At 66.3% G+C, this 113,874-nt stretch carries 105 protein-coding genes and 2 pseudogenes (1 of these 107 only partly in view); 57 read left to right on the top strand and 50 right to left on the bottom strand.

From position 1 onward, the window contains the following. The 18 genes from HZI36_RS14950 to HZI36_RS14865 all read right to left on the bottom strand — a co-directional run. Positions 1–1,180: the 5' portion of a site-specific DNA-methyltransferase gene (locus tag HZI36_RS14950; RefSeq protein ID WP_179403424.1), read on the bottom strand. 857 nt of this gene lie to the left of the window's left edge; the window shows 1,180 of its 2,037 coding nt (coding positions 1–1,180); its start codon is at positions 1,178–1,180; its stop codon lies off the left edge, out of view. Between the two features lie 277 nt (positions 1,181–1,457). Beyond that, the gene (locus HZI36_RS14945) at positions 1,458–2,588 is read right to left on the bottom strand and encodes a porin (protein ID WP_246327088.1); all 1,131 of its coding nucleotides are present in this window, start codon (positions 2,586–2,588) and stop codon (positions 1,458–1,460) included. A gap of 337 nt (positions 2,589–2,925) precedes the next feature. Continuing rightward, positions 2,926–3,603, bottom strand: coding sequence for a response regulator (locus HZI36_RS14940; RefSeq protein WP_179403422.1), 678 nt, complete (start codon positions 3,601–3,603; stop codon positions 2,926–2,928). 17 nt (positions 3,604–3,620) lie between these two features. Beyond that, positions 3,621–5,000, bottom strand: coding sequence for a sensor histidine kinase (locus HZI36_RS14935; protein WP_179403421.1), 1,380 nt, complete (start codon positions 4,998–5,000; stop codon positions 3,621–3,623). Positions 5,001–5,117: 117 nt separating this feature from the next. Next, positions 5,118–5,966: an ABC transporter permease gene (locus tag HZI36_RS14930; protein WP_179403420.1), complete on the bottom strand. Its 849-nt coding sequence runs from the start codon at positions 5,964–5,966 to the stop codon at positions 5,118–5,120. Positions 5,967–6,002: 36 nt separating this feature from the next. Continuing rightward, positions 6,003–6,800, bottom strand: a complete 798-nt coding sequence (locus HZI36_RS14925) for an ABC transporter ATP-binding protein (RefSeq protein WP_179403419.1) — start codon at positions 6,798–6,800, stop codon at positions 6,003–6,005. Between the two features lie 109 nt (positions 6,801–6,909). Further along, positions 6,910–7,917 (bottom strand): ABC transporter substrate-binding protein, encoded by a 1,008-nt coding sequence (locus HZI36_RS14920; RefSeq protein WP_179403418.1) that lies wholly within the window; start codon positions 7,915–7,917, stop codon positions 6,910–6,912. Between the two features lie 148 nt (positions 7,918–8,065). Further along, positions 8,066–9,037, bottom strand: a complete 972-nt coding sequence (locus HZI36_RS14915; RefSeq protein WP_179403417.1) for a hypothetical protein — start codon at positions 9,035–9,037, stop codon at positions 8,066–8,068. A gap of 32 nt (positions 9,038–9,069) precedes the next feature. After that, the gene (locus HZI36_RS14910; protein WP_246327087.1) at positions 9,070–10,269 is read right to left on the bottom strand and encodes a glycosyltransferase family 2 protein; all 1,200 of its coding nucleotides are present in this window, start codon (positions 10,267–10,269) and stop codon (positions 9,070–9,072) included. 453 nt (positions 10,270–10,722) lie between these two features. Further along, positions 10,723–11,502 (bottom strand): flagellar biosynthetic protein FliR, encoded by a 780-nt coding sequence (gene fliR, locus HZI36_RS14905; RefSeq protein ID WP_179403415.1) that lies wholly within the window; start codon positions 11,500–11,502, stop codon positions 10,723–10,725. Between the two features lie 16 nt (positions 11,503–11,518). Continuing rightward, entirely contained in the window at positions 11,519–11,791 is a 273-nt protein-coding gene (gene fliQ, locus HZI36_RS14900) for a flagellar biosynthesis protein FliQ (RefSeq protein WP_179403414.1), read from the bottom strand. A 21-nt stretch (positions 11,792–11,812) separates the two neighbouring features. Continuing rightward, the gene (gene fliP / locus HZI36_RS14895; protein ID WP_246327086.1) at positions 11,813–12,676 is read right to left on the bottom strand and encodes a flagellar type III secretion system pore protein FliP; all 864 of its coding nucleotides are present in this window, start codon (positions 12,674–12,676) and stop codon (positions 11,813–11,815) included. 2 nt (positions 12,677–12,678) lie between these two features. After that, positions 12,679–13,314 (bottom strand): flagellar biosynthetic protein FliO, encoded by a 636-nt coding sequence (gene fliO / locus HZI36_RS14890; RefSeq protein WP_179403413.1) that lies wholly within the window; start codon positions 13,312–13,314, stop codon positions 12,679–12,681. Beyond that, on the bottom strand, positions 13,311–13,787 hold the full coding sequence (fliN, locus tag HZI36_RS14885) for a flagellar motor switch protein FliN (protein WP_179403412.1): 477 nt from the start codon (positions 13,785–13,787) through the stop codon (positions 13,311–13,313). Before fliN ends, fliO begins: the two co-directional genes overlap by 4 nt. Further along, complete coding sequence (fliM, locus tag HZI36_RS14880) at positions 13,780–14,781, bottom strand: flagellar motor switch protein FliM (protein WP_179403411.1); 1,002 nt, start codon at positions 14,779–14,781, stop codon at positions 13,780–13,782. Before fliM ends, fliN begins: the two co-directional genes overlap by 8 nt. Positions 14,782–14,812: 31 nt before the next feature. Further along, entirely contained in the window at positions 14,813–15,319 is a 507-nt protein-coding gene (gene fliL, locus HZI36_RS14875; RefSeq protein WP_179403454.1) for a flagellar basal body-associated protein FliL, read from the bottom strand. A 161-nt stretch (positions 15,320–15,480) separates the two neighbouring features. Continuing rightward, a complete protein-coding gene (locus HZI36_RS14870) occupies positions 15,481–16,203 on the bottom strand; it encodes an LrgB family protein (RefSeq protein ID WP_179403410.1) in 723 nt (240 codons plus the stop codon). Positions 16,204–16,268: 65 nt separating this feature from the next. Beyond that, a complete protein-coding gene (locus HZI36_RS14865) occupies positions 16,269–16,718 on the bottom strand; it encodes a CidA/LrgA family protein (RefSeq protein ID WP_179403409.1) in 450 nt (149 codons plus the stop codon). A gap of 143 nt (positions 16,719–16,861) precedes the next feature. Here HZI36_RS14865 and HZI36_RS14860 point away from each other — a divergent pair, with 143 nt between their 5' ends. Then, positions 16,862–17,785 (top strand): LysR family transcriptional regulator, encoded by a 924-nt coding sequence (locus tag HZI36_RS14860; RefSeq protein WP_179403408.1) that lies wholly within the window; start codon positions 16,862–16,864, stop codon positions 17,783–17,785. 24 nt (positions 17,786–17,809) lie between these two features. Here HZI36_RS14860 and HZI36_RS14855 read toward each other — a convergent pair whose 3' ends face one another. The 4 genes from HZI36_RS14855 to HZI36_RS14840 form a co-directional block, all read right to left on the bottom strand. After that, the gene (locus tag HZI36_RS14855) at positions 17,810–18,196 is read right to left on the bottom strand and encodes a type II toxin-antitoxin system VapC family toxin (RefSeq protein ID WP_179403407.1); all 387 of its coding nucleotides are present in this window, start codon (positions 18,194–18,196) and stop codon (positions 17,810–17,812) included. Further along, positions 18,193–18,441, bottom strand: a complete 249-nt coding sequence (locus tag HZI36_RS14850) for a type II toxin-antitoxin system Phd/YefM family antitoxin (RefSeq protein WP_179403406.1) — start codon at positions 18,439–18,441, stop codon at positions 18,193–18,195. Before HZI36_RS14850 ends, HZI36_RS14855 begins: the two co-directional genes overlap by 4 nt. 61 nt (positions 18,442–18,502) lie before the next feature. Then, the gene (locus HZI36_RS14845; RefSeq protein WP_179403405.1) at positions 18,503–20,071 is read right to left on the bottom strand and encodes a DHA2 family efflux MFS transporter permease subunit; all 1,569 of its coding nucleotides are present in this window, start codon (positions 20,069–20,071) and stop codon (positions 18,503–18,505) included. A gap of 77 nt (positions 20,072–20,148) precedes the next feature. Continuing rightward, complete coding sequence (locus HZI36_RS14840) at positions 20,149–20,655, bottom strand: MarR family winged helix-turn-helix transcriptional regulator (protein WP_179403404.1); 507 nt, start codon at positions 20,653–20,655, stop codon at positions 20,149–20,151. A gap of 342 nt (positions 20,656–20,997) precedes the next feature. Between HZI36_RS14840 and HZI36_RS14835 the strand changes: the two genes are divergently transcribed. Beyond that, positions 20,998–22,551, top strand: a complete 1,554-nt coding sequence (locus HZI36_RS14835) for an efflux transporter outer membrane subunit (RefSeq protein WP_179403403.1) — start codon at positions 20,998–21,000, stop codon at positions 22,549–22,551. A 54-nt stretch (positions 22,552–22,605) separates the two neighbouring features. On the opposite strand, the gene HZI36_RS14830 is transcribed toward HZI36_RS14835, so the two are convergent. Genes HZI36_RS14830 through gspG form a run of 8 tightly spaced genes read right to left on the bottom strand, consistent with a single transcriptional unit; the run spans position 22,606 to position 28,605 of the window. Next, the gene (locus HZI36_RS14830) at positions 22,606–23,394 is read right to left on the bottom strand and encodes a type II secretion system protein N (protein ID WP_179403402.1); all 789 of its coding nucleotides are present in this window, start codon (positions 23,392–23,394) and stop codon (positions 22,606–22,608) included. 40 nt (positions 23,395–23,434) lie between these two features. Next, positions 23,435–23,938: a type II secretion system protein GspM gene (gspM, locus tag HZI36_RS14825; protein WP_179403401.1), complete on the bottom strand. Its 504-nt coding sequence runs from the start codon at positions 23,936–23,938 to the stop codon at positions 23,435–23,437. Next, complete coding sequence (gene gspL / locus HZI36_RS14820; RefSeq protein ID WP_179403400.1) at positions 23,935–25,350, bottom strand: type II secretion system protein GspL; 1,416 nt, start codon at positions 25,348–25,350, stop codon at positions 23,935–23,937. The genes gspM and gspL overlap by 4 nt, the downstream gene beginning before the upstream one ends. A gap of 24 nt (positions 25,351–25,374) precedes the next feature. Continuing rightward, positions 25,375–26,508, bottom strand: coding sequence for a type II secretion system minor pseudopilin GspK (gene gspK / locus HZI36_RS14815; RefSeq protein WP_425485244.1), 1,134 nt, complete (start codon positions 26,506–26,508; stop codon positions 25,375–25,377). A gap of 2 nt (positions 26,509–26,510) precedes the next feature. Beyond that, positions 26,511–27,209 (bottom strand): PulJ/GspJ family protein, encoded by a 699-nt coding sequence (locus HZI36_RS14810; RefSeq protein WP_179403398.1) that lies wholly within the window; start codon positions 27,207–27,209, stop codon positions 26,511–26,513. Then, positions 27,187–27,594 carry a type II secretion system minor pseudopilin GspI gene (gene gspI, locus HZI36_RS14805; RefSeq protein ID WP_179403453.1) on the bottom strand — a complete coding sequence of 136 codons (408 nt, stop codon included), beginning with the start codon at positions 27,592–27,594 and terminating at the stop codon, positions 27,187–27,189. Before gspI ends, HZI36_RS14810 begins: the two co-directional genes overlap by 23 nt. 2 nt (positions 27,595–27,596) lie before the next feature. Next, a complete protein-coding gene (locus HZI36_RS14800) occupies positions 27,597–28,112 on the bottom strand; it encodes a GspH/FimT family pseudopilin (protein ID WP_425485243.1) in 516 nt (171 codons plus the stop codon). A gap of 40 nt (positions 28,113–28,152) precedes the next feature. Then, positions 28,153–28,605, bottom strand: a complete 453-nt coding sequence (gene gspG, locus HZI36_RS14795) for a type II secretion system major pseudopilin GspG (RefSeq protein ID WP_179403396.1) — start codon at positions 28,603–28,605, stop codon at positions 28,153–28,155. Positions 28,606–28,790: 185 nt separating this feature from the next. On the opposite strand from gspG, the gene HZI36_RS14790 reads away from it, so the two are divergent. Then, positions 28,791–29,201 carry a type II secretion system protein N gene (locus tag HZI36_RS14790; protein ID WP_179403395.1) on the top strand — a complete coding sequence of 137 codons (411 nt, stop codon included), beginning with the start codon at positions 28,791–28,793 and terminating at the stop codon, positions 29,199–29,201. Between the two features lie 29 nt (positions 29,202–29,230). Here the strand turns inward: HZI36_RS14790 and gspF are convergent, their stop codons facing one another. The 3 genes from gspF to gspD are packed head-to-tail and all read right to left on the bottom strand — an operon-like array spanning position 29,231 to position 34,324. Beyond that, complete coding sequence (gspF, locus tag HZI36_RS14785) at positions 29,231–30,448, bottom strand: type II secretion system inner membrane protein GspF (protein ID WP_179403394.1); 1,218 nt, start codon at positions 30,446–30,448, stop codon at positions 29,231–29,233. Between the two features lie 4 nt (positions 30,449–30,452). Then, positions 30,453–31,949, bottom strand: coding sequence for a type II secretion system ATPase GspE (gene gspE, locus HZI36_RS14780; RefSeq protein ID WP_179403393.1), 1,497 nt, complete (start codon positions 31,947–31,949; stop codon positions 30,453–30,455). Then, entirely contained in the window at positions 31,946–34,324 is a 2,379-nt protein-coding gene (gspD, locus tag HZI36_RS14775; RefSeq protein ID WP_179403392.1) for a type II secretion system secretin GspD, read from the bottom strand. The genes gspE and gspD overlap by 4 nt, the downstream gene beginning before the upstream one ends. A gap of 370 nt (positions 34,325–34,694) precedes the next feature. Between gspD and HZI36_RS14770 the strand changes: the two genes are divergently transcribed. Together HZI36_RS14770 and HZI36_RS14765 are read left to right on the top strand one after the other, a co-directional pair. Beyond that, positions 34,695–35,141 carry a lytic transglycosylase domain-containing protein gene (locus HZI36_RS14770; protein WP_179403391.1) on the top strand — a complete coding sequence of 149 codons (447 nt, stop codon included), beginning with the start codon at positions 34,695–34,697 and terminating at the stop codon, positions 35,139–35,141. A gap of 159 nt (positions 35,142–35,300) precedes the next feature. Next, positions 35,301–36,584 (top strand): GTP-binding protein, encoded by a 1,284-nt coding sequence (locus tag HZI36_RS14765; protein ID WP_179403452.1) that lies wholly within the window; start codon positions 35,301–35,303, stop codon positions 36,582–36,584. Positions 36,585–36,689: 105 nt separating this feature from the next. On the opposite strand, the gene HZI36_RS14760 is transcribed toward HZI36_RS14765, so the two are convergent. Together HZI36_RS14760 and HZI36_RS14755 are read right to left on the bottom strand one after the other, a co-directional pair. Further along, positions 36,690–36,968: an HU family DNA-binding protein gene (locus tag HZI36_RS14760; protein WP_010100512.1), complete on the bottom strand. Its 279-nt coding sequence runs from the start codon at positions 36,966–36,968 to the stop codon at positions 36,690–36,692. An 18-nt stretch (positions 36,969–36,986) separates the two neighbouring features. Continuing rightward, a complete protein-coding gene (locus HZI36_RS14755) occupies positions 36,987–37,358 on the bottom strand; it encodes a hypothetical protein (protein WP_179403390.1) in 372 nt (123 codons plus the stop codon). On the opposite strand from HZI36_RS14755, the gene mnmC reads away from it, so the two are divergent. The 7 genes from mnmC (at position 37,357) to HZI36_RS14720 (ending at position 45,991) form a co-directional block, all read left to right on the top strand. Next, complete coding sequence (gene mnmC / locus HZI36_RS14750; protein ID WP_179403389.1) at positions 37,357–39,381, top strand: bifunctional tRNA (5-methylaminomethyl-2-thiouridine)(34)-methyltransferase MnmC2/FAD-dependent 5-carboxymethylaminomethyl-2-thiouridine(34) oxidoreductase MnmC1; 2,025 nt, start codon at positions 37,357–37,359, stop codon at positions 39,379–39,381. The genes HZI36_RS14755 and mnmC overlap by 2 nt on opposite strands. A gap of 662 nt (positions 39,382–40,043) precedes the next feature. Further along, positions 40,044–41,258, top strand: coding sequence for a cation:proton antiporter (locus HZI36_RS14745; protein ID WP_179403388.1), 1,215 nt, complete (start codon positions 40,044–40,046; stop codon positions 41,256–41,258). Positions 41,259–41,303: 45 nt separating this feature from the next. Further along, positions 41,304–42,419: a YbdK family carboxylate-amine ligase gene (locus tag HZI36_RS14740; RefSeq protein ID WP_179403387.1), complete on the top strand. Its 1,116-nt coding sequence runs from the start codon at positions 41,304–41,306 to the stop codon at positions 42,417–42,419. 486 nt (positions 42,420–42,905) lie between these two features. Then, the gene (locus HZI36_RS14735; RefSeq protein ID WP_179403386.1) at positions 42,906–43,553 is read left to right on the top strand and encodes a MarR family winged helix-turn-helix transcriptional regulator; all 648 of its coding nucleotides are present in this window, start codon (positions 42,906–42,908) and stop codon (positions 43,551–43,553) included. A gap of 28 nt (positions 43,554–43,581) precedes the next feature. Next, positions 43,582–44,289: a glutamine amidotransferase gene (locus HZI36_RS14730; protein ID WP_179403385.1), complete on the top strand. Its 708-nt coding sequence runs from the start codon at positions 43,582–43,584 to the stop codon at positions 44,287–44,289. A gap of 13 nt (positions 44,290–44,302) precedes the next feature. After that, the gene (locus HZI36_RS14725) at positions 44,303–45,415 is read left to right on the top strand and encodes an NADH:flavin oxidoreductase/NADH oxidase (RefSeq protein WP_179403384.1); all 1,113 of its coding nucleotides are present in this window, start codon (positions 44,303–44,305) and stop codon (positions 45,413–45,415) included. Between the two features lie 87 nt (positions 45,416–45,502). After that, complete coding sequence (locus tag HZI36_RS14720) at positions 45,503–45,991, top strand: SET domain-containing protein (RefSeq protein WP_179403383.1); 489 nt, start codon at positions 45,503–45,505, stop codon at positions 45,989–45,991. A 67-nt stretch (positions 45,992–46,058) separates the two neighbouring features. Here the strand turns inward: HZI36_RS14720 and HZI36_RS14715 are convergent, their stop codons facing one another. Both HZI36_RS14715 and HZI36_RS14710 read right to left on the bottom strand, forming a co-directional pair. Continuing rightward, positions 46,059–47,561, bottom strand: coding sequence for a sensor histidine kinase (locus HZI36_RS14715; protein WP_179403382.1), 1,503 nt, complete (start codon positions 47,559–47,561; stop codon positions 46,059–46,061). Positions 47,562–47,661: 100 nt separating this feature from the next. After that, positions 47,662–48,354 carry a response regulator gene (locus HZI36_RS14710; protein WP_038709385.1) on the bottom strand — a complete coding sequence of 231 codons (693 nt, stop codon included), beginning with the start codon at positions 48,352–48,354 and terminating at the stop codon, positions 47,662–47,664. A gap of 122 nt (positions 48,355–48,476) precedes the next feature. Between HZI36_RS14710 and HZI36_RS14705 the strand changes: the two genes are divergently transcribed. Continuing rightward, positions 48,477–48,707 (top strand): DUF3717 domain-containing protein, encoded by a 231-nt coding sequence (locus HZI36_RS14705; protein ID WP_179403381.1) that lies wholly within the window; start codon positions 48,477–48,479, stop codon positions 48,705–48,707. Between the two features lie 81 nt (positions 48,708–48,788). Here the strand turns inward: HZI36_RS14705 and HZI36_RS14700 are convergent. Beyond that, positions 48,789–49,103 (bottom strand): annotated as a pseudogene (locus HZI36_RS14700) (4a-hydroxytetrahydrobiopterin dehydratase); the annotation flags it as partial. A 136-nt stretch (positions 49,104–49,239) separates the two neighbouring features. Between HZI36_RS14700 and HZI36_RS14695 the strand changes: the two are divergent. Next, entirely contained in the window at positions 49,240–49,725 is a 486-nt protein-coding gene (locus tag HZI36_RS14695; protein WP_179403379.1) for an Lrp/AsnC family transcriptional regulator, read from the top strand. A 94-nt stretch (positions 49,726–49,819) separates the two neighbouring features. Here HZI36_RS14695 and HZI36_RS14690 read toward each other — a convergent pair whose 3' ends face one another. Both HZI36_RS14690 and HZI36_RS14685 read right to left on the bottom strand, forming a co-directional pair. Continuing rightward, a complete protein-coding gene (locus HZI36_RS14690) occupies positions 49,820–50,347 on the bottom strand; it encodes a class IV adenylate cyclase (RefSeq protein ID WP_179403378.1) in 528 nt (175 codons plus the stop codon). 155 nt (positions 50,348–50,502) lie between these two features. After that, positions 50,503–51,402 (bottom strand): LysR family transcriptional regulator, encoded by a 900-nt coding sequence (locus HZI36_RS14685; RefSeq protein WP_179403377.1) that lies wholly within the window; start codon positions 51,400–51,402, stop codon positions 50,503–50,505. A gap of 255 nt (positions 51,403–51,657) precedes the next feature. Here HZI36_RS14685 and HZI36_RS14680 point away from each other — a divergent pair, with 255 nt between their 5' ends. The 25 genes from HZI36_RS14680 (at position 51,658) to HZI36_RS14560 (ending at position 79,242) form a co-directional block, all read left to right on the top strand. Next, a complete protein-coding gene (locus HZI36_RS14680; RefSeq protein ID WP_179403376.1) occupies positions 51,658–53,367 on the top strand; it encodes a GMC family oxidoreductase N-terminal domain-containing protein in 1,710 nt (569 codons plus the stop codon). Between the two features lie 429 nt (positions 53,368–53,796). After that, complete coding sequence (locus HZI36_RS14675; RefSeq protein WP_179403375.1) at positions 53,797–54,576, top strand: ABC transporter ATP-binding protein; 780 nt, start codon at positions 53,797–53,799, stop codon at positions 54,574–54,576. Continuing rightward, on the top strand, positions 54,573–55,328 hold the full coding sequence (locus tag HZI36_RS14670) for an ABC transporter ATP-binding protein (RefSeq protein ID WP_179403374.1): 756 nt from the start codon (positions 54,573–54,575) through the stop codon (positions 55,326–55,328). Before HZI36_RS14675 ends, HZI36_RS14670 begins: the two co-directional genes overlap by 4 nt. An 81-nt stretch (positions 55,329–55,409) precedes the next feature. After that, complete coding sequence (locus HZI36_RS14665) at positions 55,410–56,609, top strand: ABC transporter substrate-binding protein (protein ID WP_179403373.1); 1,200 nt, start codon at positions 55,410–55,412, stop codon at positions 56,607–56,609. 136 nt (positions 56,610–56,745) lie between these two features. Next, a complete protein-coding gene (locus tag HZI36_RS14660) occupies positions 56,746–57,630 on the top strand; it encodes a branched-chain amino acid ABC transporter permease (protein ID WP_179403372.1) in 885 nt (294 codons plus the stop codon). Beyond that, complete coding sequence (locus HZI36_RS14655; RefSeq protein ID WP_179403371.1) at positions 57,630–58,610, top strand: branched-chain amino acid ABC transporter permease; 981 nt, start codon at positions 57,630–57,632, stop codon at positions 58,608–58,610. The genes HZI36_RS14660 and HZI36_RS14655 overlap by 1 nt, the downstream gene beginning before the upstream one ends. A 442-nt stretch (positions 58,611–59,052) precedes the next feature. After that, a complete protein-coding gene (locus HZI36_RS14650; RefSeq protein ID WP_179403370.1) occupies positions 59,053–60,213 on the top strand; it encodes an ABC transporter substrate-binding protein in 1,161 nt (386 codons plus the stop codon). Between the two features lie 4 nt (positions 60,214–60,217). Beyond that, positions 60,218–61,273, top strand: a complete 1,056-nt coding sequence (locus HZI36_RS14645; RefSeq protein ID WP_179403369.1) for a branched-chain amino acid ABC transporter permease — start codon at positions 60,218–60,220, stop codon at positions 61,271–61,273. A gap of 4 nt (positions 61,274–61,277) precedes the next feature. Beyond that, on the top strand, positions 61,278–63,062 hold the full coding sequence (locus HZI36_RS14640) for a branched-chain amino acid ABC transporter ATP-binding protein/permease (RefSeq protein ID WP_179403368.1): 1,785 nt from the start codon (positions 61,278–61,280) through the stop codon (positions 63,060–63,062). Continuing rightward, positions 63,062–63,817, top strand: a complete 756-nt coding sequence (locus tag HZI36_RS14635) for an ABC transporter ATP-binding protein (protein WP_179403367.1) — start codon at positions 63,062–63,064, stop codon at positions 63,815–63,817. Before HZI36_RS14640 ends, HZI36_RS14635 begins: the two co-directional genes overlap by 1 nt. Positions 63,818–64,000: 183 nt before the next feature. Beyond that, positions 64,001–65,983, top strand: coding sequence for a tRNA uridine-5-carboxymethylaminomethyl(34) synthesis enzyme MnmG (gene mnmG, locus HZI36_RS14630; RefSeq protein ID WP_179403366.1), 1,983 nt, complete (start codon positions 64,001–64,003; stop codon positions 65,981–65,983). Continuing rightward, positions 65,980–66,666 carry a 16S rRNA (guanine(527)-N(7))-methyltransferase RsmG gene (gene rsmG / locus HZI36_RS14625; protein WP_179403365.1) on the top strand — a complete coding sequence of 229 codons (687 nt, stop codon included), beginning with the start codon at positions 65,980–65,982 and terminating at the stop codon, positions 66,664–66,666. Before mnmG ends, rsmG begins: the two co-directional genes overlap by 4 nt. Before the next feature lie 51 nt (positions 66,667–66,717). Continuing rightward, the gene (locus tag HZI36_RS14620) at positions 66,718–67,488 is read left to right on the top strand and encodes a ParA family protein (protein ID WP_179403364.1); all 771 of its coding nucleotides are present in this window, start codon (positions 66,718–66,720) and stop codon (positions 67,486–67,488) included. 35 nt (positions 67,489–67,523) lie between these two features. Further along, positions 67,524–68,417 (top strand): ParB/RepB/Spo0J family partition protein, encoded by an 894-nt coding sequence (locus HZI36_RS14615; RefSeq protein ID WP_179403363.1) that lies wholly within the window; start codon positions 67,524–67,526, stop codon positions 68,415–68,417. 6 nt (positions 68,418–68,423) lie between these two features. Next, a complete protein-coding gene (locus tag HZI36_RS14610; RefSeq protein WP_179403362.1) occupies positions 68,424–69,563 on the top strand; it encodes an SLC13 family permease in 1,140 nt (379 codons plus the stop codon). Positions 69,564–69,861: 298 nt separating this feature from the next. Further along, entirely contained in the window at positions 69,862–70,395 is a 534-nt protein-coding gene (locus HZI36_RS14605) for an ATP synthase subunit I (protein WP_179403361.1), read from the top strand. 109 nt (positions 70,396–70,504) lie between these two features. Further along, positions 70,505–71,356, top strand: a complete 852-nt coding sequence (gene atpB / locus HZI36_RS14600; RefSeq protein ID WP_179403360.1) for a F0F1 ATP synthase subunit A — start codon at positions 70,505–70,507, stop codon at positions 71,354–71,356. A gap of 92 nt (positions 71,357–71,448) precedes the next feature. After that, complete coding sequence (gene atpE / locus HZI36_RS14595) at positions 71,449–71,718, top strand: F0F1 ATP synthase subunit C (protein WP_009914024.1); 270 nt, start codon at positions 71,449–71,451, stop codon at positions 71,716–71,718. 128 nt (positions 71,719–71,846) lie between these two features. After that, the gene (locus HZI36_RS14590; protein ID WP_179403359.1) at positions 71,847–72,317 is read left to right on the top strand and encodes a F0F1 ATP synthase subunit B; all 471 of its coding nucleotides are present in this window, start codon (positions 71,847–71,849) and stop codon (positions 72,315–72,317) included. 2 nt (positions 72,318–72,319) lie between these two features. Continuing rightward, entirely contained in the window at positions 72,320–72,859 is a 540-nt protein-coding gene (locus HZI36_RS14585; RefSeq protein WP_179403358.1) for a F0F1 ATP synthase subunit delta, read from the top strand. Positions 72,860–72,901: 42 nt separating this feature from the next. Beyond that, positions 72,902–74,443, top strand: coding sequence for a F0F1 ATP synthase subunit alpha (atpA, locus tag HZI36_RS14580; protein WP_179403357.1), 1,542 nt, complete (start codon positions 72,902–72,904; stop codon positions 74,441–74,443). Between the two features lie 122 nt (positions 74,444–74,565). Beyond that, positions 74,566–75,441: a F0F1 ATP synthase subunit gamma gene (atpG, locus tag HZI36_RS14575; protein ID WP_179403356.1), complete on the top strand. Its 876-nt coding sequence runs from the start codon at positions 74,566–74,568 to the stop codon at positions 75,439–75,441. Between the two features lie 69 nt (positions 75,442–75,510). Beyond that, positions 75,511–76,905, top strand: coding sequence for a F0F1 ATP synthase subunit beta (atpD, locus tag HZI36_RS14570; RefSeq protein WP_179403355.1), 1,395 nt, complete (start codon positions 75,511–75,513; stop codon positions 76,903–76,905). 9 nt (positions 76,906–76,914) lie between these two features. Beyond that, positions 76,915–77,340, top strand: coding sequence for a F0F1 ATP synthase subunit epsilon (locus HZI36_RS14565; protein WP_179403354.1), 426 nt, complete (start codon positions 76,915–76,917; stop codon positions 77,338–77,340). A 165-nt stretch (positions 77,341–77,505) separates the two neighbouring features. Continuing rightward, the gene (locus HZI36_RS14560) at positions 77,506–79,242 is read left to right on the top strand and encodes an AMP-binding protein (RefSeq protein ID WP_179403353.1); all 1,737 of its coding nucleotides are present in this window, start codon (positions 77,506–77,508) and stop codon (positions 79,240–79,242) included. 376 nt (positions 79,243–79,618) lie between these two features. Here HZI36_RS14560 and HZI36_RS14555 read toward each other — a convergent pair whose 3' ends face one another. Both HZI36_RS14555 and HZI36_RS14550 read right to left on the bottom strand, forming a co-directional pair. Next, positions 79,619–79,816, bottom strand: a complete 198-nt coding sequence (locus HZI36_RS14555; protein ID WP_179403352.1) for a hypothetical protein — start codon at positions 79,814–79,816, stop codon at positions 79,619–79,621. Positions 79,817–79,823: 7 nt separating this feature from the next. Then, positions 79,824–80,618: a transporter substrate-binding domain-containing protein gene (locus HZI36_RS14550; protein ID WP_179403351.1), complete on the bottom strand. Its 795-nt coding sequence runs from the start codon at positions 80,616–80,618 to the stop codon at positions 79,824–79,826. 178 nt (positions 80,619–80,796) lie between these two features. Between HZI36_RS14550 and hemE the strand changes: the two genes are divergently transcribed. The 10 genes and pseudogenes from hemE (at position 80,797) to HZI36_RS14500 (ending at position 97,751) form a co-directional block, all read left to right on the top strand. Next, positions 80,797–81,891, top strand: coding sequence for a uroporphyrinogen decarboxylase (hemE, locus tag HZI36_RS14545; protein WP_179403350.1), 1,095 nt, complete (start codon positions 80,797–80,799; stop codon positions 81,889–81,891). Positions 81,892–82,339: 448 nt separating this feature from the next. Then, positions 82,340–84,637, top strand: a complete 2,298-nt coding sequence (locus tag HZI36_RS14540; RefSeq protein ID WP_179403349.1) for a primosomal protein N' — start codon at positions 82,340–82,342, stop codon at positions 84,635–84,637. A gap of 271 nt (positions 84,638–84,908) precedes the next feature. Beyond that, the gene (locus tag HZI36_RS14535; protein WP_179403348.1) at positions 84,909–87,416 is read left to right on the top strand and encodes a type VI secretion system Vgr family protein; all 2,508 of its coding nucleotides are present in this window, start codon (positions 84,909–84,911) and stop codon (positions 87,414–87,416) included. A 60-nt stretch (positions 87,417–87,476) separates the two neighbouring features. Continuing rightward, positions 87,477–90,140, top strand: a complete 2,664-nt coding sequence (locus HZI36_RS14530; protein WP_246327085.1) for a hypothetical protein — start codon at positions 87,477–87,479, stop codon at positions 90,138–90,140. Positions 90,141–90,146: 6 nt separating this feature from the next. After that, the gene (locus tag HZI36_RS14525) at positions 90,147–90,842 is read left to right on the top strand and encodes a hypothetical protein (RefSeq protein ID WP_246327084.1); all 696 of its coding nucleotides are present in this window, start codon (positions 90,147–90,149) and stop codon (positions 90,840–90,842) included. A gap of 4 nt (positions 90,843–90,846) precedes the next feature. Further along, positions 90,847–91,026: pseudogene (locus HZI36_RS27020) on the top strand (PAAR domain-containing protein); the annotation flags it as partial. A 239-nt stretch (positions 91,027–91,265) separates the two neighbouring features. Further along, complete coding sequence (locus HZI36_RS14515) at positions 91,266–91,748, top strand: hypothetical protein (RefSeq protein WP_179403346.1); 483 nt, start codon at positions 91,266–91,268, stop codon at positions 91,746–91,748. A 153-nt stretch (positions 91,749–91,901) separates the two neighbouring features. Beyond that, complete coding sequence (locus HZI36_RS14510; protein ID WP_179403345.1) at positions 91,902–92,153, top strand: PAAR domain-containing protein; 252 nt, start codon at positions 91,902–91,904, stop codon at positions 92,151–92,153. Between the two features lie 405 nt (positions 92,154–92,558). Then, entirely contained in the window at positions 92,559–96,524 is a 3,966-nt protein-coding gene (gene putA / locus HZI36_RS14505) for a trifunctional transcriptional regulator/proline dehydrogenase/L-glutamate gamma-semialdehyde dehydrogenase (protein WP_179403344.1), read from the top strand. Between the two features lie 87 nt (positions 96,525–96,611). Continuing rightward, positions 96,612–97,751, top strand: coding sequence for a branched-chain amino acid ABC transporter substrate-binding protein (locus HZI36_RS14500; protein ID WP_179403343.1), 1,140 nt, complete (start codon positions 96,612–96,614; stop codon positions 97,749–97,751). A gap of 603 nt (positions 97,752–98,354) precedes the next feature. Here HZI36_RS14500 and HZI36_RS14495 read toward each other — a convergent pair. Both HZI36_RS14495 and HZI36_RS14490 read right to left on the bottom strand, forming a co-directional pair. Next, positions 98,355–98,990, bottom strand: a complete 636-nt coding sequence (locus HZI36_RS14495; RefSeq protein ID WP_179403342.1) for a hypothetical protein — start codon at positions 98,988–98,990, stop codon at positions 98,355–98,357. 309 nt (positions 98,991–99,299) lie between these two features. Beyond that, complete coding sequence (locus tag HZI36_RS14490; protein WP_179403327.1) at positions 99,300–99,620, bottom strand: hypothetical protein; 321 nt, start codon at positions 99,618–99,620, stop codon at positions 99,300–99,302. Between the two features lie 185 nt (positions 99,621–99,805). Here HZI36_RS14490 and HZI36_RS14485 point away from each other — a divergent pair, with 185 nt between their 5' ends. Then, entirely contained in the window at positions 99,806–100,162 is a 357-nt protein-coding gene (locus tag HZI36_RS14485; RefSeq protein ID WP_179403341.1) for a SpoIIAA family protein, read from the top strand. A 66-nt stretch (positions 100,163–100,228) separates the two neighbouring features. Here the strand turns inward: HZI36_RS14485 and HZI36_RS14480 are convergent, their stop codons facing one another. Together HZI36_RS14480 and HZI36_RS14475 are read right to left on the bottom strand one after the other, a co-directional pair. After that, positions 100,229–100,912 (bottom strand): hypothetical protein, encoded by a 684-nt coding sequence (locus HZI36_RS14480; protein WP_179403340.1) that lies wholly within the window; start codon positions 100,910–100,912, stop codon positions 100,229–100,231. Next, positions 100,909–101,106 (bottom strand): type II toxin-antitoxin system VapB family antitoxin, encoded by a 198-nt coding sequence (locus HZI36_RS14475; RefSeq protein WP_179403339.1) that lies wholly within the window; start codon positions 101,104–101,106, stop codon positions 100,909–100,911. Before HZI36_RS14475 ends, HZI36_RS14480 begins: the two co-directional genes overlap by 4 nt. A 180-nt stretch (positions 101,107–101,286) precedes the next feature. Between HZI36_RS14475 and HZI36_RS14470 the strand changes: the two genes are divergently transcribed. Beyond that, positions 101,287–101,799: a hypothetical protein gene (locus HZI36_RS14470; RefSeq protein ID WP_179403338.1), complete on the top strand. Its 513-nt coding sequence runs from the start codon at positions 101,287–101,289 to the stop codon at positions 101,797–101,799. Between the two features lie 164 nt (positions 101,800–101,963). Here the strand turns inward: HZI36_RS14470 and HZI36_RS14465 are convergent, their stop codons facing one another. Together HZI36_RS14465 and HZI36_RS14460 are read right to left on the bottom strand one after the other, a co-directional pair. Beyond that, the gene (locus HZI36_RS14465; RefSeq protein WP_179403337.1) at positions 101,964–103,457 is read right to left on the bottom strand and encodes an AMP-binding protein; all 1,494 of its coding nucleotides are present in this window, start codon (positions 103,455–103,457) and stop codon (positions 101,964–101,966) included. Between the two features lie 76 nt (positions 103,458–103,533). Next, entirely contained in the window at positions 103,534–105,186 is a 1,653-nt protein-coding gene (locus HZI36_RS14460; protein ID WP_179403336.1) for an acyl-CoA dehydrogenase family protein, read from the bottom strand. 36 nt (positions 105,187–105,222) lie between these two features. Here HZI36_RS14460 and HZI36_RS14455 point away from each other — a divergent pair, with 36 nt between their 5' ends. The 4 genes from HZI36_RS14455 to HZI36_RS14440 all read left to right on the top strand — a co-directional run bounded on the left by HZI36_RS14455 (position 105,223) and on the right by HZI36_RS14440 (position 109,624). Next, a complete protein-coding gene (locus tag HZI36_RS14455; protein WP_179403335.1) occupies positions 105,223–105,912 on the top strand; it encodes a TetR/AcrR family transcriptional regulator in 690 nt (229 codons plus the stop codon). A 243-nt stretch (positions 105,913–106,155) separates the two neighbouring features. Next, complete coding sequence (locus tag HZI36_RS14450; protein WP_179403334.1) at positions 106,156–107,310, top strand: pyridoxal phosphate-dependent aminotransferase; 1,155 nt, start codon at positions 106,156–106,158, stop codon at positions 107,308–107,310. Between the two features lie 69 nt (positions 107,311–107,379). Continuing rightward, positions 107,380–108,159 carry an ABC transporter substrate-binding protein gene (locus tag HZI36_RS14445; RefSeq protein ID WP_179403333.1) on the top strand — a complete coding sequence of 260 codons (780 nt, stop codon included), beginning with the start codon at positions 107,380–107,382 and terminating at the stop codon, positions 108,157–108,159. Positions 108,160–108,163: 4 nt separating this feature from the next. After that, positions 108,164–109,624, top strand: a complete 1,461-nt coding sequence (locus tag HZI36_RS14440; protein WP_179403332.1) for an FAD-binding oxidoreductase — start codon at positions 108,164–108,166, stop codon at positions 109,622–109,624. Positions 109,625–109,643: 19 nt separating this feature from the next. Here HZI36_RS14440 and HZI36_RS14435 read toward each other — a convergent pair whose 3' ends face one another. Together HZI36_RS14435 and HZI36_RS14430 are read right to left on the bottom strand one after the other, a co-directional pair. Then, the gene (locus HZI36_RS14435; protein WP_179403331.1) at positions 109,644–110,291 is read right to left on the bottom strand and encodes a PadR family transcriptional regulator; all 648 of its coding nucleotides are present in this window, start codon (positions 110,289–110,291) and stop codon (positions 109,644–109,646) included. 81 nt (positions 110,292–110,372) lie between these two features. Further along, a complete protein-coding gene (locus HZI36_RS14430; protein WP_179403330.1) occupies positions 110,373–110,846 on the bottom strand; it encodes an AraC family transcriptional regulator in 474 nt (157 codons plus the stop codon). Positions 110,847–111,175: 329 nt separating this feature from the next. On the opposite strand from HZI36_RS14430, the gene HZI36_RS14425 reads away from it, so the two are divergent. Then, positions 111,176–112,636 (top strand): mechanosensitive ion channel, encoded by a 1,461-nt coding sequence (locus HZI36_RS14425; protein ID WP_179403329.1) that lies wholly within the window; start codon positions 111,176–111,178, stop codon positions 112,634–112,636. Between the two features lie 321 nt (positions 112,637–112,957). Further along, a partial coding sequence (locus HZI36_RS14420) for an aldehyde dehydrogenase family protein (protein WP_179403328.1) occupies positions 112,958–113,874 on the top strand: 917 nt, incomplete at its 3' end.

Raw genomic sequence — 113,874 nt, 5'->3', positions numbered from 1 at the left:
TGTTCTCGTCGAGGTAATAGATCCGCTGCGGCTGCGTGGTGTCGTCCGCGCCGAACTCGATCAGCCCGCGCTCGAGCAGCGAAGCCATCGTCGCCGGCGGATTGCGCCAGCCGCGCTCCGGCACCGGGCACGGTCGTTGCGTGACCGGATGAATCAGCGGAACGAAGTATTCGTCCGGCGCCTTCTTCTTGTTCGGCCACGCCATCGACACGAGCCGGTACGCGCGCCCGTCGGCCGACAGCCGGTCGTACATCGCCTCGCCGCCGGACAGCCCGGTCTGCGCCTTCACCCACGCGCGGTACGTCTGCGCGGCGTCGGCGGGCGTCGCGCTCTTGCGCAGCGCGTCCCGCGCGGCGTCGAGCATCCGCTGCGCGTTGCGCTTCGGGCGCTTCAGCGGCGCGCGCTCGTACAGCGTTTGCGCGTCGCGCGCGAACAGCACCAGCGATTCGTGCTGATACGCGAGCCCGCGCGCGTCGCCCTTCGGATTGCGCTTGTCCCACACCGCGACGCCGAGCTCGTTCTCCTCGCCGAAGATCTCGCGCAGGATCAGTACGAGCGCGTGCACCTCGTGCTCGTCGATGTGCACCGCGAGCACGCCGTCGTCGGCGAGCAGCGCGTGCGCGAGCTTCAGGCGCGGATAGATCATGTTCAGCCAGTCGGTATGGAACCGGCCGTTCGCCTCGGTGTTCGTGCCGCGCTTCACGCCGTCGTCGGCCTGGCCGGTGATCGACAGGTAATGGCGGATGCTGTCGCTGAAGTCGTCCGGATAGACGAAATCGCTGCCGGTGTTGTATGGCGGATCGAAATACGCGAGCTTCACCTTGCCCGCGTAGCTCTTGTGCAGCAGCTTCATCACGTCGAGGTTGTCGCCCTCGATCATCAGATGGCGCGTGTCGTCCCACGCGACGCTGTCGGCGGGGCAGGGCCGCAGCGTGCCGGTCGACGGCGTCAGCGCCGCCTGCCGCGCGCGGCGCTTGCCATGCCAGTGGAATCCGTATTTTTCGTCGGCGTCGCCGACGGTGCGCTCGCCGACGAGCGTCTTCAGCGCGTCGACGTCGATCGAGGCGCCGTTCGGCCCCTCGGTCACGAGTTCGGGGAAAAGCGCCGCGAGGCGCGCGACGTTGTCGGCGGCGAAATCCGTCGACGACGCCTGCGGGCTGGCCGCATCGAGTTTCTGCATCGTCCTGTTCCATCGGTGCCCGGGCGCCGCGCCCGGAAATCGGGCGCCGGCGCCGCCGCGGCGGCCTGGCCGCGTCGAGCGAAGCCGAAACGCTATCGATACGGGGGGCGCAGGTCAAGCGGTGGACGCGGAACCGTCGGCGCGCGTCGCGCGAACAAAAAAAAGGGCACGCAAGCGCAAAGCGCAGGCGTGCCGAATTGGAGATGGGAGAAACCCCCGAAGAAACGGGATTGAGGCGCGGTGCGCGCACGTCGCCGCGCGCGCGCCGCAACCTGCATCAGAAGCGGGTACGGATACCCGAGGTCAGCTCGAGCTGGTTCTTCGCGCCGAACGTCGTCGCGACCGTGTAGCCGCCGTGCAGACGCATGTAGTCGCCGGCCAGATACACTTCGGTGCGCTTCGACAGGTGATAGAACACCGAGCCGTACAGCGTTTCCTTGTAGCCGTTGCCGACGCCGCTCGTCAGGCTGAACGCGCCCGAGTTCGCGTTCGGAATGTCGCCGTCGACGTTGTACGCGGCATTCTTCGTGTGCATCTGCTGATAGCCGAGCTCGTAGTCGAGCGCGCCGTGCGGCTTCAGCTTCAGCGACACCGTCCAGGCGTTGTCGTGACGCTTGCCGAGCGAGCCCTGATCGCCGTCGTAGTGGAAGTAGCCGGTCTTGAACGTCAGCAGGTCGGCGTACGTGTAGTTACCGCCGATCGAGTACGTGTGGTCCACGTAGCCGCCGTTGTTCGTGTGGTCGTAGAAGCCTGCCACGTTGAACGGGCCGCCGTGGTAGCCGAGCGCCGCCTGATAGCCCGAGCCGGTCGCGAACTCGGTCGAGTTGCTGAACTGGTAGTCGGCCGCTGCGTACAGGCCGTTGCTGAACAGCTTCTTCCACGTGATGCTGTTGGTCGAGCGCGTGCCGGTCGGGCCCGCTGCGTAGAACACCAGCTGCTTGAAGTTGTTCGCGTTCGTGTACGCGCCTTCCTCGGTCGTCAGATTCGTCGCGACGTACGGATCGGCGTAGATGCCCGACGTGTCCTTCGCGACCGTATCCTGGAAGCCGGCCGTGATCTTGCCGAACGTCTGGTCCTCGATGCCCACCCACGAATCGCGGTCGAAGATCTGGCCCGGGTCTTCCATCTGGCCGTCGGCCATGCGGAATTCGCTTTCGAGGCGGAAGATCACCTTCGTGCCGCCGCCGATGTCCTCGGCGCCCTTCAGGCCCCAGCGGCTGCCGCTGAACCACGGCTCGCCGAAGTTGCCCATGCCGATATAGTGCTTGCCGTTCGCATCCGCGTGCGTGATGTAGGTCGGCGCGCTCAGGTCGATGAGGCCGTAGAGCTGCACGCTCGATTGCGCGTGCGCCTGCGTCGCGGCACACAGGCCTGCCGCGATGGAAAGGGCCAGGTATTTTTGCTTCAAGATCGTCTCCTCTGAGCTGCCACGTTGAATTCGGGTCGTTGGCAGTCCGTGTCGGCTGCCTCGGTCGGCCGGCCCTCTCGCGAGAGCCGACGGGTCGAATCGTAGAGAGGGCAATCCTTCACGCCGCTTTCGCGGCTTTGTCACATGGCTCGGTAAAAACACCGAAGGACATTCGCAATGCTTCGGTTTCCGGAACATCGGGCCCGCGCAAATGCCCGTCGGTAGAGGCTCCGCGCGATCGGCGGCACGCCTGTGCGCGGCGCGCGAACGCCAGCGGCGCGGCGATGCGAGTGGCAAGAAAACGACACTGAAAAGAGGAAAGCGGCGGCCCGCCGCGTCAGCCTTGCGCGGCCTTGCTACGCAGGATGTAGCCGAGCCCGCGCAGCGTGATGATTTCCGCGGTGCTGCCCGCGAGATGCTTGCGCAGCCGGTGGATGTAGATGTCGATCGCGTCGGCGCTCGGTTCGTCGTCGAGCGCGAACACGCTGTCCATCAGCCGCGCCTTCGACACCGTCTTGTTCTGCTGCAGCATCAGCGTCTCGAGAATCGCGTGCTCGCGCCGGCGCAGCGTGAGCGGCGCGTCGTTGCAGCGGAATTCGCGCGTGCCGAACGCATAGACGAGATCGCCGCAGACGAGCTGCGTCGCGCCGACGCCCGCCTGCCGGCGGATCAGCGCGCGGATCCGCGCGACGAGTTCGCGCGACTCGAACGGCTTCACCACGTAGTCGTCGGCGCCCGCGCTGAAGCAGTCGACCTTGTCGTCGACCGAGCCGTGCGCGGTCAGCATCAGCACCGGCACGTTGTCGTTGCGGCGGCGCAACCGTCCGAGCACTTCCTTGCCGCTGATGCCGGGCAGCCGCATGTCGAGCAGCACCGCGTCGTAGCGCTCGGTCTTGAGCACCGCGTCCGCGCCTTCGCCGTCGCTCACGCAGTCGACCGCGAAATCCTCGCCGCGCAACAGGCTCACGACCCAGTGCGCGAGCTCGGCGTTGTCTTCCACCAGCAGTAGTTTCATTGCATCAACCCATACCTTCAACGATACGCGGGCAGCCGCACGGTCACGACGATACCGCGATTGCCCGGCCCCGGCGCGAGCGACGCGCTGCCGCCGTGCGCCTGCGCGATCTCGCGCACGATCGCGAGCCCGAGCCCCGAGCCCTCGGTGTCCGCCGACACGCGATAGAAGCGCTTGAACACGTGCGGCCGCGCCTCGGCCGGAATCCCCGGGCCGTTGTCGATCACGTCGAGCACGACTGCGTCGCCGTCGCGGCGCGCGGCGACCGTCACGCAGCCGCCCGGCTGCGTATAGCGTACCGCGTTGTCGACCAGATTCATCAGCAGTGCGGTCAGCAGGCTGTCGTTGCCCACGACGTCGAGCCCCTCGCCGAGATCCGCGCCGAGATCCGCGCCGAGATCGATGTCGCGCTGCTGCGCGAGCACGATGGTCTCCTCGAACACGCTCGACACGACGGCCGCGAGATCGACGCGGCCGTTCAGCAACGTCGACGGCGTCGCCTCCGCGTGCGCCAGCAGCAGCAGCTTGTCGGTCACGTCGGCCATCTTGCGGCTGCCGCGCTGCATGCTCTCGAGCATCGCGTTCAGTTCGGGGTCCGCACGGTCCTGCTGCAGCGCGTACTGGATCTGCGTGTCGAGTACCGCGATCGGCGTGCGCAGCTGGTGCGCGGCGTCCGCGATGAAGCGCCGCTGCGTCGCGACGTGCAGGTTCAGCCGCGCGATGCACTGGTTGATCGCGTCGACGATCGGCCGCAGCTCGGTCTGCAGCCGTTCCGTGCGGATCGGCTCGAGCTCCATCGGCCCGCGGTCCGCGACGTCGTCCTTCAGCTTCATCAGCGGGCGCAGCTCGAACGTGAGGCCGAGATAGACGAGCACGACCGCGAGCACGAGCATCAGCGACAGCCGCAGCAGCTGCGGCCGCCACAGCGTGGCGATCATCGCGGTGCGCGAGCGCTGCGTCTTGCCGACGACGACGGTCACGGTCTCGGTACGGCCTTCGTTGTAGAGCGCGCGATCGTACGCGACCGCGCGCAGCGGCAACCCGTCGAGATCGGTCTCGAACATCGCCGGATCGGCGCCATGTTGCGCGGGCACCTCGAGATCCGGCGCGCCGGCGAGCAGCCGGCCACGGTCGTCGATCACCTTGTAGAACACCGAATCGTGCGACGGCGAATCGAAGATCTCGAGCGCGGCCGGCGGCACGTCGGCGACGAGCGAGCCGTTGAGCCAGTCGACGTCCTCGCCGATCGTCCGCGCGGACGCGACGAGCGCGCTGTCCTGCACCAGATCGGCGGTGCGCCGCGCGGTGTCGTACGACATCGCGCCCGCGATCAGCACGAACACCGTCAGCGGCAGCAGCAGCCACCAGAGCAGCCTTCCGCGCAGGCTGTGCGTCATCGTTTCCCCTCAATGCCGAACCGCGCCCGGGCCATGCGAGGCCGGGGCGCGGTCGGTGCGTTGCGCATGCTACCTACATTACTACGTTGCCGACGTTGCGTTCGACGAGAACGGCGATCAGAACGCGGCGGGGCGCCACTTCAGCAGCCGCTTCTCGAGCCAGGTCAGCAGATAGTCGGCGGCGAGCGCGACCACGGCGAGCACGATCATCGCGGCAAATACGCCGCTGGCGTTGAACGCGCCCTGCGCGGTCGAGATCAGCAGGCCGATACCCTGCTTCGAGCCGAGGAATTCGCCGACGACCGCACCGACGAGCGCGAAGCCGAAGCTCACGTGCAGGCTCGCGAGAATCCACGACAGCGCGGACGGAATCACGACCGACGTGGTGATCTGCCGGCGCGACGCGCCGAGAATCTGCGCGTTCGCGATCAGGTAGCGGTCCGCTTCGCGCACGCCCTGGAACGCGTTGCCGAATACGACGAAGAACACCATCACGACGGCCAGCGCGATCTTCGACGCCATCCCGAGGCCGAGCGCGATCACGAACACCGAGCCGAGCACGACGCGCGGGATCGAGTTCGCGATCTGGATGTACAGGCCGAACACGTCGGCCATCAGCTTGTTGCGGCCGAGCACGATCCCGCAGAACACGCCGGCGACCGAGCCGATCAGGAAGCCGATCGTGGTTTCCTCGAGCGTGACCCAGACCTGCGTGAGCAGCGGGCCCTGCGACGTGCCGTTCACGAACCAGTCGACGATCTGCGCGTAGATCAGCGACGGCATCGAGAAGAAGAACGGATCGATCCATTTCACGCGCGCGGCCAGTTCCCAGCCGCCGAGCACGACGACGAGGACCGCGATCCGCAGGCCGATGATCAGTTGCCGGCGGCGGCGCAGCCGGCCTTGCGCGGCACGCGTCTCGTCTTCGAGCGTGCCCGTGGCGAGAGCGGTGGTGGGAAGCGTCATGTCGGTCATGCTCCTGTTTCCTGTTCCTTGCTTGCGTTAGCCGATCTGCACTTCTTCGCGCAGATCGTGCCAGATGTCCTTGGAGATCTCGATGAAGCGCGGGTCGTAGCGCACTTCCGACATCACGCGCGGGCGCGGCAGATCGATCTCGTACACGCGCTTGAGCGTCGCCGGGCGCGCGGTCAGCACGAACACGCGGTCCGCGAGCGCGATCGCCTCTTCGAGATCGTGCGTGACGAACACGACCGAGCCCTTGTTCGCGGACCAGAGCTGCAGCAGCTCGTCCTGCATCAGCGTGCGGGTCTGCATGTCGAGCGCGGAGAACGGCTCGTCCATCAGCAGGATCTCCGGCTGATTGATGAACGTCTGCGCGAGCGCGACGCGCTTGCGCATGCCGCCGGACAGCTGGTGCGGGTAGTGCTTCGCGAATTTGTCGAGGCCGACCTTGCGGATCCATTCCTCGGCCTGGCCGTATGCGACGTCCTTCGAGCGGCCGCGGAACAGCGGGCCCGCCGCGACGTTGTCGATCACGTTGCGCCACGGGAATACCGCGTCGGCCTGGAACACGAAGCCGATCCGCGGGTCGATCCCGTCGACCGGGCGGCCCATCACGCGGACTTCGCCGGATGCGGGCTTGAGCAGCCCGGTGATCATGTTCAGCGTCGTCGACTTGCCGCAGCCGGTCGGGCCGACGACCGCGATGAACTCGCCGCGCGCGACGCTCATGCTGAAGTCGCGCAGCGCGACGGTGGCGCGGCCTTCGGGCGAAATGAAGCGGCACGAGACGTTGCGGAACTCGATCGCCGGGGTGCCGGGTGAAACTGCCTGATTCATCGGTTGGGTCCTGCGTCTTGACGCGCCGCGTCGTGGGCGGCGCCGGGTCCGGTCAGCCGGGCCGGAACGGGAGAGCGGCGGCCCGGATAACCCGGGGCCACCGCGCCGCTTACTTCGCGTTCACGAAATCGTTCGTGTACGTGCGGGCCAGATCGATGTGCTTGCCCTTCACCGACGGGTTGAACGAGGACAGCACCTTCAGCACCGTCGCCGGGCCGTCGGCCGGCATCCGGGCGTCCGACGTGTACATCGGCAGCGACGCCTTCAGCGCGGCCACGTACAGCGTCTTGTCCTTCTGGAAGTCGGCCGGCATCTTCGCGGCGATTTCCTCGGCGCTGTGCGTGTGGATGAACTGCATCGTCTTCGCGAACGCATGCGCGAGCTTGGTCGCCTGCGCCTTGTGCGAATCGGCCCACGCGGACTGCACGTACAGGCTCGCGGCCGGATACGTGCCGCCGAGCGCGGCGCGCGTGCCGTCGACGGTGCGCATGTCGACCAGCACCTTCGCGTCGCCCATCTTCTCGAGCGCGGACACGGTCGGCTCGGTCGTCATGCCGGCGTCGATGCGGCCCTGCTTGACGGCGGCGATGAAGCTCGCGTCGGCGCCGACCGGCAGCATCGTGTACTGCGTCGACGGAATGCCGTGCTGTTCCGCCAGATATTGCGTGAGGAAGCTCGTCGACGAGCCCAGGCCCGTCACACCGAGCGTCTTGCCCTTCGCGTCGGCCATCGACTTGAACGTCGGCGCGGCCTTCGTCGACACCATCTCGACTTCGCCCGGCACCTGGCCGAACACCGCGATCGCCTTCACGTCCTTGCCCTTGCTCTGCAGGTCGATCGTGTGGTCGTAGAAGCCGACGACGCCCTGCACCGCGCCGGCGAGCAGTTCGTTCTCGGCGTCGACACCGGCGGGCTGCGACAGCAGCTCGACGTCGAGGCCTTCGTCCTTGAAGTAGCCGAGTTCCTGGGTCAGGCGCGCGGGAAGATAGATCAGCTTCGCGATCCCGCCGACCATGATCGTGATCTTGCCGCCGTCGTCGGCGGCGAACGCGGGGTGCGCGGCGAATGCGCAGGTCAGGCTGGCGGCAAGGGCGATGTGGCGCAGGGTGAGTCGCATCCGAAGTCTCCGTTCGTTATCGTATGGCGGCGATGCTTCATGCATCGTCGGAAGCGAGTATAGAGACGCGAAACCTTCCGCTACCTTTCGCGGGAGCGCGATTCTTTTAAGGGTTTTCCAGAACGGAATCCTGCCTGCGCGTGATCCCTCAGTTGAGCGGGAACATCAATCGCCCCGTCACGCTCGTGTAGCGATACCCGCCGCCGCTGCTCACGAAGCCGGCCGCGCGGTCGTTGGTCGTTTCGACGGCGATCTGCCACTGCACGGTCCGGCTGCGATGATTCTGCAAGCCGATGCGCGCGCTCCAGATGTTGGTGTTCGCATCCGACGTATTCTGGCGCCCGGCGTCCGCGTTGACGAAAAAGACGACTTTGTCGTTGAGCGCGGTCCGCCAGGAGAGGCCGCCCGAATACTCGTTCAGCCAGCGCGGCGAGAAGTAGTTGCCCTGATAGGGATTGCTGTCGTAATAGGTGCGGGTCTTGATGTACGCGTTCAGTCCGCTGTTGGCCACCAGCTCGTAGTTCCACCGCGTGCGCAGCAGCGGGCGGGTGTTGTCGTCCGAGAACCGGAATGCGCCGGCCACGGCCCCGACGGTGAAGCGCGGCGTGAACTGATGATCGAGCACGAGCATCAGGCTGTTGTAGGTCAGCCCTTTCTCGATGCCGACGATCGAGTCGACCACGTCGCGCTCGGCGCTCACGCCCAGCCCCGTGTCGGCGGTGATGTGCCGCATATAGTCCAGTGTGCCGGTCACGGTCGTGTGGCCGTCGGTGTCCATCACGCCGAGCCGCGCGTCCACGGTTTGCTGCGCATCGTGCTCGCGATACAGCCCGTACGCGCCGCGCCCGGTGGCGGCCCAGTCGGGGGCGGAGTAATGCGTGAGGCTCGCGCCCAGCCCCCAGCCGTTCGCGAACAGATAGCCGAGGTTGCCCCGTTCTTCGTTGAAGCGATCGCTGTCGTTGCTGTAGAGCACATCCCCGATCACTGCGCCGTTCACGCCCGGCCCGTCATGGGATTGGGCGTGCACGGGCGCGAGTGCGCTGATGGCGAACGCGCCGGCGGCCGCGAGCGCGTACTGGAGCGCAGACTGGAGCGCGCTCGCGCTGCGAGTTGAATGCATGAAGGATTCCTTTCTTTTTCCGCTTGGCGGGGTTACTTGGTGCCCCAGCGCTTGCTGCGCGTCACGAACTCCTGCACATACCCGACCACGCAGGCGGGCTGCAGCACGAGCCCGTAGAACAGGCTGTAGATGACGAAGCCGAACTTGTTGCGGCGGACTTTCAAGCCCTGCTCGGCGAACATGCCGGCCTGGATGCGGAACATGATGCCGTTGATGATCATCGCCATCGGCAGGACGAGCAGGGTCATCGGCCCCGCGATCCAGAAGATGCCGAACAGTGCCAGCACCATGCCCGGCAGGAATGCGCAGGTGTAGACCACGTCCATGTACGGGAACAGCAGATTCCACCAGATGAAGATCGTCGTCATGCGCAGCCTGAACAGCAACCGCCAGTGCGCCTTGAACGCCTCCATCAGCCCGCGGGACCACCGCTGGCGCTGACGGATGAACTGCCGCCACGTGGTCGGCGCATTGGTGAACAGGCACGCGTTTTCGGCGAAGCCGACGCGATATCCGGCCGCCAGGATGGCCCAGGTGAGCACGATGTCCTCGCCGACCGAATGCGGCCAGCCGCCGACCTGGCGCAGCACGTCGGTGTCGTAGACGGAGAACGCGCCCTGCGCGACGAGCGTGCCCTGATAGAGGCTCTGCACCCGCTTCGTGGCGGCGATGCCGTGAAAGTAGTCCCACTCCTGGATCCGCGTGACCAGGTTGGTGCGCGAATTGCGCACGAGCACCGCGCCCGCCACCGCCTTCGTGTTCGGCGGATCGCTCAGATAGCGGCGCGCGAGGTTTTCCAGCGCATTGCGATACAGGTACGAGTCGCCGTCCACCGTCATGGTCATCGCATAACGTGCGCGCTTCAGGCCCTCGTTGAGCGCGTTCGCCTTGCCCGCGTTCTTCGGAAGGTGGATGACCTCGAGCCACGGATACTGCAGGCGGTCGAGTTCGGCGGCGGTGCCGTCGGACGAGCCGTCATTGATCACGATGACCTGCAGCTCGCCGGGGTAAGCCTGCTTCTCGATGCTCTCGATGGTCTGCGCGATGTTGGCTTCCTCGTTGTACGCGGCCACAAGCACGGTGATGCCGGGCAGCCGTCCGGTCGCGTGACGGAAAACCGGCCGGCGATCCATCAGCAGGCTCGACATCAGGAACGCATTCATGAAACCCGGCAGGATCGCGACGCCGAACAGGATCAGGTAAGCCCAGACCACGCCGAACAGGTGGCTCATGTCCCCCAGCCAGCGCCGAGCCAGATAAAAGGAGAGCACGCTCCACACCGCGGCGAAACTGATCGACAGCGTGAATTTGATTTTTACCGGTAAATACCGTCGCGATCGATTTCCGGTGGACTCGAGGTGCGCGGTAGTCTCCACGGCCAGTTCACTGGTCAGTGGCTCGATGACGGATTGTTCGCGAGTATTCACTTTGATGGGTGCCCCGATGTTTGGCCGCCGCGATTATACTGGCGATCGCCATGTGTAACACATTGTTTCCGTTGAAATAATTTGTAAATCGCTGTGATGTTCCCGAATGCGTTAGAAGCTGCCGATAATAGCGATTATTTAAAACTTCATTTCGCCGCAAACGTTTCCTGATACCCGATTCCACGCAACGCGCTCGTATTCGAGTCATTGCCGAAATCCCTCGGAATCACTCGGAATCACTCGAAATCCCGCGACAGCCTATCGCCAGCCGCTCGCGACGCGCCCCATCGTGTCGAACCCCATATCGAACAGCCGCGCGAAGAACGGCACCATGTTCGGCACCATCAACTGCACGAGCAGCAGCCCGACGAGCATCGTCACCGGGAAGCCGACCTGGAAGATGCCGATCTGCGGCGCCGCGCGGTTCAGGATCCCGAGTGCGAGGTTCGCGATCACGAGCGCCGCGACGACCGGCAGCGCGAGCAGCAGCCCCATCTGGAACACGGTCGCGCCGAACAGCGCGAGCGTCCGCCAGCCGGGCGCGTGCAGCAGGTCGGCCGACACCGGCAGCAGCCGGAACGACTCGGCGAGCGCGACGAGCACCTGCAGATGCCCGTCGAACGCGAGAAACGCGAGCATCGCGACCGCATTCAGGAAGCGGCCCATCACCGGCGTCGAGCCGACGTTCGGATCGAAGAACGTCGCGAAGCCGATCCCCATCGACAGTCCGATGAAGTCGCCGGCCGCCTCGACCGCCGCGAACACGACGCGCATCGCGAAGCCCATCGCGGCGCCGATCAGAACCTGCGTGACGACGATCCAGATCCCGTCCGCCGAGAACGCGGTGACACTCGGCATCGCGCCGAGCGTCGGCGCGACGACGAGCGCGATGAACGCGGCGAGGCCGATCTTCACCTGCGGCGGCACCGCCGTCTCGCCGGTCACCGGCGCGGCCGAGACGAGCGCGAGCATCCGCACGAACGGCCACAGGAAGGCCGTGAGCCAACCGTTGAGCTGTGCGTAGGTGACCGAGAACATCGCGGATCCGCTTCGCTCAGCCCGCGCCGAGCGTCGCGACGTGCAGCAGGATCTGCCGCAGATAGTCGAGCATCGTCGTCAGCATCCACGGGCCGGCGATCACGAGCGTCGCGGCCACCGCGAGCAGCTTCGGGATGAACGACAGCGTCGCCTCGTTGATCTGCGTCGCGGCCTGGAACAGGCTCACGAGCAGGCCGACCGCGAGCGCGACGAGCAGCAGCGGCGCGGCGAGCAGCAGGCCGACGGTCATCGCCTGGTGGGCGAGCGTCATGACTTCTTCGGGGGTCATCGCACGGTCCTCAAGTCATGCTCAGCTAAAGCTCTGCGCGAGCGAGCCGATCAGCAGCTGCCAGCCATCGACGAGCACGAACAGCATCAGCTTGAACGGCAGCGACACGGTCGACGGCGACACCATCATCATCCCCATCGACATCAGCACGCTCGCGACGACCATGTCGATGATCAGGAATGGGATGAAGATCGTGAAGCCGATCTGGAAGCCGGTCTTCAGCTCGCTCGTGACGAACGCGGGCACGAGCAGCGACAGCGGCACGTCCTCGGGGCCCTGCATCGGCGGCGCCTTCGAGATCTTCGCGAACAGCGCGAGATCGGCCTCGCGCGTCTGCTTCAGCATGAAGCCCTTGAACGGCGCGACGCCGCGCTGGAGCGCCTGCTCCATCGGCAGGCTGCCGTCGGAGAACGGTTTGTAGCCGTCGCGGTACGCGCGGTCGAGCACCGGCGACATCACGAACAGCGACAGGAACAGCGCGAGGCCGACGAGCACCTGGTTCGGCGGCGTCGACGCGGTGCCGAGCGCCTGGCGCAGCAGCGACAGCACGATGATGATCCGCGTGAAGCTCGTCATCATCAGCACCATCGCGGGCAGGAACGACAGCATCGTGAGCAGCAGCATCGTCTGCACGCTCAGCGAGTAGGTCGTGCCGCCGTTCGGGCCGGGCGCCGCGTTGAACGCGGGCAGGCCCGCCGCCTGCGCGCACGCGAGCGCAGGCGCGAGGCCGAGGATCAGCGGCGGCGCAATACGTACCGCAATATGTGCCGCAATACGTGCCGCACCGCGCAGGACCGCGTGCTGCGCCGGACGGCGCGGAAAAACGGCGGGCGCATCAGTGCGGGCAACGCCCCCGGCACGCGCGGTTTCGGCGGAACGCGGCATGATCAGCGCTCCTTGCCGCGGCCGAAGCGCCGCGCGGTTTCCTGCACGAGCGCGTCGCGGAAACGCGCGCCGAAGGAGGCGTCCGTGGCGGGCTCGCCGAACGTGCCGGACAGCGCTGCGGGGCCTGCGCCCGGCGTCTGTGCGCTTGTTTGTGCGCCTGTCTGCGCGCTTCGGGCGCCCGGCATACCGGAAGCACCGGACGCGAGCACCGCGCTTTGTCCGGCCGGCAGCGTATGAAGCAACCGCACGTTGCCCGGCCCGACGCCGAGCACGAGCCACGTATCGCCGATCTCGACGACGGTCGCGGTTTCCTTGCCGCCGACCGCGACGCTCGCGACGACCTTCAGCGGCCCGCCGCGCCGCACCGGCTGGAAGCCGAAGCGGCGCGCGAGCCACGCGCAGCCGAACACGAGGCCGATCACGACCGCGAGGCCGACGAGCGTCTGCAGCACCGCGCCGAAGCCGAGCGACGGCACGGCGGAGCCGACGACGACGCTCGACGCGATCTCGTTCGCGCGGTTCACCGCGTTCAGGTCGGCGGCGACAGCCGCGCCGCACGCCAGCGCACCGGCCGCGAACGCGGCGGTGCCGAGCGTGGCCCGCACGGCCCGCGCGGAACGAAACGGCAACGACTTCATCGATTCAACTTCCGGATACGCTCGGACGGCGTAATGATGTCGGTCAGACGAATGCCGAACTTGTCGTTGACGACGACGACCTCGCCCTGCGCGATCAGGCAGCCGTTGACGAGCACGTCCATCGGCTCGCCGGCGAGGCCGTCGAGCTCGACGACCGAGCCCTGCGCGAGCTGCAGCAGATTGCGGATCGCGATCTTCGTGCGGCCGAGCTCGACCGTCATCTTGACCGGGATGTCGAGGATCATCTCGATGTCGTTGTGCGTCGACGACGCGGTCGCCTTCGACAGCGGCTGGAACACGCCGGCGCCCGTCGCGCCGGCGTCGAGCGGCTGCCGGTTCTGCTCGGCGAGCGCGGCCGCCCAGTCGTCGAGGGCCGGGTCGGCGTCGGCGCCGGCCGGATCCGCGGGAAGGGGATCGGCGAGCGCGGCGGCGTCGAGCATGGCCGTGTCGGGCGTCTGGTTCAGTTCAGTCATAGTCGCTTTCCTTCGTCTTGTCGCTCGCGCTGATCATCTTCTGCACGCGCAGCGCGTATTGGCCATTGAAAATTCCGTAGCCGCATTCCATCACCGGCACGCCGTCGACCTTCGCGACGATCGTGTCGGCGATCGCGAGCGGCAGCACATCGCCCGCGCGCAGGTTCAGGAGCTTCTCGAACGTCGTCGGGATCTCGGCGAGGTCGGCGGACAGCTCGACCTCGGCCGACTGCACCTGCTGCGACAGCACGCGCACCCAGCGGCGGTCGACCTCGAGCGCCTCGCCCTGGATCGGCGAGCTCAGGATGTCGCGGATCGGCTCGATCATCGAGTACGGCATGCAGATGTGCAGCGTGCCGCCCGTCGAGCCGAACTCGATCGAGAACTGCGTGACGATCACGATCTCGTTCGGCGTCGCGACGTTCGCGAACTGCGTGTGCATCTCCGAGCGCATGAACTCGAACTGCAGCGGGCGCACGCTGCGCCACGCGGTCGTGTAGTGCTCGAACACGAGGTTCAGCAGCTTGCCGATGATCCGCTGCTCGGTCGCGGTGAAGTCGCGACCCTCGACGCGCGTGTGGAAGCGCCCGTCGCCGCCGAACAGGTTGTCGACGACGAAGAACACGAGGTTCGGATCGAACACGAACAGCGACGTGCCACGCAGCGGCTTCACGTGCACGAGGTTCAGGTTCGTCGGAATCGGCAGGTTGCGGGTGAACTCGCTGTACTTGAGCACCTTCACCTGGCTCACCGAGATTTCCGCGCTGCGCCGCATGAAGTTGAACAGGCCGATGCGCATCAGCCGCGCGAAGCGGTCGTTGATGATCTCGAGCCCCGGCATCCGGCCGCGGACGATCCGCTCCTGCGTCGCGATGTTGTACGGACGGATGCCGGACGGGTCGCCGCGCGCGTCGTCGGGCGCGTCGGTTTCGCCGGTGACGCCCTTCAGGAGGGCATCGACCTCCTCCTGGGACATGAACTCCTCGTGGCCCATGCGCGTTCCTCCCGCTCCTCTGTCGTCCGCGTTACTGGACGACGAAATCGGTGAACAGCACGTCGTCGACCCGCGCGTGCTGGTTGCCCGGCTGGGTCGGCTCCTCGATCAGGTGCTTCAGCTCGCCGGCGAGCGCGCGCTTGCCGTCGGGCGTCGCGAGATCGTCGGGGCGCTTGTTCGACAGCGCGAGCAGAATCCGGCTGCGGATCTCGGGCATCCGCGCGGTCAGGCGCGCCTGCGCGTTCGGGTCGGTCAGCTTCAGGGACAGAACGACGCGCAGATAGTGCTGAATCCCGTCGTCCGACTGCAGGTTCACGGTGAGCGGATCGAGCGCGAGGAACACCGGCGCCGACAGCGGCGGCGGCTCGGCCGGCGCGGCGGATGCATGGCCGAGGCCTTCCTTCGCGAGAAAGAAGTACATGCCGCCCGCGGCGACGCCCGCCGCGACGAGCGCGACGACGGCGATGAGCGCGATGCGCTTGAGCTTGCCGGACGACGCCGGCCGGTCGGCGGGCGGATTTGCGGTCGTGGATGCCATGTTCGGTGCGTGCAGGATGTCGTAGCGTGAATTGTTCGACATCCGGCCCACCGCCGATGGGTGGAGCAGAGGGGGGATTTGCGGCTATTTCCGGCGTTTGTCGGGCGGGTGGGGCGGCGACGCGTGGCCGCCCCACGGCCGCCGCGCCACTGTGCCGCCGTTCAGATCGGCAGCAGCGACAGCAGCGGCGCGATCAGCACCATCGCGACGCCGGCGATCATCATCGTGAGGCTCGACACGACGCCTTCCTCACTGCCGATCTCGCGCGCCTTCGCGGTGCCGACGCCGTGCGCGGCCGCACCGAACAGCGCGCCGCGCGCGAGCCGTGTGCGCAGCGGCACGAGCGCGAGCACGATCTCGCCGAGCAGCATCCCGCAGATGCCGGTCGCGATCACGAAGAGGGCGGTCAGATCCCGCGGCGCGTGGATCTTGTCGGACACCGCGAGTGCGAACGGCGTCGACACCGAGCGCGTCATCAGCGAGCGCTGCAGCTCCGGCGACAGGTGCAGCAGCTTCGCGAGCGCGAGCGACCCGCAGATCCCCGCGACGATCCCGACCGCGACGCCGACCGACAGCGACAGCCAGTGGCGGCGAATCAGGTCGCGATAGTCGTGGATCGGCACCGCGAACGCGATCGTCGCCGGGCCGAGCAGCCACATCAGCCAGCGCGTGTCGCGGAAGTAGACCGAATACGGAATGCCGGTCGCGGCGACGATCGCGACGAGCACGCCCGGCACGAACACGAGCGGCGAGAACAGCAGCGTCTTCTTGTACGCGTAGAGCTGCTTCGACGCGAAATACAGCACGACGGTCAGCACGAAGCAGCCGATCGAGATCGCGGTGTTGGACGGGGCGGCTAACAGGTGCGGCAGGGACGTCGGCATGATCGGCTCCGGGAAGGTGACGGGATCGACAGCGATCTAAAGCGACCAACGGCGATCAAAGAGGATCAATGACGGCGCTCGCGCCCGACGCGCACGCGCTGCATCGCGAGCTTGCGCTCGAGCCGCGCGGCGAGATCGACGGACACCGCGACGGCGACCATCACGAACGCGGTGCCCGCGACGACGACGAGCGCGAGCCGCCAGCCGTCCTCGCGGAACAGGCCGCCGTACTGCACCGCGGCGACCGCCGCCGGCACGAAGAACAGCAGCATGTCGGACAGCAGCCAGTTCGCGCCGTCCCTGACCCACGCCGGCGCGACGCCGCCGCAGAACAGCAGCGCAAGCAGCACCGCGAGGCCGATCACGCCGGACGGAATCGGCAGGGCGACCGCGTGCACCGTCCAGTCGACCGCATACCAGAGCGCCGCGAGCGCGCCCGCCTGCAGCACGACGCGCCCGGTGCGCGCGAGACCGGATGCGGGCCGGGCCGGTGCGATGGCGATCGACTTGTTCATGGCGGGGGCTCCTTACAGGCATTTCAACGATGGAGCAAGTATAGAATTCCCTCATCCATATATAAAATGACTTGTCTCTATCATCTTCATTCCGATTTGGAATTATCTGAGCCCGACATTCACCACTTTGGGGAGGCAAGCCGATGGAGCTGCGCGCGCTGCGCTATTTCGTCGAGGTCGTCCGCCAGCAGAGCTTCACGGCGGCGGCGGAGCGGATGTTCGTCACACAGCCGACGATCAGCAAGATGGTGAAGGCGCTCGAGGACGAGATCGGCTCGCCGCTGCTGCTGCGCGACGGCCGGCAGATGGTGCTGACCGACGCCGGCCGGATCGTGTTCCAGCGCGGGCAGGACGTGCTCGCCGCGCACGCGCAGCTGCGCTCGGAGCTCGACGATCTCGGCACGCTCGGTCGCGGCGAGCTGTCGATCGGGATTCCGCCGCTCGGCGGGTCGCTGTTCACGCCGGTCATCGCCGCGTACAAGCAGCGCTACCCGAACATCGAGCTGAAGCTGTTCGAGCAGGGCGCGCGGATGATCGAGGCGGCGCTCGTCGCAGGCGAGCTGGAGCTCGGCGGGCTGCTCGAGCCGGCCGATCCGGCGGTGTTCGACGTGCTGCCGATGGTGCGCGCGCCGCTGTGGCTCGTCGCGCCGCGCGAATCGCGCTGGGACGACGCTCGCGCGGTGCCGCTCGCGGATCTCGCGCGCGAATCGTTCGTGTTCTATGCGGAGAGTCTCGCGCTGAACGACGCGGTGCTCGACGCGTGCCGCCAGGTCGGCTTCACGCCGTCGATCGTGAGCCGCAGCGGGCACTGGGATTTCATGGCGGCGCTCGTGCACGCGGGCGTCGGGATTGCGCTGCTGCCCGAGCCGTACTGCCGGCGGCTCGACGCGGGGCAGTTCACGTGCCGGCCGATCGTCGAGCCGGAGATCACGTGGGCGATCGCGCTCGGCTGGCTGAAGAAGGGCTACCTGTCGCACGCCGCGCGCGCATGGCTCGACGTCGCGCGCGCGACGCTGCCGGTCGAGCCGGGGAGCGATCTGGCGTTCGGGGGATTGCTGGCGCGGTGATGCCGGCCCGGTTCCACGTATTGGTCAGACGTGTTGAATGGGGCCGGGATACTGGGCCACGATCGGGTCGTGCGTCACCAGCGTGACGCCTTCCGAAATCGCCTGCGCGACCAGAAGCCGGTCGAACGGGTCACGATGGATCGGCGGCAGCGGCTCGACCGCGAGCGCATGCGCGCTCGTGATCGGCAATTCCACATAGCCGACGTCGAGCAGATTGCGACGAAGCACGTTGGGATCGACCTGAAAGTCGTCGCGATTCAGCCCGCGCTTGATGACGATCTCCCACAGGCTTGCCCCGCTGAAGAGCGGGGTATGAGCGGGATCTTCGATCAGTGCGCGGGCGCGGTCCGGCAACTCGGCCGCGCCCGCGGCCGCCCAGAGGATCAGGTGCGTGTCGAGCAGCAGCTTCATGCATCGCCCTCGAACAGCGTCTGAATCTCGCCGCTGCCCATCGAATCGAAATCGTCCGGAACATGGATCTGCCCCTTCATGAAGCCGATCCGGCTCGGTGGCACGGGCTCCCGCACATCGATCGGCACGACCTTGACGAGCGGCTTGCCGGCTTTCGCAATCACGAACGGTTCGCCGTCATGGACGGCCTCGTCGATCAACCGCGACAGATTCGTCTTTGCGTCATGCATGTTGTAGGTTTGCATCGCGCCCTCGAATGAACTAAGTTCACAATGAACGTTAGCTTAGTTCAATTCAACCACGCAATCAATGCCCCATCGCCGCCCCGGCGCCCCGCCTCGGCTTGGTGATCCACACCAACGCCGCAAGCGCGACGAACACCACCGCCGACAGATGGAAGAAGTCGTTGGTCGCCATCATGAAGCCCTGCTGCGTGACGACCTGATTGATCTGTGCGGTCGACACCTGGCCGGCGAGCCCGAGCTGCGCCAGCGCGCCCTGATAGTCCAGCGTGTTCCGCGCATACACGTTCACCGACTCGGACAGCACCGCGTGGTGATAGATCGCGTCGTTCTCCCAGTAGGTCGAGCTGGCCGCGGTGCCGATCGCGCCGGACAGCGTGCGCATGAAGTTCGACAGCCCCGATGCGCTCGCGAGCCGCTCGTCCGGGATGCTCGACAGCGTGATCGTCGTCATCGGCACGAAGAAGCACGCGACGCCGATCCCCTGCACGAGCCGTGGCAGGATCACATGGTTGAACGGCACGTCGAGCGTAAACGTCGCGTTCCACATCGACACGAACGCGAACACGCAGAACGCGATGCTCGCGACCATCCGCAGATCGAGCCGGTGCATGTTGCGGCCGATCAGCGGCGACAGCACGAGCGCGAGCAGCCCGACCGGCGCGGTCGCGAGGCCGGCGAGGCCCGGCGTGTAGCCCATCACGGTCTGCAGCCACAGCGGAAAGATCACGACCGAGCCGAAGAACGCCATGAAGCCGAACGAGATGATCACCGCGCCGAGCGCGAAGTTGCGGTCCTTGAAGAGCGAGAGATCGACGACCGGCTCCTTCTCGGTCGTCTCCCAGACGAGCATGAACGCGAGTGACACCACCGCGATCAGCGCGAGCGCGACGATGAACCGCGAGTTGAACCAGTCGCGGTCCTTGCCGAGGTCGAGCATCATCTGCAGGCACGACACGCCGATCACGAGCAGCGCGAGGCCGATCGCGTCGATCCGCTGCTTCGTCGTCTTCGTTTCGCGGCCGCGCAGCAGGAAGTACGCGCAAGTCGCCGAGAAAAGACCGATCGGCAGGTTGATGTAGAAGATCCACGGCCACGTGTAGTTGTCGGTGATCCAGCCGCCCATCAGCGGGCCGAAGATCGGCGCGACGATCACCGTCATCGCCCATAGCCCGAGCGCGAGCCCGCGCTTCGCCGGCGGGTAGGTGCGCATCAGGATCGTCTGCGACAGCGGCACCATCGGGCCGGACACGAGCCCCTGCAGCAGCCGGAACGCGATCAGCGACTCGAAGTTCGTCGCGAGCCCGCACAGCGACGACGCGATCGTGAACGCGAGCACCGACAGCGTGAAGAGCCGCACCTCGCCGACGCGCCGCGCGAGCCAGCCGGTCAGCGGCACCGCGATCGCCGACGCGACCGAGTACGACGAGATCACCCACGTGCCTTCGCTCGTCGCGACGCCGAGGCTGCCCGAGATCGTCGGCACCGCGACGTTCGCGATCGACGTGTCGAGCACCTCCATGAACGTGCCGAGCGCGAGCCCGACGGTGAGCAGCGCGAGTGCGCCGCCAGGCAGCGGCGCCGGTTCGGCGGCGGCGGAGGTGGCGGAGGTGGCGGAAGCCGGAGCGGTCATGCGAATCTCCCGTGTCGCGTCATCTTCTGCCCAGACAGATATTTAAACGTGCGCTTAAACATGAATGAACCCGCGCGTCAGCCTTCGGCGTCGCCGTCCGACGCGTGCGTCGTACCGGACGGGCAGGCGGGCGTATCCGGCCCGTTCGCGATGAAACGTTGCAGCATGCCGGTCAGCAGCACGAGCTCGTCGGCCGAAAAACCTGCGAGCTGCGCGTTCAGCGCGTTCGCGATCAGCGCGGGCAGCGCATGCGCGGCGTCGGCGCCGCGTTCGGTCAGCGTCAGCTCGATCACGCGGCGGTCCTGCTCGCTGCGCGCGCGTGAGACGAAGCCCTTGCGCTCGAGACGGTCGAGCATCCGCGTCATCGAGCCGCTGTCGTACGACAGCTTGCGCGACAGCTCGAACGGCGTGCGCGCATAGCCGCGCGCGAGCAGCAGGATCACGCCGATCTGTTGCGATGTGAGGTCGAGCGGCTCGAGCGCGCGGTCCATCCGCTCGCCGAGCGCCTGACGCGCCTTCGACAGGTAATAGCCGAGGCTCGTTTCGAGTGCGATGTTGTCGGGATCGTAAAGGCCGCCGGTCATGGGAGCATGCACGCGTGGTCGGGAGAAAACGCGCCCAGTATCGTGAGAAATGATTGCATGGTCAATATTATCTCAGTCAATGAAATGATGCGTGCGCCGCCGGACCGAGAACCTGCTCTAACCCACTCTAGCCGACTGCCGGCCGTCGTGCCGCATCCGCAAGCTGTGCGTAATGCGTGGTAATCCACCTGCCCGCGCCGGTAACACATCCCCCCTCGGCACGCCGTACCCTAACGGCTGCGCAGCCTCCCCGCGATCAGTTACCATTTGTCCACACCGGCGGCCCGTCCGCCGCCTCGCGCGCGCCCGCCCCGGGCGACGCGCCCTGACAGGAATCACACGATGCCGTACGTCCGATCCCCGCGCGCACGCCGCACGCCGAGCACCGCCGCCGCCATGGGCGTCGCCGTTGCCGCGGCGGTCGTGCTGCTCGCCGGCTGCGCGGTCGGGCCCGACTACAAGCGGCCCGCCGCGCCCGTGCCCGCCGCGTTCAAGGAAGCGCCCGCCGGCTGGAAGGTCGCGCAGCCCGCCGACCGCGCCGACCGCGGACCGTGGTGGACCGTCTACGACGATCCGCAACTGAACACGCTGATCGACAAGCTCAATGCGTCGAACCAGACGATCGCGCAGTCCGCGGCCGCCTATCGCCAGGCGCGCGCGCTCGTCACCGAGGCGCGCGCGGCCTACTTCCCGACCGTCGGCTTGTCCGCGTCGGCGTCGCGCTCGCGCACGCCGCGCGCGTCGGGTACGTCGGCCAGCATCGGCAGCTCCAGCCTGATCAGCAACAGCTACAGCGCCAGCCTCGACGCATCGTGGGAGCCCGACCTGTGGGGCAAGGTCAGCCGCACGGTCAGCGAGCAGCGCGCGAACGAATCGGCCGCCGCCGCCGATCTCGCGAACGCGCGGCTGTCGCAGCAGGCGACGCTCGCGCAGACCTACTTCCAGCTGCGCACCGCCGACGCGCTGCAGAAGCTCCTCGACGACACCGTCAAGTCGTACCAGCAGTCGCTGCAGCTCACCGAAAACCAGTACGCGCAGGGCGTCGCCGCGCGCTCGGACGTGATCCAGGCGCAAACGCAGCTCCAGTCCGCGCAGGCCGCGGCGATCGACAACGGCGTCGCGCGCGCGCAGTACGAGCACGCGATCGCGACGCTGATCGGCGAGCCGGCGTCGACGTTCTCGCTGCCGCCGATGCCGCTCACCGCCGAGCCGCCCGTCACGCCGGTCGACGTGCCGTCCGCGCTGCTCGAGCGGCGGCCCGACATCGCGGGCGCCGAGCGGCGCGCGGCGGCCGCGAACGAGCAGATCGGCGTCGCGATCTCCGCGTTCTTCCCGTCGCTGACGCTATCCGCGAGCGGCGGGTTCGAAAGCTCGGTGTGGTCGCAGCTGTTCACGCTGCCGTCGCGCTTCTGGACCGTCGGCCCGCAACTCGCGGCGACGCTGTTCGACGCCGGCCTGCGTTCCGCGCAAACCGACGCCGCGCGCGCCGCGTACGATCAGAACGTCGCCACGTACCGGCAGACCGTGCTCGCGGCGTTCCAGGACGTCGAGGACAATCTCGCGTCGCAGCGGATCCTCGCGCAGGAGGTCGGCGTGCAGCAGCAGGCCGTCGACAGCGCCGAGCACTCGCTCGCGATCACGCTGAACCAGTACAAGGCGGGCACCGTCGCGTATCTGAACGTGCTGTCCGCGCAGACGACCGCGTTCACCGCGCACCAGAAGCTCGCGACGATCGCCGGTGAGCGGATGGTGTCGTCGGTCGGGCTCGTGAAGGCGCTCGGCGGCGGCTGGGATGCGTCGCAGATGACGCGCGAAACCGGCGACGTCGCGGCGCCGCCCGCGAACGCGTCGGCGCCGGCAGCGGCGTCGGCTCCGGCGCCGCTCGCGCAGCAGTAGCCGCCGCGACGGCGGGGTGGTGGCGGGGCGGGCGACGCCGCCCGCCGCCCGTCGTCAGCGTGCGGCGTCGCCGTAGATCAGCGACACCGCGCCGTTGCCGATCGGACGCCCGAGCAGGTTCAGCAGCCCCGCGAGATTCGCCTGCTGCTCCGGCGACGCGTGCGCGGTGCCGCGAAACGACGCGCTCGCCGCACCGAACTCGCCGTGCCCGTCGAGGAACAGCGGGCCCTTCAGCGTCGTCAGGTCGAGGTTCGCGCCCGCGCCCTGCGCGAACAGCACCGCCTCGTACGACCCGAGCGGCTTCACGCGCGACACGCGCGAGCTCATCGAATCGATCGTCACGTTCAGCCGGCCGAACGCGTCGTTGCCGAACAGCCGCCAGTCGCTCCAGCGCAGCCGCACGTCGCCCTGCAGATCGAGCGTGTTGAACGGCGTGCCGAGCCCCGCGAGCAGCGACGCCGGCACCGCCATCGCGCCCGACGACACCACCGCGCCGCGCCACGTCGCATCGAGCGTGATCGGGTTGCGCATCGCGTCCGTCTGCCACATCCGCATCCGCACGCGGCCCGTCAGCAGCGGCCAGAATTCGGTGCGCCATTCGACCCGCCCGGGCAGCAGCGTCGACGCGCTGCGATCCGCGCCCGGCGCGAGCAGCAGCGTTGCGCCGCCGTGCCACAGCGAGCCGTCCGGATCGACGAGATTCACGCGCCCGTGGGTCGCGCGCGCGAACTGAGGCGCGACCCACGCGGCCGGCGCGAGCGCGACGAGCGTGACCACGCTCGCGAGACCGCCGGCGGCGACCCACGGCAATGCGGCGCCGAGCCGCCTCAGCCACCGCGTCATCGCCCGATCCTCTCGACCGCCGCGTGCCCGTTGCGCGCCGTCATTTCCGCGTGGACGGCTGCATCACCGCCGTCAGGTCGACCTGGCCATCGTCCTTCAGCGCGCTCACGTGCGCCTCGCCGACCTGCACCTTGAACTGCCGCCGCGCGTCGTCGAGCCACTGCGTCCACAGCGGGAACGACGCGTTCTTCATCTGGATCTGCACGCCCTCGCCGACGATCTGGAGCTGCGCGGCCGGCAGCCCGTGGTCGGACAGTGACGCGGTCAGCGCATCCTTCAGCGCGGCGCCGGTCGGCGCGACGCCCTGCGCGGCGGCCGTCAGCATCCGCGCCTCGTTCGCCTGCGCGGCCATCTGCGCGAGCTCGCCGCGCATCGTCGGCAACGCGTGCGAGATTCGCGCGCTGCCTTCCTGCGCAGGCGACCACAGCACCGAGTAGGCGAACGCCACGGCGAGCACCGCGCCACCCCAGCCGAGCATCTGTTTTTCGCGAAGGGTGCGCGCGCCCCAGAATTGCGCCAGCGTTTCGTTGATCGCTGTTTTCATGAACGGCTCCGGATCGTCCATTTGCCCGTGCTGCTGTCGATCTCGCCCGACAGCCCGTTTTGCGCGAGACGCTGCGCGAAGTCCGGATCGACCTTGACCTCCGGCTTGAAGCCGACGTCGAGCCGCCGGTCGTGATAGTCGAGCGACGCGATGCCGTTCGGCGGCAGCGGCCCGAGCGCGCGCGACAGCCCGCTCGCGAGCGCGAGGAAGTCGTTCGGCGACAGCTCGCCGGCCGCGAGCCGCAGCTGATCGAGCTGACGCGCCATCTGCGCGGGCGGATCGAGCACGGTCGTCGTCTTCGGGAACGCGGTCAGCAGCGTCTCGGTGATCTGCGCGGATAGCGCATCGCGCTCGCGCGACAGCTTCCACCAGTACAGATTCATTCCGACGACCGCGATGCCGAGCGTCGCCGCCGCGAGTGCGACCGGCACGCGCAGCCGCCTCACCGTCGCGCGGTCGAAGCGCCACGGCTGCATTTCGAATTCGAACTGGCACAGATCGAAGCGCTCCGCGAGCGCGCGGCGCGCGAACGCGTCGAACGGCAGCGCGGTGGCGCCCCGAAGGACATCCCCTTGGGAGACGCCGGGCAGTGCGTCGTGCAGTGCGCCGCGCAGTGCACCGTTATCGTCGCGCGCGGCAACCGACGCGAGACGCGGTTCCGCGCCCGGTTCCGCGAGCGTGTAAAGCTCGACCGGCGCACCGCCCGTCAGTGCGGCCAGCGTGCCGGCGACGCGCGACGCCGGCGCGACGAAGCCCTCGCCGAGCGCGCCGCGCGCGAGCGCGAGCTCGACGCGCGGTGCGGATGCGGCCAGCGCGACCGCGTCGGCAAGCACCGGCTCGAGCGCGGCGGCCACGCCGAGCACTGCCGCGACCGCGGCCGGACGGGCGGACGCAGCCGCTTCACCCCCAGCCTGCGTGGCGGATGCCGCGGGCTCGGCCGCCCCAATTGGCGCCACCGCCGGCACCACCGTCGGCGCAGGCAGGCAGCGCGTCGCGGGCACCGCGCGCAGATGCCGATGGCCGGCCGCGACGAACGCGTCGCAGATCGTCCGGAACCACGCGCGGTCGACGACCGCGAGCACGCGCCGCCCGTCGGGCAGCGCGGCCGGATCGAGCGCGATGTGGCAGCCCTGCGGATCCTGAATCAGCTGATCCTCGATGACGTTCGGCAGCGCCTGACGCAGCTTCGGCCCGCGCAGCGGCGGCACGGCCGCGGCGAGCAGCAGCACGTCGCGCGCGGCGACGATCAGCACCGTCGACGCCGCGCGCGGCAAGAGCGCGAGCGCCGCGCGGCCGGCGCGCTGCGTCTGGCCGGTCTTGTCGACGAGCGTGAACGGCAGCTCCGGCCACTGCCATTCCTGCAGCGGCACGGCCGGTTCGCGCGGCGGCAGTAAAACAATCAACGTGCTCACGGACTCCTCTCCCGAATGGCGTCGTTATAGCTGATCGCGGATTCGCACGACCCGCGTCGTGTGCGTCGCCGGATCACGATACACGAGCGAGGTGCGATCCACCTCCGCGCGTTCGTGCTGAATCCGGCCGTGCACGATGAAATAGCTCGAATTGACGTCGATCACGCTCGAATCGAGCGGCGTGCCCGGCGGCGCGCCGGCGCCGCTCAGCGCGAGCGTCACGTCGGCCAGATTGCGGAAAAACACGGTTTCGCGCCGCGCGACCAGCGACTGCGCGGACGACACGCTCATCCCCGGCACCAGCGACGCGATCACCTCGGCGGGCGCGGTGTTCATGTTGACGGGCGTCGTCGTCGGCAGCACGGTCACGAACGGGCGCAGTCGCTCGACCATCTCCGGCGTGAAGCCCTCGACGTCGAGCAGGCTGTCGACGCTCGTCATCAGCAGCGGCGCAGGGCCGCCCCCGCCGTCCGCGAGCCCCGGCTCGTCGGTCAGGTCACCGCCACCCTGCGTGCCACCCTGCGTGCCACCATCGGGCAGCGGGACCGGCATGCTCGCGACACCGGGCGGCGCCGCGGCCTGAAAACGCGTGGCCGAATGCGCGAGGCCCGCGCGCATCTGGATCGCGACGCGCTTCGCGAGCGCGCCGTCGTAGCCGAGCGTCGCCAGCAGGCGCGCGAACGCGAGCACCTGCGCGGCATTCAGCTGCATCGCGCCCGGCACCGGCGACGACACCAGGTTGCGCAGATTGAATTTCGCCTGCGCGTCCTCGATCGAGCCGGAGATGTACGTGTCCTCGCCGCCGCCCGGATCGCCGCCGCCGATCCGTCCGAGGAAATCGGACAGCTTCGTCTTCGCGATCGGCACCGCCCAGATCCCGCCGAGATACGTGATGCCGGGCGACGTGTCGGCTTCCGAGCGCAGGATCATCCGCGTCCAGTCGAGCGCGCCGCGCGCGACCCACTGCGCCTGCGCGGCGAGACGCTGGTTCTCGATCCGGCGGATCTGCACCTGCTCGCGCCACAACATCCCGGACACGAGGATCGCCGCGAGCGCGACGACGACGAGCGCGGTGATGATCGCCGCGCCGCGCTGGCGCGACGGCGTGGCCGCACGGCGCGGCAGGGCATGAGAAGCGGGGAAGCGGCGCATCTTCATCGTCATTCCCCGACGATGAAGATGCGCGTGACCGGCACGCGCAGCGACGTCGCGCCGATGCTGACCTGCAGGCCCGTCACCGCGCGCGGCGGCGGCGCGTTGCCGAGCTGCGGAACCTTCAGCGCTTCGTTGTTCTGCGCGAGCGCGTCGTCGGCGGTCGGCATGTTCGTCGTCCAGCCGACGCGCGGCACGTACAGGCGCGCGTCGATCGCGCCGACGCCGGCCATCAGCGGCACCGCGCTCCAGCCGTCGACGTCGGTGTCCTTCAGCATGCGCTGCAGCGCGCTCTCGTCGCCGATCGGCGGCGACGCGTAGCGGACCACGCGGCCGCCGGCAACCCGGTAGCGGACGATCTGCAGCCGCGGCGCCGCGCCGGGCACGTCGAACGCGCGGACGACCTGCAGCGTGTTGCCGGCGATCGCGAGCGCGGGCCCACCGGCCTCGTCGTCGGTCGCCGCGCGGCGCACGTCGGTGCGCATCTGGTCGAACGTCTGCGCGAAGATGCGCTCGTCCTCCATCTCGGCGGCGACCTTGTCGCGGCCGCGCACGATCTGGTCGAGTCCGCGCCACGCCAGCACCGCGACCACCGCGAGGATCGCGATCGCGACCATCAGCTCGATCAGCGTGAAGCCGGAGGAGCGGCGGCGGGGCGCGCGGATGGATCGCGGCGCGCGCGCGTCAGAGCGAACGGCTCGTCTCATTCGCCACCACCGTGACCATCTGTGCGAGCACGCCGGATTCGCCGGGCGTGCTCACCGACACCTCGACGCGCCGGAACACCGGATTCGGCGTCGTGCTGACGCGCTGCGTGCAGACGAGCTGCACGTTGCCCTGCGAGCAGTCGAAGCGCTGCTCGCCGATCGCGGGCCACGCATGCGCGAGGCGAAGCTGCGCGAGCGCGTTGTCGGCGCTCCAGCCGGCGAGGAGGCGCCGATGCAGCTCGGCCGCGTTGCTCGCCATCGTGCCGACCGCGCGGATCGACGCGGCGAGCGCGACCGCGATGATCGCGAGCGCGACGAGCACCTCGATCATCGTGAAGCCTCGTGTCGCACCACGCGGAGAAAAAGGGGAAGGGCGGCCGCGCATCGTCACTGCACCTCGTAGCGGCCGTTGCCGGTGCCGACGATCGTCGCGCTGCCGACCGCCGAATGCAGCGTCACGCGTACCGGCATGTCGATGCTCTCGGTGCCGAACACGAGCCGGCTCGCGCGGGTGTCGGAGCCCGGATAGTCGATGTCGGCGCCCGTCACGCCGCCGTCCCAGTTGCGCGGGCGCAGCAGATCGTCGCGCAGCGGCCGCCAGCCGTCGACGGTGCCGATGTCGAAGCGAAAGCCGCGCTCGGTCGGCTGCCACGCGATCGGGCGCGCGCGCACCTGCGCCTCGTCGCCCGCGCTCTCGAACAGCAGCGCGAGCCGCTGCGCCTCCTCGCGCAGGTCGGTGCGCGGATTGCGCGTCAGCGACAGCGACGCGAGCGACACGAGCAGCCCCGCGATCACGAGCACGACGAGCATCTCGAGCAGCGTGAAGCCTCTCGCCCGGCGACCGGCGCCAACCGTCGTCGCGGATCGCGCACCGAAGCGGAAAAGCGTGCCTGTCGTGCGCATCGCGTGCATGGCCGGCGGAGCGTGAACGATCAGCCGCGGCTTACTGCCACGACCCGATATCGGAGTCGTTGCCTTCGCCGCCCTCCTTGCCGTCGGCGCCGTAGCTGAACACGTCGATCTCGCCGTGCACGCCCGGGTTCAGATACTTGTACGTATTCCCCCACGGATCGTTCGGCAGGCGCTCGAGATAGCCGCCGTCCTTCCAGTTGTTCGGCACCGGATCGGTGGCCGGCTTCTGCACGAGCGCGGTCAGGCCCTGTTCCTGCGTCGGATAGCGGCCGTTGTCGAGGCGGTACAGCTTCAGCGCCTGCATGATCGTGCCGATGTCCTGCTTCGCCGCGATGCGGCGCGCCTCGTCCGGGCGGCTCATGATCTTCGGCACGATCAGCGCCGCGAGAATCCCGAGGATCGCGATCACCACCATGACTTCGATCAGCGTAAAACCACGGTGACGGCGAGCGGCCGCGTTGCGACGAGTGATCCACGTTTGCATGACTGACTACCTCTTCCTCAAAAAATGATCGCGTCGGCATGACGCGCGTTCGCGACCCCGAAAACGTTGCCGGAGCCGCCCGCCGCCTTACAACGCGATTCCGGCGGGAGCCCGCATTGTAAGGCGACGCTCGCCGAGGGCTTTCACCCAACGCAAATTTCATATAGATCCGTACAATAACGCGCATGAACACGCTCTCGATCCGGATCCTTTCCCTCGCGCTCTTCGCGGCGCTCTGCGCGATGGCGACCTACTGGGTCGTCACGCTGTCGGCCCGCGAGACGCCGCTGCCCGCGGCGGCCGCGCGCGCGCCGATCCGCACCGAGGACGCCGCCGCGCTGTTCGGCGGCCAGCTCACGAAGAACCCCATCCAGGACATCCACCTGTTCGGCGTTCTCGCGCTGCAGCACGGCGCCGCCGCGATCGTCGCCACCGGCGGCGAGCCGCCGCGCGCGGTGTCGCTCGGCGCCGAGATCGCGCCCGGCGAGAAGCTCGCCGAAGTCCGCGACCGCTCGATCGTCGTCGACCGCAACGGCGCCCGCGCCGAAATCTCGCTGCCCGCGAACACGCCGAGCCCGGCGATCTACATGCGCTGAACCCCGCACGCGCCCCGCGCGCGCGGCCGTCACTGCACCATGTTGTTCAGCTCGATGATCGGCAGCATCACCGACAGCACGATCACGAGCACGATCCCCCCCATCGCCAGAATCAGCAGCGGCTCGAGCAGGCTCGTCAGGAACATCGTGCGGCGCTCGAGCTCGCGCGCCTCGCCGTCGGCCGCGCGGTCGAGCATCGTCGTCACGTCGCCGGTCGCCTCGCCGGAGCGGATCAGGTGCACGAGCACCGGCGGAAACGTCTTCACGTTGTTCAGCGCGCGCGACAGCGCCGAGCCTTCGCGCACGCGCACGATCGCGTCGTCGATGTTCGCGCGCATCGCGCGGTTCGACAGCGTTTCGCCGGCCGCCTGCAGCGCGCGCAGGATCGGCACGCCGGCCGCCGTCAGGATGCCGAGCGTGCTCGCGAAGCGCACCGTGTTGTAGCCGCGCACGAGCTTGCCCGCGAGCGGCGCGGTGAGCAGCCACCGGTCGAACGCGAGGCGCGGTCCGTCGCGCGACAGCGTCGCCTTCACGAACCAGACGACGAGCGCGGCCGCGAGCAGCATCGCCCACCACCAGTGCCGCACGAAGCCGGACAGCGCCATCATCATGATCGTCAGGAACGGCAGCTGCTGCTTCGTGCTCGCGAACACGTTCACGACCTGCGGCACCACGTAGCTGAGCAGGAACGTGACGATCCCGAACGCGATCAGGGTGACGATCGCCGGATACGTGAACGCGAGCACGATCTTCTGCTTCAGCGCGTTGCGCTGCTCGATGTAGTCGGCCAGCCGCGACAGCACGATGCCGAGCTTGCCCGTATGCTCGCCGGCCGACACCAGCGCGCGGTAGATCTCCGGAAAATCGCGCGGATGCTCGGCGAGCGCGTTCGCGAGCGAATGGCCGCCGAGCACTTCCGCGCGGATCGCGGCCATCAGCTCGCGGATGTAGTCGCGCTCGGCCTGCTCGGTCAGCACGCCGAGCGCCTCGTCGAGCGGCAGCCCGGCGATCAGCAGGCTCGCGAGCTGGCGCGTGAGGATCGCCTGCTCGCGCTGCGACAGCTTGCGGCCGAGCGCGAGGCGCTGCGTGCGCGCGCCGCGGCTCGCGCTCGCGGCCGGCTCGACGACGAGCGGCGTCAGCCCCTGCGTGCGCAGCTGGCCGCGCGCGGCGCGCGCGCTGTCGGCTTCGACGACGCCTTTCTGCGGGCGCCCGCCCGCATCGATCGCTTCGAAACGGAAGGCCGGCATCGCGCTACGCGCCTCCCGTCACGCGCAGCACTTCCTCGAGCGACGTCGCGCCGGCCGCGAGCCAGCGCTCGGCGTCGTCGCGCAGCGTGCGCATCCCGTGCGCGCGGCCGGCGGCCAGGATCTCGGCGTCGGCCGCGTTGCGGTGGACCAGCGCGCGGATCGCATCGTCGACGAGCAGCAGCTCGTACACGCCGCGTCGACCGGCGTAGCCGGACTGCCCGCACTTGTCGCAGCCGACCGGGTGCCAGACGGTGCGGCCGCCCTCGTGCCGCTCGGTCTTGCAGTGCGGGCACAGCTGCCGCACAAGCCGCTGCGCGAGCACGCCGAGCAGCGACGACGCGAGCAGGTACGGCTCGACGCCCATGTCGGTGAGGCGCGTGACCGCCGACGACGCATCGTTCGTATGCAGCGTCGCGAGCACGAGGTGGCCGGTCAGCGACGCCTGCACCGCGATCTGCGCGGTTTCGAGGTCGCGAATTTCGCCGATCATGATCACGTCTGGATCCTGACGCAGGATCGAGCGCAGCGCGCGCGCGAACGTCATCCCGATCCGCTCGTTGACCTGCGTCTGGCCGATCCCGCCGAGGTCGTATTCGATCGGATCCTCGACGGTCATGATGTTCGTCGTCGCGGTCTCGAGCCGCGACATCGACGCGTACAGCGTCGTCGTCTTGCCCGAGCCGGTCGGGCCGGTCACGAGCACGATTCCGTGCGGGCGCGAGATCAGCGTGTCGAACTGCGCGAGCGTATCGCGGCCCATCCCGAGCGCCTCGAGGTTCAGCCGCTGCGCGTCCTTCTCGAGCAGACGCAGCACCGCGCGCTCGCCGTGCCCGGTGGGCAGCGTCGACACGCGCACGTCGACCGGCCGCCCGCCGACGCGCAGCGTGATCCGGCCGTCCTGCGGCAGCCGCTTCTCCGCAATGTCGAGCTGCGCCATGATCTTGATCCGCGAGATCAGCGCGCCGTGCAGCGCCTTCTTCGGCCGCACGACGTCGCGCAGCGTGCCGTCCACGCGAAAGCGCACGACCGACGCGTTCTCGAACGGCTCGATGTGGATATCCGACGCCTGCTCGCGCGCGGCCTGCGTGAGCAGCGCGTTGATCATCCGGATGATTGGCGCGTCGTCCTCCGATTCGAGCAGATCCTCGACTTCGGGGATGTCCTGCATCAGCCGCGACAGATCGACCTCGCCCTCGACCTCGCCGACCACCTGCGCGGCGCTGCCGTCGTGGCGCGCGTACGCCTGGTTGATCGCGGCCGCGAGCACGTCGGCCGGCATGCGCTCGACGGTGATCGCGCCGAAGTTGCGCGCGACTTCGGCGAGCGCCGCGTCGCTCGTGCGTTCGCTGATCCACACTTCGAGCGTGTCGTCGTGCTGTTGCGCGATCAGGATCTGGCCGTTCTTCGCGAACGAATACGGCAGCAGCCGCGCGGCGAGCGGCGACGGCGCCGGGCGCTCGCCGGGCGCGCTTGCTTGGGTGTGCGCGAGCACGTCGGTCACTGCGCGGCTCCCGAGACGGCCGGCGCGGCCGACGCGGCGGGCATCGCCTGCTGCGGCACCTGCTGCTGCGGCACGGCCTGCGGCTGCGCGACCGGCGCCTGCTGCTGGGTCGGCTGGGCCGGCTGTGAAGGCTGGGCCGGCGGCGGCAGCCTGCGCATGTTGTCGAGATCGAACAGGTTCAGCGCCGGCACGCCGCCCTGGCTCGGCGTCAACGGCGCGGGCGGCAGCATCGGCGTGTCCTTGTCGCGGATCAGCCGGTTATCCGACTGGTACGCGCCTTGCTGGCCGCGTGCGTAGTCGTAGCGATTCTGGGTGATCGCCTCGCTCGTCGCGCCGTCGCGCACGATCACCGGGCGCAGGAACACCATCAGGTTCGTCTTCTGGCGGCTCTTCGATTCGGAGCGGAAGAACTGGCCGAGCCACGGAATGTCGCCGAGCAGCGGCACCTTGTTCACGCCGGTCGAGTAACTATCCTGCATCAGGCCGCCGAGCACGATGATCTGGCCGTCGTCGGCGAGCACCGTCGACTGGATCGAGCGCTTGTTGAACGTCGGGCCGGTCGCGTTGGTGAGCGTGCCGGCCGCGACCGACGAGCTCTCCGTGTAGAGCTGCAGCTTCAGGATCCCGCCGTCGGTGATCTGCGGCTTCACGTGCAGCGTGATGCCGACGTCGCGGCGGTCGTACGTATTGAACGCGGTGCTCGTGTTGCCGGCCGTCAGGTTCGAATACGAGCCGGTCGGAATCGGCACGTTCTGGCCGACGACGATCTGCGCTTCCTCGTTGTCGAGCGTGATCAGGTTCGGCGTCGACAGGATGTTCGCGTCGCTCGTCTGCGACAGCGCCTGCAGCAGACCGCCCAGGCCCCAGATGCTGCCGAATTTGTGCAGCCAGCCGATGTTCAGGCCGTTCTGCAGCACGCCGGTCAATGTCGTCGTGCCGTTGATGATCGCGTTCTGGTTGATCGTGTTGCCCTGCACGGTCAGGTCGACGATGCTGTTGCCGTTGCCGACCGTGCCGACGCCGAGCGCCGGAATGTTCGAGCCGCCGTACACCGCGTTGTTGCCGGACAGCAGCGCGCCCTGCCACTGAATGCCGAGGTTCGCGTCGGTGTTCGCGCTGAGCTCGACGATCAGCGCCTCGAGGTAGACCTGCGCGCGGCGCGCGTCGAGCTGCTCGATCACCGTACGCAGGTTCCGGTAGACCGGATCGGACGCGGTGATGATCAGCGAGTTCGTCGCCGGGTCGGCCTGGATCATGCCGCCGGGCTGATTGTCGTCGCTCTTGTCCTTGTCGCCGCCGAGGAAGCTCGAATTGCCGAGACCCGTGTTCGACCCACCGCCGCCCGTGCCGCCATACGAGGACGACGACGAGCCGCTCATCGACGACGGCAGCGGCGGCGTGCCCGGCGTGCCGGTCGAGAAGTTGCCGCTGCCCGAAGCGCCGCCCTGGTTGAACGAATTCGCGTCGTTCGACGTCGCCGACGCGCCGGTTTCGCCGGCGCCCTTGCCGAGCATGCCGCGCAGCGTCTTCGCGAGCTTCACCGCATCGGCGTTGTGCAGCCGCACGACGTGCATGTTACCGGGTTGCCCGGTCGGCGCGTCGAGCTGCAGCGCGAGCCGCTTCGCGGCCGCGAGGCGCGACGCGTTCGACGCGCGCAGCAGCAGCGAGTTCGTGCGCGGGTCGGCGGATACCGACACCTTCAGCGTCGCGTCGCTGTTGCCGATCGCGCCGGGGTCGAGCAGCTTCGACAGCTGCGACGCCGCGTCGAGCGCGTTCGCGTTCTTCAGCGGCACGACGAGCACCTGCTCGCCCGCCGCGTTGTCGATGCCGGCGATGATCTGCGCGATGCGGCGCACGTTGTCCGCATAGTCGGTGACGACGACCGTGTTGTTCGCCGGATACGCGGTGACCGTGTTGTTCGGCGAGATCAGCGGCCGCAGCACCGGCAGCAGGTTGTTCGCCGATTCGTTGTGCAGCTCGAAGACCTGCGTGATGATCTGGTCGCCACGCGCCTGCGGCACGTTGCCGATGTAGGTCGGCACGCCCTGCAGCTTCGCGTCGGCCTCGGGCACGACCTTCAGCACGCCGTGATCCTGCACGAGCGAGAAGCCCTGCATCCGCAATGCGGACTGCAACGTCTTCAGCGCCTGCTCCTCGGGCACCGGGCGCTCGGCGACGAGATTGAGCTGCCCCTTCACGCGGGGATCGACGATGATCGTCTTGCCGGTCGCGGCGCCGATCGCCTTCGCGACCTGATCGATGTCCGCGTTGACGAAGTTGAGCGTGACCTGCGCATGCGCGGCCTGCGCGACGACGATTCCGGCGACGGCGAGTGCCGTCGCGACGCGCCGAATAACGAAGCGAGTTCTTGTCATGGATGTTTGAAGCGGTGCCGGCTCAGGCCGCATCCGGCAGTATTGCTTGGGGCCGATTCCAGAAAAAAGCGACATTAGCAGTTTTTCATGTCCGAAATGTCACATCGAGAGAGGACCTCCTCGAATGCGACGAAATAGCGACATCCGTTGGCCGGGCGTCGGCCCGATGTAAGTTCGAGGCCTGCCTCGACTCGCGGCAAACGGACACGAAAGTGCGGTATAACATCCGGCCGATCCTCCCGGCCGAACGGCGCGACGCCTGTCGCAACGCGGCTCGCTGCCGGTATGATACGGGCGTCCCGATGCGCATCGCGCGAATTCCGGGGTGCGGGAAAACCCGCGCCCGACCCGCTTCCGCCACGCCGACACCATGAAGATCCGGCTCGTCTCGACCTTGCTGCTCACCGCCGGCCTGGCGCTGGCCGGCACGACCGCGCGCGCCGACTGCTTCGACGAAGCCGCAAAGTATCAGAAGGTGAACCCGCTGATCCTGCGCGCGATCGCGTGGCAGGAGTCGCACAACCGGCCGGACGCATTAAACCGCAATGCGAACGGCTCGACCGATTACGGCTTGATGCAGATCAACTCGATCCATCTTCCAACGCTGTCGCGCTACGGAATCGGACGCGAGACGCTGATGCAGCCGTGCAAGAACGTCTACATCGCCGCGTGGCATCTGCGCCAGAAGATGAACCGGTACGGGAATACGTGGCAGGCGGTCGGCGCGTACCATTCCGAGACGCCGTCGCTGCGCGACAAGTACGCGCAGCAGATCGCCGCGATCCTCGCGCGGTGGGGGCTGCTGTCGCGGCAGTGATGCGGCGGGCCGGGCGCCGGGCGTGGCGCCGGGCCGGCGCCGCGCGTTTGATGCACAATGCGTGCTGACTCTACACGTTCGCCGCATGTTCGCCGCGCACCCGGCCCGGGCCGATGGCGCCCTTTTTAGGCGACGCGGTTGCCCTTCCTTCTTTCGTCGATGCATACCGCAATGAACCAGCCGTTGCCCGTTACCGTGCTGTCCGGCTTTCTCGGCGCCGGCAAGACCACGCTGCTCAATCACATCCTCGCGAACCGCGCGGGCCTGAAGGTCGCCGTGATCGTCAACGATCTCGCGTCGGTCAACATCGACGCGGCGCTCGTGCGCGACGCGTCCGCGCTGTCGCACGTCGAGGAGCGCCTGGTCGAGATGTCGAACGGCTGCATCTGCTGCACGCTGCGCGACGACCTGCTCGTCGAGATCCGCCGGCTCGCCGATGAAGGCCGTTTCGACGCGATCCTGATCGAATCGACCGGCATCGCGGAGCCGATGCCGATCGCCGAAACCTTCACGTTCGTCGACGACGACGGCACGTCGCTCGCCGAGCTCGCGCGGCTCGACACGCTCGTGACCGTCGTCGACGCATTCAATTTCCTGCGCGATTACGGCTGCGACGACGCACTCGCGGCGCGCGGAATCGCGGCGACCGAAGACGACGACCGCACGCTCGTCGAGCTGCTGATCGAACAGATCGAGTTCTGCGACGTGCTGGTGATCAACAAGGCGGACCTCGTCGACGCCGACGCGCTCGCGCGGCTGCAGCGGATCCTCGCGCGGCTGAATCCGCGCGCGCAGCAGGTCGTCGCGACGTTCGGCAACGTGCCGCTCGCCGACGTGCTGAACACGCACCGCTTCGATTTCGACGATGCGTCGAACGCGCCCGGCTGGCTCGCGTCGCTCGACGAAGCGCACGAGCACGATCACGTGCACGGCGAAGCGGACGAATACGGAATCGGCAATTTCGTCTATCGCGCGCGCCGGCCGTTCCATCCGGCGCGGCTCTGGACGCTGCTGCACGAAGCGTGGGCCGGCGTGCTGCGCAGCAAGGGATTCTTCTGGCTCGCGACACGCAACGACGTCGCCGGCTCGCTGTCGCAGGCGGGCGGCGTGTGCCGGCATGGGCCCGCGGGCCTCTGGTGGGCCGCGCAAGATCGCGGCGAATGGCCGCAGGATGACGAGCTGCTCGCCGACATTCGTGCTGAATGGCACGGCGATCTCGACGACCGGTCGATCGGCGACCGGCGTCAGGAACTGGTGCTGATCGGCATCGGGCTCGACGCGGCGGCGTGGCGCGCGAAGTTCGACGCGTGCCTGCTGACCGATGCCGAATATGCGCTCGGCGAAGCGGGATGGGTGGCGTTCGACGATCCGTTTCCGGCCTGGGATATCGATGGGGAAGGGGATGCGGAAGACGGCGATGCGCAGATCGTGCATCACTCTTAACAACCGTTAAATCTTGTAAGGCCCGCGCGCGTGTGGTGAAAAAACCGCATGCGCATAAGAAAAAACCCGCTCGACAGCGGGTTTTTTCTTGAACAGGCGCGGGATTCAGCGCTTGTTGACCGCGTCCTTGAACGCCTTGCCGGCCGTGAACTTGACGGTTTTGGCTGCCGGGATCTTGATGGTTTCGCCGGTCTTCGGGTTGCGGCCCGTGCGCGCCGCGCGCTTGCCCGAACCGAAGCTGCCGAAGCCGATCAGCTGAACCGAGTCACCCTTCGACACAGACTTCTTGATGACCTCGAGCAGCGTGTCCAGCGTTTCGCCGGTTTGAGCCTTGCTGGCGCCCGTCTGGGCGGCGACGGCATCGATCAGTTCCTGTTTGTTCATTAAGGTTCCTTTTTCAGGTTAGGTTGAAACGAACAGCGCGGACGCGCCGATTATACGTGCGCGAAACGGGCCGTCGATAGCTGTCCGCGACGGCACCGCGCAACATCCTGGCCTGCGCGGCGCACCGCCCGGCGTGCCCTGCGGCCGCCCCGCGATGCGGCGCTTGCTATGATAGCGCAGCGCAAACCCAATAACGACAAGGGTTTCAAAGATTTTCATCGGTATTTCGCCGAATGAATCACTGATCGACAATTTTTGACATACGGCTGCCGGGCAGGATGCGCATCCGGATCGGACCTCGCGCGCCGTCGTTGGTTTTTGCCAACGGCCGGCCGGGCCGCATCCGGCAAACCCTTGCCGGGCCTGGCCGCCACGCTTTTTGTTTCGCATGCCAGACAGACTCGTTCCCGCCACGCTCGCGTTCCGCGACGATGGCACGCTCGTATCTCCCGCTTACGGCGACATCTATCACAGCGCCGCGGGCGCACTCGCGCAGGCGAATCATGTCTTCGTCGGCGGCAACCGTCTGCCCCGGCGCTGGCAGGGCAAACGCACGTTTACGATCGTCGAAACCGGTTTCGGCACCGGCTGCAACTTCCTCGCGACCTGGGCCGCGTGGCGCGACGATCCCGCGCGCTGCGAGCGGCTCCACTTCGTGTCGGTCGAAAAGCATCCGTTCACGCGCGACGACCTGCGCACCGCCGCGTCCCATATCGTTGCGAACGCAACTATTAAGGCAGACGTGGGCTTGTTCACCGGCGGGCACATCGACGCGCTCGTCGACGCGTGGCCGATGCTCGTGCCCGGGCTGCATCGACTCGAATTCGACGAAGGGCGCGTCGTGCTCACGCTCGTATTCGGCGACGCGCTCGCGATGCTGCCGAAGCTCGCGCTGCGTGCCGATGCGTTCTATCTCGACGGCTTCGCGCCATCGAAGAACGCGGACCTCTGGTCGGTCGACGTGTTTCGCGCGCTCGCCAAACTCGCCGACGACGACGCGACGTTCGCGACGTATTCGAGTTCGAGCGTCGTGAAGCACGCGCTCGACGAATCAGGTTTCGCATACCGAAAGATCGATGGCTTCGCGGGCAAGCGCGCGATGCTCGTTGGCGAATTCGCGCCGCGCTGGCGCATCCGCCGCCACGAGCCGCCGCGCGCGCTCGCGGCCGCCGCGATGGCAACACGCAGCGCGATCGTGATCGGCGCGGGCCTCGCGGGCTGCGCGGTCGTCGAGCGGCTCGCCGCGCGCGGCTGGCACGTGACGCTGATCGAGCGCCGCGACCGCATCGCCGCCGAAGCGTCCGGCAATCCGGCCGGCGTGTTCCATCCGCTGATGACGCGCGACGACGGCGTCGCGAGCCGGCTCACGCGCGCGGGCTTTCTGCACGCGCTCGCACGCTGGCGCGCGCTCGAACGCGCGGGCCATGCGTTCGGCCGCAGCACGCACGGGCTGCTTCATCTCGCGGAATCGGACGACGACTTCGCGAGGATGCGTTCGGCGTTCGAAGCGCTCGGCGTGCCGCCCGACTATGCGCGTCTGCTCATCGTCGACGACGTCTGCGCGTATTTAGGCCGAGATCTCGGCCTCGCCGCAACGCAGGGCGGGCTGCTGTTTCCGCAAGGCGGAGCGGTGCGGCCCGCGGCGCTGTCGGCCGCGCAATGCGCGGCGGCCGGTGAGCGCCTGACGTGCGTGACCGGCACCACGGTCGCGCGACTCGAACGCGTCGGCGAACGCTGGCGCGCGCTCGATGCCGACGGCCGCGCGATCGCCGAAGCCGACGCGGTCGTGCTCGCGAATGCGGGCGATGCGATGCGGCTCGCCGGCCAGCGCTACATCGCGCTGCAACCCGTGCGCGGGCAGTTGACGGTGTTGCCGAGTGTCAGCGCGGGCAGAGTGGCCCCGCTCGCGTGCCCGGTGATCGGCGACGGCTATGCGGTACCGCTGGACGACGGCACGCTGCTCATCGGCGCGACGTTCGAACCCGACGACGTCGATCCCGCGCTGCGGCCGGCGGGCCACGACGAGAACCTGATGCGCGTCGCGCGTCTGCTGCCCGGGCTGATCACCGATATCCCCGACGCGGATCGCCTGACGGGCCGCGTCGCGTTCCGCTGGGTCACGAACGATCGTCTGCCGATGATCGGCGCGCTCGCCGACGAAGCGCAGACGCTCTCTCGCGCGAAAGCGTTCACCGGTGCGAAGTCACGCGACCTGCCGCGCACCGCCGGCCTTTACGGCGCGTTCGGCTACGGTTCGCGCGGCCTCGTGTGGGCCGCGCTCGGCGCCGAGCTGATCGCGTCGCAACTCGAAGGCGAGCCGTGGCCACTCGAGCGCGAGCTTGCCGACGCGATCGATCCCGCCCGCTTCCTGATCCGCGCGCTGCGCGCGGGCCGGGTGAGCACCCCCGACTGATCCTGCTCACCCGAGCACCACAGCGCCCGGTGCGGTTATCCATCCGGCGCTGTGGATAACCGCGTGGAATCCATGCGAATTCCGTGTGCAAGCACAGTGGACGCATTCTGTGTAACTCGTCACAGCTGTGAAACGGCCCGAAAGTTGCTCAACGAAACCTGCTGTGCCCGCACAGTCTGTGCAACGGGTTATGGATTCGGTAACGCGTTGATCCTGTGACGTAAACGACGGTTATCCACAGCACAGCGCGGGCCTTGTTAACTTCTACTACGTATACATACAGTAAACCATTGAATCAAAAGGCCATCCGGCGTGGCCGCCGGCATTTCGTCCGATCGATCCGTTGCCCTTTCGTGAACCTGTGGCACAATCGGTCTCCTTCGCGTCTGTCCGGCACCTCGCCAGACAGGCATCAACGGAACGGTCCGGGCGATTTCGAATCTGAATCTTCGAGGTTGCGCAGTCCGTTCACACACCACGCCGACAATCAGAGATCGGCAAGCCTGAACGACATCACCGCCAGGCGGCGGAGCAGGCAGTTCCCATGCCCTGCAGTCGTACACAACAATCAAATTCGGGGCGACACTCGGCTGGCGCGCACGTAAACCTTCATCCTTGACTCCGCGTCGCTGATGGTTGCTTCCAAAGGAGAAGTCATCACGATGATGTCAGCGTTCTCATTCCTGCCCAATTGGCCGCTCGTGCCGGATGCGGTGTTCTGGGCCGGGCTCACGCTGTTCGCCGCGGGCCTGTGCGGCGAGCTTTGCTACCGCGCGTGGCGCCTGCCGCGGATCACCGGCTACGCGGTGATCGGCCTCGTCGCGGGCTCGCTCGGTTTCGGCGTGATCGACGCGCGAACCAACGAAACGTCGCGGCTGCTGATCGACGTCGCGGTCGGTCTGCTGCTGTTCGAGCTCGGCAGCCGGCTCGACCTGCGCTGGATCCGCCGCAATCCGTGGCTCGTCGCGTCGAGCCTCGCCGAAGCGACACTGACGTTCGTGCTCGTGCTGTTCGTGCAGCTCGCGCTCGGCGTGTCGGGGATGGTCGCGCTCGTGCTGTCGGCGATCGCGATCGCGACGTCGCCCGCGATGGTGATCCAGCTGAAGACCGAGCTGCGCGCGGAAGGGCAGGTGTCGCAGCGGCTCATCACGCTGACCGCGCTGAACAGCGTGTACGCGATCGTGCTGACGAAGCTCGTGACGACCTGGCTGCATCAGGCGACGTACGGCAACGTGTTCGCGACGATCCTTCAGCCGGTCTACCTGCTCGTCGGCTCGCTGATCGCCGCGTACGTGTTCGCGCGCGCGTGCATTTACCTGTCTCGCCACGTCACCGCGACGATGCGCGACGAGCATTCGTTCGTCGCGCTGTTCGGCCTCGTGATGCTCGCGATCGCGGTCGCGCAGGTGCTGAAGCTGTCGACGCTGCTGACGCTGCTGATCGCCGGCATCATCGTGAAGAACCTCGAGGCGCGTCCGCAGCTGTGGCCCGAGCATTTCGGCACCGCGGGCTGGCTGCTGACCGTGATCCTGTTCGTGCTGACGCTGACGTCGTTCACGTGGGGAGACCTGGCGATGGGCGGCGTGTTCGCGATCGCGCTGATCGTCACGCGGCTCGTCGCGAAGCTCGGTGGCGTGATGATGTTCGCGAAGCCGAGCGGGATCGGCACGAAGCAGGGCGTCGCGCTCGGCATCGCGCTGTCGCCGATGTCGGCGCTCGCGTATCTGCTCGTCGACGACACCTATCGCTCGTATCCGCAATTCGATCCGCACCTGCGCGCGATCGTGATGTGCGCGATCGTCGTGCTGCAGCTCGTCGGCCCGTTCCTCGTCTACCGCTGCCTGTCGGCCGTCGGCGAGCGCAGCGACAGCAACTGACCGGCGCGGCGCCGCGCGCCGCGTCCCGCTACCCTGGAAACTGTCATGTCACTCGAAACCTTCGTCAATTCCGAGCCGTTCACGTTCGGCGTCGAGCTGGAAATCCAGGTCGTCAACACACACAACTACGATCTGACGAAAGCCGCGTCGGACCTGATGCGGCTGATTCAGGGCGAAACCTTTCCGGGCAACATCACGCCGGAAATCACCGAAAGCATGATCGAGCTGTCGACCGGCATTTGCCATACGCACGAGCAGGCGCTCGGCGAGCTGCAGACGATCCGCAACGTGCTCGTGAAGGCTGCCGACCAGCTGAACGTCGGGCTCTGCGGCGGCGGCACGCACGCGTTCCAGCAATGGAGCGACCGCCAGATCTACGACGCGCCGCGCTTCCAGTACATCTCCGAGCTGTACGGCTATCTCGCGAAGCAGTTCACCGTGTTCGGCCAGCACGTGCACATCGGCTGCCCGGACCCGGACAGCGCGCTGTTCCTGCTGCACTCGATGTCGCGCTTCATTCCGCATTTCATCGCGCTGTCGGCGTCGTCGCCGTACGTGCAGAACGTCGACACCGGCTTTCATTCGGCGCGGCTCAATTCGGTGTTCGCGTTTCCGCTGTCGGGCCGCGCGCCGTTCGTGCTGACGTGGAACGGCTTCGAGGAATACTTCATGAAGATGGTGAACACCGGCGTCGTGAACTCGATGAAGGATTTCTACTGGGACATCCGGCCGAAGCCCGGCTACGGGACGATCGAGGTGCGCGTGATGGATACGCCGCTGTCGGTCGATCGCGCGGCCGCGATCGCGTGCTACATCCAGACGCTCGCGCGCTACCTGCTGACCGACCGGCCGCTGAAGCTATCCGAGGACGACTACCTCGTCTACACGTTCAACCGCTTCGAGGCGTGCCGCTTCGGGCTCGAGGGCACCTGCGTGAATCCGCAGACGGGCGAGCGGCGCACGATCGCGGAAGACATCCTCGACACGCTCGACCGGATCGCGCCGCATGCGGACGCGCTCGGCTCGCGCGCGGCGCTCGACGAGATCGGCGCGCTCGCGAAAGCGCGGGTGAACGACGCGTCGTGGTTGCGAACCGTTTTCAAGCAGGAAAAATCACTGAACGAAACGGTTCGGCAGCAGTGCCTGCGCTGGCGCGGCTGAAAAAATATTTTTCGCCGAATGCATCAATCGCCCGGAATTCAGGTCGGCTCCGGGTTGACGTATACGTTCGTAATAATCGTTGGCAATGGCCGCCGGGTTCTGTGGATAACCCGAAATTTCGTTGTGAAGTCAATGAGATGCAACGCGGATAACAGCGGGATAACGGTGGGATAGCGGCGTGGATTACGCGCCGTGGCGCGCCCGTGCGCGGGATGAAAAAATTTCGTCAGACATGCGAATCGGGTTGTCGAGAATACGCGCACAGCCGATCCCTGTGGTTATTCAGTCGATATCCACAGATTTTCGTGGATAACTTAGCTGTGCGATTTTCCGCTCTCGCTTAGAATGTCGGCTTTGCGGCCGCTGCGTGTGCCTCGTTGTCGGCTGCGTCCGGCGCGCCCGCGAAGGTGCGCTTGTTTCGAGATGGAAATTCGATCTCCCCACGAAAGCCGCTCTGGTGAGAGGGGGCGGCAAAGCGAAAAGACTATGAGTGACGGCGTTTACGGGAATCAGGCTTCGGGGCGTGCAACCCACAGCCTGCTGCGATTGAGTACGGCCATGCGGAGCCAGGCCTGGGATTGGGCGGAAGGCGCGCAACTGACGCCGACGCAGGGCGAGATCCTGGTGCTGCTGCTGCAGCGCAAGGGGCCGATGCGGCTCGGCGAGATCGCGCGAGAGACGCAGCTCACCGCTGCGACGACGAGCGATGCGGTCAGCACGCTCGAGACCAAGGGGCTCGTCGAGAAGCGGCGCGCGCTCGACGACGGCCGTGCGCTCGCGGTGCGCCTGAGCGCACGCGGCCGTACCGCCGCGAAGAAGGCGCTGCAGTGGCCATCGTTCCTGACGAAGGCGATCGGCCTGCTCGGCGCGGACGAGCAGGGCGCGCTCTATCGCGCGTTGCTGAAGACGCTGCGCGAACTGCAGGCGGCGGGTGCGATGCCGGCCCAGCGGATGTGCCTGACCTGCGCGCATTTCCAGCCGACGAAGGCATCGAAGAAGGCCGCGACCGTGCATCGTTGCGCCGCGCTCGATCTGCCGCTCGCGGACAGCGATCTGCGCCTCGATTGCTCGGTACACGAAGAAGCCGATCCGGCCACGCAAAAGAAGACCTGGAAGATTTTCGCGCAGGCGTAAGGTTCGTCGTTCGATCGGGAGGCCGATGATGAACGCTGAAGTCGTGGCGATTCGCCATGTGCATTTCGAGGATCTCGGCAATTTCGAGCAGGTGCTCGGCGAACGTGGGCGCCGCGTGCGCTACGTCGACGTCGGCGCGTCGCGGATCGAAGCGCTCGATGCGCTGAAGCCGGCACTGCTCGTCGTGCTCGGCGGACCGGTCAGCGTCTACGACGACCGGTATCCGACGAACGCGTCGATCGCGACGCTCGTCGAACGCCGCATCGACGCGGGCCTGCCGATCCTCGGCATCTGCCTCGGCGCGCAGTTCATCGCACAGGCGCTCGGGGCCCGCGTGTATCCGGCCGCGAGCAAGGAGCTCGGCTGGTCGCCGCTCACGCTGACCGACGCCGGCCGTGCGTCGCCGCTGCGTCATCTCGACGGCGCGGCGACGTCGATGCTGCACTGGCACGGCGATACGTTCGACCTGCCCGGCGGCGCGATCCATCTCGCGTCGACGCCAGCGTGCCGCAATCAGGCGTTCGCGTGGGGGCAGCACGTGCTCGCGCTGCAATGCCATCCGGAAATTCGCGCGGACCGTTTCGAACCCTGGCTGATCGGCCATGCGGGCGAGATCGCCGGGATGCCGGGCGCCGATGCGCGGCAACTGCGCGACGACACGCAGCGCCACGGCTCCGCGCTGGAGGCGGCCGCGCACCGGATGTTCGGCGAGTGGCTCGACAGCGTCGGACTCTGAAAAGGCGGTTTCCATGACTGCACTGTTTGCTCCGCTCACGCTGCGTGGCGTGACGCTTCCGAACCGTATCGTCGTCTCCCCGATGTGCCAGTACTCGGCGGAGCGCGGCGAGGCGACCGACTGGCACATGATCCATCTCGGCCACCTCGCGCTGTCGGGCGCGGGCCTGCTCTGCATCGAAGCGACGGCCGTCGAGCCGGACGGCCGCATTACGCCCGGCGATCTGGGCTTGTGGGACGACGTCACCGAAGCCGCGCTCGCGCCGGTGCTGAACGCGATCCGCCGGCATTCGCCGATTCCCGTCGCGATGCAGCTCGCGCACGCGGGGCGCAAGGCGTCGAGCCGTGTGCCGTGGGAAGGCGGCCAGCAGATCGCGGTCGCCGACGGCGGCTGGCTCGCGCATGGCCCTTCGGCGTTGCCGCACAAAGACGGCGAGCTGCCGCCGCTCGCGCTCGATACGCCCGGGATGAACCGGATCCGCCGCGCGTTCGAGGCCGCCGCGAAACGCGCGGCGCGGCTCGGTATCGACGCGCTCGAGGTTCACGCGGCGCACGGCTATCTGCTGCATCAGTTCCTGTCGCCGATCGCGAACCAGCGCGGCGACGAGTACGGCGGCTCGCGCGAGAACCGGATGCGCTTTCCGCTCGAGATCGTCGAGATCGTGCGCGCGGCGTTTCCTGCCGATCGGCCGGTCGGCGTGCGCGTGTCCGCGACGGACTGGGTCGACGGCGGCTGGGAGCTCGACGACACGGTCGCGTTCGCGCACGAACTGAAGCGGCGCGGCTGCGACTGGATCGACGTGTCGTCGGGTGGTGTGTCGCCGCTGCAGAAGATTCCGCTGTCGCCCGGCTATCAGGTGCCGTTCGCGCAGGCGGTGCGCCGCGCGGTCGGGATGACGACGTTCGCGGTCGGCCTGATCACCGATCCCGCGCACGCGAACCGGCTGGTCGAGAGCGGCGACGCCGACTGCATCGCGATGGCGCGCGCGATGCTCTACGATCCGCGCTGGCCGTGGCACGCGGCCGCGCAGCTCGGCGCGCAGGTGACGGCGCCGCCGCAATACTGGCGCTCGCAGCCGCGCGAGCAGAAGGCGCTGTTCGGCGACATCTCGTTCGGGCAGCGCTGAGGCGGCGCTGAGCGCGATGTTGAACGTTGCAATCTCGAACGTGTAGGATTCGGGAGGATTTCCAGTCGTCTTCAAAGGATTCGTTCGATGAGCTTACGCAGGATCGCGGTGCGCCGCTCCGGAGTGCATGGCAGGGGCGTGTTCGCCGTCGCGCCGATCAAGGCCGGCGAGCGCGTCGTGGAGTACAAGGGCGAGCGTATTTCGTGGAAGGAAGCGCTGCGTCGCCATCCGCACGATCCGGAACAGCCGAATCACACGTTCTATTTCGCGCTCGACGAGGGCGGCGTGATCGACGGCAAGGTCGACGGCAACAGCGCTCGCTGGATCAACCATTCGTGCGCGCCGAACTGCGAGGCCGAGGAAGTCGAAGGGCGCGTGTTCATCCATGCGCTGCGCGACATCGAGGCCGACGAAGAGCTGTTCTACGACTACGGCCTCGTGATCGACGAGCGTCTCACGAAGAAGCTCAAGCGCGAGTACGCGTGCCACTGCGGCGCGGATGCCTGCCGCGGCACGATGCTCGCGACGCCCGACGAGCCGAAGAAGAAAAAGAAGAAGGACAAGAAGAAAAAGTGAGCGCGGCGGCGGATGCCGCCGCCTTGCCTCAGTAAGCCGGATCCCTGAGCCCGATTCGTGAGTCGGATCAGTGAGTCGGCGCGGCCGTCGGCGCCTCGTCGGCCGTCTGCGCGTTCGCCGGCTTCGCGACGAGCGGCACGCGCACGACGAACCGCGAGCCGCCGCCCTGCGTATCCTCGTACGACACGGTGCCGCCGTGCATCACGATGATGTCGTGCACGATCGCGAGGCCGAGGCCCGCGCCCGTCTCGACGCCAGCGCCGTTCTGCGCGTCGCCCCGGAAGAACCGCTTGAACAGATCCGCCTGCTGGTTCGCCGGCACGCCCGGGCCGTTGTCCTCGACGATGATCTCGGCGGCCGGCACGCCCGACGCCAGCGTCACGCGCGACACGTCCACCGTGATCCGCGCGCCGTCGGGCCGCGCGAGCGGCACGTATTTCAGCGCATTGTCGAGCAGGTTCGCGATCACCTCGCGCAGCAGCACCGGATTGCCGCGCACGACGAGTGAAGGATCGTCCGACGACGGGTCGTCGCCCGGTTTGTCGCCGCGCTGAAAACCGAGGTCGACGCGCGCCGCGAGCGCGCGCGGCACCCATTCGGCGCCGGTCTCGAACGCGAGCGTCGCGAGATCGACGTCGACGAAACGCGCGGCCTGCTCGCCGGGCTCCGCGCGCGCGAGCGACAGCAGCTGGTTCGACAGCCGCACCGCGCGATCGGCGGCCGCGCGCAGCTCGTGCACCGCGGTGAGCGTCTGCTGCGGGTCGCGCGCGACGGCTGCCTGCTCCGCGTGCAGCTTCACCGCGGTCAGTGGCGTGCGCAACTGATGCGCGGCATCGGCGATGAACTTGCGCTGCGCATCGAGCGCCGTCTTCAGCCGGCCGAGCAGCGCGTTCATCGCGCTCGTCAGCGGCCGGATCTCGAGCGGCACGTTCGTTTCGTCGACGGGCTCGAGCGACATGTGGGTCTGCCGGTTCAGCGAATCGGCGAGATGGCTGAGCGGGCCGAGCTGCTGGTTGACCGCGCGCCAGACGATTCCCCAGCCCGCCAGCAGCAGCAGCAGCAGCGGCATCATGATCGCGACGAGGAATTCGGCCGCGATCCGGTAGCGGTGCCGCACCGGCTGCGCGACCTCGACGAGCATCGCCTTGCCATCGTCCGCGTCTTCGACGCGCACCTGCGCGACGCGGACCGCGTTGCCGTCGAGCTCCGCCTCGAACACGAACGTGTGCCGTGTGCGCCGCACGTTGGTGCCGCGCAGCGGGAGCAGCGGTTCGCCGGCGAGTTCGTGCTCGCCGTCGGTGATCCGGTAGATCAGCTGGTCGGACGGATCGGAGAACATCGCCTTCGCGAGCGGCGGCACCGTGAACGGCGCGTCGGGGCCGGCCAGCTGGATCTGTTTCGAGATCGCGGTTGCGAGGTCGACGAGCGAACGGTCGATCACGTGCTGCGTGTACTGCCACGCGAGCCAGTACGCGATGAGGCCGCTCATCAGCGCCAGCATCGACAGCGGCGCGGCGAGGCGCCGCAGCAGCGAGCGGCGCAGGCTGGTCACGGCCGGATCAGTGGGCATCGCGCAAGGGTGAGGAATGGGCGCCGCTCAGACGGGCGGCGCGTTTTCGGGCGGGCGGGCCGATCGGATGGGGCAATCGCGCGGCCCGCGCCCGGCAACGTCAGACGCTCGCGGTCTGGCGGATTTCCTGCAGCAGATAGCCGAAGCCGCGCACGGTGACGATCTCGACCCGGCACTGCTCGAGTTTCTTGCGCACGCGGTGCACGTAGACTTCGATCGCGGTGTCGCCGAGATCGCCGCCGAAGTGCGTCAGGTGGTCCTGCAGCTGCGCCTTGCTGACGACGCGGCCGTGACGCAGCAGCAGCATTTCGAGCACCGCGAACTCGCGCGGCGACAGCTCGAGCGGCTTGTCGTCGTTGAAGATCCGGCGGTCGACGCCCGACAGTCGGACGCCGCCGAGCGACACCTCCGGACGCGGCATGTCGCTGTGCGGGCCGCTGCGGCGCATCACCGCGCGGATCCGCGCTTCGAGCTCGGCCGGCTCGAACGGCTTCAGCATGTAGTCGTCGGCGCCGGAATTCAGGCCCTGGACGCGGTCGTTCAGCTCGTCGCGCGCGGTCAGCACGATCACCGGCGTGTGACGGTTGGTCTGGCGGAAGCGCGTGAGCAGCGTCATCCCGTCGATGCCCGGCAGGCCGAGATCGAGGATCACGAGCTCGTGGCGGTTTTGCGCGAGCGCCTGCTCGGCGAAAATGCCGTCGTGCACCATGTCGACGGTGAAGCCAGCCTGCTCAAGGCTGCTTTGAATGCCGCGTGCGATCGGGCGGTCGTCTTCGATCAGAAGGAGTCGCATGAGGTTCGCTCAAGTACAATGGGTTGGCGGTTCAGGCACGCGGACAACACGGGGCCGTTTCCACAGGAGCGCCGCGAAGCCAGACGTGGGGCAAGGCGGCCAGCGAACGATTACCACTCATCATGTCCGATATTTCGATACACGACCTCGAAGCCGCGATCAATTTCTGGCGCGCCCGCTCGCCGTCCAGCGGCGACGAACTCAAACTCTGCGAAGAGGCCAGCGCGCTCTGCAAGCCGTATGCGCTGCTGATTGTACAGCGCCAAAGCGCCATAAGACTGGAAGGTTTGGACCCCAACGCAAGGAAAGCGTGGGAGGCTTACGTCCGTCTTAAGGAAGGCTTGGAAAGCTGAAGGCTTTCGCTTCGTTCATCCTAGGAAACGTTCAGCCAAATGAAAAGTTGACACGCCGCTTTCGAGCGGCGCGTCGGGTCTTTACATCGGCTTCGCGTGCGCGGCGGCCTCGTCGATGAACAGCGCGAGCGCAATGTCGCGCTCGGTCAGGCCGCCGGCGTCGTGCGTCGACAGCGTCACGTCGACGCGGCTGTAGACGTTGAACCATTCCGGATGGTGGTCCATTTCCTGCGCCTTGATCGCGACGCGCGTCATGAAGCCGAACGCCTCGTTGAAATCGGCGAAGCGCAGGCTGCGCTGGATCGCGTCGCGGCCCGGTACGGCCGACCAGTGCGGCAGGCGCTCGAGCTGGACCTTGCGTTCTTCCGATGTGAGCTTGTGGATCATCGTGCACCTCGTTCTGTAACGGCGGGCAGCGCCGCGCCGGCACCCCTCATTCTTTCATACTTGGCGGATCGCGTCCGTGAACCGCTCTCCGCGCGGGTGATGCGATAATCTCGCATCAAAACGTCATTTCATGCGGGAAAAAATCATGCTGGAACTCGATCACTTCGATCTGGCGCTGCTGGACGTGCTGCAGCGCTCCGGCCGCGCGACGCATCAGCAACTCGGCGACGAGGTGCCGCTGTCGCCGTCGCAGATCGGCCGGCGGCTGCAGCGGCTCGAGGCGGCCGGCGTGATCGAGGGCTATCGCGTGACGCTGCGGCCCGAGAAGCTCGGGCTCGGCGTGACCGCGTTCACGAGCCTGAAGCTCAAGCATCACGGCGATTCGATCATCGAGCAGTTCCAGCAGCAGATCGACATGCTGCCCGAGGTGCTCGAATGCCATGCGGTGGTCGGCGACGCCGATTATCTGCTGCGGATCGTCGCGCCGGACCTGAACGCGCTGTCGCAGTTCGTGATGAAGAAGCTGATGCGCGTGCCGGGCGTCGACAGCGTGCGCTCGAACATCGTGCTGACGACGTTCAAGCGCAACGGGCCGCTGCCGCTCGCGCATCTCGCGCCGGGCGCCGCTTGATGTGAGATGCGTGCAGTTCGATGTGAAATGCACGCCATTCGACGTTCGACGTGCGGCGCGCGCCGCGGCGGCGGCGGGCGCGTCAGGCGCGGGCTCACGCCGGCACGTCGGCCTCGTTCAGCAGATCGACATACGCGAGCGCGACCAGATCGTCGTGCGGCACGCCGAGCTTCGCGAACAGGTCGTGCGCTTCGGCTTCGCCGGCCGCTTCGTCGTCGTCCGGCGCGAGCACGACCTCGAGCTCGATGAAGTCGCCGAGGCCGTCGACGCGGTCGAGGTGAATCCGCGTGCGGCCCGCCAGATAGACGTGCCGCTCCTTCGTCACGATCCCGCGCGTCGTCAGCGCGGTCGCGAGCAGCGAATGCATCGCGTCCGGGTTCGTGACCGGGCTGCGCGTGTAGTACGACGCCTTCGGGCCGTCGCGGTCGTCGCGCTGGTAGAAGATCAGCTCGGCCGGCGTGCCGTCGTCGAACTGGCGCAGCTTCAGCCGGCCGCGCGGCACGTCGTAGAAGAAGTCCTGCTGGCGGTAGATCAGCGGCGCGTCGGTCGCGAGCGCCGCCGCGCGGGCGCGGAGCTGGTCGAACGCGCGGGCGCGGGCCTTGATTTCGATGTTGCGGGCCATGCGGTCTCCTGGGTCGGTCGGATGGAACGGCAAACGCTCAATCTAACAAAAACGCCGCGACGACGACGTGACGCAGAATGTCGCGGGACCATCAGCGACGCTCATATCGCCGCGCACCGTGATGCGCGCCGTGAAGCACATCGTGAAGCACACCGTCAGGCGCGCCACTGCTCGCCGATCAGCCGCAGCGCGGCCGCGATCGCCGGCTCGTCGCGCCGCTCGGCGAGCGTCACGAACGTGAGCTCGGTCGGCACCGTCACCCGCTCGACGATCGTCAGCGCATGCGCGTGCGCCTCCGCGAGCGCGGTCGAATCGCGCGCGAGCGACAGCCCGATTCCCGATTTGACGAGATCGAGCATCGACTGCTCCTGGTCGACCTCGGCGACCTTCACCGGCTGCGCGTGCGCGTCGGCGAAGCGGCGCGACAGCAGCCGGTGGTGCGCGGATTCGCGCGGCGTCCAGATCCACGGCAGCGCGGCGAGCGCGCGCCAGTCCTGCGCACGCTGCACGCGTGCCTGCCAGCCGGCCGGCGCGAGCACGCGGTATTCGAAGCGGGTGAGCGTGACCGTGTGGAACAGCGCACCGTCGCGCGGATCGTCGTCGCCCGGCCGGCCGATGTAGTAGCCGGCGTCCAGCGTGCCCGCGCGCACCTGGTCGAGCACCCAGCCCGACATCCCGTGGCGCAGCGCGGTTCCGATCTGCGGATGGGTCTCGACGAGCGCGCGCAGAAAGCCACCGAGGCGCAGGAAGCCGGGATCGAGGATCGTGCCGATCCGCAGCCGCCCGCGCACCTCGTGGCGCAGCGCGGCGGCTGCGCGCTCGACGTCCGCCGCGGCCGCGAGCGCGCGCTCCGCGTGCGGCAGCAGCGTCTGGCCGTCGCGCGTCAGCGCGAGCCCGCGTGACGTGCGCGCGAACAGCGCGACGCCGAGCGCCTCCTGCAGATGCTTGATTCGCAGGCTGACAGCCGGCTGCGTCAGATGGAGCTGCGCGGCGGCGCGCGTCAGGTTGCCTTCGCGGGCGACGGTCGCGAACGCGCGGAGCAGGGTCAGATCCATGTGGACGTATAAGATATGAGTGTTGCTTATAACGCGGTTCAGCATAACTCATTGGATCGGCGTTCACGCAGCGGGTACGCTTGTCCGAAAGCACGGCACTATGCTGAAAACAACGGACGCTCGGTGACGATCGGGCGCACGACTTGGCGGTTTGGTGTGGGACCGGAACGGGCGCCGACGCGCGCGCCGGTCGACCGCGAAGCATGGGACCAGAGTAAGCGCTAAAGCGCCAACTCTGGTCGACAGGAGACGACGGTGAAAACTGAACGGGCGCCCGAGGGCGAATTCGATTACGTGATCGTCGGCGCGGGCACCGCGGGCTGCGTGCTCGCGAACCGTCTGAGCGAAGATCCGGACGTGCGCGTGCTGCTGCTCGAAGCCGGCGGCCAGGACGACTATCACTGGATTCATATTCCGGTCGGCTATCTGTATTGCATCGGCAATCCGCGCACCGACTGGCTGTACAAGACGCAGCCCGAAGCGGCGCTGAACGGCCGCGCGCTGTCGTATCCGCGCGGGCGCGTGCTCGGCGGCTCGTCGTCGATCAACGGAATGATCTACATGCGCGGCCAGCGCGAGGACTATGACGGCTGGGCGCAGGCGACCGGCGACGCCGGCTGGTCGTGGAACAGCGTGCTGCCGATCTTCCGGCGCAGCGAGGACCATCACGCGGGCGAAAGCGAAGCGCACGGCGCCGGCGGCTACTGGCGCGTCGAGAAGCAGCGGCTGAGCTGGGAGATCCTCGACGCGTTCGCGCGCGCCGCGCAGGAGAACGGCATCGCATCGACCGACGACTTCAATCGCGGCGACAACAGCGGCGTCGGCTACTTCGAGGTCAACCAGAAGCGCGGCGTGCGCTGGAACGCGTCGAAGGCGTTCCTGCGGCCCGCGCTGTCGCGGCCGAATCTCGCGGTCGTCACCGGCGCGCACACGCGCCGCGTGATTGTCGAAGGGCGGCGCGCGACCGGCGTCGAGTATCGGCTCGGCGACTCGGCGCACAATGCGGTGCACATCGCGCGGGCGCGCGCCGAGGTGCTGCTCGCATCCGGCGCGGTCAATTCGCCGCAGCTGCTCGAGCTGTCCGGTATCGGCGACGGCCGGCGGCTCGCCGCGCTCGGCATCGACGTCGTGCACGATCTGCGCGGCGTCGGCGAGAATCTTCAGGACCACCTGCAACTGCGGATGGCGTTTCGCGTCGACGGCGTGCGCACGCTGAACACGCTCGCCGCGCATTGGTGGGGCAAGCTCGCGATTGGCGCCGAATATGCGCTGTTCCGGCGCGGGCCGATGTCGATGGCGCCGTCGCAGCTCGGCGCGTTCGCGAATTCCGATCCGGCGGTCCGGCGCTCCGGCGATCCGGCGCTCGCGCGCCCCGATCTCGAATATCACGTGCAGCCGCTGTCGCTCGACCGCTTCGGCGAGCCGCTGCATCGCTTCAATGCGTTTACCGCGTCGGTCTGCCATCTGCGGCCGACGTCGCGCGGCAGCATCCATGTGACGAGCGCCGATCCGGGTAGCGCGCCCGCGATCGCGCCGAACTATCTGTCGACCGAGCACGATCGCCGCGTCGCTGCGAACGCGCTGCGGCTCACGCGCCGGATCGCGGCCGCGCCCGCGCTCGCGCGCTATCGGCCCGAGGAAATCCTGCCCGGCCCGCGCTATCGCAGCGAAGCGGAGCTCGTCGAAGCGGCGGGCGCGGTCGGCACGACGATCTTCCATCCGGTCGGCACCTGCCGGATGGGGCGCGACGACGATCCGGACGCGGTCGTCGACAGCCGGCTGCGCGTGCGCGGCATCGCGGGGCTGCGCGTCGTCGATGCATCGGTGATGCCGACAATCACGTCGGGCAACACGAATTCGCCGACGCTGATGATCGCGGAGCGCGCGAGCGACATGATCCGCGCGGACCGGCGCGCGGCGCGCGAATCGGGGGCCGTGCGGGCCGACGTCGCGGTGCCGATTTAGCGCGAACCGCCGGCACATGATTATTTCTTTTTAAAAAATATTAACGCGGGACATAGCCCGGATTCCGATCCGCTTTTTGTCGTGATACCGCGCGTTATTGAAATGGATCGGTGACGCGCGCGCGACCGGACGCCCGCCGCGCGCGGGTGCGATACGCGTCGCAATGCCGCGTAAAAATATTTCAAAAGCCTGTTCCGATCCGATTGCCGCGATTACCGATATTGCGGCAGGCCCTATAAGTGCAAATCCCGATGATTGCACTGCACCAACGGCGCGACAATGGTATGCAGTGTGGGGACGCATCGGCGCGGGAGACCACCCCCGATGTGCAACACCGAGCCCGGGGCAGCCCAGACATCCGCTGGCACATTCGCGGCCATTTCTCGCGAGTGCTCCGAGTGCTTCGCCCGACTTCGTACGGAAGGGAACATGATTCTCGGCGACACGATTCTCGAAACACGCGGTCTGACGAAGGAATTCAAGGGCTTCACCGCGGTGAACGGCGTGAACCTGCGCGTGCGGCGCGGCTCGATCCACGCGCTGATCGGCCCGAACGGCGCGGGCAAGACGACCTGCTTCAATCTGCTGACCAAATTCCTGACGCCGACCGCCGGCCAGATCGTCTTCAACGGCATCGACATCACGAGCGAGCGCCCCGCGCAGATCGCGCGCCGCGGCATCATCCGCTCGTTCCAGATCTCCGCGGTGTTCCCGCATCTCACCGCGCTGCAGAACGTGCGCATCGGGCTGCAGCGCTCGCTCGGCACCGGGTTCCATTTCTGGCGCAGCGAGCGGACGCTGAACAAGCTCGACGATCGCGCGATGGATCTGCTCACGCAGGTCGGCCTGACCGATTTCGCGCACGTGCCGACCGTCGAGCTCGCGTACGGCCGCAAGCGCGCGCTCGAGATCGCGACGACGCTCGCGATGGAGCCCGAGCTGATGCTGCTCGACGAGCCGACGCAGGGGATGGGGCACGAGGACGTCGACCGCGTGACCGCGCTGATCAAGAAGGTCGCGAGCGGCCGCACGATCCTGATGGTCGAGCACAACATGAACGTGATCGCGGGCATCTCCGACACGATCACCGTCCTGCAGCGCGGCGAGGTGCTCGCCGAAGGTTCGTATGCGGAGGTATCGAAGAACCCGCTCGTCGTCGAGGCGTACATGGGCAGTGCCGACGCGGCGCTCGCGGGGGCGCACGCATGAATCGCAGCGAACGGGAGGAGCGCGAATTGAGCGGCGTCGAGAGCGGTGCGCCGGCACTGGCGATCACGGGCCTCGAGGCCTGGTACGGGGAATCCCACATTCTTCACGGCGTTGACCTGACCGTGCACCGCGGCGAGGTCGTCACGCTGCTCGGCCGCAACGGCGCGGGCCGCACGACGACGCTGCGCGCGATCATGGGCCTCACCGGCCGGCGCAGCGGCTCGATCAGGATCGGCGAGCGCGAGACGATCGGCCTGCCGACGCACAAGATCGCGCATTACGGCGTCGGCTACTGCCCGGAAGAGCGCGGGATCTTCTCGAGCCTGTCGTGCGAGGAGAACCTGCTGCTGCCGCCGCTGATCGGCCCGCGCGAGCACGCGATGTCGATCGGCGAGATCTACGAACTGTTTCCGAACCTGCAGTCGCGCCGGCAGAGCCAGGGCACGCGGCTCTCCGGCGGCGAGCAGCAGATGCTCGCGGTCGCGCGGATCCTGCGGACCGGCGCGAACCTGCTGCTGCTCGACGAGATCTCCGAGGGTCTCGCGCCGGTGATCGTGCAGACGCTCGCGAGGATGATCGTCACGCTGAAGGCACGCGGCTACACGATCGTGATGGTCGAGCAGAACTTCCGCTTCGCCGCGCCGCTCGCGGACCGGTTCTACGTGATGGAGCACGGCCGCATCGTCGAGCATTTCGGCGCGGCCGAGCTCGAAGGCAAGATGCCGGTGCTGCACGACCTGCTGGGCGTCTGATCCGTTTCACCTTTCACCCGGCCGCTCAGCCGTGGCGGCCCCCGTCGATAACCACAACGCAGTGAACCAGGAGAGACGTCAATGAAAATGAAGACCCTCGCGCATGCCTGTCTCGCGATCGCGGCCGCCGCGTTTACCGCCGGCGCCGCGCATGCCGCGGACTCCGTGAAGATCGGGTTCATCACCGACATGTCAGGGCTTTACGCAGACGCCGACGGCCAGGGCGGCCTCGAGGCGATCAGGATGGCGGTCGCGGACTTCGGCGGCAAGGTGCTCGGCAAACCGATCGACATCATGTACGCGGATCACCAGAACAAGGCCGACATCGCCGCATCGAAGGCGCGCGAATGGATCGACCGCAATGGCCTCGACCTGCTGGTCGGCGGCACGAACTCGGCCACCGCGCTGTCGATGAACCAGGTCGCGGCCGAGAAGAAGCGCGTGTACATCAACATCGGCGCCGGCAGCGACGCGCTGACGAACGAGCAGTGCACGCCGTACACGGTCCACTACGCGTACGACACGGTCGCGCTCGCGCGCGGCACGGGCCTCGCGGTGCTGAAGCAGGGCGGCAAGACGTGGTTCTTCCTGACCGCCGACTACGCGTTCGGCAAGTCGCTCGAGAAGAACACCGCGGACGTCGTGAAGGCGAACGGCGGCCAGGTGCTCGGCGAGGTGCGGCATCCGCTGTCCGCGTCGGACTTCTCGTCGTTCCTGTTGCAGGCGCAAGCATCGAAGGCGCAGATCCTCGGCCTCGCGAATGCGGGCGGCGACACGATCAACGCGATCAAGGCCGCGAAGGAATTCGGGATCACGAAGACGATGAAGCTCGCGGCGTTGCTGATGTTCATCACCGACGTGCACAGCCTCGGGCTCGAGACGACGCAGGGCCTCGTGCTGACGTCGAGCTGGTACTGGGATCAGAACGACGCGTCGCGCAAGTGGGCGCAGCGCTACTTCGACAAGATGAAGAAGATGCCGTCTGACCTGCAGGCGGCCGACTATTCGGCGGTGACGACGTATCTGAAGGCGGTGCAGGCGGCCGGCACGACCGATTCGGACAAGGTGATGGCGCAGCTGAAGAAGACGAAGATCGACGACATGTATTCGAAGGGCTACATCCGCGCGGATGGCACGATGGTCCACAACATGTATCTGATGGAGGTGAAGAAGCCGTCGGAATCGAAGGTGCCGTGGGATTACTTCAAGGTGCTCCAGACGATCCCGGGCGAGCAGGCGTTCACGACGAAGCAGGAGACGCGCTGCGCGCTGTGGAAGTGACGGCGGGGTGACGGCGCGCGCTTTCGGAGCACGCTTTCGGCGCGCGCCGCACCGTGCAGGCGGGCAGGCAGGCACACGGCGCGGCAATCCCGCATGCCGGTTGTGCACGCAACGTTTTTTACTGACGGCGTAATCGATGGAAATCTTCGGCATTCCGTTGCAGGCGATGTTGAGCCAGCTGTTGCTCGGGCTCGTCAACGGCTCGTTCTACGCGATCCTGAGCCTCGGGCTCGCGGTGATCTTCGGGCTGCTCAACGTGATCAACTTCGCGCACGGCGCGCTGTTCATGCTCGGCGCGATGCTCGCGTGGATGGGGCTCGCGTATTTCGGGCTGCCGTACTGGGCGATGCTCGTGCTCGCGCCGCTCGTCGTCGGCGTGTTCGGCGTGCTGATCGAGCGCTCGATGCTGCGCTGGCTGTACAAGCTCGATCACCTGTACGGGCTGCTGCTGACGTTCGGCGTGACGCTCGTGATCGAGGGCGTGTTCCGTTCGGTCTACGGCTCGTCGGGGCAGCCGTACGACGTGCCGTCGCAGCTCGACGGCGCGACCAATCTCGGCTTCATGTTCCTGCCGAACTATCGTGCGTGGGTCGTCGTCGCGTCGCTCGCGGTGTGTCTCGTGACGTGGTTCGTGATCGAGAAGACGCGCCTCGGCGCGTATCTGCGCGCCGGCACCGAGAACCCGAAGCTCGTCGAGGCGTTCGGGGTGAACGTGCCGATGATGATCACGCTCACCTACGGCTTCGGCGTCGCGCTCGCCGCGTTCGCCGGCGTGCTCGCCGCGCCGGTGATCCAGGTGTCGCCGCTGATGGGCCAGCCGATGATCATCACCGTGTTCGCGGTGGTCGTAATCGGCGGGATGGGCTCGATCCTCGGCTCGATCGTCACCGGCCTGATGCTCGGCGTGATCGAGGGTTTCACGCGCGTGTTCTATCCGGAGGCGTCGGCGACGGTCGTGTTCGTGATCATGGCGATCGTGCTGCTGATCCGCCCGGCGGGCCTCTTCGGCAAGGAAAAGTGATGCAGAGAAAAGCGCTCTACGGCCTGCTGCTGGTCGCACTGCTCGTCGGGCCGTTCGCCGGCGTCTACCCGGTGTTCGTGATGAAGGTGCTGAGCTTCGCGCTGTTCGCGGCCGCGTTCAACCTGCTGATCGGCTATACCGGGCTGCTGTCGTTCGGCCATGCGATGTTCCTCGCGACGGCCGGCTACGCGACCGGCTACGCGATGCAGACGCTTGGCGCGACGCCCGAGCTCGGCCTCGTCGCGGGCACCGCGGCGGCGATGCTGCTCGGGCTCGTCGTCGGGCTGCTCGCGATCCGCCGGCAGGGGATCTATTTCTCGATGATCACGCTCGCGTTCGCGCAGATGGTCTACTTCATCTACCTGCAGGCGCCGTTCACGCATGGCGAGGACGGGCTGCAGGGCGTGCCGCGCGGCCGGCTGTTCGGCGTGCTCGATCTGTCGTCGGATCTCACGCTGTACTACGTGGTCGCGGCGATCGTCGTCGCCGCGTGCGTGCTGATCGTGCGGATCGTCCATTCGCCGTTCGGCCAGGTGCTGATCGCGATCAAGGAGAACGAGGCGCGCGCGATCTCGCTCGGCTACGACACCGATCGCTTCAAGCTGCTCGCGTTCGTGCTGTCGGCCGCGCTCGCGGGGCTCGCGGGCTCGCTGAAGGTGCTCGTGCTCGGCTTCGAGACGCTCTCCGATGCGTACTGGACGATGTCGGGCCTCGTGATCCTGATGACGCTCGTCGGCGGGATGGGCACGCTGTTCGGGCCGCTGCTCGGCGCGGCGCTGATCGTCGTGCTCGAGGATCGGCTCGGCGACCTCGGCACGTGGCTCGCGTCGGCCACGGGCATCGGCTGGTTCAATTCGCTCGGCGAATCGACGACGATCGTCACCGGGCTGATCTTCATCGCATGCGTGCTCGCGTTCCGGCGCGGGATCGTCGGCGAGATCGTCGCGCGGTTCAAGCCGCTGCGCGCGTCGTCGTCGTGATGATGCGCGGCACCATCGGCCGGCGCGGGTGCGTGCCGCGCCGCGGTGCGGGCCCGACCCCGGATGGATCGCGGGTTCCCCGTTTTCGTGCGGCGATGCACCATAGGGGTAAATGCTAAGTTGTCGCATGGCGGAAGGTTCTTTATTCTTCGCATCAGTTCTGAAGCACCGCAGATCGAAATTTGCAGGTGGAGAACGAGGAGACAATCGAGGCACTCAGTGCCCGGACCCAAAAGCGCTGTTGGACGGAATCCAACAGCGCTTTTTCTTTTTGCGCGCGCTTTGCGTTCGCCCACGCCTTCTTTCCATTCCCGCCCGCATTGCCCGTTTCTTCACGGGAAAACCAGTCTAGCCTTGATGGCGCACGATTTATTAGATTGATGAACTGGCAGTTTTGCCGGATCAAATGACGAATATTTCGCGCAGCGTCTGGAGACACTTAATGAAGAAGAACATTGGATGGATCGGGGCCGCGCTCGCGGCGACTCTCGCATGCGGCGCCACCTCGGCGTTCGCGCAGGTGAAGATCGGCGTGACGCTGTCGGCGACCGGGCCGGCCGCGTCGCTCGGCATTCCGGAAAAGAATACGATCGCGCTGCTGCCGAAGGAAATCGGTGGCAAGAGCGTCGAGTACATCGTGCTCGACGACGCGTCCGATACGAGCCGCGCGGTGCAGAACGTGCACAAGCTGATCGACGAGAACCACGTCGACGCGATCATCGGCTCGTCGGTCACGCCGAACTCGCTCGCGATGATCGACCCAGTGTCGGCCGGCAAGACGCCGACGATCTCGCTCGCCGCGAGCGCGCAGATCATCTCGCCGATGGATGCGAAGCGCGCGTGGATGTTCAAGACGCCGCAGAACGACCGGCTGATGGCCGACGCGCTTGCCGGCTACATGGCGAAGCACGGCGTGAAGACGGTCGGCTTCATCGGCTTCGCGGACGCGTACGGCGACAGCTGGTACACGGTGTTCAACGCGGCGGCCGCCGCGAACGGAATCAAGGTCGTCACGAACGAGCGCTACAGCCGCACTGACGCGTCGGTGACGGGGCAGGTGCTGAAGACGCTATCCGCGAATCCGGACGCGGTGCTGATCGGCGGCTCCGGCACGCCGGCCGCGCTGCCCGCGAAGGCGCTGAAGGAGCGCGGCTACAAGGGCAAGGTCTACCAGACGCACGGCGTCGCGAACAACGACTTCCTGCGCGTGTGCGGGAAGGACTGCGACGGCGAGATCCTGCCGGCCGGCCCGGTGCTCGTCACCGATCAGCTTCCCGATTCGAACCCGGTGAAGAAGCCGTCGCAGGCGTACAAGGCCGCGTATGAAAAAGCGTATGGCGCGGGCTCGGTGTCGACGTTCGGCGCGCACGCGTGGGACGCGGGGCTGCTGCTGCAACACGCGATTCCCGACGCGCTGAAGAAGGGCCAGCCCGGCACCGAGGCGTTCCGCGACGCGCTGCGCGGCGCGCTCGAGAGCATCAAGGATCTGCCGGTGTCGCAGGGCGTGATGAACATGTCGGCGACCGATCACAACGGCTTCGACACGCGTGCCCGGGTGATGGTGCAGATCGTCGACGGCAAGTGGAAGCTGCAGGCCGAGTGACGCGATGGATCTCTCGATCGCGGCGATCCTCGCGCAAGACGGCATCACGACCGGCGCGATCTACGCGCTGCTGGCACTCGCGCTCGTGCTCGTGTTTTCAGTCACGCGCGTGATCTTCATTCCGCAGGGCGAGTTCGTTGCCTACGGCGCGCTGACGCTCGCCGCGCTGCAGGCGCAGAAGTTTCCGGCGACCTGCTGGCTGCTGTTCGCGATGGGCGTCGCGTGCTTCGTGCTCGAGGTCGGCACGATGGTCCGGCATCGCGAGCGGCGGCGGCAACTCGGCCGTGCGCTCACCACGCTCGGCAGCCGCTATGTGCTGATGCCGCTCGCGCTGCTCGCGATCACGCATCGTGTCGCCGGAGGACCGTTGCCGATGCTCGCACAGATCGCGCTGACACTCGCGATCGTCGTGCCGATGGGGCCGTTCGTCTACCGGCTCGCGTTTCAGCCAGTCGCCGAGGCGACGACGCTGTTGCTGCTGATCGTGTCGGTGGCCGTGCATTTCGCGCTGGTCGGCCTCGGGCTCGTGATGTTCGGCGCGGAAGGGTCGCGGACGAACGCGTTCTCGGACGCGTCGCTGTCGGCCGGCAGCCTGACGATCTCGGTGCAGAGCCTGTGGGTCGTCGGCGCGGCGCTCGCGCTGATCGTCGCGCTCTACCTGTATTTCGGCCGCACGATCGCCGGCAAGGCGCTGCGCGCGACGTCGGTGAACCGGCTCGGCGCGCGGCTCGTCGGCATCGGCACCACGCAGGCGGGCCGCCTCGCGTTCACGCTCGCGGCGGCGCTCGGCGCGCTGTCGGGCGTGCTCGTCGGGCCGCTGACGACGATCTACTACGACTCCGGCTTCCTGATCGGCCTGAAGGGCTTCGTCGGCGCGATCATCGGCGGGCTCGTCAGCTATCCGCTCGCGGCCGCCGGCGCGCTGCTCGTCGGCGTGCTCGAGTCGTATTCGTCGTTCTGGGCGAGCGCGTACAAGGAGGTGATCGTGTTCACGCTGATCATTCCCGTGCTGCTTTGGCGCAGCTTCGCGACGCCGCAGGCCGAAGAGGAAGAGGAGTGACGCGATGAGGAGGATGATCCGCAACAAGGCGTTCTGGCTGTTTCTCGTCGTGTTGTTCGCGCTGCCAGTGCTGCCCGGCGCGCTGCGCGTGCCCGAGTACTGGATCACGCTGCTGAACTACATCGGCCTCGACGCGATCGTCGCGATCGGGCTCGTGCTGCTGACCGGCATCGGCGGGATGACGAGCTTCGGGCAGGCCGCGTTCGTCGGTGTCGGCGCGTACGCAACCGCAGTGCTGACGACGCGCTACGGCGTGTCGCCGTGGGTCGCGCTGCTGGTCGGGATCGTGCTGACGTCGCTCGTCGCGCTGATCCTCGGCGTGGTCACGATGCGGCTGTCCGGCCACTTCCTGCCGCTCGGCACGATCGCGTGGGGGCTCGCGCTGTTCTATCTGTTCGGCAATCTCGACTGGCTCGGCAAGTACGACGGGATCAACGGAATTCCGGCGCTGACGCTTTTCGGCATCGTGCTCGACAGCGGCCGCAGCCTGTATTTCGTGATCTGGGCGGTGGTGCTCGGCGCGGTCGTGTCGGTGCAGAACCTGCTGAACAGCCGCCCGGGCCGCGCGATCCGCGCGTTGCGCGGCGGCGGCTCGATGGCGGAGGCGATGGGCGTGAACACCGGCTGGATGCGCGTCGTGATCTTCGTCTACGCGGCGGTGCTCGCGGCGATCTCCGGCTTTCTGTACGCGCATCTGCAGCTCGCGGTGAACCCGACACCGTTTGGGCTGAATCACGGGATCGAGTTCCTGTTCATGGCGGTGGTCGGCGGCGTCGCGCACGTATGGGGCGCGGTGCTCGGCTCGGCGATCCTGATCGTGCTGCAGGACTATCTGCAGACGCTGCTGCCGAAGCTGCTCGGCGCCGAAGGCAACTTCGAGATCATCGTGTTCGGCGTGCTGATGGTCGTGCTGCTGCAGCATGCGCGGCAAGGCGTGTGGCCGTTCGTCGCGAGACTGTTTCCGCGCGGGCCGCGCGCGCACGTGCCGCATCATCCGGACGCGTTGCCGCAGCGCACCAGACCGGCGACCGGCGAGCCGCTGCTCGTGGTCGACAACGCGCGCAAGCAGTTCGGCGGGCTCGTCGCGGTCAACGACGTCAGCTTCGATGTGACGGCGGGGCAGATCGTCGGGTTGATCGGGCCGAACGGCGCGGGCAAGTCGACGACGTTCAACCTCGTGACCGGCGTGCTGCGGCCGACCGGTGGCACGATCGTGTTCCGCGGCGAGCGGATCGACGGGCTGACGTCACGCGAAATCGTCCGGCGCGGGATCGGTCGCACGTTCCAGCACGTGAAGCTGCTGCCGACGATGACGGTGCTCGAGAACGTCGCGATCGGCGCGCATCTGCGCGGCACGAGCGGCGTCTGGCGCAGCATTGCGCGGCTCAACGCGAACGAGGAAGCGCGGCTGCTCGGCGAGGCGGCGCGCCAGATTCGCCGCGTCGGCCTCGACGCGCATATGTACGACGAAGCGGGCAGTCTCGCGCTTGGCCAGCAGCGGATTCTCGAGATCGCACGCGCACTGTGCTGCGATCCGACGCTGCTGCTGCTCGACGAGCCAGCCGCGGGGCTGCGCTACCAGGAGAAGCAGCGGCTCGCGGATCTGCTGCGCCGGCTGAAAACGGAGGGGATGAGCGTGCTGCTCGTCGAGCACGATATGGACTTCGTGATGAATCTCGCCGATCGGCTCGTCGTGATGGAGTTCGGCACGCGGATCGCGGAAGGGCTGCCGGAGGACGTTCAGAAGGACCCGGCGGTGCTCGAAGCCTATCTCGGCGGGGTGGAGTGATGACGGATACGACGATGCCGGTTCTCGACGTGCATGGGCTGGCGGTCCGATATGGGAAAGTCGAAGCGCTGCACGGCGCGGCGATCAAGGTTGGGGCCGGGCAGATCGTCAGCGTGATCGGGCCGAACGGCGCCGGCAAGTCGACGCTGCTGAACGCGATCATGGGGGCGTTGCCGTCGAATGGATATGCGTCGGGTGCGATCGTCTATCGCGGTACAGACGTCGCGCTGTTGCCGATCGAGGAGCGCGTCGCGCTTGGGATGTGCCTCGTGCCGGAAAAGCGCGAGCTGTTCGGCACGATGTCGGTGGGGGACAACCTTGTGCTCGGCGCGTACCGGCGCAAGCTGGCCGGGGACGCGAACTTCCTCGATCAGCTCGATCACGTGTTCGCGCTGTTTCCGCGCCTGAAGGAGCGCCGCGATCAGGTAGCCGGTACGCTGTCGGGCGGCGAGCGGCAGATGCTCGCGGTCGGTCGTGCGCTGATGGGCAAGCCCGACCTGTTGATGCTCGACGAGCCGAGCCTCGGCCTCGCGCCGCTGATCGTGAAGGAGATTTTTCATATCATCGGCGCACTGCGTGGCACAGGCGTCGCGACGCTGCTGATCGAGCAGAACGCGCGCGCCGCGCTGCAGGTGTCCGATTATGGCTACGTGCTGGAGACGGGTGCATTCGCGCTCGAAGGTCCGGCCGCGGAGCTCGCGCAGAACCCGCAGGTGATCGAAACATATCTGGGGCTGGCGAAGCGGGGCGCCTGAGCGGCGGTTTGGGTCGGGAAACTGGCAGGCATGTTCCACGTGAAACGACACGTTTCACGTGGAACATGCCTGTTTTTATTTGTATGACATTCGGATGAGGTCCGGCCGAAAAGCGAACCCGTTATAATTCGCCCCATACATTTCTCAGATAGGTTCGCGCGCGTTCTGCGCCCGAAGTCCACCATGCTTTATCCCACTGAATTTGACGTGATCGTCGTTGGCGGCGGTCATGCCGGCACCGAAGCTGCATTGGCGTCGGCGCGCATGGGCGCGAAGACGCTGCTGCTGACGCACAACATCGAAACCTTGGGGCAGATGAGCTGCAATCCGTCGATCGGCGGTATCGGCAAAGGGCATCTGGTCAAGGAAGTCGACGCGCTGGGCGGCGCGATGGCCGCTGCGACGGACGAGGGCGGGATCCAGTTCCGGATCCTCAATTCGTCGAAAGGGCCGGCCGTCCGGGCGACACGGGCGCAGGCCGACCGCATTCTGTACAAGGCTGCGATTCGCCATCGTCTCGAGAATCAGCCGAATCTGTGGCTGTTCCAGCAGGCGGTCGACGACCTGATCGTCGAAGGCGATCGCGTCGTGGGCGCGGTCACCCAGATTGGCATCCGCTTCCGGTCGCGCGCGGTCGTGCTGACGGCAGGAACCTTCCTGGATGGCAAGATCCACGTCGGGCTCAACAATTACACAGGCGGTCGTGCCGGCGATCCTGCGGCAGTATCGCTGTCCGCGCGCCTGAAGGAACTGAAGCTGCCGCAAGGGCGACTGAAGACCGGCACACCTCCGCGGATCGACGGGCGGTCGATCGACTTCTCGAAGCTCGAGGAGCAGCCCGGCGATGTCGATCCGGTTCCGGTGTTCTCGTTTCTGGGCCGGGCGGACCAGCATCCGCGCCAGTTGCCGTGCTGGGTCACCCACACGAACGAGCGCACGCACGACATTATCCGCGGCGGTCTCGACCGTTCGCCTATGTATACAGGCGTGATCGAAGGCGTTGGCCCGCGCTATTGCCCGTCGATCGAGGACAAGATCCACCGCTTCGCGTCGAAGGATTCGCACCAGATCTTCCTCGAGCCGGAAGGGCTGACGACGAACGAGTTCTATCCGAACGGGATCTCGACGAGCCTGCCTTTCGATGTACAGCTCGAGCTCGTGCACTCGATGCGCGGTCTCGAGCAGGCGCACATCCTGCGGCCCGGCTATGCGATCGAATACGATTATTTCGATCCGCGCGCGCTGAAGGCGTCGCTGGAAACCAAGGCGATCAACGGGCTGTTCTTCGCGGGCCAGATCAACGGAACCACCGGCTACGAGGAAGCGGCCGCGCAAGGTCTGCTCGCGGGCATCAATGCGGGTCGTTACGTGCAGGAGAAGGACGCGTGGTGTCCGCGTCGCGACCAGGCGTACCTGGGTGTGATGGTCGACGATCTGGTTACGCGCGGCGTGATGGAACCGTACCGGATGTTCACGAGCCGCGCCGAGTACCGCTTGAGCCTGCGCGAAGACAATGCCGACATGCGTCTGACCGAAGTCGGCCGCGAGTTGGGCGTCGTCGATGATGCGCGCTGGGACGCGTTCTGCCGGAAGCGCGATGCTGTTTCACGTGAAACCGAGCGCCTGAAGTCGACGTGGGTTACACCGAAGACGCTGCCTGCCGACGAGGCGACCGCGCTGCTCGGCAAGTCGATCGATCACGAATACAGTCTCGCCGAGTTGCTGCGTCGTCCGGGCATCAGCTACCGGGGCGTCTGCGGTCTGCGCAGCGGCGAATGCGGGCCGGCCGAGCCGCTGGCCGACGATCCGGTGCTGCTCGCGCAGATCGAGGAGCAGATCGAGATCGGCATCAAGTATCAAGGCTATATCGAGCGTCAGGCGAGCGAGATCGAGCGTAACGATGCGAACGAGAATACGCGTCTGCCGGAAGGGATCGACTATCGGGAAGTTCGCGGCCTGTCATTCGAAGTGAGCCAGAAGCTGAACCAGTTCAAGCCGGAGACGATCGGTCAGGCATCGCGTATCTCGGGCATCACGCCGGCGGCGATCTCGCTGCTGATGGTGCATTTGAAGCGCAAGGGCCTCGGTCGCCGGAGCGACGCGACGGCGGCAGACGGGGCGGACGCGGCGGAGCAGGGGGGCGACAACGTCCCGGCGCAACAATGAGCGCGCGTCGCGCACCGGTGGTCGGCCGGGACACGCTCGACGCGATGCTGGCCGACGGCGCGAGCGCGCTGTCGGTTTCGCTGACGGATGCGCAGCGCGGCCAGCTGCTTGATTACGTTGCACTGCTCGCGAAGTGGAACGCGGTCTACAACCTGACCGCGATCCGCGATCCGCAGCAGATGCTGATTCAGCACATCCTCGATTCGCTGTCGATCGTTCCGCATCTGCGCGGCCGTGCGTCGGCGCGCGTGCTCGACGTCGGGTCGGGCGGCGGCCTGCCGGGCATTGTGCTCGCGATCGTTCTGCCGGAATGGCAGGTGACGCTGAACGACATCGTGCAGAAAAAGTCCGCATTCCAGACACAGACGAAGGCCGAGCTGAAGCTCGCGAACTTGTCGGTGGTCACCGGGCGGGTCGAGAATCTGCAGCCCGGCGTCGAAGTGCCGGAAAAATTCGATGTGATCGTGTCGCGGGCATTCGCGGATCTCGCCGACTTCGTTACACTTGCTCGGCATCTGGTCGCGCAGGGTGGATCGATCTGGGCGATGAAGGGCGTGCGGCCCGACGACGAGGTCGAGCGGCTGCCGGCTGGCACCCACGTGGAACAAACCCTCCGTTTGACGGTTCCGATGCTCGATGCCGAACGGCATCTGATCGAGGTGGCCGTCGACGACGCGAATTGACGCGGCGCGCGCGGCGCCTGACTTGTTTGAAGGAATAGGGACACACGAACGATGGCAAAGATCTTCTGCGTTGCGAACCAGAAGGGGGGCGTCGGCAAGACGACGACGACGGTCAACCTCGCCGCGAGCCTTGCAGCGCAGGAGCAGCGAGTGCTGCTGATCGACCTCGACCCGCAGGGCAATGCGACGATGGGCAGCGGGATCGACAAGGGCGGCTGCGAATCGACGATCTACGAAGTGCTGGTCGACGGCGTGTCGGTCGCGGACGCGCGCGTGCGTCCGGAGGCGCTTACGTACGACGTGCTGCCGGCGAACCGCGAGCTATCGGGCGCGGAGATCGAGCTGGTCGGCATGGACAACCGCGAGCTTCAGTTGAGGGCAGCGCTTGAGCACGTCGCGGAAGACTACGATTTCGTGCTGATCGACTGTCCGCCGACGCTGTCGCTGCTGACGCTGAACGGCCTGTGTGCCGCGCACGGCGTCGTGATTCCGATGCAGTGCGAGTATTTCGCGCTGGAAGGCCTGTCGGATCTCGTCAACACGATCAAGCAAGTGCACGCGAACCTGAATCGCGATCTGAAGGTCATCGGCCTGCTGCGGGTGATGTTCGATCCGCGCATCACGCTGCAGCAGCAGGTCTCCGATCAACTGAAGGCGCACTTCGGCGACAAGGTGTTCGACGTGGTGATCCCGCGTAACGTCCGCCTCGCGGAGGCGCCGAGCTACGGGTTGCCGGGCGTCGTGTTCGATCGCGCGTCGCGCGGCGCGCAAGCGTATTTGCAGTTCGGCGCCGAGATGATCGAGCGCGTGCGCGCGTTGTGAGCGCCCCGAGGACGAGCGAAGCGAGGAAGAATGCAATGAATGCGGTGGCAAAGAAGAAAGGGCTGGGGCGCGGCCTCGAAGCGCTGCTCGGCGGGAGCGCCGACATCACCGAAGTGGTGAAGATCGACGGCGCGCCGAATACGCTCGCGCTCGCGAAGCTGCAGGCCGGCAAGTATCAGCCGCGGACGCGGATGGACGAGGGCAGCCTGCAGGAGCTCGCCGCGAGCATTCGCGCGCAAGGCGTGATGCAGCCGATTCTGGTGCGCCCCGTTGCGCAGGACAAATACGAGATCATCGCGGGCGAACGCCGTTTCCGCGCCGCGCGTCTTGCCGGCCTCGACGAAGTGCCGGTGCTCGTGAAGGACGTATCCGACCAGGCTGCCGCCGCGATGGCGCTGATCGAGAACATCCAGCGCGAGGATCTGAATCCGCTCGAAGAGGCGCACGGCATCCAGCGCCTGCTCGACGAATTCCATTTCACGCACGAGCAGGCCGCGGAGTCGGTCGGCCGCTCGCGCAGCGCGGTGTCGAACCTGCTGCGCCTGCTGAACCTCGCGGCGCCGGTGCAGACGATGCTGCTCGCCGGCGATCTCGACATGGGGCATGCGCGCGCGCTGCTGGCCGTCGATGCGGCAACGCAGATCGCGCTCGCGCACCAGGTCGTGAACAAGCGGATGTCGGTGCGCGAGACCGAAAAGCTCGTCGCGAACACGACGAAGGAAGCGCCGGCAGTGAAGGCACGCGCGAAGGACGACGGCGGCCGCGATACGCGCCGTCTCGAGGAGGAGTTGTCCGATCTGCTTGCGTCGACGGTGAAGATCAAGCTCGGCCGTCGTGGGCGAGGGCAGGTGACGATCGACTTCGGCGATCTCGATGCGCTCGAAGGGGTTCTCGCGCGGCTGCGCGGCAACGTGACCGTGGAAGAGTGAAGGCCGATGGGTGACGCGAGTTCACCGGCGCTGCGCCGGTGGCGCAACTGGGTCATCCGGGTCATGCAGGAGCCGGTGCTGTCGGTGCTCGTCGTCGGCCTGCTTCTGTTGCAATGGTTGCGCCCGCAACCATTTGCGGTGCTGGCCGGCCGCGTCGACTGGCAGACGGTCGCGACGCTCGCCGGCCTTCTGATGCTGACGAAGGCGTTCGAGCTGTCCGGGTGCCTGACGTGGCTCGCGCATCGCATCGTCCATCGCGTGCATTCCGAGCGCGCGCTCGCCGCGCTGCTGGCCGTGTTCGCGGCCGTGCTCGCGATGTGGCTGACCAACGACGTCGCGCTGTTCGTCGTGATTCCGTTGATCGTGTCGCTGCGCGCGCTGACGCCGCTGCCGTTCCGACGGCTCGTGATCGTGACCGCGCTGGCGGTCAATGCGGGCTCGATCGCGACACCGCTTGGCAATCCTCAGAATCTTTTCCTCTGGCAGTTGAGCGGCGTGTCGTTCGGCCGCTTCGTGATCGCGCTCGGCCCGCTCGCATTCGTGTTGATGGCGATGCTGCTCGTGCTGATCGCGTGCGTATTTCGCGCGAAGCCGCTCGATCTGTCCGGCGACCGTGTCGAGCTGCCGATGCAGCGCGGGCAGGCACTGGTCGCCGCGGTGCTGTTCGCCGCGTTCGTGCTGCTCGCCGACGCGCACCGCGCGCTGCCGGGCTTGCTCGCGGTTGCCGCGATGTTGCTCGTGATGCGGCGCGACGCGGTGCTGAGGATCGACTGGCTGCTGCTGCTGATTTTCGTGCTGATGTTCGTCGTGCTGCGCAGTGCGGCCGCGCTGCCCGCGGTGCACGACGCGATCGCGCACGCGCGGCTCGATGCGCCGCTGCGGGTGTACGCGGCGGGCGCGGCGCTGTCGCAGGGAATCAGCAACGTGCCGGCCGCGATTCTGTTGTCGGAGTTCACGCGCGACTGGCGCCCGCTCGCATTCGGCGTGTCGGTCGGCGGGTTCGGCATCGCGATCGGATCGCTGGCGAACCTGATCGCGGTGCGGCTTGCAAAAGCGCCGCGCATGTGGCTGCCGTTTCACCTCGTGTCGATTCCGTTCGGCATCGCGAGCGCGGCGATCGGCGCGCTGCTGCTCCACGTGCTCTGAACGAGCCCTTCGCGTATCCCGAAATCCCCAGCTTGTAATCCATCGTCACGGGCCGGAAACGCCCGCGCGAGAATGCGCCGATATCGCTGCCGTTCGATGACGCCGATTCGCGTGTTTTCACATCATGAGGCGTCGTTTTACGCACGTTTTTGTCGTGCCTAAAACCTTGAACGACCCGCAACTATCGCTTACAATTGCGCGGATTTGTTAGCTAGGCACCCCTGAAAGTTCTCGGAAAGACTGGCCACATGGCCAGCTGAACGAATCGGCCGGATGGGAGATTTTGCGGAAGACTGCGATGGCGGGTCAGGCGCCGACTCCAAGACAACGGCAAGGCGATCGAGCCGCGCAGCGCACCGCGTCGGCGGCGGGCGAGCGACGTGATGCTTCCGGCGACGACTGGGATGCCGAGCAGCAAGATAACAACATCGTTCCGCTCACAAGGGCTGAAGCCGAGCAACTGTTCGGCCCGGACGTGAGCCGGCCGTCGCGCGTGACGCCCTATCGGGTCGTGATGGCGCAGGTGGCCTTGTCCCTGGTAGCAACGCTGGCGTGGTGGCTATTTTCCAAGTCGCCGGGCGCCGCTGCGCAATCGGCGTTTCTGGGCGGAGCGATAGGCTGGGTGCCGAGCGCGTTGTTCGCGGCACGTCTGAAGGCAGGTCGCCATCCCACGGTGATGCAGTGGGTGGCGGGCGAGGCGCTCAAGCTGGGCGTGACGATCGGGATGTTCATCGCGGTGGCGTACGGCTATGCCGGCGTGCACTGGGTGCCGCTCCTCGTGACCTACCTCGTCGTGCTGAAGACGTACTGGATCGCACTCGCCTGGCGGTAAGAACAAGCGGCACGCGGATTCGACACGAATCGGCGTCGACCGTTCCCGAAATAGAGCGTCACGGGAGCGGCCATAACGATTTTCGACAATTTGGGTGGCTTTAACGACTATGGCAGCTAGCGAAGGCACGCGTGCTCTGGATCCGTCCGAGTACATTGCGCACCACTTGCAGAACTTTTCCACCGCACATCAGACGTCGATTTTCGATATCCACGTCTGGAATCTCGACACGCTGTTCTGGTCGATCGTGTGCGGCATTCTCACCCTCGTGATCCTGCGGCTCGCCGCGCGCAACGCGACGCCGGGCGTACCGGGCCGCTTCCAGTGCTTCATCGAGATGATCGTCGAGATGGTCGAGGATCAGTCGAAGGCCGTCGTTCACGGCAACCGCACGTTCATCGCGCCGCTCGCGCTGATGGTGTTCGTGTGGGTCGCGCTGATGAATTCGCTCGACTTCATTCCGGTCGACCTGCCGGGCCGCGTGATCGGCCTGCTCGGCCTGTCCGGCGTCATCAGTCATCACCGCATCGTCCCGACGGCCGACCTGAACGGCACGATCGGCATCGCGCTCGGCGTGTTCGTGCTGATGATCTACTACAGCCTGAAGATCAAGGGCCCGGCCGGTTTCCTGCACGAGCTGCTGTCGGCTCCGTTCGGCGCGCACCCGCTGCTGTGGCTCCCGAACCTCGCACTGAACATCGTCGAATACGTCGCGAAGACCGTTTCGCTCGGCATGCGGCTGTTCGGCAACATGTACGCGGGCGAACTGCTGTTCCTGCTGATCGCGCTGCTCGGCAGCATGTGGAGCTTCGGTGCGGACGCAACGGTCCTCGGTTTCATCGGCCACGTCATCGCGGGCAGCATCTGGGCGATCTTCCACATCCTGATCGTTCTGCTGCAGGCGTTCATCTTCATGATGCTGACGCTGGTGTATCTCGGCCAGGCGCACGAATCGCACTAACACGCGCGTCGGACGAACAGGCAGATTTTCGAGGTTTTAGGTTTTTCGGTTTTTCAATTTCCAGTTCCAAGTCTTTTAAATAAGGAGTGATCATGCAAGCTTTCATCGCCAACATCCAGGGTCTGACCGCTATCGGTATCGGCATCATCATCGGCCTGGGTGCGATCGGCGCCTGTATCGGTATCGGCCTGATGGGCGGCAAGTACATCGAAGCATGCGCGCGTCAGCCGGAGCTGATCAACCCGCTGCAAACGAAGATGTTCCTGCTGGCTGGCCTGATCGACGCGGCATTCCTGATCGGCGTGGGTGTGGCAATGCTGTTCGCGTTCGCGAACCCGCTCCTGTCGAAGCTCGCGAGCTAACCCTCGGAAATACGATGCGCCGGGCTTGCCGGCGCAGGGCGGAACGGAAAGTGAGCGCAATTCGGAACGGGTTTTCGATGCGCTCCTCGTCGTTTCATTTTTCCGGAATAGCAGATTAAGGAAACACCGTGAATCTCAACGCAACCCTGTTTGCGCAAATGGTCGTGTTCCTGGTCCTCGCGTGGTTCACGATGAAGTTCGTGTGGCCGCCGTTGATCAACGCCCTCGACGAACGCTCGAAGAAGATCGCTGACGGTCTGGTCGCAGCGGAAAAGGGCAAGGCGGAACTCGAAGCCGCGCACAAGCGCGTGGATCAGGAACTCGCGCAGGCGCGCAACGATGGCCAGCAGCGTATCGCCGAGGCCGAGAAGCGCGCACTGGCAGTCGCCGACGAAATCAAGGCGAACGCGCACGCCGAGGCCGCGCGCATCATCGCGCAGGCGAAGGCCGACGCGGACCAGCAGGTCATCAAGGCGCGCGAAACACTGCGCGGCGAAGTCGCAACGCTCGCCGTGAAGGGCGCCGAACAGATCCTGCTGCGCGAAGTCGATCAAACGGCTCACGCCGCACTGCTGAATCAACTGAAAGCCGAGCTCTGATCATGGCCGAACTTGCAACCATCGCCCGCCCTTACGCAGAAGCGCTGTTCCGCGTGGCCGAGGCCGGTGACGTCGGCGCCTGGTACACGCTCGTGCAAGAGCTGGCTCAGGTTGCGCGTCTGCCCGACATGCTGTCCGTCGCGTCGAGCCCGAAGGTGAGCCGCGAGCAAGTGGCCGAGTTGCTGCTTGCCGCCGTGAAGTCGCCGCTCCCGGCCTTCGCCGAGGCGCGAAACTTCGTGCAGATGCTGGTCGACAATCATCGTATCTCGCTGTTGCCGGAAATCGCCGTGCAGTTCGAAGCGCTGAAAAATGCGCGCGAAGGCGCTGCCGACGCAGCGATCGTCAGTGCGTTTCCGCTGAACGGTACCGATCTCGAAGGGCTCGTCGCCAGTCTCGAGCGCAAGTTCAAGCGCAAGCTGAAGCCGACGGTCGCGGTCGATTCGTCGCTGATCGGCGGCGTGCGCGTGACGGTCGGCGACGAAGTGCTCGACACCTCGGTTCGCGCCCGCCTTGCTTCGATGCAAGCCGCACTGACCGCCTGAGCGCCCTCCGGCACGCAACAGAATTGAATATCAGGAGCGAATATGCAACTCAATCCCTCTGAGATCAGCGAGCTGATCAAGAGCCGGATCCAGGGCCTTGAAGCGAGCGCGGACGTTCGCAACCAGGGCACCGTGATCTCCGTGACCGACGGTATCGTGCGCATTCACGGCCTGTCGGACGTGATGCAGGGCGAAATGCTCGAGTTCCCGGGCAACACGTTCGGCCTCGCGCTGAACCTCGAGCGCGACTCGGTCGGCGCCGTGATTCTCGGCGAATACGAGCACATCTCCGAAGGCGACATCGTCAAGACGACGGGCCGCATTCTCGAAGTCCCGGTCGGTCCGGAACTCATCGGCCGCGTGGTCGATGCGCTCGGCAACCCGATCGACGGCAAGGGCCCGATCAACGCGAAGCTGACCGACGCGATCGAAAAGATCGCCCCGGGCGTGATCTGGCGTAAGTCGGTGTCGCAGCCGGTGCAGACGGGCCTGAAGTCGATCGACGCGATGGTGCCGATCGGCCGCGGCCAGCGCGAGCTGATCATCGGCGACCGTCAGTGCGGCAAGACCGCGGTGGCGATCGACGCGATCATCAACCAGAAGGGCAAGGACCTCATTTGTATCTACGTCGCGATCGGCCAGAAGGCTTCGTCGATCATGAACGTGGTGCGCAAGCTCGAAGAAACCGGCGCGCTCGAGTACACGATCGTCGTGTCCGCGTCGGCTTCGGATTCGGCCGCGATGCAATACCTCGCGCCGTACGCCGGCTGCACGATGGGCGAATACTTCCGCGATCGCGGTCAAGATGCGCTGATCATCTATGACGATTTGACCAAGCAGGCCTGGGCATACCGTCAGATCTCGCTGCTGCTGCGCCGCCCGCCGGGTCGTGAAGCGTACCCGGGCGACGTGTTCTATCTGCACTCGCGTCTGCTCGAGCGCGCGGCTCGCGTGTCGGAAGAGTACGTCGAGAAGTTCACGAACGGCGAAGTGAAGGGCAAGAGCGGCTCGCTGACGGCACTGCCCGTGATCGAAACGCAGGCAGGCGACGTGACCGCGTTCGTTCCGACGAACGTGATCTCGATTACCGACGGCCAGATCTTCCTGGAAACCGACCTGTTCAACGCGGGTATCCGTCCGGCAATCAACGCCGGCGTGTCCGTGTCGCGAGTCGGCGGCGCCGCGCAGACGAAGGTCGTGAAGAAGCTGTCGGGCGGTATCCGTACCGACCTCGCGCAGTATCGTGAACTGGCCGCGTTCGCGCAGTTCGCGTCGGACCTCGACGAAGCGACCCGCAAGCAGCTCGAGCGCGGCCGCCGCGTGACGGAACTGCTGAAGCAGCCGCAGTACCAGCCGCTGCAGGTGTGGGAACTGGCCGTGTCGCTGTACGCGGCGAACAACGGCTACCTCGACGACCTCGAGGTGAAGGACGTGCTGTCGTTCGAGAAGGGCCTGCGCGAAAACCTGAAAGCGAGCCACGCTGACCTCGTCAAGCGTATCGAAGACACCAAGGACTTGTCGAAGGACGACGAAGCCGCGCTGCGCGCCGCGATCGAATCCTTCAAGAAGTCGGGTGCCTATTGATCCGCGAGTGACACCGTGAAGCGGCGCGGGGCCGCGTGATGCGCCCCGCGCCGCTTCGGGCAGCGATGCATGGGCCCCGAGTCAGCGCTAAAGCGCTAACTCGGAGCGCAAAGGAGCAAGCAATGGCTGGAATGAAGGAAATTCGCGGCAAGATCAAGAGCGTGCAGAACACGCGCAAGATCACGAAAGCGATGGAGATGGTGGCCGCATCGAAGATGCGCCGCGCGCAGGAGCGCATGCGCGCTGCCCGCCCGTACGCGGACAAGGTCCGTGCCATCGCCGCGCACATGAGCCGCGCGAACCCGGAGTACCGCCACCCGTTCATGGTGGCGAACGACGGCGCGCAGACGGCCGGCATCATCCTCGTCACGACCGACAAGGGTCTGTGCGGCGGGATGAACACGAACGTGCTGCGTGCGTCGGTGCAGAAGTTCAAGGAGCTGAGCGACAAGGGCCAGAAGATCGAGGCGACCGCGATTGGCGGCAAGGGCCTCGGGTTCCTGAACCGCTTCGGCGCGAAGGTGCTGTCGCAGGTCGTGCATCTCGGCGACACGCCGCACCTCGACAAGCTGATCGGCGCGGTGAAGACGCAGCTCGATCTGTACTCGGAAGGCAAGCTGTCGGCGGTCTATCTCGCATACACGCGCTTCATCAACACGATGAAGCAGGAAGCGGTGATCGAGCAGCTGCTGCCGCTGTCGTCCGAAGATCTCGTCGCGAGCGAAGGCACGCCGACGTCGTCGTGGGACTACATCTACGAGCCGGACGCGCAGGCGGTGGTCGACGAGCTGCTCGTGCGTTACGTCGAGGCGCTGGTGTACCAGGCCGTCGCGGAAAACATGGCGTCGGAGCAATCGGCGCGGATGGTCGCGATGAAGGCCGCGTCGGACAACGCGAAGACGGTCATCAACGAGCTTCAGCTGGTGTACAACAAGAGCCGTCAGGCCGCGATCACGAAGGAACTGTCGGAGATCGTCGGCGGCGCAGCCGCTGTGTAAGCGCGCGCCGACCGCTCGGGAAACTGCGCCTTTGCGCGAGTAAAGAATCAGGTATTTAAAGGAAAAGCGATGAGTACTGCTGCTTTGGTAGAAGGCAAGATCGTACAGTGCATCGGCGCCGTTATCGACGTGGAATTCCCGCGCGCGAACATGCCGAAGATCTACGACGCGCTCATTCTGGATGGCTCGGAACTGACGCTCGAAGTCCAGCAGCAGCTGGGCGACGGCGTGGTCCGCACCATCTGTCTGGGTGCCTCCGACGGCCTGCGCCGTGGCCTCGTGGTGAAGAACACGGGCCTGCCGATTTCGGTGCCGGTCGGCAAGCCGACCCTCGGCCGTATCATGGACGTGCTGGGCCGTCCGATCGACGAAGCCGGTCCGATCGACAGCGCGAGCAAGCGTTCGATCCACCAGAAGGCGCCGGCGTTCGACGAGCTGTCGCCGTCGACCGAGCTGCTCGAAACGGGCATCAAGGTCATCGACCTGATCTGCCCGTTCGCGAAGGGCGGCAAGGTCGGTCTGTTCGGCGGTGCGGGCGTGGGCAAGACCGTCAACATGATGGAGCTCATCAACAACATCGCGAAGGAGCACGGCGGTTACTCCGTGTTCGCGGGCGTGGGCGAGCGTACCCGTGAAGGGAACGACTTCTACCACGAAATGAAGGACTCCAACGTTCTCGACAAGGTCGCGCTGGTGTACGGCCAGATGAACGAGCCGCCGGGCAACCGTCTGCGCGTCGCGCTGACCGGCCTGACGATGGCCGAGCACTTCCGTGACGAAGGCCTCGACGTGCTGTTCTTCGTCGACAACATCTACCGTTTCACGCTGGCCGGTACCGAAGTGTCCGCACTGCTCGGCCGTATGCCGTCGGCGGTGGGCTATCAGCCGACGCTGGCTGAAGAAATGGGCAAGCTGCAGGAGCGCATCACGTCGACGAAGAAGGGCTCGATCACGTCCGTGCAGGCCGTGTACGTCCCTGCGGATGACTTGACCGACCCGTCGCCGGCCACGACCTTCGGCCACCTGGACGCAACCGTCGTGCTGTCGCGTGACATCGCGTCGCTCGGTATCTACCCCGCGGTGGATCCGCTCGACTCGACGTCGCGCCAGATCGACCCGAACGTGATCGGCGAAGAGCATTACTCGATCACGCGCGGCGTGCAGCAGACGCTGCAGCGCTACAAGGAACTGCGCGACATCATCGCGATTCTGGGCATGGACGAACTGTCGCCGGAAGACAAGCTGTCGGTCGCGCGTGCGCGTAAGATCCAGCGTTTCCTGTCGCAGCCGTTCCACGTCGCGGAAGTGTTCACGGGTTCGCCGGGCAAGTACGTACCGCTGAAGGAAACGATCCGCGGCTTCAAGATGATCGTCGAAGGCGAGTGCGATCATCTGCCGGAGCAGGCGTTCTACATGGTCGGCACGATCGACGAAGCCTTCGAGAAGGCCAAGAAGATCCAGTAAGGAGCTTTCATGGCTACCATCAAAGTAGACGTCGTCAGCGCGGAAGAGCAGATCTTCTCCGGCGACGCGAAATTCGTCGCGCTGCCGGGCGAATCGGGTGAACTGGGCATTCTGCCGGGTCACACGCCGCTCATCACGCGGATTCGTCCGGGTGCGGTGCGCATCGAGGCTGAAAACGGCAACGACGAGTTCGTGTTCGTCGCCGGCGGCATTCTCGAAGTGCAGCCGGGCGCGGTGACGGTGCTCGCCGACACCGCGATCCGCGGCAAGGATCTCGACTCGGCGAAGGCCGAGGAAGCGAAGAAGCGCGCCGAGGAAACGCTGCAGAACGCGAAGTCGGATCTCGACCTCGCGAAGGCGCAGTCGGAACTCGCGACCGCAATGGCGCAACTCGAGGCGATTCAGCGTCTCGCGAAGATTCGCGCGAAGCACTGAAGCACACGCTTCAGTCGGAAGAAAGCAGCCCTCGGGCTGCTTTTTTTTCGCCCGCACGTACTATTTCAGCCAGTGCCCGGGAATCGATGTCAGAGTGTCGTCAGCGCGGCGGAGAATAATCCGCACCATCGTCGCACCGACGACCAGACAATTCGGGAGACAGACATGGCTGCAGCATCACGCGTGGGCGCGCTGATCGCGCCCGAGAACGGCCTTTCATCCGTGCGCGGCGCGACCGACGTGCCGCTGTCCGACGCGACGATCGGCGCGTTCCTGCTCGACACCGCACGGCGCTTTCCCGACCGGCCCGCGGCCGTGTTCCGCGAGCAGCGCGTGCGCTGGACCTGGCGCGAATTCGCACACGAAGTCGATGTGCTCGCGGCGGGGCTGCTCGCGCTCGGCGTCACGAAGGGCGAGCGCGTCGGCATCTGGTCGCCGAACCGCAGCGAATGGCTGCTCACGCAGTTCGCGACCGCGCGCGTCGGCGCGATTCTCGTCAACATCAATCCCGCGTACCGGCTCGCCGAGCTCGAGTACGCGCTGAACAAGGTCGGCTGCCGGACGCTGATCGCGGCGGAGCGTTTCAAGACGTCCGCGTACGTCGAGATGCTGCGGACGATCGCGCCCGAGCTCGCGAGCGCCGCGCCCGGCGAACTGCACGCGGCGCGCGTGCCGGCGCTGCGCACGGTCGTGTCGATGGGCGCGGTGTCGGCACCCGCGCCGGCGGGGATGCTCCGCTTCGCGGACCTGATGGACCGCGGCCGCGCGTCGCTCGATGTATCCGCGCTCGACGCGCTCGGCGCGGCGCTCGCGTCGAGCGAGCCGATCAACATCCAGTTCACCAGCGGCACGACCGGCAACCCGAAGGGCGCGACGCTCACGCATCGCAACGTCGTCAACAACGCGCGCTTCATCGCGAGCGCGATGCGCTTCTCCGAAGCGGATTCGCTGTGCATCCCGGTGCCGCTGTATCACTGCTTCGGGATGGTGCTCGCGGTGCTCGCCTGCGTGTCGACCGGCGCCGCGATGGTGTTTCCGGGCGAGGCGTTCGAGCCGGCCGCGACGCTCGAGGCGGTCGCGGCCGAGCGCTGCACCGCGCTGCACGGCGTGCCGACGATGTTCATCGCGGAGCTCGATCACCCGGACTTCGCGAAGTACGATCTGTCGACGCTGCGCACCGGGATCATGGCGGGCTCGCCGTGCCCGATCGAGACGATGAAGCGCGTCGTTACGCGGATGCATTTGTCCGAGGTGACGATCGCGTACGGGATGACGGAGACGAGCCCGGTGTCGTTCCAGAGCTCGACCGACGATCCGCTCGAGAAGCGCACGACGACGGTCGGCCGGATTCAGCCGCACCTGGAGGTGAAGATCGTCGATCCGATCGGAGACGTCGTGCCGGTGGGCGCGACGGGCGAGCTGTGCACGAAGGGCTATTCGGTGATGCTTGGTTATTGGGACGACGAAGCGAAGACGCGCGACGTGCTGATCGACGGCTGGATGCACACGGGCGACCTCGCGACGCTCGACGAGGACGGTTACTGCAACATCGTGGGGCGGCTGAAGGACATGCTGATCCGCGGCGGCGAGAACGTGTATCCGCGCGAGATCGAGGAGTTTCTGTTTCGCCATCCGAAGATTCAGAACGCGCAGGTGTTCGGCGTGCCGGACCCGAAATACGGCGAAGAAGTGTGCGCGTGGATCGTGCTGCGCGCGGGCGAGCAGATGAGCGAGGAGGACGTGCGCGCGTTCTGCCACGGGCAGATCGCGCATTACAAGATTCCGCGCTACGTCCGCTTTGTCGACGAGTTGCCGATGACGGTGACCGGGAAGATGCAGAAGTTCGTGATGCGGCAGAAGATGATCGACGAACTGAAGCTCGACGTGCAGAAAACCGCGTAAACTGCGCAAACGGCGGCGGCCGGGGGGGCCAGTGCACTTTCGATGGACGAAAAAAAGCGGGCTCTTGAGCCCGCTAAAAACCACACGCTACGGGGTTAGCGCGAGGAGACCAATGATGGAATGCATCGGCGTGTGCCGAGAACGACTCCAACAAGGATGCCCCTGGGCAGGGCTTCGGTACATGACCGACGGTTCGTCGTGCTTCGCGTCCGCTCACACTTCACACACGAGACCGCATCCTTGTTGCAATCGTTGAAAGCCATTGTGGGCGAATTGACTGGGAGTGGCGGTAACAAAGTGTTTCAGGTTGTAACGCCCGCCGGATAAGGCTTTGCGGGATTTTTTGCTGTTTTTTGACGCGCGGAAAAGGTCATTTTTACCAACTTTTCGCGCGGGGCTTCCAACGGATGCGCGCGATGCGTTTTTCACGCGCGTTTGGCTCGACGAACGCCCGTTTGACGCGACGAAAATTGCGCTGCACCGACGATTCGATGCAGGACGGCGCATTCATCGGAAAGATTTTGAAACCCGATCGCGTGGTCGCGCGGCCCGGCGCCGCGCCTGCTTGCGTCATTTGCGTATCACTTCAGCCACTTGTCCGAGATCGCCTGGAACTCGCCGGTCGCGCGCGTCAGGTGTAGCCACTGATCGACGTACTGCTGGAACACCACGTCGCCGCGCGGCACCATGTACGCTTTCTCGCCGAACTGGAACGGCTGGTCCGGATGCACGGAGCACAACCCGGGGTTCAGCTTTTGCTGCAGCAGCGTCTCCGACGCGTCGGTCACCATCACGTCGGCACGGCCGTCGAGAATCTGCGGGAAGATCGTTACGTTATCCGGATAGACGGTCACGTTCGCGCGCGTGAAATGCTGCTTCGCAAAAAGCGCGTTCGTGCCGCCCGGGTTCACGATCACGCGCGTGCCCGGCTGGTCGATCTGCGCGATCGTCTGATACTTGCCGGCGTCCGCGCAGCGCACGATCGGCGTCTTGCCGTCGGTCATGTACGGCGCGGTGAAGAACGCATGCTTCTGCCGCTCGAGCGTCGTCGATACGCCGCCGACCGCGATGTCGCACTTCGCGACGAAATCGGCGGTCAGGTTCGGCCAGCTCGTCTTCACGTATTCGGCCTTCACGCCGAGCGAGTGCGCGAGCGATTCGGCCATGTCGATGTCGATGCCCTCGAATGTGCCGTCGGCGCGGTAGTACGAATACGGCCGGTAATCGCCGGTCGTGCACACGCGCAGCGTGCCGCGCGCGAGCACGTCGTCGAGCCGCGAGCCGCCGGCGGCCGCGGTGCCGTCCGTCGCCGCGTGCGCGGCGCCATACGCGAGCAGCGCCGCGCATGCGGCGATCGTTCCCAGTGCCTGTTTCATCGGATCTCCTCTGTTTGTGTTGTTCGCTTGTTCGTTCGCTTGTGTCGCTCGATAGGCGGGACCGATCATAGCTGACCCATTGCGCGCGTCATATGGCCGCCATCGTGCCGCGCGCGCAGCCCCGCACGTGCGCTCCGGTAGAATGCTCCTTTGCCCTCGCATCGCCGACTTCGAGACCGTGGCCCATACCCTGCTCAACGACACTTTCCTGCGCGCGCTGCTGCGCGAGCCGACCGACTACACGCCGATCTGGCTGATGCGCCAGGCGGGCCGTTACCTGCCCGAATACAACGCGACGCGCGCGCGCGCGGGCAGCTTCCTCGGGCTCGCGAAGAACCCGGACTACGCGACCGAGGTGACGCTGCAGCCGCTCGAGCGCTTCCCGCTGGACGCCGCGATCCTGTTCTCCGACATCCTGACGATTCCCGACGCGATGGGCCTCGGCCTCGATTTCGCGGCCGGCGAGGGGCCGAAGTTCGCGCATCCGGTGCGCACCGAGGCCGACGTCGCGAAGCTCGCGGTGCCGGACATCGGCGCGACGCTCGGCTACGTGACCGACGCGGTGCGCGAGATCCGCCGTGCGCTGACCGACGGCCAGGGCCGGCAGCGCGTGCCGCTGATCGGCTTCTCGGGCAGCCCGTGGACGCTCGCGTGCTACATGGTCGAAGGCGGCGGCTCGGACGACTTCCGCACCGTGAAATCGATGGCGTACGCGCGGCCCGACCTGATGCACCGGATCCTCGACGTGAACGCGCAGGCGGTCGCCGCGTATCTGAACGCGCAGATCGACGCCGGCGCGCAGGCGGTGATGATCTTCGATACCTGGGGCGGCGCGCTCGCCGACGGCGCGTATCAGCGCTTCTCGCTCGACTACGTGCGGCGTGTCGTCGCGCAGCTGAAGCGCGAGCACGACGGCGTGCGCGTGCCGGTGATCACGTTCACGAAGGGCGGCGGACTGTGGCTCGACGAGATCGCGGGCACCGGCGTCGACGCGGTCGGGCTCGACTGGACCGTGAACCTCGGCGCGGCGCGCGAGCGCGTCGCGGGCCGCGTCGCGCTGCAGGGCAACCTCGATCCGACGATCCTCTTTGCGCCGCCGACCACGATCCGCGAGCACGCGCGCGCGGTGCTCGACAGCTACGGCAATCACCCGGGCCACGTGTTCAATCTCGGGCACGGGATTTCGCAGTTCACGCCGCCGGAGCATGTCGCGGAACTCGTCGACGAGGTGCACAACCACAGCCGCGCGATTCGTAGCGGAGCCGCGCGCTGAAAGCAAGTGGCGCCATGCTGCGGTGCAAAGTGACCGCGTTGCGCGCGCCGAACTAAACAGGGCGCAACCCCGCTCCCGTGGATATTCCGGCGCTTGTCAAGACTTGACTTATGCACATTTTCCACGTTGCAGCGCGGTAGAGTGGCACATCGGTCAAATTGTCTCGCCATGGTGCGGAAAATTGGATAACGGCCTTGTGGAATAAGGCTTCGCGGCCCGCGCGGCCGGATGCGCGAAGGCAGTCGAAGGCGCGGCCCGGCGCGCTTTCCGCGCAACAGGCAGTGAGTTCTCAACAAAGTTATCCACAGGCCGGTCAGGGTAAACGAAGATTCTTAATGAGAATCCAAAACTTAGCGCCGAATCTGAAGTTTTACTTTAACTTGCCGGCCACCTCGCCTGCCGATGCGAACGATGGCTGCGGCGCACGCGCGGCGGTGGCGCGGCGCTGATGGACCGCACGTATCTGCGCGTCGCGCTCGATCATCCGCTCGCGACGCTGTTCGACTACCGCTACGACGCGCCGCAGCCCGCGCCGGCGCCCGGCACGCTCGTCCAGGTGCCGTTCGGCAGGCGGCTTGCGGTGGGGCTCGTCTGCGAAGTGGCGACTCACACCGACGTGCCCGCCGAACGGCTGCGCGCGGTCGAGGCGATCTGTGCGGACCTGCCGCCGCTGTCGCGCGACTGGCTCGAGCTCGTGTCGTTCGCCGCCGACTATTATCAGCGCGGCCGCGGCGAGGTCGCGCTGCCGGCGCTGCCGCAGGCGCTGCGCGACGCCGGCCGCTGGGGGCGCCTGCTCGCGCCCGAGATCAGCTATCGCATATCGGAAGCGGGGCGCGCGACGCTGCCCGACGCGCTGCCCGCGCGCGCGGCCGCGCTGCGACGCCTCGCGCAGGCGCTGTGCGACGCCGGCGCGCTGACGCTGCCCGACGCGCGCGCGCTGCATCCGAAGGCCGTCGCGACGCTCGACGACTGGGCGGCGCGCGGCTGGGTCGTCGTCGACGAGATCGGCTGGGCCGATGCGCCGCAGTCTGTGGATAACTCGCCGGCTTCGGCTTCGGCTTCGGCTTCGACTTCTGCGGCGGCGGCCCTGACCGGCCGCGCGGTCGCGCCGACGCTGACCGAGCAGCAGGCCGACGCGCTCGCCGCGATCGGCGCCGCGCAGGGCTTCGCGCCGTTCCTGCTTCACGGCGTGACGGGCAGCGGCAAGACCGAGGTCTATCTGCATGCGCTCGCGGCCCTGCTGAGCGCACGGCCCGACGCGCAGGCGCTCGTGCTCGTCCCCGAAATCAACCTGACGCCGCAGTTCGAGGCCGCGTTCCGCGCGCGCTTCGCGGGCACGCTCGCGCCGGACGCGATCGTCACGCTTCACAGCGGGCTCGCCGAGGGCGAGCGCGCGCGCAACTGGCTCGCCGCGCACGTCGGGCGCGCGCGGATCGTGCTCGGCACGCGTCTCGCGGTGCTCGCGTCGCTGCCGGGGCTCGCGCTGATCGTCGTCGACGAGGAGCACGAGCCCGCGTACAAGCAGCAGGAAGGGTTGCGCTATTCGGCGCGCGATCTCGCCGTCTGGCGCGCGAAGCAGCTCGGGATTCCCGTGGTGCTCGGCTCCGCGACGCCGTCGCTCGAAAGCTGGTGGCAGGCCGAGCAGGGCCGCTATACGCGGCTCACGCTGTCGCGCCGCGCGGTGGCCGACGCGGTGCTGCCGACCGTGCGGCTCGTCGATCTCGAAGAGGAGCGGCGGCGCGGGCGCGCATCGATGGGCGGGCTGTCCGGGCCGCTCGTCGCCGCGCTGAAGGCGCGGCTCGAGCGCGGCGAGCAGAGCCTCGTGTTCCTGAACCGGCGCGGCTACGCGCCCGCGCTCGCGTGCGACGCGTGCGGCTGGGTCGCCGGCTGCCCGCGCTGCAGCGCATACGTCGTGCTGCACAAGCCGGAGCGCGCGCTGCGCTGCCATCACTGCGGCTGGGAGGCGCGGATTCCGCGATCGTGCCCGGAATGCGGGAACGTCGACGTCGCGCCGCTCGGCCGCGGCACGCAGCGCGTCGAGGAGACGCTCGCGGAAGCCGTGCCGGGCGCGCGGATCCTGCGGATCGACGCGGACAGCACGCGCCGCAAGGGCAGCGCACAGGCGCTGTTTTCCGACGTGCACGCGGGCGAGATCGATATCCTCGTCGGCACGCAGATGATCGCGAAGGGGCACGATTTCCAGCGGGTGTCGCTGGTCGGCGTGCTGAATGCGGACACCGCGCTGTTCTCGCACGATTTCCGCGCGAGCGAGCGGTTGTTCGCGCAGCTGATGCAGGTCAGCGGCCGTGCGGGCCGCGCGGGGCTGCCGGGCGACGTGCTCGTGCAGACGCGCTATCCGCGCCACGCGCTGTATCACGCGCTCGCGCGGCACGATTACGTCGGGTTCGCGAACGCGACGCTCGCGGAACGGCGCGACGCGCATCTGCCGCCGTTCGTCTATCAGGCGCTGCTGCGTGCCGAGGGGCGCACGCTGGATGCCGCGCTCGCGTTTCTGACGCAGGCGGCGGCCGCGCTGCCGGGGCTGCCGGGCGCGGACCGCGTGACCGTCTACGACGCAGTGCCGATGACGATCGTCAAGGTCGCGAACGTCCACCGTGCGCAATTGCTGCTCGAGAGCGCGTCGCGCGCGGCGCTGCAGCATGCGCTGCGCGCATGGCAGCCGTTGCTGCGCGCGCTGAAGGGCGTACTGCGGTGGAGCGTCGAGGTCGATCCGCTCGATATCTGAAGGCCCGGTTCGTCACGGATGAAGCAAGCGGTCAAAAACTTGCGGATGATCAAGGATCATTGCTGCGTTACTTTGGCGCCGTACCGGCTTTGATATGATTTTTGCCCTATCGAGCCGGGTTCGCGGCGTTGTCTCCTCGACCGCCCGGCCTCGATATTCAGGGCTGCTCATTGAGTCGAGCCCTCGTTTTTCGGTGGTGTAACGCGCGCGGCCTCGACCTTTGGATGTCTAGTGACGGTCGGACGCGCGCTCCACGAAACGGGGTAAGCGTATGGCTGTCGAGGTGCTGAAGAAGGTGCTGCGCGGAGGCTACGCGCAGTTCGAGCGTGTCGTCAAACTCGACACGCCGCTCGGTGCGGACTGGCTCGTGCCGCTTTACGTCAAGATCAACGCGCGGCTCGGGCGCAATTTCGAGGTGACCGTCGATGCATCGTCGGTCGTCGGCGACAAGATCAAGCTCAACGCACTGATGCTGCAACCCGTCACGCTCTGGATTCGCCAGACGGACGGCGGCTATCTGCCGATTCATGGCTACGTGCAGCGCGTTCGCCGCCTCGGAAGCGACGGATCGCTCTCGTACTTCCAGCTTCACTTCTCCTCCTGGCTCGGCTTCCTGAAGCTGAGCAGCGACCGGCGCGACTGGCAGGAAGCCAGCGGCTGGCAGATTCTGACCGACGTGTTCGACAAGCATCCGCAGGCGAATGGCCACTACGGGTACGAACTGCGCACGGCGATCCGTTCGTATTCGCATCGCGTGCAGTGGGAATCCGACTGGAATTTCGTGCACCGGAGCCTGGAGGAAGTCGGCGTGTTTGCGCGCTTCGATTTCGCGAAGGACGGCAGGTCGCATCAGGTCGTCATGATGGACGATCTGTATTTCGGGCCGTCGCTGCCGAAGCCGGAAATGAAGTTCAGCCATGCGGGCAGGGACGAGGCGTTCGACGGGTTGACGCAATTGAGCGAGCAGCAGGACGTACAAAGCGCGACGCTGACGCTCGGCACGGCCGACTACAAGCGTCCGGATCTCGACAAGCAGGTCAGCATGTCCGCGGCGAATCTGGAGGCGTTGCCCGGACAGGGCGAGGATTACCTCTATACCGGCTCGCAGACGTGGCCGGTCATGGATGCCGGATACGAGCAGGCCCGCATCCGCACCGAAGAATGGGCCTCGCGGGCGAAGCGCTACTTCGCGGTCGGCAGTCCACGCTACGCGTTGCCCGGCTACTGGTTCAAGGTGACGGAGCATCCGGTCTTCGACACGCTGCCGGACGAGGATCGCGAGTTGTCGATCATCGCGAGCGACTGGCTGATTCAGAACAACCTGCCGGGCATGGACGCGCTCACGCACTTTCCGCGCAGCCTGCGCGGCGAGATCGAGCAGGCGCAGGCGGCTGGGGCCGGCACGGCGGTTCCGCACCTGGATGGCGGCGTCGGTTTTTTTCAGGTCGAGATCGAAGCGCAGCGCCGCCGCGAGCCGTTTCGCAGCCCGTTCGAGCACCAGAAGCCCGAGATGCACTTGCAGACGGCGATCGTCGTGACGGACAGCGACGAAGAAATCCACACGGACGACGGCAACCGCGTGCGGGTCAGGACAACGAACAGCCGGAAGGACCGCAATACGAGCTCGACGCCGTGGATTCGCGCGGCGATGCCGGACGCCGGCGCGAGGCGCGGCGGCTACTTCCCGCTGCGCAAGGGCGACCAGGTGCTCCTGGGTTTCGTGAACGGCGACTGTGACCGGCCCGTCATCATCTCCAGGCTGCACGGGGGCGCGACGATGCCGGTGTGGCATTCGCATGGCCTGCTGTCCGGCTTGCGGTCTCGGGAATACGGTGGGGATGGGTTCAATCAGCTGGTGATGGACGATGCGAGCGGCCAGAACCGGGTTCACCTTTACTCGTCGAGCTACAGCTCTCACCTGCATTTAGGCTACCTGATCGAGCAGTCCGACAACACGCGCGGCGCGTTCCTCGGCAACGGGTTCGACCTGAAGTCCGGCGCATACGGCGCCGTGCGCGCCGAGCAGGGGCTCTATGTGTCGACGCAGCCGGCCACCGCGCAACCGCTGAACGTAACGGCCGCGACCGGGCCGCTTGCCGGTGCTGAAGCCGTGTTCGAAACCGTGTCGAAGGCCAGCGAAACGAACCGGGCCGAGAGCCTGCAAGAAGGCCAGAACGCACTGAAGACATTCACCGACGCGACGCAGCGTACGGTCGCGGGTTCGACCCGCGGCGGGCGCACGGCGGGCGGCGGCACGGGCAACGCAAATGGCTTTTCGAAGCCGGTGATGCTGCTGTCGAGCCCCGAGGGCATCGCTGCGTCGACGCAGCAATCCGTGCATATCGCGGCGAACCTGCATGCGAACGTGGTGGCCGGAAAGGACGTCAATCTGGCGGCCGGCAAGTCGCTGCTGGCAAGCGTGCTCGACAAGATCAGCCTGTTTGCGCAGAACCTCGGCATCAAGATTGTTGCGGCGAAGGGGCCGGTGGACATCCAGGCGCAAAGCGGTCCGGTCGCGTTGGTGGGCCTGGAGGACGTGAAGGTCGAAAGCGCAAACGGACGGCTGATTCTGACGGCCGCGAAGGAAGTGTGGATCGGCGCGGGCGGCTCGTATATCAGCATCAAAGGCGGGCTGATCGAGAACGTGACGACCGGACAGATCCTGGAAAGATGCGGGAGTTGGGACAAACCGAGTGGTGCGAGCGGGACGATTCGCGATCCATTGCAGACGACGCCGGTTTCGACCGATCGCGGGCGCGGCTCGCTGTTTTCCGGCTGATGCCGGGTCGGCCGTCGTCCGCGCAGCAACAAAAACGAAAAACGAGAGATTCCGAGGAACATGAGCAAGGGCCACCCTTCACCGAAGCCTTCCGCGCCGGCCAAGCCGGCCAGCGCGTCGGGCACGCCCGCGACGCAGCCTTACACGCCGCTGAACTGGTCTTTTCCGTTCATCCCGACTGGTAAGGACGACGCGGCCAATCCGATGACCTACATGAAGGCATTGGCCGCCGCTGACGACGGGTTCTATCCGCTTGGCGCGAACGGCATGTGGCACGGCGGCATCCACTTCGACCAGAACACGCGCGCAAAGCTGAAACAAGGCGATGGCATCCCCGCGATCGCCGATGGCGAAGTCGTCGCGTATCGGCTCGACAGCACGTATCCGGAACAGGAATACCAGGATGGCCGACATGCACTGTATTCGACGGGATTCGTGCTGATTCGCCATCGGCTGACATTGCCGCCTTCGCCGAAGCCGGGCCCGGGGGCGAGCGCGAGCAAACCAGCGCCGAATGAGACGCTGACGTTCTTCAGCCTGTACATGCACGTGATGGACTGGAACAGCTATCGGTCGGCGGCGAAGCGGGCGAAAGTCGCTCAAGTCGGCCGCTCGAAGCTGAACATGGGATCGATGCCGTATTGGGAAGGCGATCGGTACTATCGCGTCGGCGACAACGCAAACGACAAGCAGGGCGTTCCTCGGCCGAAGGTGCGGGTGCCATCGCCGCGCGACACGATCGACCGCGATGTGCTCGGGGAATTCATCCAGAGCGATTTCAAAAAACAGCCGGAACCGGAGGAGGACGTGGAAGACACGACGCCGCTCCCACCCCCGGTCACGGGCATCCGCATCCGCGATCTGCCGAACGGCAGGATCATCGGCATCTTGCCGAAAGGGGCGGAATTGACTGTCTCCGACACGGACGAACTGGCAAAGGCGAATCCGGGCTGGGCGAAGATCAAGGTGATCAGGTCCGGTGCACCGGCCGCGGCGGTCGTCGGCCAGCTGGTGTCGCCGCACGTGCCGTACGGGTATGTGTTCGAGAAGGAACTGGATCCAATCGTTGACCCGAAGCCGCTGGATACTGTGGTCGTGCTGAAACAGCCATATTCGGTGAAGGCGGGCGATGTGATTGGCCAGTTTGGTCACTATCTGCGTTACCCGGACGCGAAGCTGCTGCCGCCCAAGCCGACCCGGCCGCTGCTGCATTTGGAGGTATTCGCTGGCCCTGAGCTTGCCGCGTTCATCCAGAAGAGCCGTGATCGGGCGAAGGAGTTGCCCGGAGCCAAAACGTTTCTGGAAATCTCGCCAGGCGCTCGGCTAGTTATCGATCTGCCGGAGCCGGATCAGAAATTGCCGCCCGGCCTGAAGCTCGCACCGCTCGGCGAGGCTAAGGGCAAGTGGGTCAAGGTACAACCGAAAACGGTCACGATGCCCGTACATGCCGGCCGTCACGCGAAACCGATCCTGAACGACGCAGGCACGCCGGTATGGGTTGACGGCAGTCTCGCCAACACGACGACAACCGTGATCGTGCCGGGGTGGAAGGACTTCCCGCTGAACTTATCGAACGTAAAAGGGCCCGGCGCGGATTTTCGCGACGTGTTCCGGCGCGTCGATCTGGACAAGAGCGGCGCGGCGCGCATCGCGAAGGACGACAAGGGGCGGCGGTGGTTTTTCGTGACGATCGGCACCAAGGACGGCGGCACGCATGACGGATGGGTGTGCGAGCAGGACCACCCGCTCGTGCGAATGTGCGGGCCGTGGGACTGGCCCGGCTTCGAACTGGTCGACAACAGCAGCATCACGCCGATTGACATGCTCAAGCGCTACATCTACGTCGCTGAGCAGTTTTTGGTCGATGAAGACAAAACTGAATTCGAGACGAGCGCGGCAACGGTTAACGGGAGTCCGCTCATCACGACGCTCGAGAAGGCGATCGACACGAACCACGACGGGAAGGTGACGGCGCGGGAGCTGAAGCACGCGCAGGAAACGCCGTGGATGGCGGAGGCGCTCTCCCACCTCGTGGTGCGTTGCGAAAGCGAATGGGGCGGTGGGCTGGGGAAATGGGAGGCGCTGTCGCCGCTGATGAAGAAGTTGCTGTGGCTGTGGAAGACCGAGATCGAGCGAATCGGGAAGCTGCAGTGGTGGGAGCAGGTCACCAGCGTGGAGGGTTTCCCGCAGGAACCGAGTCCGTGGCATTTCCATCCGATTGGATTGATTGGGAATTTCGTTACGAAACCTGTCGAGAAAGAAAATAATTTCACTGAAGAGGATGCTGCGGATGCGCTGAGATATATTTTTGACAAATATGGAAGAGCCATCGCTGAGACTGTCGAGCGGATGTATAGGACGGAAACGAGACATTTCCAGTCGATGCAATATCGTCGGTGCGGAACAGGCGGGATGGAGGCACATGGTCCCGCGCCGTACTATGGATGGACTCCCGATTTTTATAGCGAACCACCAATTGGAAAATGGGCTGCCTTTGAAGGTGCTGGTCTCAGCGGGCAAGGTGGAAATGCGCAAGTTACGGATCGGAAGAAAGAGTTCGTTGTGGTTTCATCTGTGCGAGTAGGCATGGAATTCAAGGCAAAATATATCGTGAATTACAGTGGAAACTACGCGCGATGGTTTTCAACTGACTCGAAAAAGCAGGCGCTCTATCGAAAAACTCTCGAGTTAATAGTGCCTAGAATTGTAAATTCATTTAAGTGATCTAATATGAGAATCGTTGAAAAAATTGCGATATTTGCACTCTTTTTGATGATTTCATGTGGCGTTTATGCTTCGCCTGAAATCTGCAGGAGTGAACTGAGAGAATTAATTGTGCCTCCGCTTGAGCATGTTGCAATGAACAAGAGGAATATCCAAGTTGATCTCGAGGATACGTCCGATGGAGTCTATAGTGTTAGGCTGTATGTTCAGGCGGATAGCCCCGATAATTTTGATAAACGGGTGTCAATTGGTTGGGTGAATTTGGATACAAATTCAATGAAAGTTCTGGATATGACGCGAGATCCTGATCATCCAGATGTGTTGAAGGTGAATGCGGAAAAATATCGAAAATTTGTTTCGGATTGTATTCGCAAGCCATCGAAAGCGGCAATGAGCTGTGATGAGCTAAATAAACATGCGTCGCACGCTGTCGCCAGCATACCTCTGTCAGAAAGTGGGATGACGGTGATTGGGAGCGGGCGGCTTCAATTTTACTCTGCTCCCAGTCTTGAGTGCAAAATGAAAGGCGTTTTTATTTTGACCGGCGAATCTGTGAATGCATACATAAAATATAACGGCTTCACATCTGTTGCATACGTTTCCTCAAAAAATAATGATCCAGTTAAGGGGTGGGTAAGAAGCACTCGACTAAAACGCAATGATCTCGAAATTTCTCCACGAGAGCCCGCTAATAACCAGTAGATTAATGATGAACCTGATCCGCGTAGGCGACGACACCGACCACGGCGGCAAGGTCGAAACGGACTCCGCGACGATGTGCTTCGGCAGTCGCTATGTCGCCGGCAAGGGTGACCGAGTGTTCTGTCCGCGGTATTCCGACGTATCGCCGAACGTCATCAAGGAAGGCGACTCCTCGATGACGGATGAAGTCTTCCGATCGCGCGACGTGCGGCGGTTACCTGGTATGACGGTGACCGAGTTGATCAGTTGGGATTGGTTGAACGTGAGTTCTGTCTCTCAGCGGGGCCGGCCGGTGACCTCGCCGCCTGATCGTAGGACTACCGACGGTCCATCGTAAGTCTACGGCGGGAGAGGCATATCAAAATCGCACGTGATGCCACTTTTTGATCTTTTCCAAAAAAATATTTGCGACGATATTTTGTAATGAAAATTACGCGAAAAGCAGGATTATTTTTTGTCATATTTCTTGCATCAAGCGCAAGTGTGTTTTCAAAAAATATGGCTTATACCATTGAAGACAAGGATTTACGTCCTATTTCGAGAAATGTTTACGAAATCCTTGCCAAGGATCCCTCGTACACTACTTTTGGAACGCTGGGTTGTAAGCTCGTGGGGGAAAAAATTCCATTGGAATCATCGGCTCCTATCTTCACCTACTTCGTAACCACGTCGGATGCTTGTGGTTGGGGAACTGCGCTCGGCCCCATATGGCTAGTTGACGAACTACGTAGGAAAGTAATCCTGAGCGCTGGCGGTTATGCAGTGTTGATTCAGAGTCGCGTTAGAAATGGCTTTCGGGATGTCAAAATTTCGTCCGAAACTTCTGGCTCGGCAGAATCTGATTATTATTCATTTGGTAGAATTAAATATTTGCGAGCAAAAATTCGAAACCGACAAAGCCACTAGCTAAGCGCTGATAAATCGCCCGCCTCGCGCTAGTTGTCGTCGGCGCCGATATGGAATTTCCGGGTGATGAAGTGAGTCAGGAAAATTCTGCTTTCGGTTGGTGGGAAATAAATTCGTGGGTTATCACACCACCTACATGAGCCACGATACACCATGATGAATTTAATCCGCGTAGGCGACGACACCGACCATGACGGCAAGGTCGAAACGGGCTCCACAACGATGCGCTTCGACGGTCGCTACGTCGCCCGCAAGGGTGACCAAGTGTCCTGCCCGCGGCATCCCGATGTATCGCCGAACGTCATCGAGGAAGGCGATCCCTCTATGGCGGACGACGGTATTCCAATCGCGCGGCACGGCCATCGCGCGACGTGCGGCTGCCACCTGATATCCAGCCTCGTCTGACCGGCATACAAGAGCGGTGCTCGTCCGATGCGGGCCGGGCAACGCCGAATTTTCGAGTCGTTCGTTTTCGATGACACAACGACGAGCCGCATGAAGCCGTTCGCAGCCACACAGCGCGCGAAATATCGATCCACGCCCCCGATGAAGGCGACAAGGCTACGCATCTGGATGCCTGTCCGAATTCCGCCCAGCCACCTCCGCTCAATCATCGGTTCAGGGAAAACACCGACGCCCGACCCAAGGGCAACCCCTAGGTTGCAACCGGATAAGTGGCTGATTATATTGGCTAAACACCGGGTGCAACCACTTCCCGTAATCGGGTTGCACCTTTTTATTGCGTGCCGTACGATTGCGCCCATCTCTTCAAATCATTGGTCGGCCCCCAGCCGGCGCGAGAAGGAAATCATGGCAAGCACCACTCTAGGCGTCAAAGTCGACGATCTGCTTCGCGCGCGGCTCAAGGATGCGGCGGCGCGGCTCGAACGCACCCCCCACTGGCTGATCAAGCAGGCGATCTTCGCGTATCTCGAGCGTATCGAGCACGGTCAGCTTCCGCCGGAGCTCTCCGGTCACAGCGGCGTCACCGAGCTCGCCGACGGGCACGTCGACGGCGAAGACGACAGCGCCACGCACCCGTTCCTCGAGTTCGCGCAGAACGTGCAACCGCAGTCGGTGCTGCGCGCGGCGATCACCGCCGCGTACCGTCGCCCCGAGCCGGAGTGCGTGCCGTTCCTGATCGGCCAGGCGCGTCTGCCCGAGAACATCGCCGCCGACACGCAGGCGCTCGCCGCGAAGCTCGTCGAATCGCTGCGCGAGAAGAATTCCGGCGGCGGCGTCGAAGGGCTGATCCACGAATTCTCGCTGTCGAGCCAGGAAGGCGTCGCGCTGATGTGTCTCGCCGAGGCGCTGCTGCGCATTCCCGATCGCGCGACCCGCGATGCGCTGATTCGCGACAAGATCAGCAAGGGCGACTGGCGCTCGCACGTCGGCCACGCGCCGTCGCTGTTCGTGAACGCGGCCACCTGGGGGCTGATGATCACCGGCAAGCTCGTGACGACGAACAGCGAGACCGGGCTGTCGTCGGCGCTCACGCGTCTGATCGGCCGGGGCGGCGAGCCGCTGATCCGCAAGGGCGTCGACATGGCGATGCGCCTGATGGGCGAGCAGTTCGTGACCGGCGAGACGATCTCCGAAGCGCTCGCGAACAGCCGCAAGTTCGAGGCACGCGGCTTCCGCTATTCGTACGACATGCTCGGCGAAGCGGCGACGACCGAAGAGGACGCGCTGCGCTACTACGCGTCGTACGAGCAGGCGATCCACGCGATCGGCAAGGCCGCCGGCGGCCGCGGCATCTACGAAGGCCCGGGCATCTCGATCAAGCTGTCCGCGCTGCATGCGCGCTACTCGCGCTCGCAGCAGGAGCGCACGATGAGCGAGCTGCTGCCGCGCGTGCGCGCGCTCGCGCTGCTCGCGCGCCGCTACGATATCGGCCTGAACATCGACGCCGAGGAAGCGGACCGTCTCGAGCTGTCGCTCGACCTGCTCGAAGCGCTCTGTTTCGATCCGGAGCTCGCCGGCTGGAACGGGATCGGCTTCGTCGTGCAGGGCTACCAGAAGCGCTGCCCGTTCGTGATCGACTACCTGATCGACCTCGCGCGCCGCAGCCGCCACCGCCTGATGATCCGTCTCGTGAAGGGCGCGTACTGGGATACCGAAATCAAGCGCGCACAGCTCGACGGCCTCGAAGGCTATCCGGTCTATACGCGCAAGATCTACACCGACATCTCGTATCTCGCGTGCGCGAAGAAGCTGCTCGCGGCGCCCGATGCCGTCTATCCGCAGTTCGCGACGCACAACGCGTACACGCTCGCCGCGATCTATCACCTCGCCGGCCAGAACTACTATCCCGGCCAGTACGAATTCCAGTGCCTGCACGGGATGGGCGAGCCGCTCTATGAAGAAGTGACCGGCCCGCTGTCCGCTGGAAAGCTGAACCGCCCGTGCCGCGTGTACGCGCCGGTCGGCACGCACGAAACACTGCTCGCGTATCTGGTGCGCCGCCTTTTGGAAAACGGCGCGAACACGTCGTTCGTGAATCGCATCGCGGACAAGTCCGTGTCGGTGAATGAACTCGTCGCCGATCCGATCGATGAGGCGTCGAAGGTCGTGCCGCTCGGCGCGCCGCACGCGAAGATCCCGCTGCCGCGCAATCTGTACGGCGACGAGCGCTTCAATTCGATGGGCCTCGATCTGTCGAACGAGCATCGTCTCGCGTCGCTGTCGTCGGCGCTGCTCGCGAGCGCGCATCATCCGTGGCGCGCGGTACCGATGCTCGCCGATGACGGGATCGCCGACGCGCCCGCGCGCGACGTGCGCAACCCGGCCGACCAGCGCGACCTCGTCGGCCAGGTCAGCGAAGCGACGGCCGAGCACGTGAGCGCCGCGCTCGCGCATGCGGTCGCCGCCGCGCCGATCTGGCAGGCGACGCCGGTCGACGCGCGCGCCGATTGCCTCGCGCGCGCAGCCGATCTGCTCGAAGCGCAGATGCACACGCTGATGGGCCTGATCGTGCGCGAGGCGGGCAAGTCGCTGGCGAACGCGATCGCGGAAATCCGCGAGGCGGTCGATTTCCTGCGCTACTACGCCGCGCAGATCCGCGACGAATTCTCGAACGACACGCATCGCCCGCTCGGCCCCGTCGTCTGCATCAGCCCGTGGAACTTCCCGCTCGCGATCTTCATGGGCCAGGTCGCGGCCGCGTTGGCGGCCGGCAACACGGTGCTCGCGAAGCCCGCCGAGCAAACGCCGCTGATCGCCGCGCAAGCGGTGCGTCTGCTGCGCGAGGCCGGCGTGCCGGCCGGCGCGGTGCAACTGCTGCCGGGCACCGGCGAGACGGTCGGCGCGGCGCTCGTCGCCGATCCGCGCACGCGCGCGGTGATGTTCACCGGCTCGACCGAAGTCGCGCGGCTGATCAACAAGACGCTGTCGTCGCGCCTCGATCCGGACGGCAAGCCGATTCCGCTGATCGCGGAGACGGGCGGCCAGAACGCGATGATCGTCGACTCGTCGGCGCTCGCGGAGCAGGTCGTCGCGGACGTGATGCAGTCGTCGTTCGACTCGGCGGGCCAACGCTGCTCGGCGCTGCGCGTGCTGTGTCTGCAGGACGACGTTGCCGACCGCACGCTGACGATGCTCAAGGGCGCGATGCAGGAGCTCACGCTCGGCAACCCGGACCGCCTGTCGACCGACGTCGGCCCGGTGATCGACTCGGACGCGAAGCGCACGATCGACACGCACGTCGCGGCGATGAAGGACAAGGGCCACGGCGTCACGCAGATGCCGGCGCCGGACGCCTGCGCGCACGGCACGTTCGTGCCGCCGACGCTGATCGAGATCGGCACCATCGACGAGCTGAAGCGCGAGGTGTTCGGCCCGGTGCTGCACGTGGTCCGCTATCGCCGCAACAGCCTCGACAAGCTGCTCGAGCAGATCCGCGCGACCGGCTACGGGCTCACGCTCGGCATCCACACGCGAATCGACGAGACGATCGCGCACGTGATCTCGCGCGCGCACGTCGGCAACATCTACGTGAACCGCAACGTGATCGGCGCGGTGGTCGGCGTGCAGCCGTTCGGCGGTGAAGGGCTGTCGGGCACGGGGCCGAAGGCGGGCGGCGCGCTGTATCTGCAGCGCCTGCTCGCGACGCGTCCGGCCGGGCTGCCGAAGTCGCTCGCGGCGATGCTCATCGCGGACGACGCGAGCGGCGCGAGCGGTGCGAACAGCGCCGGCGACGGCGCGAAGCACGAGCATCCGTCGGCGGCGCTCGCCGCGCTGCGCGACTGGCTGATCGAGCAGCGCGAGCCGGCGCTCGCCGCGCGTTGCGACGGTTATCTCGCGCAGGTGCCGGCGGGCGCGACCGCGGTGCTCGCGGGCCCGACGGGCGAGCGCAACACGTATACACTCGGCCCGCGCGGCACGGTGCTGTGCGTCGCGGCGACGCAAAGCGGCGTGCGCGCACAGTTCGCGGCGGTGCTCGCGACCGGCAACCGCGCGTTGTTCGCGGGCGCGGCCGGCGAGGCGCTCTACGCGGCGCTGCCGGCATCGCTGAAGGCGCATGCGGGCGTGCGCAAGCAGGCGGACGCGCCGTTCGACGCGGTGCTGTTCGAAGGCGACAGCGACGAACTGCAGACGCTCGTGAAGGAAGTCGCGCAGCGCCCCGGGCCGATCGTGTCGGTGCAGGGTGTCGCGGCGGGCGCGTTCGAACGCGGCGACGCGGAGGATTACGCGCTGGAGCGTCTGTTGACCGAGCGCTCGGTCAGCGTGAACACCGCGGCGGCGGGCGGCAATGCGAATTTGATGACGATCGGCTGAGCGACCCTCGCCGGATCGGATCAAGCGGAAGGCGGCGGCAAGGCGAACCCCGAGCCGTCGCTTCATACCTGGTACCTAGGAGAAGCTATGCAACACACGATGAAAAAGCTGGCAGGCGCGACGTTCGTTGCGGTCATGTCGCTTGCGGGGACGGCGCACGCCGACGACGTGAAGATCGGCTTCGCGGCCCCGATGACGGGGGCGCAGGCGCACTACGGCAAGGACATGCAGAACGGGATCGTGCTCGCGATCGAGGACTTCAACGCGACGAAGCCGACGATCGGCGGCAAGCCGGTGACGTTCGTGCTCGACGCGCAGGACGACCAGGCCGACCCGCGCACGGGCACGACGGTCGCGCAGAAGCTCGTCGACGACGGCATCAAGGGCATGCTCGGCCACTTCAACTCGGGTACGACGATCCCGGCATCGCGGATCTACGCGAACGCCGGCATTCCGCAGATCGCGATGGCGACCGCGCCGGAATACACGCAGCAGGGCTTCAAGACGACGTTCCGGATGATGACGTCCGACACGCAGCAGGGCGCGGTCGCGGGCGCGTTCGCGGCGAAGGATCTCGGGATGAAGAAGATCGCGATCGTCGATGATCGCACCGCGTATGGGCAGGGTCTTGCCGACCAGTTCGAGAAGGCGGCGAAGGCGAACGGCGCGACGATCGTCGACCGCGAGTTCACGAACGACAAGGCGGTCGACTTCAAGGCGATTTTGACGAAGCTGAAGTCTGCGCGTCCGGACCTGATCTACTACGGCGGCGCGGATTCGCAGGCGGCGCCGATGGTCAAGCAGATGCACGCGCTCGGCATCACGGCGCCGCTGATGGGCGGCGAGATGGTGCATACGCCGACGTTCCTGAAGATCGCGGGCCCGGCGGCGGATGGCACGATTGCTTCGCTGGCTGGTATGCCGCTTGATCAGATGCCGGGTGGCAAGACGTACGCGACGAAGTACAAGAAGCGTTTTGGCGAGGATGTGCAGACGTATTCGCCGTACGCGTATGACGGCGCGATGGCGCTGTTCGACGCGATGAAGAAGGCGAACTCGACCGATCCGGCGAAGTACCTGCCGGTGCTGGCCGCGACTGATATGGCCGGGGTGACGTCGACGCATGTTGCGTATGACACGAAGGGGGATCTGAAGAACGGCGGTATCACGATGTACAAGGTCGTGAACGGCGACTGGAAGCCGCTGAAGAGTATTGGCGCGAAGTAAGGGTTGCTGCTTGGCTGGGGCTGCGGCGTCGTTTGAATGACGGCGTGGTGTGATCCTGGTACGCGTGGCGAATGCCCGACGCCCACTGCGAACGCAGTGGGCGTTTTCGTTTGGACTGCCGGATTCGGGCCTCTGAGCGCCGTGCGCGGCGGTTTGAACTCGGCATTCGGGCCTCTGGGCGCGGTGCGTGGCGCTTTGAGCTCGGCATTCGGGCTTCTGAGCGCCGTGCGTGACGCTCTGAGCTCGGCATTTCGGACCTCTGAGCGCCGTGCGCGACGTTTTGAGTTCGGCATTCGGGCCCCCGATCGCCGTGTGCGACGCTTTGAGCCCGGCATTTGGGCCTCTGAGCGCCGTGCGCGACGCTTTGAGCTCGGCATTTCGGACCTCTGAGCGGCGCGTTCGGGCCTCAGACCTCCGATCACGAGGGTTTGTCCTCCGCGCACGAGTCTTAGAGTTCCGGTCATGAGGGTTTGACCGCCGCGCACGATGGTTTTACACAACTCCGTGGGCCTGTCCGCCTTGGCCGCTCTCCGATCGTTTAGTTCGCGGTGATCGTCAGCTTGCCGTACTCGACAGTGATTTTGATCTTCTATAGATTCTTGACTATGGAGACGGATGGTCGATGAATTGGTATTGTGTTATTGCAATGCGATATCCCCAGATCGCACCGATAGTAATCGCCGCAAACACAATGCCTAGAAAAATCGGTTTTTTTGAGCGACGGAAAATTTCGCTATCAAAATAAAATATGCTGAATGTTGTAACTAGGCCTTGGCACACCAAAGCTACGAGATATCTCTTTATATTTATACCGTGTTGATACGGCACCCAGTCCGCCCCCTCATTTATTGCAAGATTGAAATTTGTTGGAGTCAAATAATCATAGCAATACCAGGTCGCGATTGAAATGAATGGGACCATCAGCCCGATAAAAATGTAAGCGTATCGACCGGCGCGAGGATGAAGGACGCGCATCATTAACGCCAGGATGATCTGGGATGGTGAGAATACAATGAATGTTCCAATTATCGCCACGAGGCCGAATATGGGGGGGAATAAAATCATCATCAGCGCCGCATTGCTTTGGGGTCTATTCGGATTTCCATGGACAAAATCGATTAACACCAGGGAGGTGATAATTGATGTACTTAAAGCCAGCGCGGCGAAAAATGCGACCAAAACTAAGCTTTTGGCAAATGAATGTCGCGTATTGACTTCTTTTTTGCTCTTGGTATTCATGTTTTGGTCAAAAAATTGAACACTATTTATTCAGACGATCACCGTTCCAGCAGGCAGAAGGTCGGCGCCTCAATCACATAAGGCTGATATTCAGTGATCGTCGTCTGCGCTCGAATTGTCGACGATCTGGATCGTGATGTCGAACGTCGCCTCTTGGCCGCACTCCGACCAACGTTGTCGCTTTCGGCGCTCGGTGACGCGCACAAGTCGCCCCCGCTATCCGCTAGCTGCACAGGCCGCTGAATGGAGACAGTGAAGGGCGGCGAGAGCACATAGCGCGGTTCGCCGCCATCGGATTCGATACGTGACTTACAGGTGCTTCAGAAATCTCAAATAGAAGGCCGCGAATACCAGGACAATGCCGATATTCACCATCAGCCGTTCCCAGAATCGGTTCTTGAAGAACAGAACATCCACACCAACGATAACGACTATCAACGCCGCAACGAAAAACACGATAGACGCATTTCTTGTCATTTCAATCACCCGTTCAGGCCGCGAAATTGACGGATTGACGACGAGGAATTCGTTGGATATCAAATAGGGCAAGAGTGCGGCCCGGCTCGATATCAAGTTCCCGCAGCATACCGAGCTGCGCGCTACGCGTGATGTAGGGAATTCTCCAGTCATGCCGCGAAACGTGTCGCACGGGGCGGGAGGATGGTAACGGGGCGGGGCCGTTAGCGCACTCCAAGCGGCGTTGAACCTGCTAACCGAGCCGCGTGAAAAGGCGTATCGTGAAGAAATCATCGAACGCCAGGCTCATCCGCGCCGCGCCTGAGCATGTAACGTCTTCCTAGTCAGGGGGGCTTGCCATGATCCTTTATCACACCGACCCCGATTCCGCCGTCATCGAAATTTCCGTCGAAGGGAAAATCACCGACCACGAACTGCGCGAAGCCATCGAACGCGTGCGTGGCGATCTCGAACTGAACGGCAAGACCCGCGTGCTCGAACGCATCGAGCATGTCACCGGCATCGAGCCGAAGGCGCTGTGGACCGATATAACGCTCGGCGTTTCCGTGGCCCGCAAGGTCACGCGCGCCGCCGTGGTGGCCGATGCGGGCTGGATCCGTGCGTCGATGCATCTCGCGCGGTTCTTTACGAAGGCCGAAGTCAAGGCGTTCCACGTCAACGAGCTGGAGCAGGCGCGCGTGTGGATCAACACCTGAGCAGCCGTCGGGGCCACTGGAAAATCGCCACTCGATAACCCCGCAGCCGAGCTCGTAGAGAGAACGTCAACGAGCGGCGGGGGGAGGTGTAACTATCTCCGGCGCATACACAAAGGGACGTTTTTTCCATCCGTCAGGTGTTGCGACAAGATCGATTGAACTCAGCGCCTTGTTTTGTCCCGCCACGACCGGCCATATACCACCCGGAGATGTGCTGTCTTCGGCAACTTGTCGGAGCTCGGGATCCTTTGCCCAGCTTGCGAGATTGTCGATCTGATAGGTGAAGGAAACGATCGTGGCCTTGTCGTTGTTCGCCGTCGTCAACTCCCGCCAGCCTTCGATCCGCACGAGTTGGAGCCGCCCGTATTGGTAGCAGCCGTGACGGTTCTGTGGCGAAGGCGGACCATATCGGACGAACAACGGATCGTGCTCATTGGTCAGCCGCCAGTACTTGAATGATCCAGGGGCTGGACCATTGAATGATTCGACGATTCCGGCTCGCGCCATCGCATGCAGCTCTGCCTGATTTTCGGCCGGGAAGGGGCTATCCGGGTATGGAAACTCGTCGACTATCGCGCAAAGGCGGCCGCTATCGCCGGCGAGCTCACGCTTGATGGCGGCAGTGAACTCGCGCACGTGGTCTTGGTGCTCCGTCGCGCACGCAGTGAGCACCGCTGCGGCAATGCAATACGAAACGCAGCGGACCACCCAAACCGATCGATCTGCCTGCCCCTTGGCATTCAAGATCATCTGACGTCCGGTCGGCGGCGCGGCGCTGCCTCGATACCTGGCTGGCTTCCGCCAAGATTGGCGAGCCGTTTTGCGGCTTCGCGCTGGATCAGGGCCTTGAGTGCCTCGCGCACAAGCGCCGATTTTTCTTCCACGCCCGTATAGGCTTGGGCCTTGGCAAGCAGATCGTCGTCGAGTGCGATCGTGGTGCGCATTTTCGCTCCTTGAGAGGTAAGCCAATGACTGGCACGAATTACAGCATCGAATGATGCCCAAAAAATTGCCTCCCATCATGCTGCAAAGTCCTGCCACCTGCTTCATGAGGATGTAAGCGGGGAAGGCCTCGGATTTCACGAAATAATGGAGCGGGCGCAGGATATGTTTGGAGGCACCGAATGACGGACACGAAAACCGTGATCACCCAGCACCTCGCCGTCCTTCTCGGGCTAGAACTGAGCGGTATCAATCACGCCGCCGACATGCTGACCTTACAGTTCGGTCAACTCAGGCAGATCACCACCCGACGAGGCACCGTCAAACAGGTTGGTGCGTGGGCGTTGCACGTTCAATGCGGCTGGCGTGTTGAACAGTCCGGCCGCATTGTGGCGAGCCAGGACGATCTCGGCACGGACGATGCGGCTCGTCGCACGACGGAGCGTCTGGACGGGCTGTTGGTCGACCCCATTCCCGCCGTCGTTGAACGGGTGCAGGCGAACGCTTCAGGCGGTATATGGATCGATCTGTCGCATGACCGGAGGCTTGTTGTCACGCCGAATGATGTAGCCGAGGATGAAGATTGGCGATTCTTTGCTCCCGACAGCGATGGGCCGCATTTCGTGATCGAGGGAGGCAAGATTGATCCGGACTCGCTGCCGAGTTCGGGAGCGTCGGATGAGAAACAGTCGTGATGGAAGCGATGGCCCAAGGGTTGAGACCAGAAAGTGACCGCCCCCGTCAATCAGGGGGGCGGCGACATATCTGGGAACTGCGCCGATCGAATCAGGCTCATGATCGCGGCGGCCCGATTCCCGGCGCGTAGGGAACCGGCGAACAACCTATTGTGTCTGCGTTACTACCGCAGCATGAACTTCTGCAGCTTCCCCGTCGGCGTGCGCGGCAGCGTATCCGCGAACACGTACTCTCGCGGGATCTTGTACCCCGCAAGCCGCTCCGCACAGAACGCGCGCAGCGCGTCCCCGTCGAGTTCCGCGCCCGCTCGCGCGACCACGTGCGCGACGACGGTCTCGCCCCAGTCCGGGTGCGGGCGGCCGACCACCGCGACCTCGACGATGCCCGGATGCGCGCTCAGCACGTCCTCGACTTCCTTCGAATAGACGTTCTCGCCGCCCGTCACGATCATGTCCTTCAGCCGGTCGACGACGAACAGGTAGCCGTCCTCGTCGACGCGCGCGACGTCGCCGGTGCGATACCAGCCATCCGCGAACGTGGCGCTCGTCGCGGCCGGATCGTCGAGATAGCCGAGCATCATGCTGTCGGCGGCGAGCCAGATCTCGCCAGTGTCCCCCGGCTGCGCGTCGCGGCCGTCTTCGCGCACGACGCGCAGATCGACGCCGGGGCCGCCGTGGTGCCCGATCGAGCCGGCCTTCGCGATCTGCTCGTGCGGATAGAGTGTCGTGCCGGCCGGGCCCGTCTCCGTCATGCCGTAGACCTGGAAGAACGCGTTGCTGCGATAGGCCTGCGCGAGTCGCTCGGCCTGCGCGGCGCCGATCGGCCCGCCGCCGTAGATCCACGCGCGCACGCTCGACAGATCGAACGACGCGAAATGCTCGACCTTGTCGAGCGGTAGCGTATACGACACCGGCGCCCCGAAATACAGCGTCACGCGCTCGCGCTCCACCGCCTCGAGAAAGCGCAGCGGATGGTATTCGCGCAGCAGAACGACCGTGCCGCCGACGTACAGCGTGCCGCCGAACCAGTTGTTGAGCGGCGACGAATGCCAGATCGGCATCGCCATCAGCGTATGCTCGTCGCGCGTCATCGACAGCGACAGCGCGCTCGCCATCGCCGCGAGCGTCACCGTGCGGTGGCTGTGCACGCAGCCTTTCGGTCGGCCGGTCGTGCCGGACGTGTAGAGGATTTCGGCGACGTCGTCGTCGCCGGGGCGGATTCCGTCAATTCCTTTGGACGCGTCGAGCAGCGTGCCGAAGTCCGGCACGCCGGCGACCGCGCCTTCGGTCGCGAGCCGCTCGACCGGATGCGCGACGCGCTCGAGCACCGGCGCGAGCGCCGCGTCGAACAGCACGACCTTGCAGCGGCTGTGCGCGAGCATGTAGTCGACTTCGGGCGCCTGCAGCTTGTGGTTGATCGGCACGAACGCGGCGCCGAGCCGCCACGTGCCGAGCAGCAGATCGACGAACGCGGGCGTGTTGAAGCACATCGCGGCGACGCGGTCGCCGGCCGCGATGCCGAGACCGCGCAGCACGGCCGCCGCGCGGCGCGATCGCTCACGCGCTTGCGCGTACGTGATCGTCGTGCCGTCGTGGCGCAGGAACGGCTTGTCGGGTGTCGCGCGCGCGGCGCGCTCGAGTTGGGCGACGAGGTTCATTATTGTGTCTCCTCCAGGGGCAAGGCATGCGGTGCGCGCCGCGCACGACGCGCGGGCGGCATTACGCTACGGCACGTCAGGCAGGATACGCGCGCTGCAGCAGCGTGGCGACGTCGATCGCGCGCGGATCGAAGCTGCCCATCACGCGGCCCCAGCCGGGCTCGCCGAGCCGCGTCGCGATGAACGCGTCGGCGACGGCGGCCGGCGAGTCGCGGCGCAGCAGGCACGCCTGCGCGACGAGCACGAGCCGCTGCGTGAACAGGCGGCCGGCCGCTTCGAGCGTGGCCGGCTCGGCGCCGAGCATCGCGCGCAACGCGTCGAGCTCCGCGCGGATTCGCGGCTCGCCCGCGCCCATCTCGCCCAGCTCGTCGAACAGCGACACGAGCAGGTCCGGCTCGCGCGAGATCGCGCGCAGCACGTCGAGGCACATCACGTTGCCGGAGCCTTCCCAGATCGAGTTGACGGGCGCCTCGCGGAACAGCCGCGCGATCGGGCCGTTCTCGACGTAGCCGTTGCCGCCGAACGCTTCCATCACCTCGCCGGTGAATTCGACCGCGCGCTTGCAGACCCAGAACTTCGCGGCCGGCGTGACGATTCGCTTCCATGCCTGCTGGCCGCGCACATCGCCGTGCTCGAACGCTTCGGCGAGCCGCATCGACAGCACGAGCGCGGCCTCGCTTTCGAGCGCGAGATCGGCGAGCACGGTGCGCATCAGCGGCTGCTCGGCGAGCGCGCGGCCGAACGCGTGGCGCTGCCGCGTATATGCGATCGCCTGCACGACGCCCTGGCGCAGCATCGCCGAACTGCCGAGCACGCAGTTCAGCCGCGTATAGGTCGCCATCTCGATGATCGTCGGAATCCCGCGGCCTTCCTCGCCGAGCATGATCCCCCACGCGTCATTGATCTCGATCTCGCTGCTCGAATTGCTGCGGTTGCCGACCTTGTCCTTCAGACGCTGGATCTCGATCGGATTCTTCGTGCCGTCGGGCCGCCAGCGCGGCACGTAGAAGCACGACGGGCTACCGGTGTCGGTGCGCGCGACGATCAGGTGCGCGTCGCACATCGGCGCGGAGAAGAACCACTTGTGCCCGCGCAGCAGATATTCGCCGCCGCGGCCGCCCGCGCCGACCGGCGTCGCGGTCGTGGTGTTCGCGCGCACGTCGGAGCCGCCCTGTTTCTCGGTCATCCCCATGCCGAGCCACATCGACGCCTTCTGCTCGACCGGCACGTCGCGCGGATCGTAGACGTTGCTGTACAACTTGTCGCGCAGTTGCTCCCACAGCGCCGGCTCCTTCTGCAGCACGGGGATGCTCGCCTGCGTCATCGTCGCCGGACACATCGTGCCGTGCTCGATCTGGGTGTGCAGATAAAAGCCGGCGGCGGTCGCGGTCCAGCGGCCGGGGCGCGGATCGCGGAACGCGAGCGAGATCAGCCCTTCCTCGCGGTAAATCCGCATCAGCTCGTGCCAGGCCGGGTGGAACTCGACGCTGTCGATCCGCCGGCCGCGCCGGTCGAACACGTTCAGTTCCGGCGTGTGGCGGTTTGCGTCGTCGGCGAGCTTCGCGACCTCGCGGCTGCCGAGCCGGGCGCCAAACGCGTCGAGCTGCGGCGCGGCCCACTCGGCGCCGGCGCGCGTGAGCGCCTCGCGCAGCGCGACGTCGGTCGCAAAGAGGTTATAGTCGACGAGTTCGTCGAACTGGTTGGTGACTGCGTGGGTGGGTCCGGTCATCGGTGTCTCCGTATCTCGATTTCCAGAGTAGCAAATATGCCGTCCCGACATGTTCAGGTTCCGCCGCCGCCCGGGAAGCCCGCCGCGCAGCCGCATCCCGCCTTGCGCCGCCGGCCGCGACAGTCGCGCGCGCAGGTGACGTCGCAGGCGCTGCAGCAGGCGTTCGTTCAGCTTTTGCTCGAGTGCGGCTACGCGAAGGCGACGATCCGCGAGATCGCGGCGGTCGCGGGCGTCAGCGTCGGCACGTTCTACGAATACTTCGGCGACAAGCAGAGCCTCGCGGCGCTGTGCATCCACCGGAACGTGCAGGCGATGGCCGAGCGGCTGCGCGCGAAAGCCGCCGAGCTGCGCGGCGCGTCACGCGCGCGGATCGCGGATGCGCTCGTCGATTTGCAGGTGGACGTCGTGATCGCCGACGCGCCGCTGTGGGCCGCGCTCTTCGCGCTGGAGCGGCAGGTGTCGTCGCTCGACGCGTACCGGCGCCACTACGACGCGTACGTCGCGCTGTGGCGCGACGCGCTCGCGCAGGCCGCCGATCCGCCGCCGGCCGAGCGGCTCGACGGGCTCGCGCGGGTCGCGCACACGCTGTGTTATGGCTGGATCTCGCAGTCGCTGCTGACGCGCGGGCCGGCGCTCGGCGATGCGGCGCTGCGGGATGAGTTGCGGGTGGCGGTGGAGGCGTGTGTGGCGGGGGGCGGTGCGGCGTCGTTCACTTCGTCCACCTGATCCCGCTCGGCGCCGCTCGCGCTGGCTCGCGCGTCCCGCGTGGCCGTCGCGCGGATGCTGTGTCCGCATGATGGATCGCACTCCGTCCGTGATTCTTAGCGCCACCGACCCCTCAGGCATGCGCTCAGCTCATACCCCCCATGACAAACTTTCGATTGCCGCCCGATATTGACTGAGGCTAAATCGCCGCATCCCCGGGGCGCGCTTGCGCGCCCGCCAGTCCCCGATCCCCAAGGAGAATCCATGCGAAGCGCCACCGCGCCCCGTTCGAAGCTGCCCGACGTCGGCACCACGATCTTCACCGTGATCGGACAGCTCGCGGCCGAGCATGACGCGCTGAACCTGTCGCAGGGCGCGCCGAATTTCGCGCCCGATCCGGCGCTCGTCGAGGGCGTCGCGCGCGCGATGCGCGACGGCCACAACCAGTACGCGCCGATGGCCGGCGTCGCGTCGCTGCGCGACGCGCTCGCCGAGAAGACCGAGCGCCTGTACGGCGCGCGCTACGACCCGGCGGACGAGATCACCGTCGTCGCGAGCGCGAGCGAGGGGCTGTACGCGTCGATCAGCGGGCTCGTGCATCCGGGCGACGAGGTGATCTACTTCGAGCCGTCGTTCGACAGCTACGCGCCGATCGTGCGGCTGCAGGGCGCGACGCCGGTCGCGATCAAGCTGGCGGCGCCGCATTTCCGCGTCGACTGGAACGCGGTCGCCGCCGCGATCACGCCGCGCACGCGGATGATCATCGTGAACACGCCGCACAACCCGACCGCGACCGTGTTCTCGGCCGACGACGTCGCGCAGCTCGCGCGGCTCACGCGGCAGACCGACATCGTGATCCTGTCCGACGAGGTGTACGAGCACGTCGTGTTCGACGGCGTGCGGCACGAGAGCATGGCGCGGCATCGCGAACTCGCCGAGCGCAGCGTGATCGTGTCGTCGTTCGGCAAGTCGTTCCACGTGACCGGCTGGCGCGTCGGCTACGTGCTCGCGCCCGCCGAGCTGATGGACGAGATCCGCAAGGTTCATCAGTTCATGACGTTCGCGGCCGACACGCCGATGCAGATCGCGTTCGCCGAGATGCTCGCGCAGCCGGACAGCTATCTCGGCCTGTCCGCGTTCTATCAGCACAAGCGCGACCTGCTCGCGCGCGAGCTCGCGGGCTCGCGCTTCGAGGTGTTGCCGAGCGAGGGCTCGTTCTTTATGCTCGCGCGCTTCAGGCACTTCTCCGACGAGCGCGACAGCGACTTCGTGCTGCGCCTGATCCGCGACGCGCGCGTCGCTACGATTCCACTGTCCGCGTTCTACACGGACGGCACCGACGCCGGCGTGATCCGGCTCAGCTTCTCGAAGGACGACGCGACGCTGGTCGAAGGCGCGCGGCGGCTTTGCAGTATTTGATTTCGACGGTTTGACAACGCGCGGCAGCCGCCCGCTGATTACCCACGATCCCAACGAGAGGAGATCACCATGAAGCACCTGAAAATCTGGTTCGCGCTTGCCTGCGCGTTTGCTTCCGGCGCGGCGCTCGCCGAGTCGAATACGCTGCGGTACGGCCTCGAGGCGGAATATGCGCCGTTCGAGTCGAAAGCGCCGAGCGGCGAGCTGGTCGGCATCGACATCGATATCGGCAACGCGGTGTGCAAGACCGCGAAGCTCACGTGCACGTGGGTCGAGACGTCGTTCGACGGGTTGATTCCGGCGCTGAACGGCCGCAAGTTCGACGCGATCAACTCGGGGATGAACGCGACCGACAAGCGTCGCGAGGCGATCGACTTCACGACCGTCATCTATCGCGTGCCGACGATGCTGATCGCGCGCACCGGCAGCGGCATCCTGCCGACGCCCGAATCGCTGAAGGGCAAGCGCGTCGGGGTACTGCAGGCGTCGGTTCAGGAGACCTATGCGAAGGCGCACTGGGAGCCGATGGGCGTCCAGGTCGTGTCGTACCAGGACCAGAACCAGGCCTATGCGGATTTGTCCGCCGGGCGCGTCGACGGCACGCTGGTGCAGGGGCCGGCGGGCCAGACGGGCTTCCTGAGTCGTCCGGAGGGCAAGGGCTTTTCGTTCGTCGGCGGGCCGGTGCGTGACGACAAGATTCTCGGCAGCGGGATCGCGTTCGGCCTGCGCAAGGGCGACAGCGCGCTGAGGGCGAAGCTGAACGCGGCGATCGACAAGCTGAAAGCCGATGGCACCGTGAAGACGCTCGGCCAGAAGTACTTCGGCAATATGGACATCTCCGCGAAGTGACGCAATGCTGAATCACGACACCGCCGCCGCGCGCGGCGAGCCGGACCGCGGCGAATCGGACCGGGCGGCAGCGAACCGGGCGGCGGCGGACGCGAGCCCGATCCATGCGGCGCTCGCCGCCGAGCTCGGCGCGGACGTCGTCACGCGGGCCGACGACATCGAGCCGCGCTTTTTCACCGCGTACAACGAGGCGCCGGGCGCGCGGCCGCTTGCGCTGGCGCGGCCGAGAAGCGTCGATGACGTGTCGCGCGCGCTCGCGCTGTGCGCGCGGCGCGGGCAGCCGGTCGTGCCGCAGGGCGGGCTCACCGGGCTCGCGCGAGGCGGCGTCGCGCTCGGCGGCGAGGTCGTGCTGTCGATGGAGCGCTTCGCGGGCATCGAGTCGCTCGACGCGGCCGCCGCGACGATCACCGTGCGCGCCGGCACGCCGCTTCAGGTCGTGCAGGAAGCGGCCGACGCGGCGGGCTTCACGTTCGGCGTCGATCTCGGCGCGCGCGGTTCGTGCCAGATCGGCGGCGCGCTCGCGACGAATGCGGGCGGCACGCGCGCGATCCGCTACGGAATGATGCGCGAGCAGGTGCTCGGGCTCGAGGCGGTGCTCGCGGACGGCACGGTCGTGTCGTCGATGAACCGGATGCTGAAGAACAACGCCGGCTACGACCTGAAGCAGCTATTTATCGGCAGCGAGGGCACGCTCGGCGTGATCACGCGCGCGGTGCTGCGGCTGCATCCGAAGCTCGCGCCGCCGGCGACCGCGCTGTGCCGCGTCGCGGATTACGACGCGGTGCTGCGGCTGTGGGAGCGCGTGCGCGCGGTGCCGGACGTCGTCAGCTTCGAGGCGATGTGGCCGGCGTTCTATCGCTACGTCGCGCGCCATACGCCGGAGGTCGTCGCGCCGTTCGCCGGCGACGACGGTTTCGCGGTGCTGATCGAGTTCGCGACGAGCGCACCGGGCGGCGACGCCGCGCACACGCTCGAAGCGTGTCTCGCCGGCTGCTTCGACGCGGGGCTCGTCGACGACGCGGCGCTCGCGACGTCGGAGCGGCAGGCGCGCGACATGTGGACGCTGCGCGAAGGTCTCGCGATCGACGCGCTGCCGCATCTCGTGAACTTCGACGTGAGCCTGCCGACCGGCGTGCTCGGCGCGTTCGCCGAGCGCTGCGAGGCGGCGCTGCGCGCGCGCTGGCCGGACGTCGTCAGCCTGTTCTTCGGGCACGTCGGCGACGGCAACGTGCACATCGGCGTGTCGCTCGCCGACATGGACGACGCGTGCGAGGCCGCGATCGACCGGACCGTCTACGCAGTCGTGGAGGACATGGGCGGCTCGATCTCGGCCGAGCACGGGATCGGCGTGCTGAAGCGGCCGTATCTCGGCTGCACGCGCGGCGCGGCCGAAATCGACCTGATGCGCCGGCTGAAGGCGGCGCTCGATCCGCGGCAGATCCTGAATCCCGGCAAGGTGCTCTGAGCGGCCGCCGTCGCCGCGTTCAGCGCGCGTCCGCGCGTGGATCGGTGTGCGGATCGGCGCGCGGGCCGGTGTGCATGAAGCGCTCGGCGACCTCGCGCAGCCGCGCGTCGCTCCAGGTCAGCGCGCCGGCCTTCAGGTGCCCGACTACGCTGCGCACCCACGCGAGCTCGGCTTCGAGCGTCTGCTGGATCCATTCGGTGTCGAGCAGGAAGAAGCGGGGGATCTGCATCGCGAGCGCCGCGTTGCGCGTGGCGTCGACGCGTTCGAGCTCCTGCTCGAGCGCGATCACGCGCGCTTCGAGCTCGCGGCGCGCGTCGTCGACGGACAACAGCGGCAGCACGGACAGCGCGGCCGGGAACGACGGGAATTCGCGCGCCGGCTGGGCGAGCTGCTCGCGCAGCCATGCGCGCGCGGCGTCGCGGCCGGCGTCGGTGATCGCGTAGACGGTGCGTTCCGGAAACGCACCGTCGCGCTCGGTGTCCTGCACCGCGACGAGGCCGGCGCGCAGCAGGCGGTCGATCGTCTGGTACAGGCTGTTGCGCTGCCGGACGTTGACCACTTCGTCCTTGCCGCGCAGCTTGATCAGCTGCTGAATCCGGTACGCGTGCATCGGCGCTTCGGCGAGCATCGCGAGCACGGTCAACGCGAGAGGAGATGAGCGAGCCATGACATGATTAGTTCAGTTATATCTGGTCATGTTATGACTAGATATAACTGAACGCAAGGCAAAGCGCCGCGCGGCGCCGCGTTACTGCAGCGGCACGTGGATCTCGGTCAGCAGATCCTCGGGCGCGGTGCGGTCGGGCGTATTCAGATACAGCTCGAACGGCGGCGCGCCCGCGCCGCCGCGTCCCGACTTCGGCAGCCATTCCTGGAACAGCCACCGGTATGCGTCCTTCATGTCCGGATACGGGCCGCGGTGCAGCAGCACCGCGTAGTCGCCGCCGCGCAGCGCGATGCGCTCAACGGGCGGCGCGGGCTCGACGGTTGCGGCTTCCGGCACGATCACCGCCTGCGAGCGCAGGTCCGCGGCCGGCACCGCGTCGGGATTGTCGTGGAACACGCCGATCCAGCGCGTCTGCGGCACGAGAAAGCCGTGCGTGTCGGCCCATTGCGCAAGCGCGGCGAACGCGGCGCCGATCCCCGCGTATTCGCCACGATGCTCGACCGCGTAACCCGCCTGCTCGGGCAAGGCCCGGATCGTCACGTTTCGTTCGAACATGCTGCCGTCTCCTGTGAGCGCGCGTCGTGCACGCACATGCTTCGACCGTAGCACAGCCGTTGCGGCAGTGTGCGGCTTGCAGCGCGGCGCGGTGTCGGCGGAATGGCTGGCCGAATGCCGCCGAATACGACCCGATGGCGCCAAATACGCGCCCGCGACCCAAAATTGGGTTCGAATCATTTCGTTTCTCGTCTAAAGTTAAAAACGTTGAATTCGGCTGAAGCCGTCATTTTTATGATGTAAGGTCGCGCAAGCGGGACGCCGTTTCGAAGCACGCAGGTAGTTCGTCGATGTTCAATCGCAACGCCACGTTTTCGGGAGAAGAAGAAATGGATGCATCCAGCTTCATCACGTCGCTGCAGGCCACACTAGGGGGCTATCTGCCGAAGATCGCGGGGGCGATCGGCATCCTGGTGATCGGCTGGCTGATCGCGGTGATCGTCCGGGCCGGCACGCTGCGTCTGCTGTCCGCGCTGAAGGTCGACAAGCGTATCGCCGACAGCACCGGCCAGGGCGCGTTCGTCGAACGCATCATCGCCGGCGGGCTGTTCTGGCTCGTGCTGCTCGTCACCGCGGTCGGCATCTTCAACGTGCTGAATCTCTATGCGGTGTCGAATCCGTTCTCGCTGCTCGTCACGCACATCGTCAACTACCTGCCGAACCTGATCGGCGGCGCGGCGCTCGCGCTGATCGCGTGGCTGATCGCCTCGCTGCTGCGCACGCTCGCCGGCCGCCTGCTGAAGGCGGGCGGTCTCGACGACAAGCTCGCGTCGTGCGCCGACATGAAGCCGATGAGCGGCTATCTCGGCGACGTGCTGTTCTGGCTCGTGATCCTGATGTTCCTGCCGGCGATCCTGTCCGCGTTCGCGCTGTCGGGGCTGCTGTCGCCGGTGCAGGGGATGGTCGACAAGCTGCTCGACATCGTGCCGAACGTGTTCGGCGCGGCGGTGATCGGCTTCGTCGGCTGGCTCGTCGCGCGCGTGCTGCGCGGGCTCGTGACGAACCTGCTCGTCGCCGCGGGCGCGGACAGGCTCACGCAGAGCATCGACAGCCCGACGCCGGTGCGCGTGTCGAGCCTGATCGGCACGATCGTCTATGTGTTCGTGTTCGTGCCGACGCTGATCTCGGCGCTCGACGCGCTGAAGATCGACGCGATCTCGGGCCCGGCGACGAACATGCTGAACCAGTTTCTCGCCGCGGTGCCGGACATCGTCGCGGCGATCGTGATCGTGCTCGTCACGTTCTACTTCGCGCGCTTCGTCGCGGCGCTCGCGCAGAAGCTGCTGGTCGCGGCGGGCGCCGACGGGCTGCCGGCGGTGCTCGGCGTCGAACGGATCTTCAGCGGGATGCTGCAGCCGTCGGTGCTCGTGGGCCGGCTGATCGTGTTCTTCGCGATGCTGTTCGCGGCGGTCGAGGCGGCGAACCGGCTCGGGTTCTCGCAGGTGCGGGACGTCGTCACGCTGTTCATCGAGTTCGGCGCGCACGTGCTGATGGGCGGCGTGATCCTCGTGATCGGCTTCTGGCTCGCGAACCTCGCGCGGCGCGTGATCCAGCAGGCGGACAGCGGGCATAGCGTGCTGTTCGCGCGGATCGCGCAGTTCGCGATTCTCGGCCTCGTGCTCGCGATGGGGCTGCGCGCGATGGGGATCGCGAACGAGATCGTGCAGCTCGCGTTCGGGCTCGTGCTCGGCGCGATCGCGGTGGCCGTCGCGCTGTCGTTCGGCCTCGGCGGGCGCGAGGCGGCGGGCAAGCTGCTGGACCGCTGGTTCAACGAGCGCGGCGGCGAATGACGGATGCGCCCGGCTGCCGGCCGGGCGCGCGGCGGGCGGCGCCACGTCGCGCCACGTCGCGCCGCGCCGCGCACCGCCGCGCACCGCCGCGCGCCTGCGACCACGCATCGCCTGACGGCCGCGTGCCGGCTGTTTGAATTTGGAACGCCGAGCCGCGCGCGCATCATCCGCATTGCTCAAAATCTGAACAGCTCCGACACGTCCGTTTGTCGCGTGGGGCCGTACCTGTCACGGATTGCCGGTTTGGCACGCATGTTGCTGGAAGGGTGACAGCCAACCGGCCGCCTCAATCCGACAAGCATGACTGACAGGAGACACGTGATGAACCCGTTTGATCTGAAGCAACTCGGCCTCGACGTCGACTATCCGTATCGCCAGCAGTACGACAACTACATCGGCGGCAAGTGGGTGCCGCCGGCCAACGGTGAATATTTCGAGAACGTTTCGCCGATCAACGGGCAGCCGTTCTGCCGCGTGCCGCGCTCGAGCGGCGCCGACATCGAATTCGCGATCGACGCCGCGCACGCGGCGCGCCGCAAGTGGGGCAAGACGTCCGCAACCGAGCGCTCGAACCTGCTGCTCGCCGCCGCCGACCGGATGGAGCGGAACCTGAAGTTGCTCGCGGTCGCGGAGACGATCGACAACGGCAAGCCGCTGCGCGAGACGATGGCCGCCGACCTGCCGCTCGCGGTCGACCACTTCCGCTATTTCGCGGGCTGCGTGCGTGCGCAGGAAGGTTCGATCTCCGAGATCGACGACAACACGGTCGCGTATCACTTCCACGAGCCGATGGGGGTCGTCGGCCAGATCATTCCGTGGAATTTCCCGCTGCTGATGGCCGCGTGGAAGCTCGCGCCGGCGCTCGCGGCCGGTTGCTGCGTCGTGATGAAACCGGCCGAGCAGACGCCCGCGTCGGTGCTCGTGCTGATGGAGATCATCGGCGACCTGTTCCCGGCCGGCGTGATCAACATCGTGAACGGCTTCGGCAAGGAGGCGGGCGAGGCGCTCGCGACGAGCAAGCGCATCGCGAAGATCGCGTTCACCGGCTCGACACCGGTCGGCAAGCACATCCTGCACGCGGCGGCGGACAACCTGATCCCGTCGACGGTCGAGCTCGGCGGCAAGAGCCCGAACATCTTCTTCGCCGATGTGCTCGACCAGGACGACGCGTTCCTCGACAAAGCGCTCGAAGGTCTCGCGATGTTCGCGTTGAACCAGGGCGAGGTGTGCACGTGCCC

Source organism: Burkholderia guangdongensis (assembly GCF_013403875.1).
GTDB classification, from domain to species: Bacteria; Pseudomonadota; Gammaproteobacteria; order Burkholderiales; family Burkholderiaceae; genus Burkholderia; species Burkholderia guangdongensis.
Note: the sequence above shows the minus strand (reverse complement) of the source record. Positions and strands in the feature narration are given on the sequence as shown.

Excerpts from the sequence above, each read along its gene's own strand:
- HZI36_RS14940 (WP_179403422.1), bottom strand. The coding sequence starts at position 3,603 with ATGAAACTACTGCTGGTGGAAGACAACGCCGAGCTCGCGCACTGGGTC.
- HZI36_RS14935 (WP_179403421.1), bottom strand. The coding sequence starts at position 5,000 with ATGACGCACAGCCTGCGCGGAAGGCTGCTCTGGTGGCTGCTGCTGCCG.
- HZI36_RS14930 (WP_179403420.1), bottom strand. The coding sequence starts at position 5,966 with ATGACGCTTCCCACCACCGCTCTCGCCACGGGCACGCTCGAAGACGAG.
- HZI36_RS14925 (WP_179403419.1), bottom strand. The coding sequence starts at position 6,800 with ATGAATCAGGCAGTTTCACCCGGCACCCCGGCGATCGAGTTCCGCAAC.
- HZI36_RS14920 (WP_179403418.1), bottom strand. The coding sequence starts at position 7,917 with ATGCGACTCACCCTGCGCCACATCGCCCTTGCCGCCAGCCTGACCTGC.
- HZI36_RS14915 (WP_179403417.1), bottom strand. The coding sequence starts at position 9,037 with ATGCATTCAACTCGCAGCGCGAGCGCGCTCCAGTCTGCGCTCCAGTAC.
- HZI36_RS14910 (WP_246327087.1), bottom strand. The coding sequence starts at position 10,269 with ATGAGCCACCTGTTCGGCGTGGTCTGGGCTTACCTGATCCTGTTCGGC.
- fliR (WP_179403415.1), bottom strand. The coding sequence starts at position 11,502 with ATGTTCTCGGTCACCTACGCACAGCTCAACGGTTGGCTCACGGCCTTC.
- fliQ (WP_179403414.1), bottom strand. The coding sequence starts at position 11,791 with ATGACCCCCGAAGAAGTCATGACGCTCGCCCACCAGGCGATGACCGTC.
- fliP (WP_246327086.1), bottom strand. The coding sequence starts at position 12,676 with ATGCCGCGTTCCGCCGAAACCGCGCGTGCCGGGGGCGTTGCCCGCACT.
- fliO (WP_179403413.1), bottom strand. The coding sequence starts at position 13,314 with ATGAAGTCGTTGCCGTTTCGTTCCGCGCGGGCCGTGCGGGCCACGCTC.
- fliN (WP_179403412.1), bottom strand. The coding sequence starts at position 13,787 with ATGACTGAACTGAACCAGACGCCCGACACGGCCATGCTCGACGCCGCC.
- fliM (WP_179403411.1), bottom strand. The coding sequence starts at position 14,781 with ATGGGCCACGAGGAGTTCATGTCCCAGGAGGAGGTCGATGCCCTCCTG.
- fliL (WP_179403454.1), bottom strand. The coding sequence starts at position 15,319 with ATGGCATCCACGACCGCAAATCCGCCCGCCGACCGGCCGGCGTCGTCC.
- HZI36_RS14870 (WP_179403410.1), bottom strand. The coding sequence starts at position 16,203 with ATGCCGACGTCCCTGCCGCACCTGTTAGCCGCCCCGTCCAACACCGCG.
- HZI36_RS14865 (WP_179403409.1), bottom strand. The coding sequence starts at position 16,718 with ATGAACAAGTCGATCGCCATCGCACCGGCCCGGCCCGCATCCGGTCTC.
- HZI36_RS14860 (WP_179403408.1), top strand. The coding sequence starts at position 16,862 with ATGGAGCTGCGCGCGCTGCGCTATTTCGTCGAGGTCGTCCGCCAGCAG.
- HZI36_RS14855 (WP_179403407.1), bottom strand. The coding sequence starts at position 18,196 with ATGAAGCTGCTGCTCGACACGCACCTGATCCTCTGGGCGGCCGCGGGC.
- HZI36_RS14850 (WP_179403406.1), bottom strand. The coding sequence starts at position 18,441 with ATGCAAACCTACAACATGCATGACGCAAAGACGAATCTGTCGCGGTTG.
- HZI36_RS14845 (WP_179403405.1), bottom strand. The coding sequence starts at position 20,071 with ATGACCGCTCCGGCTTCCGCCACCTCCGCCACCTCCGCCGCCGCCGAA.
- HZI36_RS14840 (WP_179403404.1), bottom strand. The coding sequence starts at position 20,655 with ATGACCGGCGGCCTTTACGATCCCGACAACATCGCACTCGAAACGAGC.
- HZI36_RS14835 (WP_179403403.1), top strand. The coding sequence starts at position 20,998 with ATGCCGTACGTCCGATCCCCGCGCGCACGCCGCACGCCGAGCACCGCC.
- HZI36_RS14830 (WP_179403402.1), bottom strand. The coding sequence starts at position 23,394 with ATGACGCGGTGGCTGAGGCGGCTCGGCGCCGCATTGCCGTGGGTCGCC.
- gspM (WP_179403401.1), bottom strand. The coding sequence starts at position 23,938 with ATGAAAACAGCGATCAACGAAACGCTGGCGCAATTCTGGGGCGCGCGC.
- gspK (WP_425485244.1), bottom strand. The coding sequence starts at position 26,508 with ATGAAGATGCGCCGCTTCCCCGCTTCTCATGCCCTGCCGCGCCGTGCG.
- HZI36_RS14810 (WP_179403398.1), bottom strand. The coding sequence starts at position 27,209 with ATGAGACGAGCCGTTCGCTCTGACGCGCGCGCGCCGCGATCCATCCGC.
- gspI (WP_179403453.1), bottom strand. The coding sequence starts at position 27,594 with ATGCGCGGCCGCCCTTCCCCTTTTTCTCCGCGTGGTGCGACACGAGGC.
- HZI36_RS14800 (WP_425485243.1), bottom strand. The coding sequence starts at position 28,112 with ATGCGCACGACAGGCACGCTTTTCCGCTTCGGTGCGCGATCCGCGACG.
- gspG (WP_179403396.1), bottom strand. The coding sequence starts at position 28,605 with ATGCAAACGTGGATCACTCGTCGCAACGCGGCCGCTCGCCGTCACCGT.
- HZI36_RS14790 (WP_179403395.1), top strand. The coding sequence starts at position 28,791 with ATGAACACGCTCTCGATCCGGATCCTTTCCCTCGCGCTCTTCGCGGCG.
- gspF (WP_179403394.1), bottom strand. The coding sequence starts at position 30,448 with ATGCCGGCCTTCCGTTTCGAAGCGATCGATGCGGGCGGGCGCCCGCAG.
- gspD (WP_179403392.1), bottom strand. The coding sequence starts at position 34,324 with ATGACAAGAACTCGCTTCGTTATTCGGCGCGTCGCGACGGCACTCGCC.
- HZI36_RS14770 (WP_179403391.1), top strand. The coding sequence starts at position 34,695 with ATGAAGATCCGGCTCGTCTCGACCTTGCTGCTCACCGCCGGCCTGGCG.
- HZI36_RS14765 (WP_179403452.1), top strand. The coding sequence starts at position 35,301 with ATGCATACCGCAATGAACCAGCCGTTGCCCGTTACCGTGCTGTCCGGC.
- HZI36_RS14760 (WP_010100512.1), bottom strand. The coding sequence starts at position 36,968 with ATGAACAAACAGGAACTGATCGATGCCGTCGCCGCCCAGACGGGCGCC.
- mnmC (WP_179403389.1), top strand. The coding sequence starts at position 37,357 with ATGCCAGACAGACTCGTTCCCGCCACGCTCGCGTTCCGCGACGATGGC.
- HZI36_RS14755 (WP_179403390.1), bottom strand. The coding sequence starts at position 37,358 with ATGCGAAACAAAAAGCGTGGCGGCCAGGCCCGGCAAGGGTTTGCCGGA.
- HZI36_RS14745 (WP_179403388.1), top strand. The coding sequence starts at position 40,044 with ATGATGTCAGCGTTCTCATTCCTGCCCAATTGGCCGCTCGTGCCGGAT.
- HZI36_RS14740 (WP_179403387.1), top strand. The coding sequence starts at position 41,304 with ATGTCACTCGAAACCTTCGTCAATTCCGAGCCGTTCACGTTCGGCGTC.
- HZI36_RS14735 (WP_179403386.1), top strand. The coding sequence starts at position 42,906 with ATGAGTGACGGCGTTTACGGGAATCAGGCTTCGGGGCGTGCAACCCAC.
- HZI36_RS14730 (WP_179403385.1), top strand. The coding sequence starts at position 43,582 with ATGAACGCTGAAGTCGTGGCGATTCGCCATGTGCATTTCGAGGATCTC.
- HZI36_RS14725 (WP_179403384.1), top strand. The coding sequence starts at position 44,303 with ATGACTGCACTGTTTGCTCCGCTCACGCTGCGTGGCGTGACGCTTCCG.
- HZI36_RS14720 (WP_179403383.1), top strand. The coding sequence starts at position 45,503 with ATGAGCTTACGCAGGATCGCGGTGCGCCGCTCCGGAGTGCATGGCAGG.
- HZI36_RS14715 (WP_179403382.1), bottom strand. The coding sequence starts at position 47,561 with ATGCCCACTGATCCGGCCGTGACCAGCCTGCGCCGCTCGCTGCTGCGG.
- HZI36_RS14710 (WP_038709385.1), bottom strand. The coding sequence starts at position 48,354 with ATGCGACTCCTTCTGATCGAAGACGACCGCCCGATCGCACGCGGCATT.
- HZI36_RS14705 (WP_179403381.1), top strand. The coding sequence starts at position 48,477 with ATGTCCGATATTTCGATACACGACCTCGAAGCCGCGATCAATTTCTGG.
- HZI36_RS14695 (WP_179403379.1), top strand. The coding sequence starts at position 49,240 with ATGCTGGAACTCGATCACTTCGATCTGGCGCTGCTGGACGTGCTGCAG.
- HZI36_RS14690 (WP_179403378.1), bottom strand. The coding sequence starts at position 50,347 with ATGGCCCGCAACATCGAAATCAAGGCCCGCGCCCGCGCGTTCGACCAG.
- HZI36_RS14685 (WP_179403377.1), bottom strand. The coding sequence starts at position 51,402 with ATGGATCTGACCCTGCTCCGCGCGTTCGCGACCGTCGCCCGCGAAGGC.
- HZI36_RS14675 (WP_179403375.1), top strand. The coding sequence starts at position 53,797 with ATGATTCTCGGCGACACGATTCTCGAAACACGCGGTCTGACGAAGGAA.
- HZI36_RS14670 (WP_179403374.1), top strand. The coding sequence starts at position 54,573 with ATGAATCGCAGCGAACGGGAGGAGCGCGAATTGAGCGGCGTCGAGAGC.
- HZI36_RS14665 (WP_179403373.1), top strand. The coding sequence starts at position 55,410 with ATGAAAATGAAGACCCTCGCGCATGCCTGTCTCGCGATCGCGGCCGCC.
- HZI36_RS14660 (WP_179403372.1), top strand. The coding sequence starts at position 56,746 with ATGGAAATCTTCGGCATTCCGTTGCAGGCGATGTTGAGCCAGCTGTTG.
- HZI36_RS14655 (WP_179403371.1), top strand. The coding sequence starts at position 57,630 with ATGCAGAGAAAAGCGCTCTACGGCCTGCTGCTGGTCGCACTGCTCGTC.
- HZI36_RS14650 (WP_179403370.1), top strand. The coding sequence starts at position 59,053 with ATGAAGAAGAACATTGGATGGATCGGGGCCGCGCTCGCGGCGACTCTC.
- HZI36_RS14645 (WP_179403369.1), top strand. The coding sequence starts at position 60,218 with ATGGATCTCTCGATCGCGGCGATCCTCGCGCAAGACGGCATCACGACC.
- HZI36_RS14640 (WP_179403368.1), top strand. The coding sequence starts at position 61,278 with ATGAGGAGGATGATCCGCAACAAGGCGTTCTGGCTGTTTCTCGTCGTG.
- HZI36_RS14635 (WP_179403367.1), top strand. The coding sequence starts at position 63,062 with ATGACGGATACGACGATGCCGGTTCTCGACGTGCATGGGCTGGCGGTC.
- mnmG (WP_179403366.1), top strand. The coding sequence starts at position 64,001 with ATGCTTTATCCCACTGAATTTGACGTGATCGTCGTTGGCGGCGGTCAT.
- rsmG (WP_179403365.1), top strand. The coding sequence starts at position 65,980 with ATGAGCGCGCGTCGCGCACCGGTGGTCGGCCGGGACACGCTCGACGCG.
- HZI36_RS14620 (WP_179403364.1), top strand. The coding sequence starts at position 66,718 with ATGGCAAAGATCTTCTGCGTTGCGAACCAGAAGGGGGGCGTCGGCAAG.
- HZI36_RS14615 (WP_179403363.1), top strand. The coding sequence starts at position 67,524 with ATGAATGCGGTGGCAAAGAAGAAAGGGCTGGGGCGCGGCCTCGAAGCG.
- HZI36_RS14610 (WP_179403362.1), top strand. The coding sequence starts at position 68,424 with ATGGGTGACGCGAGTTCACCGGCGCTGCGCCGGTGGCGCAACTGGGTC.
- HZI36_RS14605 (WP_179403361.1), top strand. The coding sequence starts at position 69,862 with ATGGCGGGTCAGGCGCCGACTCCAAGACAACGGCAAGGCGATCGAGCC.
- atpB (WP_179403360.1), top strand. The coding sequence starts at position 70,505 with ATGGCAGCTAGCGAAGGCACGCGTGCTCTGGATCCGTCCGAGTACATT.
- atpE (WP_009914024.1), top strand. The coding sequence starts at position 71,449 with ATGCAAGCTTTCATCGCCAACATCCAGGGTCTGACCGCTATCGGTATC.
- HZI36_RS14585 (WP_179403358.1), top strand. The coding sequence starts at position 72,320 with ATGGCCGAACTTGCAACCATCGCCCGCCCTTACGCAGAAGCGCTGTTC.
- atpA (WP_179403357.1), top strand. The coding sequence starts at position 72,902 with ATGCAACTCAATCCCTCTGAGATCAGCGAGCTGATCAAGAGCCGGATC.
- atpG (WP_179403356.1), top strand. The coding sequence starts at position 74,566 with ATGGCTGGAATGAAGGAAATTCGCGGCAAGATCAAGAGCGTGCAGAAC.
- atpD (WP_179403355.1), top strand. The coding sequence starts at position 75,511 with ATGAGTACTGCTGCTTTGGTAGAAGGCAAGATCGTACAGTGCATCGGC.
- HZI36_RS14565 (WP_179403354.1), top strand. The coding sequence starts at position 76,915 with ATGGCTACCATCAAAGTAGACGTCGTCAGCGCGGAAGAGCAGATCTTC.
- HZI36_RS14560 (WP_179403353.1), top strand. The coding sequence starts at position 77,506 with ATGGCTGCAGCATCACGCGTGGGCGCGCTGATCGCGCCCGAGAACGGC.
- HZI36_RS14555 (WP_179403352.1), bottom strand. The coding sequence starts at position 79,816 with ATGACGCAAGCAGGCGCGGCGCCGGGCCGCGCGACCACGCGATCGGGT.
- HZI36_RS14550 (WP_179403351.1), bottom strand. The coding sequence starts at position 80,618 with ATGAAACAGGCACTGGGAACGATCGCCGCATGCGCGGCGCTGCTCGCG.
- HZI36_RS14540 (WP_179403349.1), top strand. The coding sequence starts at position 82,340 with ATGGACCGCACGTATCTGCGCGTCGCGCTCGATCATCCGCTCGCGACG.
- HZI36_RS14535 (WP_179403348.1), top strand. The coding sequence starts at position 84,909 with ATGGCTGTCGAGGTGCTGAAGAAGGTGCTGCGCGGAGGCTACGCGCAG.
- HZI36_RS14530 (WP_246327085.1), top strand. The coding sequence starts at position 87,477 with ATGAGCAAGGGCCACCCTTCACCGAAGCCTTCCGCGCCGGCCAAGCCG.
- HZI36_RS14525 (WP_246327084.1), top strand. The coding sequence starts at position 90,147 with ATGAGAATCGTTGAAAAAATTGCGATATTTGCACTCTTTTTGATGATT.
- HZI36_RS14515 (WP_179403346.1), top strand. The coding sequence starts at position 91,266 with ATGAAAATTACGCGAAAAGCAGGATTATTTTTTGTCATATTTCTTGCA.
- HZI36_RS14510 (WP_179403345.1), top strand. The coding sequence starts at position 91,902 with ATGATGAATTTAATCCGCGTAGGCGACGACACCGACCATGACGGCAAG.
- putA (WP_179403344.1), top strand. The coding sequence starts at position 92,559 with ATGGCAAGCACCACTCTAGGCGTCAAAGTCGACGATCTGCTTCGCGCG.
- HZI36_RS14500 (WP_179403343.1), top strand. The coding sequence starts at position 96,612 with ATGCAACACACGATGAAAAAGCTGGCAGGCGCGACGTTCGTTGCGGTC.
- HZI36_RS14495 (WP_179403342.1), bottom strand. The coding sequence starts at position 98,990 with ATGAATACCAAGAGCAAAAAAGAAGTCAATACGCGACATTCATTTGCC.
- HZI36_RS14490 (WP_179403327.1), bottom strand. The coding sequence starts at position 99,620 with ATGACTGGAGAATTCCCTACATCACGCGTAGCGCGCAGCTCGGTATGC.
- HZI36_RS14485 (WP_179403341.1), top strand. The coding sequence starts at position 99,806 with ATGATCCTTTATCACACCGACCCCGATTCCGCCGTCATCGAAATTTCC.
- HZI36_RS14480 (WP_179403340.1), bottom strand. The coding sequence starts at position 100,912 with ATGATCTTGAATGCCAAGGGGCAGGCAGATCGATCGGTTTGGGTGGTC.
- HZI36_RS14475 (WP_179403339.1), bottom strand. The coding sequence starts at position 101,106 with ATGCGCACCACGATCGCACTCGACGACGATCTGCTTGCCAAGGCCCAA.
- HZI36_RS14470 (WP_179403338.1), top strand. The coding sequence starts at position 101,287 with ATGACGGACACGAAAACCGTGATCACCCAGCACCTCGCCGTCCTTCTC.
- HZI36_RS14465 (WP_179403337.1), bottom strand. The coding sequence starts at position 103,457 with ATGAACCTCGTCGCCCAACTCGAGCGCGCCGCGCGCGCGACACCCGAC.
- HZI36_RS14460 (WP_179403336.1), bottom strand. The coding sequence starts at position 105,186 with ATGACCGGACCCACCCACGCAGTCACCAACCAGTTCGACGAACTCGTC.
- HZI36_RS14455 (WP_179403335.1), top strand. The coding sequence starts at position 105,223 with ATGCCGTCCCGACATGTTCAGGTTCCGCCGCCGCCCGGGAAGCCCGCC.
- HZI36_RS14450 (WP_179403334.1), top strand. The coding sequence starts at position 106,156 with ATGCGAAGCGCCACCGCGCCCCGTTCGAAGCTGCCCGACGTCGGCACC.
- HZI36_RS14445 (WP_179403333.1), top strand. The coding sequence starts at position 107,380 with ATGAAGCACCTGAAAATCTGGTTCGCGCTTGCCTGCGCGTTTGCTTCC.
- HZI36_RS14440 (WP_179403332.1), top strand. The coding sequence starts at position 108,164 with ATGCTGAATCACGACACCGCCGCCGCGCGCGGCGAGCCGGACCGCGGC.
- HZI36_RS14435 (WP_179403331.1), bottom strand. The coding sequence starts at position 110,291 with ATGGCTCGCTCATCTCCTCTCGCGTTGACCGTGCTCGCGATGCTCGCC.
- HZI36_RS14430 (WP_179403330.1), bottom strand. The coding sequence starts at position 110,846 with ATGTTCGAACGAAACGTGACGATCCGGGCCTTGCCCGAGCAGGCGGGT.
- HZI36_RS14425 (WP_179403329.1), top strand. The coding sequence starts at position 111,176 with ATGGATGCATCCAGCTTCATCACGTCGCTGCAGGCCACACTAGGGGGC.